The organism is Phenylobacterium glaciei, from assembly GCF_016772415.1.
GTDB lineage: Bacteria > Pseudomonadota > Alphaproteobacteria > Caulobacterales > Caulobacteraceae > Phenylobacterium > Phenylobacterium glaciei.
In genome coordinates this window covers 942,186-1,057,528 of record NZ_JAGSGD010000001.1, presented here as the reverse complement: position 1 = coordinate 1,057,528, position 115,343 = coordinate 942,186, and the positions used below count along the sequence as shown (strand labels likewise).

The 115,343-nt window shown below is 67.4% G+C and carries 97 protein-coding genes (1 of these 97 only partly in view); 44 read left to right on the top strand and 53 right to left on the bottom strand.

Annotated features, from left to right (window positions below; translation table 11 throughout):
* Nucleotides 1–183: 183 nt before the first annotated feature.
* The 5 genes from JKL49_RS05090 to JKL49_RS05070 are packed head-to-tail and all read right to left on the bottom strand — an operon-like array spanning nt 184 to nt 4,639.
* A complete protein-coding gene (locus JKL49_RS05090) occupies nt 184–903 on the bottom strand; it encodes a proteasome-type protease (RefSeq protein WP_215338677.1) in 720 nt (239 codons plus the stop codon).
* The gene (locus tag JKL49_RS05085; protein WP_215338676.1) at nt 900–2,270 is read right to left on the bottom strand and encodes an APC family permease; all 1,371 of its coding nucleotides are present in this window, start codon (nt 2,268–2,270) and stop codon (nt 900–902) included. The genes JKL49_RS05090 and JKL49_RS05085 overlap by 4 nt, the downstream gene beginning before the upstream one ends.
* Nucleotides 2,271–2,309: 39 nt before the next feature.
* Nucleotides 2,310–3,602 carry a hypothetical protein gene (locus JKL49_RS05080; RefSeq protein WP_249778028.1) on the bottom strand — a complete coding sequence of 431 codons (1,293 nt, stop codon included), beginning with the start codon at nt 3,600–3,602 and terminating at the stop codon, nt 2,310–2,312.
* On the bottom strand, nt 3,559–4,026 hold the full coding sequence (locus JKL49_RS05075) for a hypothetical protein (protein WP_215338674.1): 468 nt from the start codon (nt 4,024–4,026) through the stop codon (nt 3,559–3,561). Before JKL49_RS05075 ends, JKL49_RS05080 begins: the two co-directional genes overlap by 44 nt.
* Nucleotides 4,027–4,081: 55 nt before the next feature.
* Nucleotides 4,082–4,639, bottom strand: a complete 558-nt coding sequence (locus tag JKL49_RS05070; RefSeq protein WP_347340354.1) for a DUF305 domain-containing protein — start codon at nt 4,637–4,639, stop codon at nt 4,082–4,084.
* Between the two features lie 352 nt (nt 4,640–4,991).
* Here JKL49_RS05070 and JKL49_RS21370 point away from each other — a divergent pair, with 352 nt between their 5' ends.
* Nucleotides 4,992–5,393: a DDE-type integrase/transposase/recombinase gene (locus JKL49_RS21370; protein ID WP_430700665.1), complete on the top strand. Its 402-nt coding sequence runs from the start codon at nt 4,992–4,994 to the stop codon at nt 5,391–5,393.
* Between the two features lie 78 nt (nt 5,394–5,471).
* Here JKL49_RS21370 and JKL49_RS05065 read toward each other — a convergent pair whose 3' ends face one another.
* Nucleotides 5,472–6,044: a Spy/CpxP family protein refolding chaperone gene (locus tag JKL49_RS05065; RefSeq protein ID WP_215338672.1), complete on the bottom strand. Its 573-nt coding sequence runs from the start codon at nt 6,042–6,044 to the stop codon at nt 5,472–5,474.
* 326 nt (nt 6,045–6,370) lie between these two features.
* A complete protein-coding gene (locus JKL49_RS05060) occupies nt 6,371–9,001 on the bottom strand; it encodes a heavy metal translocating P-type ATPase (RefSeq protein WP_215338670.1) in 2,631 nt (876 codons plus the stop codon).
* A 339-nt stretch (nt 9,002–9,340) separates the two neighbouring features.
* Between JKL49_RS05060 and JKL49_RS05055 the strand changes: the two genes are divergently transcribed.
* Both JKL49_RS05055 and JKL49_RS05050 read left to right on the top strand, forming a co-directional pair.
* A complete protein-coding gene (locus JKL49_RS05055; RefSeq protein WP_215338668.1) occupies nt 9,341–10,087 on the top strand; it encodes an HAD family hydrolase in 747 nt (248 codons plus the stop codon).
* A gap of 14 nt (nt 10,088–10,101) precedes the next feature.
* Nucleotides 10,102–12,393, top strand: a complete 2,292-nt coding sequence (locus JKL49_RS05050) for a glycoside hydrolase family 65 protein (RefSeq protein ID WP_215338666.1) — start codon at nt 10,102–10,104, stop codon at nt 12,391–12,393.
* 30 nt (nt 12,394–12,423) lie between these two features.
* Here JKL49_RS05050 and JKL49_RS05045 read toward each other — a convergent pair whose 3' ends face one another.
* A complete protein-coding gene (locus JKL49_RS05045; protein ID WP_215338664.1) occupies nt 12,424–12,657 on the bottom strand; it encodes a DUF2933 domain-containing protein in 234 nt (77 codons plus the stop codon).
* Nucleotides 12,658–12,743: 86 nt separating this feature from the next.
* Complete coding sequence (locus tag JKL49_RS05040) at nt 12,744–13,454, bottom strand: methyltransferase family protein (protein WP_215338662.1); 711 nt, start codon at nt 13,452–13,454, stop codon at nt 12,744–12,746.
* 257 nt (nt 13,455–13,711) lie between these two features.
* Between JKL49_RS05040 and JKL49_RS05035 the strand changes: the two genes are divergently transcribed.
* Nucleotides 13,712–14,716 (top strand): hydroxyacid dehydrogenase, encoded by a 1,005-nt coding sequence (locus JKL49_RS05035; RefSeq protein ID WP_215338660.1) that lies wholly within the window; start codon nt 13,712–13,714, stop codon nt 14,714–14,716.
* On the opposite strand, the gene JKL49_RS05030 is transcribed toward JKL49_RS05035, so the two are convergent.
* From JKL49_RS05030 to JKL49_RS05020, 3 genes are all read right to left on the bottom strand, one after another.
* Entirely contained in the window at nt 14,693–15,940 is a 1,248-nt protein-coding gene (locus JKL49_RS05030) for a phosphoglycerate kinase (protein WP_215338658.1), read from the bottom strand. The two genes, JKL49_RS05035 and JKL49_RS05030, sit on opposite strands and share 24 nt — an antisense overlap.
* Entirely contained in the window at nt 15,937–17,025 is a 1,089-nt protein-coding gene (locus tag JKL49_RS05025; RefSeq protein WP_215338656.1) for a type II glyceraldehyde-3-phosphate dehydrogenase, read from the bottom strand. Before JKL49_RS05025 ends, JKL49_RS05030 begins: the two co-directional genes overlap by 4 nt.
* A gap of 79 nt (nt 17,026–17,104) precedes the next feature.
* A complete protein-coding gene (locus JKL49_RS05020) occupies nt 17,105–17,737 on the bottom strand; it encodes an RNA polymerase sigma factor (RefSeq protein ID WP_215338654.1) in 633 nt (210 codons plus the stop codon).
* A 423-nt stretch (nt 17,738–18,160) separates the two neighbouring features.
* Here JKL49_RS05020 and JKL49_RS05015 point away from each other — a divergent pair, with 423 nt between their 5' ends.
* Complete coding sequence (locus tag JKL49_RS05015; protein ID WP_215338652.1) at nt 18,161–20,104, top strand: cytochrome c/FTR1 family iron permease; 1,944 nt, start codon at nt 18,161–18,163, stop codon at nt 20,102–20,104.
* A 57-nt stretch (nt 20,105–20,161) separates the two neighbouring features.
* Here the strand turns inward: JKL49_RS05015 and JKL49_RS05010 are convergent, their stop codons facing one another.
* The 6 genes from JKL49_RS05010 to JKL49_RS04985 form a co-directional block, all read right to left on the bottom strand.
* Nucleotides 20,162–21,277: an acyltransferase family protein gene (locus JKL49_RS05010; protein WP_215338650.1), complete on the bottom strand. Its 1,116-nt coding sequence runs from the start codon at nt 21,275–21,277 to the stop codon at nt 20,162–20,164.
* Nucleotides 21,278–21,460: 183 nt separating this feature from the next.
* Nucleotides 21,461–21,871 (bottom strand): copper-binding protein, encoded by a 411-nt coding sequence (locus tag JKL49_RS05005; protein ID WP_215338648.1) that lies wholly within the window; start codon nt 21,869–21,871, stop codon nt 21,461–21,463.
* Nucleotides 21,868–25,026 carry an efflux RND transporter permease subunit gene (locus JKL49_RS05000; protein WP_215338646.1) on the bottom strand — a complete coding sequence of 1,053 codons (3,159 nt, stop codon included), beginning with the start codon at nt 25,024–25,026 and terminating at the stop codon, nt 21,868–21,870. The genes JKL49_RS05005 and JKL49_RS05000 overlap by 4 nt, the downstream gene beginning before the upstream one ends.
* The gene (locus tag JKL49_RS04995; protein ID WP_430700664.1) at nt 25,023–26,468 is read right to left on the bottom strand and encodes an efflux RND transporter periplasmic adaptor subunit; all 1,446 of its coding nucleotides are present in this window, start codon (nt 26,466–26,468) and stop codon (nt 25,023–25,025) included. Before JKL49_RS04995 ends, JKL49_RS05000 begins: the two co-directional genes overlap by 4 nt.
* A gap of 32 nt (nt 26,469–26,500) precedes the next feature.
* Nucleotides 26,501–27,748: a TolC family protein gene (locus tag JKL49_RS04990; protein ID WP_215338642.1), complete on the bottom strand. Its 1,248-nt coding sequence runs from the start codon at nt 27,746–27,748 to the stop codon at nt 26,501–26,503.
* An 815-nt stretch (nt 27,749–28,563) separates the two neighbouring features.
* Entirely contained in the window at nt 28,564–29,178 is a 615-nt protein-coding gene (locus tag JKL49_RS04985) for a hemerythrin domain-containing protein (RefSeq protein WP_215338640.1), read from the bottom strand.
* Nucleotides 29,179–29,628: 450 nt separating this feature from the next.
* On the opposite strand from JKL49_RS04985, the gene JKL49_RS04980 reads away from it, so the two are divergent.
* Together JKL49_RS04980 and JKL49_RS04975 are read left to right on the top strand one after the other, a co-directional pair.
* Nucleotides 29,629–29,952: a DUF6968 family protein gene (locus JKL49_RS04980; protein ID WP_215338639.1), complete on the top strand. Its 324-nt coding sequence runs from the start codon at nt 29,629–29,631 to the stop codon at nt 29,950–29,952.
* Between the two features lie 248 nt (nt 29,953–30,200).
* On the top strand, nt 30,201–32,717 hold the full coding sequence (locus JKL49_RS04975; protein WP_215338637.1) for a TonB-dependent receptor: 2,517 nt from the start codon (nt 30,201–30,203) through the stop codon (nt 32,715–32,717).
* Between the two features lie 211 nt (nt 32,718–32,928).
* Here the strand turns inward: JKL49_RS04975 and JKL49_RS04970 are convergent, their stop codons facing one another.
* Complete coding sequence (locus JKL49_RS04970) at nt 32,929–34,059, bottom strand: alpha-D-ribose 1-methylphosphonate 5-triphosphate diphosphatase (protein ID WP_215338635.1); 1,131 nt, start codon at nt 34,057–34,059, stop codon at nt 32,929–32,931.
* 23 nt (nt 34,060–34,082) lie between these two features.
* A complete protein-coding gene (phnF, locus tag JKL49_RS04965; RefSeq protein WP_215338633.1) occupies nt 34,083–34,790 on the bottom strand; it encodes a phosphonate metabolism transcriptional regulator PhnF in 708 nt (235 codons plus the stop codon).
* 166 nt (nt 34,791–34,956) lie between these two features.
* Between phnF and phnG the strand changes: the two genes are divergently transcribed.
* The 8 genes from phnG to JKL49_RS04925 are packed head-to-tail and all read left to right on the top strand — an operon-like array spanning nt 34,957 to nt 41,416.
* Nucleotides 34,957–35,427: a phosphonate C-P lyase system protein PhnG gene (gene phnG / locus JKL49_RS04960; RefSeq protein WP_215338631.1), complete on the top strand. Its 471-nt coding sequence runs from the start codon at nt 34,957–34,959 to the stop codon at nt 35,425–35,427.
* A complete protein-coding gene (gene phnH / locus JKL49_RS04955) occupies nt 35,427–36,041 on the top strand; it encodes a phosphonate C-P lyase system protein PhnH (protein ID WP_215338629.1) in 615 nt (204 codons plus the stop codon). The genes phnG and phnH overlap by 1 nt, the downstream gene beginning before the upstream one ends.
* 1 nt (nt 36,042) lies before the next feature.
* Complete coding sequence (locus JKL49_RS04950; RefSeq protein ID WP_215338627.1) at nt 36,043–37,149, top strand: carbon-phosphorus lyase complex subunit; 1,107 nt, start codon at nt 36,043–36,045, stop codon at nt 37,147–37,149.
* Nucleotides 37,146–38,054, top strand: a complete 909-nt coding sequence (locus tag JKL49_RS04945) for an alpha-D-ribose 1-methylphosphonate 5-phosphate C-P-lyase PhnJ (RefSeq protein WP_215338625.1) — start codon at nt 37,146–37,148, stop codon at nt 38,052–38,054. The genes JKL49_RS04950 and JKL49_RS04945 overlap by 4 nt, the downstream gene beginning before the upstream one ends.
* Nucleotides 38,054–38,875: a phosphonate C-P lyase system protein PhnK gene (gene phnK / locus JKL49_RS04940; protein ID WP_249778027.1), complete on the top strand. Its 822-nt coding sequence runs from the start codon at nt 38,054–38,056 to the stop codon at nt 38,873–38,875. The genes JKL49_RS04945 and phnK overlap by 1 nt, the downstream gene beginning before the upstream one ends.
* Nucleotides 38,876–38,883: 8 nt before the next feature.
* A complete protein-coding gene (gene phnL / locus JKL49_RS04935) occupies nt 38,884–39,588 on the top strand; it encodes a phosphonate C-P lyase system protein PhnL (protein WP_215338623.1) in 705 nt (234 codons plus the stop codon).
* Between the two features lie 2 nt (nt 39,589–39,590).
* Nucleotides 39,591–40,730, top strand: a complete 1,140-nt coding sequence (locus tag JKL49_RS04930; RefSeq protein ID WP_215338621.1) for an alpha-D-ribose 1-methylphosphonate 5-triphosphate diphosphatase — start codon at nt 39,591–39,593, stop codon at nt 40,728–40,730.
* Nucleotides 40,727–41,416 carry a DUF1045 domain-containing protein gene (locus JKL49_RS04925; protein WP_215338619.1) on the top strand — a complete coding sequence of 230 codons (690 nt, stop codon included), beginning with the start codon at nt 40,727–40,729 and terminating at the stop codon, nt 41,414–41,416. Before JKL49_RS04930 ends, JKL49_RS04925 begins: the two co-directional genes overlap by 4 nt.
* Here JKL49_RS04925 and phnN read toward each other — a convergent pair.
* Genes phnN through phnC form a run of 3 tightly spaced genes read right to left on the bottom strand, consistent with a single transcriptional unit; the run spans nt 41,400 to nt 43,409 of the window.
* The gene (phnN, locus tag JKL49_RS04920; protein WP_215338617.1) at nt 41,400–41,939 is read right to left on the bottom strand and encodes a phosphonate metabolism protein/1,5-bisphosphokinase (PRPP-forming) PhnN; all 540 of its coding nucleotides are present in this window, start codon (nt 41,937–41,939) and stop codon (nt 41,400–41,402) included. The two genes, JKL49_RS04925 and phnN, sit on opposite strands and share 17 nt — an antisense overlap.
* 7 nt (nt 41,940–41,946) lie before the next feature.
* Complete coding sequence (locus JKL49_RS04915; protein ID WP_215338615.1) at nt 41,947–42,636, bottom strand: DapH/DapD/GlmU-related protein; 690 nt, start codon at nt 42,634–42,636, stop codon at nt 41,947–41,949.
* Nucleotides 42,636–43,409, bottom strand: a complete 774-nt coding sequence (gene phnC, locus JKL49_RS04910; RefSeq protein WP_215338613.1) for a phosphonate ABC transporter ATP-binding protein — start codon at nt 43,407–43,409, stop codon at nt 42,636–42,638. Before phnC ends, JKL49_RS04915 begins: the two co-directional genes overlap by 1 nt.
* A 153-nt stretch (nt 43,410–43,562) precedes the next feature.
* Between phnC and JKL49_RS04905 the strand changes: the two genes are divergently transcribed.
* A complete protein-coding gene (locus tag JKL49_RS04905; RefSeq protein WP_215338611.1) occupies nt 43,563–44,426 on the top strand; it encodes a carbohydrate kinase family protein in 864 nt (287 codons plus the stop codon).
* On the opposite strand, the gene phnE (JKL49_RS04900) is transcribed toward JKL49_RS04905, so the two are convergent.
* The 7 genes from phnE (JKL49_RS04900) to JKL49_RS04870 all read right to left on the bottom strand — a co-directional run bounded on the left by phnE (JKL49_RS04900) (nt 44,407) and on the right by JKL49_RS04870 (nt 49,164).
* Nucleotides 44,407–45,228: a phosphonate ABC transporter, permease protein PhnE gene (gene phnE, locus JKL49_RS04900; RefSeq protein ID WP_215338609.1), complete on the bottom strand. Its 822-nt coding sequence runs from the start codon at nt 45,226–45,228 to the stop codon at nt 44,407–44,409. The two genes, JKL49_RS04905 and phnE (JKL49_RS04900), sit on opposite strands and share 20 nt — an antisense overlap.
* The gene (gene phnE, locus JKL49_RS04895; RefSeq protein ID WP_215338607.1) at nt 45,225–46,103 is read right to left on the bottom strand and encodes a phosphonate ABC transporter, permease protein PhnE; all 879 of its coding nucleotides are present in this window, start codon (nt 46,101–46,103) and stop codon (nt 45,225–45,227) included. Before phnE (JKL49_RS04895) ends, phnE (JKL49_RS04900) begins: the two co-directional genes overlap by 4 nt.
* Nucleotides 46,100–46,945 carry a PhnD/SsuA/transferrin family substrate-binding protein gene (locus tag JKL49_RS04890; protein ID WP_215338605.1) on the bottom strand — a complete coding sequence of 282 codons (846 nt, stop codon included), beginning with the start codon at nt 46,943–46,945 and terminating at the stop codon, nt 46,100–46,102. The genes phnE (JKL49_RS04895) and JKL49_RS04890 overlap by 4 nt, the downstream gene beginning before the upstream one ends.
* A complete protein-coding gene (locus JKL49_RS04885; RefSeq protein ID WP_215338603.1) occupies nt 46,942–47,901 on the bottom strand; it encodes a phosphate/phosphite/phosphonate ABC transporter substrate-binding protein in 960 nt (319 codons plus the stop codon). The genes JKL49_RS04890 and JKL49_RS04885 overlap by 4 nt, the downstream gene beginning before the upstream one ends.
* Before the next feature lie 394 nt (nt 47,902–48,295).
* Complete coding sequence (locus JKL49_RS04880) at nt 48,296–48,607, bottom strand: hypothetical protein (protein ID WP_215338601.1); 312 nt, start codon at nt 48,605–48,607, stop codon at nt 48,296–48,298.
* Between the two features lie 32 nt (nt 48,608–48,639).
* On the bottom strand, nt 48,640–48,912 hold the full coding sequence (locus tag JKL49_RS21435) for a restriction endonuclease fold toxin 5 domain-containing protein (protein ID WP_215338599.1): 273 nt from the start codon (nt 48,910–48,912) through the stop codon (nt 48,640–48,642).
* A gap of 27 nt (nt 48,913–48,939) precedes the next feature.
* Nucleotides 48,940–49,164: a hypothetical protein gene (locus JKL49_RS04870; RefSeq protein WP_215338597.1), complete on the bottom strand. Its 225-nt coding sequence runs from the start codon at nt 49,162–49,164 to the stop codon at nt 48,940–48,942.
* Between the two features lie 903 nt (nt 49,165–50,067).
* Between JKL49_RS04870 and JKL49_RS04865 the strand changes: the two genes are divergently transcribed.
* The 4 genes from JKL49_RS04865 to bcsD are packed head-to-tail and all read left to right on the top strand — an operon-like array spanning nt 50,068 to nt 58,932.
* Nucleotides 50,068–50,322, top strand: coding sequence for a hypothetical protein (locus JKL49_RS04865; RefSeq protein WP_215338595.1), 255 nt, complete (start codon nt 50,068–50,070; stop codon nt 50,320–50,322).
* Nucleotides 50,319–54,737, top strand: a complete 4,419-nt coding sequence (gene bcsA, locus JKL49_RS04860; protein WP_215338593.1) for a UDP-forming cellulose synthase catalytic subunit — start codon at nt 50,319–50,321, stop codon at nt 54,735–54,737. The genes JKL49_RS04865 and bcsA overlap by 4 nt, the downstream gene beginning before the upstream one ends.
* On the top strand, nt 54,737–58,462 hold the full coding sequence (locus JKL49_RS04855; RefSeq protein ID WP_215338592.1) for a cellulose biosynthesis protein BcsC: 3,726 nt from the start codon (nt 54,737–54,739) through the stop codon (nt 58,460–58,462). The genes bcsA and JKL49_RS04855 overlap by 1 nt, the downstream gene beginning before the upstream one ends.
* The gene (gene bcsD / locus JKL49_RS04850) at nt 58,459–58,932 is read left to right on the top strand and encodes a cellulose biosynthesis protein BcsD (protein ID WP_215338591.1); all 474 of its coding nucleotides are present in this window, start codon (nt 58,459–58,461) and stop codon (nt 58,930–58,932) included. The genes JKL49_RS04855 and bcsD overlap by 4 nt, the downstream gene beginning before the upstream one ends.
* A 342-nt stretch (nt 58,933–59,274) precedes the next feature.
* Here bcsD and JKL49_RS04845 read toward each other — a convergent pair whose 3' ends face one another.
* From JKL49_RS04845 to JKL49_RS04820, 6 genes are all read right to left on the bottom strand, one after another.
* The gene (locus tag JKL49_RS04845) at nt 59,275–59,442 is read right to left on the bottom strand and encodes a hypothetical protein (protein ID WP_215338590.1); all 168 of its coding nucleotides are present in this window, start codon (nt 59,440–59,442) and stop codon (nt 59,275–59,277) included.
* Nucleotides 59,443–59,515: 73 nt separating this feature from the next.
* Nucleotides 59,516–60,172, bottom strand: coding sequence for a tetratricopeptide repeat protein (locus JKL49_RS04840; protein ID WP_215338589.1), 657 nt, complete (start codon nt 60,170–60,172; stop codon nt 59,516–59,518).
* Between the two features lie 14 nt (nt 60,173–60,186).
* Nucleotides 60,187–60,942, bottom strand: a complete 756-nt coding sequence (locus JKL49_RS04835; protein ID WP_215338588.1) for an SDR family NAD(P)-dependent oxidoreductase — start codon at nt 60,940–60,942, stop codon at nt 60,187–60,189.
* Nucleotides 60,932–61,603, bottom strand: coding sequence for an iron-containing redox enzyme family protein (locus JKL49_RS04830; protein ID WP_215338587.1), 672 nt, complete (start codon nt 61,601–61,603; stop codon nt 60,932–60,934). The genes JKL49_RS04835 and JKL49_RS04830 overlap by 11 nt, the downstream gene beginning before the upstream one ends.
* An 11-nt stretch (nt 61,604–61,614) precedes the next feature.
* The gene (locus JKL49_RS04825) at nt 61,615–63,060 is read right to left on the bottom strand and encodes an AMP-binding protein (RefSeq protein ID WP_215338586.1); all 1,446 of its coding nucleotides are present in this window, start codon (nt 63,058–63,060) and stop codon (nt 61,615–61,617) included.
* Entirely contained in the window at nt 63,060–63,776 is a 717-nt protein-coding gene (locus tag JKL49_RS04820; protein WP_215338585.1) for a thermostable hemolysin, read from the bottom strand. The genes JKL49_RS04825 and JKL49_RS04820 overlap by 1 nt, the downstream gene beginning before the upstream one ends.
* A 180-nt stretch (nt 63,777–63,956) precedes the next feature.
* Here JKL49_RS04820 and JKL49_RS04815 point away from each other — a divergent pair, with 180 nt between their 5' ends.
* From JKL49_RS04815 to JKL49_RS04790, 6 genes are all read left to right on the top strand, one after another.
* Nucleotides 63,957–64,472 carry an RNA polymerase sigma factor gene (locus tag JKL49_RS04815; RefSeq protein ID WP_215338583.1) on the top strand — a complete coding sequence of 172 codons (516 nt, stop codon included), beginning with the start codon at nt 63,957–63,959 and terminating at the stop codon, nt 64,470–64,472.
* An 88-nt stretch (nt 64,473–64,560) separates the two neighbouring features.
* The gene (locus JKL49_RS04810; RefSeq protein ID WP_215338581.1) at nt 64,561–65,544 is read left to right on the top strand and encodes a FecR family protein; all 984 of its coding nucleotides are present in this window, start codon (nt 64,561–64,563) and stop codon (nt 65,542–65,544) included.
* 30 nt (nt 65,545–65,574) lie between these two features.
* Complete coding sequence (locus tag JKL49_RS04805) at nt 65,575–67,983, top strand: TonB-dependent receptor (protein WP_215338579.1); 2,409 nt, start codon at nt 65,575–65,577, stop codon at nt 67,981–67,983.
* Between the two features lie 458 nt (nt 67,984–68,441).
* Nucleotides 68,442–69,386 (top strand): NAD(P)/FAD-dependent oxidoreductase, encoded by a 945-nt coding sequence (locus tag JKL49_RS04800; protein WP_215338577.1) that lies wholly within the window; start codon nt 68,442–68,444, stop codon nt 69,384–69,386.
* A 223-nt stretch (nt 69,387–69,609) separates the two neighbouring features.
* Nucleotides 69,610–69,966 (top strand): thiol-disulfide oxidoreductase DCC family protein, encoded by a 357-nt coding sequence (locus JKL49_RS04795; protein WP_215338575.1) that lies wholly within the window; start codon nt 69,610–69,612, stop codon nt 69,964–69,966.
* Nucleotides 69,963–70,457, top strand: coding sequence for a DUF427 domain-containing protein (locus tag JKL49_RS04790; protein WP_215338573.1), 495 nt, complete (start codon nt 69,963–69,965; stop codon nt 70,455–70,457). The genes JKL49_RS04795 and JKL49_RS04790 overlap by 4 nt, the downstream gene beginning before the upstream one ends.
* A gap of 61 nt (nt 70,458–70,518) precedes the next feature.
* On the opposite strand, the gene JKL49_RS04785 is transcribed toward JKL49_RS04790, so the two are convergent.
* The 7 genes from JKL49_RS04785 to cyoA all read right to left on the bottom strand — a co-directional run bounded on the left by JKL49_RS04785 (nt 70,519) and on the right by cyoA (nt 77,362).
* The gene (locus tag JKL49_RS04785; protein ID WP_215338571.1) at nt 70,519–71,058 is read right to left on the bottom strand and encodes a response regulator transcription factor; all 540 of its coding nucleotides are present in this window, start codon (nt 71,056–71,058) and stop codon (nt 70,519–70,521) included.
* Nucleotides 71,048–72,388: an ATP-binding protein gene (locus JKL49_RS04780; RefSeq protein WP_249778026.1), complete on the bottom strand. Its 1,341-nt coding sequence runs from the start codon at nt 72,386–72,388 to the stop codon at nt 71,048–71,050. The genes JKL49_RS04785 and JKL49_RS04780 overlap by 11 nt, the downstream gene beginning before the upstream one ends.
* Complete coding sequence (locus JKL49_RS04775; RefSeq protein WP_430700663.1) at nt 72,385–73,077, bottom strand: SURF1 family protein; 693 nt, start codon at nt 73,075–73,077, stop codon at nt 72,385–72,387. Before JKL49_RS04775 ends, JKL49_RS04780 begins: the two co-directional genes overlap by 4 nt.
* 71 nt (nt 73,078–73,148) lie before the next feature.
* Nucleotides 73,149–73,517, bottom strand: a complete 369-nt coding sequence (gene cyoD, locus JKL49_RS04770; RefSeq protein WP_215338569.1) for a cytochrome o ubiquinol oxidase subunit IV — start codon at nt 73,515–73,517, stop codon at nt 73,149–73,151.
* The gene (cyoC, locus tag JKL49_RS04765; RefSeq protein ID WP_215338567.1) at nt 73,514–74,149 is read right to left on the bottom strand and encodes a cytochrome o ubiquinol oxidase subunit III; all 636 of its coding nucleotides are present in this window, start codon (nt 74,147–74,149) and stop codon (nt 73,514–73,516) included. The genes cyoD and cyoC overlap by 4 nt, the downstream gene beginning before the upstream one ends.
* Complete coding sequence (gene cyoB / locus JKL49_RS04760; RefSeq protein ID WP_215338565.1) at nt 74,146–76,158, bottom strand: cytochrome o ubiquinol oxidase subunit I; 2,013 nt, start codon at nt 76,156–76,158, stop codon at nt 74,146–74,148. The genes cyoC and cyoB overlap by 4 nt, the downstream gene beginning before the upstream one ends.
* A 10-nt stretch (nt 76,159–76,168) precedes the next feature.
* A complete protein-coding gene (cyoA, locus tag JKL49_RS04755; protein ID WP_347340353.1) occupies nt 76,169–77,362 on the bottom strand; it encodes a ubiquinol oxidase subunit II in 1,194 nt (397 codons plus the stop codon).
* A gap of 192 nt (nt 77,363–77,554) precedes the next feature.
* Here cyoA and JKL49_RS04750 point away from each other — a divergent pair, with 192 nt between their 5' ends.
* A complete protein-coding gene (locus tag JKL49_RS04750; protein WP_215338562.1) occupies nt 77,555–78,889 on the top strand; it encodes an MFS transporter in 1,335 nt (444 codons plus the stop codon).
* A 27-nt stretch (nt 78,890–78,916) separates the two neighbouring features.
* Nucleotides 78,917–79,186 carry a DDE-type integrase/transposase/recombinase gene (locus tag JKL49_RS04745; RefSeq protein WP_215338561.1) on the top strand — a complete coding sequence of 90 codons (270 nt, stop codon included), beginning with the start codon at nt 78,917–78,919 and terminating at the stop codon, nt 79,184–79,186.
* A 119-nt stretch (nt 79,187–79,305) separates the two neighbouring features.
* Here the strand turns inward: JKL49_RS04745 and JKL49_RS04740 are convergent, their stop codons facing one another.
* The gene (locus JKL49_RS04740; RefSeq protein ID WP_215338560.1) at nt 79,306–81,363 is read right to left on the bottom strand and encodes a CocE/NonD family hydrolase; all 2,058 of its coding nucleotides are present in this window, start codon (nt 81,361–81,363) and stop codon (nt 79,306–79,308) included.
* Nucleotides 81,364–81,748: 385 nt separating this feature from the next.
* Here JKL49_RS04740 and copC point away from each other — a divergent pair, with 385 nt between their 5' ends.
* Nucleotides 81,749–82,117 carry a copper homeostasis periplasmic binding protein CopC gene (copC, locus tag JKL49_RS04735; RefSeq protein ID WP_215338559.1) on the top strand — a complete coding sequence of 123 codons (369 nt, stop codon included), beginning with the start codon at nt 81,749–81,751 and terminating at the stop codon, nt 82,115–82,117.
* A 3-nt stretch (nt 82,118–82,120) separates the two neighbouring features.
* The gene (gene copD / locus JKL49_RS04730) at nt 82,121–83,047 is read left to right on the top strand and encodes a copper homeostasis membrane protein CopD (protein ID WP_215338558.1); all 927 of its coding nucleotides are present in this window, start codon (nt 82,121–82,123) and stop codon (nt 83,045–83,047) included.
* Between the two features lie 26 nt (nt 83,048–83,073).
* Here the strand turns inward: copD and JKL49_RS04725 are convergent, their stop codons facing one another.
* From JKL49_RS04725 to JKL49_RS04715, 3 genes are all read right to left on the bottom strand, one after another.
* Nucleotides 83,074–84,099, bottom strand: coding sequence for a copper resistance protein B (locus tag JKL49_RS04725; protein ID WP_215338557.1), 1,026 nt, complete (start codon nt 84,097–84,099; stop codon nt 83,074–83,076).
* Nucleotides 84,096–85,943 (bottom strand): copper resistance system multicopper oxidase, encoded by a 1,848-nt coding sequence (locus JKL49_RS04720; protein WP_215338556.1) that lies wholly within the window; start codon nt 85,941–85,943, stop codon nt 84,096–84,098. Before JKL49_RS04720 ends, JKL49_RS04725 begins: the two co-directional genes overlap by 4 nt.
* Nucleotides 85,944–86,074: 131 nt before the next feature.
* Nucleotides 86,075–88,417 carry a heavy metal translocating P-type ATPase gene (locus JKL49_RS04715; RefSeq protein WP_215338555.1) on the bottom strand — a complete coding sequence of 781 codons (2,343 nt, stop codon included), beginning with the start codon at nt 88,415–88,417 and terminating at the stop codon, nt 86,075–86,077.
* 115 nt (nt 88,418–88,532) lie between these two features.
* Here JKL49_RS04715 and JKL49_RS04710 point away from each other — a divergent pair, with 115 nt between their 5' ends.
* From JKL49_RS04710 to JKL49_RS04660, 11 genes are all read left to right on the top strand, one after another.
* Entirely contained in the window at nt 88,533–88,805 is a 273-nt protein-coding gene (locus JKL49_RS04710; protein ID WP_249778023.1) for a metal-sensitive transcriptional regulator, read from the top strand.
* Between the two features lie 112 nt (nt 88,806–88,917).
* The gene (locus JKL49_RS04705) at nt 88,918–89,208 is read left to right on the top strand and encodes a hypothetical protein (protein WP_215338553.1); all 291 of its coding nucleotides are present in this window, start codon (nt 88,918–88,920) and stop codon (nt 89,206–89,208) included.
* On the top strand, nt 89,208–89,648 hold the full coding sequence (locus tag JKL49_RS04700) for a Spy/CpxP family protein refolding chaperone (protein ID WP_215338552.1): 441 nt from the start codon (nt 89,208–89,210) through the stop codon (nt 89,646–89,648). The genes JKL49_RS04705 and JKL49_RS04700 overlap by 1 nt, the downstream gene beginning before the upstream one ends.
* Nucleotides 89,645–90,253: an RNA polymerase sigma factor gene (locus JKL49_RS04695; RefSeq protein ID WP_215338551.1), complete on the top strand. Its 609-nt coding sequence runs from the start codon at nt 89,645–89,647 to the stop codon at nt 90,251–90,253. The genes JKL49_RS04700 and JKL49_RS04695 overlap by 4 nt, the downstream gene beginning before the upstream one ends.
* Before the next feature lie 189 nt (nt 90,254–90,442).
* Nucleotides 90,443–90,985 carry a nuclear transport factor 2 family protein gene (locus tag JKL49_RS04690; RefSeq protein WP_215338550.1) on the top strand — a complete coding sequence of 181 codons (543 nt, stop codon included), beginning with the start codon at nt 90,443–90,445 and terminating at the stop codon, nt 90,983–90,985.
* A 117-nt stretch (nt 90,986–91,102) separates the two neighbouring features.
* Nucleotides 91,103–91,954 carry a transglutaminase-like domain-containing protein gene (locus tag JKL49_RS04685; RefSeq protein ID WP_215338549.1) on the top strand — a complete coding sequence of 284 codons (852 nt, stop codon included), beginning with the start codon at nt 91,103–91,105 and terminating at the stop codon, nt 91,952–91,954.
* A gap of 131 nt (nt 91,955–92,085) precedes the next feature.
* The gene (locus JKL49_RS04680) at nt 92,086–95,385 is read left to right on the top strand and encodes a transglutaminase family protein (protein ID WP_347340413.1); all 3,300 of its coding nucleotides are present in this window, start codon (nt 92,086–92,088) and stop codon (nt 95,383–95,385) included.
* A complete protein-coding gene (locus JKL49_RS04675) occupies nt 95,375–97,909 on the top strand; it encodes a circularly permuted type 2 ATP-grasp protein (RefSeq protein WP_215338548.1) in 2,535 nt (844 codons plus the stop codon). Before JKL49_RS04680 ends, JKL49_RS04675 begins: the two co-directional genes overlap by 11 nt.
* Nucleotides 97,906–98,808, top strand: a complete 903-nt coding sequence (locus JKL49_RS04670) for a transglutaminase family protein (protein WP_215338547.1) — start codon at nt 97,906–97,908, stop codon at nt 98,806–98,808. Before JKL49_RS04675 ends, JKL49_RS04670 begins: the two co-directional genes overlap by 4 nt.
* An 88-nt stretch (nt 98,809–98,896) precedes the next feature.
* Entirely contained in the window at nt 98,897–99,820 is a 924-nt protein-coding gene (locus JKL49_RS04665) for a hypothetical protein (RefSeq protein WP_215338546.1), read from the top strand.
* Between the two features lie 56 nt (nt 99,821–99,876).
* Nucleotides 99,877–100,332, top strand: coding sequence for a GNAT family N-acetyltransferase (locus JKL49_RS04660; RefSeq protein ID WP_215338545.1), 456 nt, complete (start codon nt 99,877–99,879; stop codon nt 100,330–100,332).
* Here JKL49_RS04660 and JKL49_RS04655 read toward each other — a convergent pair.
* Nucleotides 100,329–101,900 (bottom strand): AMP-binding protein, encoded by a 1,572-nt coding sequence (locus tag JKL49_RS04655; RefSeq protein ID WP_215338544.1) that lies wholly within the window; start codon nt 101,898–101,900, stop codon nt 100,329–100,331. The two genes, JKL49_RS04660 and JKL49_RS04655, sit on opposite strands and share 4 nt — an antisense overlap.
* Nucleotides 101,901–102,264: 364 nt before the next feature.
* Between JKL49_RS04655 and JKL49_RS04650 the strand changes: the two genes are divergently transcribed.
* On the top strand, nt 102,265–108,015 hold the full coding sequence (locus JKL49_RS04650; protein WP_215338543.1) for a beta strand repeat-containing protein: 5,751 nt from the start codon (nt 102,265–102,267) through the stop codon (nt 108,013–108,015).
* Nucleotides 108,016–108,335: 320 nt separating this feature from the next.
* Here the strand turns inward: JKL49_RS04650 and JKL49_RS04645 are convergent, their stop codons facing one another.
* The 5 genes from JKL49_RS04645 to JKL49_RS04625 all read right to left on the bottom strand — a co-directional run bounded on the left by JKL49_RS04645 (nt 108,336) and on the right by JKL49_RS04625 (nt 114,482).
* Nucleotides 108,336–109,775: a c-type cytochrome gene (locus JKL49_RS04645; RefSeq protein ID WP_215338542.1), complete on the bottom strand. Its 1,440-nt coding sequence runs from the start codon at nt 109,773–109,775 to the stop codon at nt 108,336–108,338.
* Between the two features lie 11 nt (nt 109,776–109,786).
* Nucleotides 109,787–111,838 (bottom strand): outer membrane protein assembly factor BamB family protein, encoded by a 2,052-nt coding sequence (locus JKL49_RS04640; RefSeq protein WP_215338541.1) that lies wholly within the window; start codon nt 111,836–111,838, stop codon nt 109,787–109,789.
* A complete protein-coding gene (locus JKL49_RS04635; RefSeq protein ID WP_215338540.1) occupies nt 111,838–112,815 on the bottom strand; it encodes a dihydrodipicolinate synthase family protein in 978 nt (325 codons plus the stop codon). The genes JKL49_RS04640 and JKL49_RS04635 overlap by 1 nt, the downstream gene beginning before the upstream one ends.
* Nucleotides 112,816–112,953: 138 nt before the next feature.
* Nucleotides 112,954–113,157: a YgaP family membrane protein gene (locus JKL49_RS04630; protein ID WP_215338539.1), complete on the bottom strand. Its 204-nt coding sequence runs from the start codon at nt 113,155–113,157 to the stop codon at nt 112,954–112,956.
* A gap of 44 nt (nt 113,158–113,201) precedes the next feature.
* Nucleotides 113,202–114,482 carry an NAD(P)/FAD-dependent oxidoreductase gene (locus tag JKL49_RS04625; protein WP_215338538.1) on the bottom strand — a complete coding sequence of 427 codons (1,281 nt, stop codon included), beginning with the start codon at nt 114,480–114,482 and terminating at the stop codon, nt 113,202–113,204.
* A gap of 188 nt (nt 114,483–114,670) precedes the next feature.
* Here JKL49_RS04625 and JKL49_RS04620 point away from each other — a divergent pair, with 188 nt between their 5' ends.
* Together JKL49_RS04620 and JKL49_RS04615 are read left to right on the top strand one after the other, a co-directional pair.
* Entirely contained in the window at nt 114,671–115,033 is a 363-nt protein-coding gene (locus tag JKL49_RS04620) for a rhodanese-like domain-containing protein (RefSeq protein WP_215338537.1), read from the top strand.
* A gap of 24 nt (nt 115,034–115,057) precedes the next feature.
* A protein-coding gene (locus tag JKL49_RS04615) for an efflux RND transporter periplasmic adaptor subunit (RefSeq protein ID WP_215338536.1) crosses the window boundary here: on the top strand, nt 115,058–115,343 show its 5' portion. 746 nt of this gene lie beyond the right edge of the window; only the first 286 of its 1,032 coding nucleotides appear in the window; its start codon is at nt 115,058–115,060; its stop codon lies off the right edge, out of view.

The following is a 115,343-nucleotide window of genomic DNA, read 5'->3' as shown; positions in this document are numbered from 1 at the left end:
TGACAGGTTAAAGCCACAATTCGCCTCATACGCGAAAATTCGAGCGTTTCGGCCTAAGGACGCGAGTCCACAGGCGTTGATTTCACTTGTTTTCACGGCTGCGAGAAGTAGCCCTTTCCGCCAGAAAAAGACCTTCCCGACTTAACTTGTCCGTACCGATGTTTTGCCGAGCGGGCCGCGCGGCTAAGGCGTCGGGAGGCTGTCGATCAGCGCCGCCAGGCCTTTGCCGTAGGCGTCGCGCAGGGCCATCCAGTAGGGATCATGGACTTCGATGGTCTTGATACCCCCGGTGCTGAAGCTGTCGGCGACATAGGTCAGCAGATCGATCGGCATGCCCACCGAGACGTTGCTGCGCAGGGTTGCGTCGAAGGAGAGCAGCGCCAGTTTGGCCGCCTCCTCCAAACTGGTCTCGATGGTGAGCGCTCGCACAAGGATTGGCTTGCCGTACTTGGTCTCCCCAATCTGCAAGAAGGGCGACCTATCGGTGGCCTCCACGAAATTGCTTGCGGCATAGATTTGAAACAGCCGAGGTTCCTCGCCGGCCATCTGACCGCCGATCAGGAAACTGGCGGCCGCGTCGCCGTAGGCTGCCACATAGCTCCCATCGCGCTCGGCAATCGCCCGTAGGGCGGCGCCAACAATCGAAGCGACCTCGAAGAGCGTTTTCGCCGCTGCGATATCGAGGCCCGCGAGGCCTGACCCGGACTTTTCTTGCAGGGTGCTGACGACGGCCTGGGTTGTCGCCAGATTGCCGGCGGACATAATCGCCACCGAGCAACCGCTGGCGACCGGCAGGAAGGCGAGCTTGCGGACGTGGATGACTTGATCGACGCCAGCGTTCGACCGCGAGTCCGAAGCGAGGACCAAGCCACTACGAAGAAGAATTCCTAGGCAATAGGTCATGGCTTAGCACTCGACAGTGACGTCTCCCGTGTGCGGCTGAGGTAGATCTTCTCCAGGCCGAAAATCGCTGAGATCCCGACCACGGCTATGAGGATGATCGCCGGATCGGTCTGGGATTTCACAAGCAGGAAAGCGCCCAGAACCAGGGCGTCCAGGATCATGGCGGCAATAAGTATGCCCGCATGGGCGCCGATCTCCCGTCTCAGATGCCGGAACACTCCCCAGTGGATGGCGATGTCCATGACCAGGTAGAAGATCGCGCCCAAAGAGGCGATCCGTGACAGGTCGAAGAACACCGCCAGCAGGCTGGCTATCGCCGCCGTATAGACCAGCAGGTGCTTTTGGATGTTTTCGCCCGGCAGGCCGAAATGCCGATGGGGAATGAGGCGCATCTCGGTCAGCATGGCCAGCATGCGCGAAACCGCGAAAATGCTCGCCAGCAGACCTGAGCCGGTGGCGATAACCGCGATCAGGACCGTGAACTGCACCCCGAGATTCCCGAAGGCGGGACGGGCGGCCTCGGCCAGGGAGTAGTTTTTGGCCGCGATGATCTGGTCGATCGACAGAGACGCGCCGACCGCCAGGGCCACCAACATGTAGACCACAAAGCAGATGGCGAGGGAGATCAGGATCGCCCGGCCGACGTTCTTGTGGGGGTTCACGACCTCGCTGCCGCTGTTGGTGATCGTGGTGAAGCCCTTGTAGGCGAGGATCGCCAGGGCGACCCCGGCCAGGAAGCCGCTCGCCGTGACGCCGTTGGCCGCTGCTGCGGGCGCGGAAGCGGCCTCGTGCGAGTTCAAGCCGCTCGCCCAAAGCGCGGCGATGGCGAAGATCGCAATTCCGCCGATCTTCAGGACCGCCGCAATCTTCGAGACACTGCCGATGACGCGATTGCCCGCGATGTTGATCAGGAAGGCCGCGACGATCAGGCCGACCGCCAGGGCCGGGACCAGCAGCCGGTTGGCGCCGACATTGAACAGCTGCAGCGTGTAGGTCCCGAACGTGCGGGCCACCAGGCTTTCGCTGATGATCATTGAAAACGCCATCAGCAGGGAACAGCCGCCGGTGATGGTCGATCGCCCATAGGCCTTGCTCAACACCATGGCGATCCCCCCGGCTGAGGGATAGGCGTTCGACATCTTAATGTAGGTGTAGGCGGCGAAACCGCTGATCACCGCCGCCACCACGAAGGCCAGCGGGAATAGCGCCCCCGCGAGTTCAGCGACCTGACCCGTCAGGGCGAAAATCCCCGCGCCAATCATCACACCGGCGCCCATGGCCACCGCGCCCGCCAGGGTCAGGCTGTTCTTCCGATATTGCTGATGCTCGTCGATAACGGTCGCTCCCTGTCGGCGGCGCTTAAGCAAAGTGCCCGTTGTCTTCGTCCGCGTGCGTGGCGCTGGGCCTCACACCACGAAGACCGGTGCGAATCCGCCGCCCGGCGTTCGGAAATTGGTTGTCTGACCCTGGTAGATCCGCGCGGCGGCCAGAAGTGCTGTTCCCGCGTAGGTGTAGAGGCGCACGTCGAGCTTCATCGACTGGATCTCACCATCGACGGCGATACTGCGCGTGCTTGGCTGGGCCAGGTCCTGGGCGATATAGCCGCCCTTGCGGATCAGCTCCCAAACCCCGCGCGTAGTCTTGTCGCCGCGATAGACCGCCTTGCCGCCATGGCCGCCGTCCGGTTTGAAAAAGTAGCGCTTACGATCCGCCCATAGCTGGTCCGCGGTTTCGGGGGTTACCGGGACCGTGCGGGGAATGGAGCTCAGGCTTTGCCGCTGCGCCGGCGTCAATCCCCAGTCCCCTACCGCACCCGGATCGGAGAGGAGCACGAGGTTTCGCTTGTCGGCATAGAGGGCGTGATTGTGCGGGTTGGGGGTGAGCACGACCGCCCCGGCTTGATAGGCAGCCTGGAGGGGTTCATGGCCCGCCGCGGCCAGCGAGAAATCGACCAGGCGGTTATAGACGAGGTCCACGACCTCGCCGCCGCGCCACAGCTCTCCATCCGTGAAGCTCAATTCGCCCGGGTCGGCGATCCACGCTTGGACGCCGTGTCGCTCGAAGAGGCCTTGGGCGAGCAAAAATTCCGGCAGGAGGTACTGTTCCTGCGGGCGGTCATCCACGATGGCGATCGTGCGCGGCTGACCGGCGCGGCCTTGGCGTCGCCACTCAGCCAGAAACATTCCCCAAACCGCGTCCTCGAATTCACCATCGACAGGAGGGCTCACCGCCTCTTGCGCTTCGCGGCAACAGGCCCTTTGAGCCTGGGCCAGCACGGCGTTCAGGAAGGCGCCGCCCGCATTGGTGTTCACTTCGATGAGCCTGGGCCCGTCGTCGCCAAGATGAAAATCATAGCCCATGAAGACACCCAGAGGGCCGAAGTCGCCGCTTGCGATGGGCGGCGCCCAGGCCAGGACCGCACGCTGGTATTGCGGACTGGCGGCGGCGGCCTCGATCGCCAGCACCACATCCAGCATCGCGTCCATATCGGCCTTGGCCAGGAACACCGGCGAGCTTGCGAACAGGCTCGTCCGCTCAATCAGCAACCTGGATAGATCCGGCATTGCCGAAGTCCGGATCGCGGCGTCCAGCTTCTCCTGATCAAGGGTGATGCAGAAACATCGGCTATTGAGGACGGCGTCTCGGCCCTTCAGATCATTGGTCATCGGGATGAGGACCAGGTGCAGGGCAATTGTCATCCCGCTCGCTCACGGCAGGTCCGCCGTCGATGTGGCGATCACCAAGCGCGCCGCCCGCCGGCAGGTCTGTCCTTGATCGGAAGGCCCCTGCCCGTTCGACAAGGTCGCTCATGTGGGATGCGGCCCGGAGGGTGAGCGGATGATGGGTGAAGCCAGGCCGCGGCGAAATGTAGGCCGTGACCTCTCGCGCAAGTTCAAGTTGGCGCTCGGATGCGTCGGCCAACAAGGCGATCAGTAGGTTCTCCATCGCGATCAGGCGGACACGCAGCAGGACGATTTCGGAGTTTGTCACCTCAGGCGCCGGCTCGGGGGCCGCCCCGCCCTCGGTCGAACCCTCTTGTGGACCTTGGAGGCTCGCACCCCCTTCATTGTCCCAGCGCGAGAGCGCTTTCTGCCGTAGCTGCGCAGGGTCGGAGAGATCCATTTCGGGCTCTAGCATGCCTGCGCCTTTTCAGTTCTGAGGATCCTGATCGTGCAGATCACTCGATCGGTTTCAGGGTGTTGATCCCTGTGCTTTCGTCGGTCTGCGGCGGGGGTGGCGGCACATGGCGGTCGCGATATGAAGGCAAGTTCGGCGCGTTGGCGGGCGTGGGCTTGGCTTCGAGGCGGGCGATCATGCGATCCATCTCGGCGATTTCTCGAATCTGCGCGTCGATGATCCCGTCGGCCAATTTACGGACTTCGGGGTCCTTAATGTGCGCCCGCTCGCTGGTCATGATCGCGATGGAATGGTGAGGGATCATCGCCTTCATGTAGGCCACGTCACCGACCGTCTCCTGGCTCCTGACGAGCCAAAGGGAGATCGCGAAGACCACGACACTGCCGGCCAGGATAGCCATGTTGGCGCGCTTGTTTTCGTACATCTTCAGCATGAAGAGCATCATGACGATGGCCATCACGGCGCCCATGAGCAGGGCCATGTAGAGGCGCGTCTCGCTGAAGCGTACGTGCTGCAGCATGAACGTGTTGAGGTACATCAGCCCAAACATGATGATCGTCGATGTGGCGATCATCGCGGCGAAGCGACCGTATTTCACGATATCCTCCGATTGGCTGGGTTGGATGACCACACCCCAAGCTCAACGCCTCAGTTCGGATTGTGATGCGACGCCTCACCATCCCCAGTCTTCTGGCGGCTTGCCCCGAGGGCGTCGTCCTGACGGGTGAGGACTCGTCGGCGTGCATCTTCGATAGGGATGAGGGCCAGGCGTGATGAAATCGCATGCGCCAACACGGCTTTGTCAGCCCAAACTTCAGAGAGCGCTAACCGGCGCAAGTTGGCGGGGGGTATAGCCAAATCGACCAACCCCTTCTGCCACTTTGACAGCTCGCCGGAGGTTAGCCGGTTGGTGGTCATGAGGTACGTCCGCTACCCGCTGTCGCTGCGCAGTGTCGAGGACCTCCTGTTCGAGCGCGTCATCGACATCTGCCACGAGGCGGTGCGGCTTTGGTGGAACCGGTTCGGCCCGATGTTCGCCGGTGAGATCCGCCGCAAGCGGGTTCAGCGAATGCGAGCCGCTACACGCTGGCGATGGCGCCTCGACGAGGGCCTCCGTGAAGATCAACGGCGAGATGCGCTACCTCTGGCGGGCCGTCGATCACGAAGGCGAGGTGCTGGTCCTTTGTCACCACCACGCGCGACAAGGCTGCTGCGCTGAAATTCATCAAGAAGGCGATGAAGCGCCGCGGCCGGCCGGGTTGTCGGCGAGGGGCGCTTGGCGGGCTCGCCCGCTGGCTCCATCCGCTGGTGCATGGTCAAATCCTCACGAGATCGCCGGCTTTGGTCGATAGGTTGTTCAAGGGCTCCTACCATCCGGAACGACCGCGGGCGTGGCCGCGCCAAATCTCGGCCACGCCGCATCCCTCGACCTAATGCTTTTGCGGATGAGCCGGCATCGCGTCGAGCTTGGTCCGCTGCGCTGGGCCGAGCGCGGCGTACAGCGGCGACAAAGCCGCCTTTACCTTACGAAGCGCGTCCAGCCGCTCCGTCATCATCGCCTCGTGGCGATCCAGCCGTTCAGGGAGCGTCACTGGCGCCGTCATCATCGCTGTTCCGGGTTTCGGCTTGGCCATGCCTTGCGGCATCGACGTTCCAGGCGCCATCGGCTTGCCCTCGGGCATCTCCATCCCGGCATGCATCGGCATGCTCACGTTCATCGCCTGGGACGCATCGGCAAAGGCCTCCCACAGCGGAAGCTGCGCAGGTGTCAGGGCGAGTTCATCCTTCAAGGCGGCCAGCCGGTGCGCACTCATCCCAAGGCCATGCATGTCGGCCATGTTCATCATCCCGCCGGCCATCATGGACCCGCCAGCCTTTGCCGCCGGCTTCGACGTCGCGGCGGGTGAGGGGTGGTGAGCGGCGTGCGGATCCGGTTCGGCGGCCCATGCCGTCGTCGCGGCGAACGCAGCAAGCACGCAAAGGCATCTGGTTGTCGTCTTCATCGTCGGTTCCAATTCCAGTTGAGTCCGGACATCTCGGTTGCAGCGGCAGGAGAACTCGCCGTGACCGCCGCGCACCCTGTAAGACGCCTCTGCAGGCGCGCTCTTACAGCTTCCAGGTGCGACGCCCCGGAAGTCGTCGGACCGAAAGCGGTTCCGAGTGAATTTGACGGGCAATCCGCCTGCCTGTTGGCCGCTCCCAAGGGCCAATATCCGTCTGAGCTAGGGCGCGGTCAGCACAACGCCGTAGCCGATCGAGACCGTGAACACCGAGAGCATCAGCACCGCCATGGTGGCGGCCGGATCGCCTTTGGGACGGGTGCGGGCGGTCACGCGGCGGCGAGCGCGGGCCTAGCCGCGGGACTCAAAGGCGAAGCGGCGGCAGGTGGGGGCGCCGCGCCCTGGCGGCGGATACCGTCCAGCTTTGTGCGCTTCAGCATCAGCGCGTTGATGGCCACGATCGCAGTGCTGCCGGACATAGCGATGGCGGCGATGCTGGGCCCCAACAGGAACGGGTACAGCACGCCGGCGGCCAGCGGGAAGGCGATGACATTGTAGCCGACCGCCCACCATAGGTTCTGATGCATCTTGCGGAGTGTCGCGCGAGACAGTTCGATGGCGCCGACGACGTCGAAAGGATCGCTCTTCATCAGCACGATGTCGGCGCTCTCCATCGCCACATCCGTGCCGGCGCCGATCGCGAACCCGACGTCAGCCTGAGTGAGGGCCGGGGCGTCGTTCACGCCGTCCCCCACCATGCCGACCTTCTTGCCCTGGGCCTGCAGTTCCTTGACCTTGCTGGCCTTGTCGCCGGGCAGCACGTCGGCGAACACCATGTCGATGCCAAGGCTCTTGGCGATGCGGTCCGCCGTGCCCTGGTTGTCGCCCGTGAGCATGGCGACTTCGACGCCTCGGGCGCGAAGCACCTTGATCGCTTCTACCGCGGTCGGTCGGATGGCGTCGGCGATGGCGATCAGTCCGACCAGCTTGCCGCCCACCGCGAGGTGAACGACGGTCCGGCCGGCGCCCTGCAGCGCCTCGGATTTCGCGGCGAGGTCGCCGAGGTCGATCTTGTGCTCGCTCATCAGGCGCATGTTCCCAAGCAAGGCCGTCTTGGCCCCGATGTGAGCCTGCGCGCCCTTGCCCTCGATGTTCTTGAATCCGGTGACCTTGGGGGTTTTCACCTTAGCGGCCCGTCGCAGGATCGCCTGCGCCAGCGGATGGTCCGAGCCTGCGTCCACCGCCGCGGCGGCGGAGAGCAACTGGTTCTCGGTGGCCCCCGGCGCGGTCACGAGGTCGACCACCTCGGGCTGCCCCATCGTCAGGGTTCCGGTCTTGTCGAAGATGATGACGTTCAGCTTGGTGGCGTCTTCGAGCGCCGAGGCGTTCTTGAACAGGATACCATTCGTAGCGCCGAGCCCGGTGCCGACCATGATCGCCATCGGGGTCGCCAGGCCTAAGGCGTCCGGACAGGCGATGACAAAAACGGTGATCATCAGGCTGATCGCGAAGAGCAGGGGCTGGCCGATCATCCAGAACCAGACGCCAAAGGTCAGCAGGCCGACGCCGATGGCCGCCCAGACCAGCCACTGCGCCGCGCGGTCGGCCAGCAGTTGCGAGGGCGCCTTGGAGTTCTGAGCCTCCTGAACAAGCTTGACGATCTGGGCGAGCGCGGTGTCCGCCCCGACCTTGGTCGCGCGGTACTGGAACGTGCCGCTCTTGTTGATGGTCGCGCCGATCACCGTGTCGCCAACCGTCTTGTCGACCGGCATGGATTCGCCGGTAAGCATCGACTGATCGACGAGGGACGACCCCTCCAGCACGGTTCCATCGACGGGAATCTTGTTGCCCGGCCGGATCACGACGGTGTCCCCGGCCACCACTTCGGAGGTCGGCACCTCGATTTCCTTGCCGTCCCGCAGCACCGAGGCCTTGGGCGGCGCCAGGTCCATCAGGGCGCGGATGGCCTGGGACGCCCCGGCCCTGGCGCGCATCTCCAGCCAATGGCCGAGCAGAATGAAGTCCAGCAGGATTACCGCGGCTTCGTAGAACTGCTCACCACCATAGAAGAAGGTCGATCCGACGCTGAACAGGTAGCCCGTGCCGACGCTGAGCACGACCAGCACGGCCATGTTTGCGACGCCGGCGCGGATCGAACGGTATGCCGCGACGAGGAAGGGCCAGACCGGATAGAGGATCGCGCCGCTGGCCAGGACAAACAGCACAAGATCGAGCCGCAGGCCAAAGGGGGGCGGCACCTTCATGAAGTCGAGGCCCATCGGCTCGAAGAGGAAGACCGGCAGGCTGAAGGCAAGCGCAATCCAGAAGCGGTTGCGCATGTCGCGGACCATAGCCTGCAAGTCGTGGCCGGCGCCGTGACCCATTTCCTGCGCCATCGCGTCGGTCTTGGCCCCCTCGTGCGCCTTGTGACCCGCGTGTTCATCCTTGCCGCCAGGCGGCTTGGGTTCGGCGGCCGCCTTGGCATCGCCGGGAGTCTTGGCGCTGACCGGCGTGTTTACCTTATGACGGGCATGCTCATCATCGAGGGCAGTCTTCGCGGGCGCTTCCTCCTCGACAGCGGCGATGCGAGCGTGAGCCTTGGCGCCGGCGTGGGCGGCCGCGTGAGAATCAACGAGGCGCGCTCGTCCATGCGCCAGAGGCGCGCTGGAGCGGTGGGCCTTGTGTCGGCCGCGCGCCCGAAGAGTCGCGCTGGTCGTGGCCTGGTCGTAACAGGCATGCCTGGGAAGGGCTTCGCCCGCACAGTGAAATCCGCAGGCTTCGATCGCGGCCTGGATTGCGGATAGTCTGATCCGCGCCGTGTCGTAGGCAACTGTCGTCAGGCCGGAGACCGGATTGACCGTGACCCGTCCGACGCCGGCGATCCCCTGGAGTTGCTTCTCGATGCCACGGGCGCCAAGGATGGAGAACAGGCCGCCGACATCAAGCGTGCTGGTTTTCATGGACGCTATTCCCGATCTTTAAGCAGGCTGCGGTTGGCGATCGCGGTTCTTCCAACGCCGGTCTCCCGACGAGGCTGCTGCGACGCGCTCCGCCACCTCGCACGTCTCACGGCGCTGCCTACCCAAGGGACGCGCTGCGGGGCGAGGCATTACACTTCCGACTGCGCGCGCTGCTCATGGCAAGTATCGCAGGTGTCTTGCGGTTGGCGTCGGAACCTCTCCCACCAGTCCGGCGCTTACAAGCTAAGGTCGCCTGACTTGGGCGCCACGACGTGGCCACGTGCTGGCCTGTGCCGAAGCGGCGGAACTGTCCGTCGGCATCGGCGGCAAGGTCCCAAAATGTTGGCCGTCCGCGAACGTGCTGAATGCTCTCGTGCTCATCCCTCCGCTCTCGTGGCCGGGATATTCGATGTCGATGGGGTTTTGCTGGCCTCTCCCCATGAACGGGCTTGGCGCGAGGCCCTCGATGGTCTGGCGGACCCAATTCGGTTCACGAGTCCGGTCTACCAGGCTCTCGTCGCCGGCAAGCCACGGCTCGCAGGCGCCCTGTCGGCGCTGGAGGCTTTGGGCGTGCCGGACGCTGAACGGCAGGCGACAGCCTACGCAGAACGAAAACAGGCCCGCCTGGAGGTTCTGGTTCGGGCCGGCGCGGTTCACGCCTTCCCCGATGCGCTGCGTTTCGTCCAGTCGCTGGCCGCGCTGGGTCTGCCCATGGCCTGCGCCTCGTCTTCGAAGAACGCCGACGCGATGATGCGGGAGATCTGGCTGGACGGGGGCGGGAACCTGCTCGACATCTTCAAGGCCAACGTCAACGGGCGCGATCTGCGGCAGGGAAAGCCGAACCCGGAGATATTCCTGCTGGCCGCGACGGAACTGCACGTGGAGCCGGCGCGCTGCTTCGTCGTCGAGGACGCATCGGCTGGGATCGAGGCCGCCCGCGCCGGCGGCATGGCGGCGCTCGGCGTCGCTCGCCTTGGGGACGCAGATGTCCTGAAGGCTGCAGGTGCCGATTTGGTGGTTACGAGCCTCGACGATGTCGCAATCGATGACCTGGCGGCCGGGCGACTCCGCTGTCGGCGGACGTGATCGGACGGAAGACCATGGATAAGATCCTGCAGGCCACTGCCGATGCCGCCTGGATCCTTGGCGAGGAGGGCCATGATCCACTCCGCGAGAGCAGTCACGAGTCGCGTTTCGCGATCAGCAACGGCTTTTTGGGCGTCAGGGGCGCGAGGGCGGCCACGGGAGGCTGCCGTTGGGCCATTCCGGCGCGCACCTATGTCGCGGGGCTCTTTGACACCTCAACCGCAGACGGCGCGATACCGGAACTTGTCCCCGGGGCCGACTGGCTACGCGTCCGCATCCTGCTGGACGGCAAGCCGTTGGTTGATGACCCAGGAGACCTCTCGTCGCATCGCATGACGCTGGACATGCGGCGCGGCGTTCTGCTCACCGAATGCCTTCAGATGAACACCCCGGCCGTTGGCGTTCGCCTGCGTACGCTGCGGCTGGTGTCGCTCAGCGAGCGCTCCCTAGGACTTCAGCTGATCCAGCTGGACGTCGAGCACGGCGAGGTCGCGGTCAGCCTTGAAGCCTCGTTCGAGGGCATGAACCTCGGCCTCGTCGCGGAGCGGGTCGGACAGGATCTCGGCGTGTGGCGCACGCCGCATTCCCGCAAGGGTTTGGCCATGGCCGCCGCGCCGTCCTTGCAGGTCGACGGCGACGAGGTTCCTGCGACCGCGCTTGGCGAACTCAGGTGGTCATGGACCTGGAGGTCTCGCCCGGGCCAGGTTGCCTGTTTCGCCCGCTCGGTGGCCGTGACGCGAAGCGACGCCCCAGACCTGGATCCTGCGGCCGACGCCAGGGACAAGCTCGGCGCGGCGCAGCGCCTGGGCTGGCGCGGCGTTGTGGCGGACCACGAGGCGGCCTGGGCGAGCCGCTGGCGGTGCAGCGATGTCGAGGTCGAGGGCGACCCGGTTGCGCAGCAGGCCCTACGATTTGCCGCCTATCACCTGAACAGCGCCGCCAACCCCGCCGACGAGCGGGTCTCGATCGGCGCCCGAGCCCTGACCGGCGACGACTATCGGGGACACGTGTTCTGGGACACCGAGATCTTCCTGCTGCCGTTCTACGCCCTGACCTGGCCCGAGGCCGCCCGGGCTTTGCTTGTCTACCGGTTCCATACGCTGGACGCGGCGCGCGCGAAGGCGGCTCGGATGGGCTGGCGCGGCGCCCTCTACGCCTGGGAGTCCGCCGACACCGGTGACGAAGCGACCCCCGAGCAGGTCATCGGACCGGACCGCCGGGTGGTCGATGTGCTCTCTGGAAGACTGGAGCAGCACATCAGCGCCGACGTCGCTTACGCCGTCTGGCAATACTGGCAAGCGACCGGAGACGAGACGTTCCTACTGGACTTTGGAGCCGAGATTCTGCTGGAGACGGCCCGGTTCTGGGCCAGCCGCGCGCGGGTGGAGGCGGATGGCCGCCATCACATCCGAGGTGTGATCGGACCGGACGAATATCACGAGGACATCGACGACAACGCCTTCACCAACCTCATGGCCCGTTGGAACATCGCGCGCGGGCTTGAGGTGGTTACCTTGATGGGTGAGCGCTGGGCTGGCCGCTGGACGCAGCTCTCGTCGCGCCTTGGTCTCGAAGATGTCGAACTGAAACAATGGCGGGCCGTCGCCGATACGATTTCGACCGGTATCGACTCGAGCACTGGCCTAATCGAGCAATTCGCCGGCTATTTCGCGCTCGAGGAGATCGATCTGGCCGACTATGCCGGGCGGTCTGTCCCGATGGACGTGGTGCTTGGACGAGCGCGCACGCGGCAGTCCCAGGTGATCAAGCAGGCCGACGTGGTGGCGCTCCTGGCGCTGTTGCCGGATGAGTTCATCGGAGACACGGCTGCGGAGAACTTCCACTACTACGAGCCACGTTGCGGCCACGGCAGTTCCCTGAGCCGCGCCATGCATGGGCTAGTCGCCGCGCGCCTTGGCGAGCCCGCACTGGCTCTGCGCTACTTCCATGAGACCGCAGCGATCGATTTGGCGGAAACCCATGCGGCGATCGCCGGCGGCGTTCACATCGCCGCCCTCGGAGGTCTCTGGCAGATGGCGGTCTTGGGATTCGCTGGGCTCTCGATAGGAGCCGACGGAGTGGCGATCGACCCAAAGCTGCCAGCCAGTTGGCGCAGTCTGGCCTTCAGCGTCCAATGGCATGGCCGACAGCTCAGACTCCGGATCGCGCAAGCAGAGCAAAGCCTAGAGGCGACGCTCGAGGCCGGCGAGCCCATGACGCTGGTGGTGTGCGGAACGTCATACGCGCTCGACCGCGACGGAGCGCTCCACATCTCCCTACGCGAGCCGCAGAACGCCGCCGCCTGACGACGGCAGGCATGGGCTTCCGCTGAAGCCTCACCGGGTCGGGGGCGCTCGGTCCCGTGGCGCTGAGCCATGGTCGTGGCCTTGCTCGCCGTGGCCGTGATGCATGACCAAATGCATCAACGGGCAGGCCAGGAACAGCAGATAGGGCAGGTAGCCGACATAGCCGGCGGCGTGGCGCCAGTGGTCGCGGAGCAACCAGAACAGTGCGGCCGCGGCGACTGCGGCGACAGTCATCGCCAGGAAACTGTAGCGTCTGGCTACCATGTCATCGACCTCTCGGATGTGGCGTGGGGCGGCTGACCGCGGCGGCCGGCGCAGCCTTGGTATACGCATGCCGGCCCTGAACGTGATCAACGGTGGATATGGACGTTCTCTTTCGTTGTGCGGTTTGTGATGGGTTCGCCGCCGCGAGGTCCGACGCCGGCACGGCCGAACAGCCGCGGGATGAAGCCCGGCGTGGTCTGCATGTAGGCGATGTAGCTGTCGCCGAACGCAGCCAGGGAATCGCGCTCTTCGGTCTTTCCGAGGCGCCAGTACATGAACACCAGGATCGGGAACATCGCGAGCGTCAGCAGGGTGGGCCACTGCAGCAGGAAGCCGAACATCACTACGACGAAGGCGACGTACTGGGGATGGCGGATCCTGGCATATGGCCCGGAGGTCGCCAGGCCGTTTTCCTTCTGCGCCCGATAGAGCGGCGGCCATGATGCGGAGAGCAGCCAGAATCCACCGCCAATGAAGACGTCGCTCAGGATGTGGAACGGTCCGAAGTGCGGATTGCCCCTCCAGCCGACCATTTCCTCAAGCAGGTGACCCGCATCGTGGGTCAGCCAGTTCACGCCCGGGAAGCGGCCCTGCAGCCAGGGCAGCAGCAGGTAGATGGTCAGGGGGAAGCCGTACATCTCGGTGAACAGCGCCACCAGAAAGGCGCTGAAAGCGCCGAACGAGCGCCAGTCGCGGGCGCTCTTGGGTTTGAAGAAGGTGAACGCAAAGAAGATGATCAGCAGTGAGTTCAGGATCACGACCGGCCAGAGACTATAGGCTTGTGAGGTGTCGTGCATGGTTCTTCCTGCGGTCCTCTCAGCGCGAGGCGTTTCGGTGTGAATTGGTTGCGCCAATGCCGCGCCGTTTCCTTGATCGAGGTCAATTTCATTTTGAACGCATCAAACCTGCCCAGCATCAGCATTCAGGTCGCGGAATCGAGCGTAAGAATTTGGATGTCGGTCCGTCTGTTGGAGTGCGGTCGCAGTCGTGACGGGACCAAGGAGGCATTTGGACCTGCGTCCAGGCCCACTTTCCGGCTTCAATGGTGAAATCGATGAAGATCGTCGTGTTCGAGGCCACGGAATGGGAGCGGCAGGCGTGCAGCAGCCTCGCGCCTCACCACGTCGTCGAATGCCTTGCTGGTCCGCTCGCCGGTGACAGCGCGGATCGCTATACCAACGCCGAGGCGATCACGACCTTCATCCGCTCCGACCTCAGTGCGGCGGTCCTGCGAAGGATGCCAAAGTTAAGGCTGATCGCCACGCGATCCACCGGGTTCGACCACATCGATCTGGCCTATTGCCGGCAGGCCGCGATCACGGTCTGCAATGTGCCGGACTACGGCGACCACACTGTCGCCGAGCATGTCTTCGCCCTGCTGCTGGCGCTCAGCCGACATGTCGTCGAGGCGGTCGGACGCACGCGGCGCGGGGACTTTTCGCAAGGTGGGCTCCGCGGCTTTGACCTGGCGGGCAAGACTCTCGGCGTGGTCGGCGCCGGTCGGATCGGCCAACGGGTGATCGCCATCGGCAAGGGCTTTGGCATGGAGGCGATCGCCTTCGACGCGCACCCGGATCCCATCGCGGCCAAACAGCTTGGCTTCCGCTTCGCCAGCTTGGACGAGCTGCTCGCCGCGGCGGATGTGATCACGCTCCACCTGCCAGGCGGCGAGGCCACGCGGCAGCTGATCGGCGAGGCCGAATTTGCACGGATGAAGCCCGGCGCCGTGCTCATCAATACCTCCCGCGGCGGGGTCATGGACAGCGAGGCGCTGGTCCGCGCTCTGTCCTCTGGTCGCCTGGCAGGGGCGGGTCTGGACGTGGTCGCCGAAGAGGGCGCTTTAGGCGAAGAGGCCGAGATCTTTCGCACCGAAACCGCCGTCCCGGTCGAGCGAATGCGCGCGCTGCTGGCCGATCACGCCCTGCTCAGCCAGCCCAATGTGATCGTCACGCCACACATCGCGTACGACACCGAAGAGGCGGTCGCCCGGATCATTGAGACCACCCTGGGCAACATCGCAGCGTTCGAAACCGGGTCACCCCAAAACGTGGTCAACTGACGCGGGAGTAGCCGGGTTCAATTCGCGATCTGGCAGCTCAAGCGCCGCCACGCCAGGCAGTGTCTTGCCGGCCATCCACTCCAGGAACGCCCCGCCCGCCGCAGAGACGAAGGTAAATTCACCCGTCAGGCCGGCCGCGTTGAGCGCGGCCAAGGTATCTCCACCGCCCGCAACGGCAACTAGCTTGCCTTGGCGTCTTAGATCGGCCGCAGCCTTGGCCACCTCGACGGTGCCGTGGTCGAAGGGGGGCGTTTCGAAGACCCCGAGGGGTCCGTTCCAGATCAGGGTCTCGGACCTCTCCAAGGCGCGGCACAGCGCCACTAGCGTCTCCGGCCCGGCGTCCAGGATACGCTCGTCGTCGTGGACCTCGCCGCGGCGGCGAACGAAAGTCGGTGCGCCGGGCTCAAGGCTTGTAGCCACGACCACATCGGTCGGGAGCAGGAGTTCGCAGTCGTTTTGGCCGGCAAGGTGCTCAATTTCCCGCGCGGTTTGGACCAGGGTCTTCTCACAGTAGCTCGCGCCGACGTTCCATCCCCGGGCGAAGAGGAAGGTGTTGGCCAAGCCGCCGCTCACCGCCAGGCGGTCGAGCTTGGTCACCAGATGCTTCAACAGATCGAGCTTGGTCGAGACCTTGGCGCCGCCGACGATACCCATGACCGGACGGCGGGGCTTGCCCAGCACGCGCTCCAGCTGCTCCAGTTCGCGCTGCATCGCCAGGCCGGCATAGGCCGGGAGCAGGTGCGCGAGCCCCTCGGTTGAGGCATGGGCGCGGTGGGCGGCTGAAAAGGCGTCGTTGACGTAGATGTCGCCGTTCGTAGCCAGCTCGCGCGCGAACTTCGGATCGTTCGCCTCCTCACCGGCGTGGAAGCGCACGTTCTCCAGCAAGGCGATCCCGCCAGGCGCCAGACCGTCGACCACGGCCGTTGCTTGGGGCCCCACGCAGTCATCTGCGAAGGCGACGGGTCGCCCAAGAAGGGCCGATAAAGTCTCGACCGTCGGGCGAAGGCTCATGGGCGGGACCTGCTTGCCCTCCGGCCGACCGAAGTGAGCCAGCAGCACGACCTTCGCGCTGCGTTCGAAGAGGAAGCGGATGGTCGGGAGCGCATCCTGCAGCCGGGTGTCGTCGGTGATGCGCCCGTCCTGCATCGGCACATTGAAGTCCACACGGACGAGCGCGCGCTTCGAGGTCAACTCGCCAGCCTGATCGAGGGTGCGGAAGGTCATGGGCGCTGATTGGCTTCAATGGAGCCCTCGGCCGGCCGCGGGCTTGGAGCAGCGAACAGGCCGCCTCCGATACCCAGGGCAGTGTCGGTCTTCTCGATAGAGCGGGGTCCAGACGTCTCGCGCCCACTGAGGGCCCGGATGGCGTCGATCGTCTCGGGAATGACGATGGCCTGATTATCGACCATGTAGGCGTAAAAGAGCTCGTCACCCTGCACTGTGAGCATGTCGGCCCAAAGCGCGACCTCGTAGAGGTCATTTCGCGAGCGACCGAGGTCGGCCATCAGTTCCTTGACGGTGTTGAGCGCGACCAGTCCGTGGTCATCTTTCATCAACAGGATTCGCGACGAGCCACGGAAGGCCTCGAGCACCGCCTCCTTCTCAGTGGGCCGGGTCATCTGGACAGCCCAGTAGTGCAGGTGGGCGACAGTTTCGGGGACCTTCACAGCCATGGTGACGACGTCCAGATCGGGATCGACCGTCTGGGCGTCCGGCCCCTGGTGACTTGGAATTTCCGGCTCCGGGACCAGCGTGTTCATGATACCGCCCAGGTGGCTCTCCCACGGGTCGGTGGCGCGGCGGAGGAGGGTTCCGCGGGCGCGCTTGAGCAGGCCCGCGCGTTTGAGGGCGATCAGTGTGCGCACCGTCGCGGTGGTATTGCAGGAGACAACCCGCGTCGCATCTCGCCCCACCGCCGTCTCGAAGTTGGCCTCGGCGACGAACGAGTGACCGGTGACCTCGTGCTTCTCTCCGCCCTGAAGAATAAACTTAAGACCGCGCTCGCGGTAGATCGGGACATTTTCCGCAGCGACATGCTTGGGCGTGCAGTCGACGATGACATCGGCCTCGCGCAGTAGGTCGCTCAAGCCACCGGCCGATTGCTGACCCGCTGCTTGTAAAGCATCGCCCGCCTCCGGCGTGCCGGCGAAGAACGCCACGCCCTTGGCCTGCAGAACGCGGGTGCGCCAGTCCGTCGAGATGTCGGCCACGCCGACGAGGGTCATGTCATCTTGAGCCCTGACGGCGTCGGCGACCCGCTTGCCGATGACACCGTAGCCGTTCACGGCGACCCGCACGATCCTGTCCATCACGAACTCTCCAGTGACCCTTGATCCAAAGGACGACGGGAGACGCTCAAACTTACACTGCGGAGGCGATCGCCACGGCTTAGGCGGGGGCTGGAGCGGTAACGCGGCGGCGCACCCAGCAGTCGTCGAGCTGGCAGGTCCCGCAACGACGTTGCAGCGTCTGCCGAAGCGCGCCGCGGGCGCGGTGCAGCCGAACCCCTGCATTGTTGGTGGTGAGCTGCCCCTGTTTCGCCGCTGCTTTCAAGCTGACCCCCTCAAGGTAAACCTGCTCCAGCAGCGCAGTGTATTCCGGCCTCAGGGTGGGCAATGTCGCCCTCAGACAGTCCGAGGCCGTCCGCATCTCCAGATCGTCGGCGTCAGGACTCTCCTGAGGCTCCGAGAGCAGGGCCTCGGAGAGACGCCTTTGGGCCGCTGTCCGCCGGTAGCGGTCGATCACGGTATGGCGAAGTGAAACCCCGACCCACGAACTTGGCTTCTCTATCGATGTAAGGGCAGCGGCATGCCGGACAAGTTTGAGTGTCGCGTCCTGGAGCGCATCCTCCGCGTCCTCCAGAGAGGGCAGCCGACTGCGCAGATATCTCAGATGTTGGGGACGCTCGGCTTGCAGGTGCAAGGCAAGCGCATCGGCAACGGTGTAGGAGTCCGGATTTCTCGGTTCCGAACGGACCGCGAAGGTGTCCGACGCCGGACGCGATGGTACGGGGTCCGTCACCAGCGGGGCGCCAGTCTTGTAGACATCCCGGTGTTGCGGATCGCCGCGCGCATCTCGGCCTCTTCGGGTCCCCCCGGCGCCAAACTCAGGGCGCTTGCGCAACAGCCTTGTCGATGGGCAGCCACGGCGGGCGTTTCAAGGGACCGGAGGCTCGCGCAGCGAAAGCCGTACCCCGGGGACGTATTGGTCGGCGGGGCGTGCTGCACCGAACGACCATCCCTCCAACCCCGGCCTGGCATATTCGTTCCCAGCTAATCGGTCTCTTAGTCCCCTCGTTCGGAGGAACGATGCGCGACGCCTCTACCCTACGAAGGCGCTGAGGCTCGGGCGCGAGCATCTCCGGTCGCCAGGCCAAGCACCGCGTCCTACCGGCTCATGATCTAGCTCTTGCCATAGGCGTGCTTCCGCGCTCATGAACTGCAAATGATTACCGCTCTCAAAGACCGCTGGGCCTCGATGTTCTGCTGCCTGTTTGCCGTATTGGTTTTGGCGGTCGCCCCGATCGCGCATGCGCAGGAAGCGACCTCCTCTCAGACGGCCTGGCGGCTCTTGGACTACCTTTCGGTGGACTACGCCGGGGCGGTGATGGACGGCAAAGTCATTAGCTCGTCTGAGTACGCCGAGATGAGTGAGTTCGCAGGCCAGGTTCACGAGCGCATCGCGAGCCTTCCGGCGACCAAGGCCCAGCCAGCTCTCGTCTCCAAAGCGGCGAGCTTACAAGCGGCGATCGCGGCGAAGCAGGAACCGTCTGCTGTCTCCGCCCAAGCCCACGCGTTGGCCACCGATCTGCTAGCGGCCTATCCCACCCCTTTGGCGCCCAATCGCGCGCCAGACCTCGCGCGCGGCGCGGCGCTGTACGCTGAGAACTGTGCTGCCTGTCATGGTGCTACCGGCAATGCTGACGGTCCAAACGCTAAGAGCCTCGATCCGAGCCCGATCGCCTTCGCCGATGTTGATCGGGCCCGCCAGCGCAGTGTGTTTGGTCTCTACCAAGTGATCCAGCAGGGTCTCGATGGCACTGCCATGGCCAGCTACGCGCAGCTGTCGTCCGACGATCGGTGGGACCTGGCTTTCTATGTTGGGCGCTTCGCATTCACCGATGCGGAAGCTACCGCTGGCGAAAAGCTCTGGAACGAAGACGCCACGGTTCGAACCCGCTTCCCCGACCTAGAGACCCTGACCCAAACGACGCCTACCGCTCTAGCCGCGACGATCGGCGAGACCAAAGCGCGGGCCTTGACCGCCTACTTGCGTCGCCACCCTGAGGTCGTCACCCGGATCGGGGGCGGGTCGCTCGATGTCGCCCGGCAGAAGCTCGCCGCCAGCCTCACGGCCTACGAGGCCGGCGATCGCAAGGCCGCCGCCGATCTGGCGCTCGCTGCCTACCTTGATGGCTTTGAGCCGGTAGAGCCGTCCTTGAGCGCGCGCGATCCGGCCCTGATGCGGCGGATCGAAGGCGCGATGGGTGATGTGCGCGGCGCGATCGGCAAGGCTGCACCCGTTAGCGAGGTGCGCAGTCAGATTGAGCGGCTCGACGCCCTATTCGCCTCCGCCGGACGCGCCCTGGCCCCGGAAAAGGCCAGTGGCTTTTCGAGCTTCGCCGGAGCCTTCACCATCCTGCTGCGCGAGGGACTTGAAGCCCTGCTGATCGTCGTGGCGATGATCGCCTTCCTGCGGAAAGCCGAGCGGAGCGACGTTCTTCCCTACGTACATGGCGGCTGGATCGCCGCCCTGTTGGCGGGCGGTCTCACCTGGGCGGCGGCCACCTTTTTCATCTCGATCAGCGGGGCAAGCCGCGAGCTGACCGAAGGGTTCGGCTCCCTGATCGCCGCCGCTGTGCTGATCTCGGTGGGGCTTTGGATGCACGGCAAGGCGCAGGCCGACGCCTGGCAGATTTATATCCGGGAGAAGCTGTCGCACGCGCTGTCTAAGCAGTCGGCCTGGTTCTTGTTCCTGCTAGCCTTCATTGTCGTCTATCGCGAGGTGTTCGAGACCATCCTCTTCCTGACGGCGCTTTGGACCCAGGGTGGCGCAGGTGCGGTGCTCGCCGGCGTGGGCTCGGCCATCGTGGTCCTCGCTGCTATCGCCTGGGCCATGCTGCGGTTCTCCAAGCGCCTACCGATTGGCAGGTTCTTCGAGTACAGCGCCAACCTGATGGCGATCTTGGCCGTCGTACTCGCTGGCAAGGGCGTGGCCGCTTTGCAGGAGGCAGGCCTCTTGGACCTGCACCCGCTGCCATTGCCGCGTGTCGAACTGCTGGGCTTTTTCCCGACCATTGAAGGCGTGGTCGCCCAGGCGGTGACGGTGGCCATTCTCGTCGGGGGCTTCTGGTGGTCCAAGCAGGGAGCGGCCAGAACCTCAACTTAGGTATCAGTCGCAGCTCGTACGCCATCTACCAGGTTGCCCATCGCGAACGGGGCAAAATCAGCGCCGCGCGGCCGACACCTGCGCCATCCGCTCTGCAGGTGGCGCACGCCGGCGCGAGAACGGCACGCCATGGCGACGCATGATCTCCCGGGCAGGCCGCTCGACCAGATGATGGACAATCATGGCCGCAGGCAGAACCCCGCCGAACATAACCAGCCAGAGTGGCCAGGCCAGGGTTTCACCGGCCGTGGGCGCGATGCGTTGGACAGCCTTCGAAAACACCAGCTCCCACGGGATGCACACCATATAGACGGCGAAACTGACTTCACCGAGGTAGACCCAGACCGGCGACGTCAGGAGCTTGGACCCGCTCGTCGTCAGGCTCGCGAGGCTCAGGATCAAGGCGCCGAACAACCAAACCGTGAACCAGTCCGGCGCCCCAAGGACGGTCGCCCCAACGATAGCCGCGAGGCTGCCGGCCAAGCCGAGCACCGCGGCGCGCTTGGTCGGCATGACATCGGCGCGCCAGAGAAGCCAGATGGCGCAGCCGAGGGCGAAGCAGGGCACGATCCGGAGCGCGCCCCAGAGGATCGTGGCCCTCGTGAGGGGAAAGCCTGCCAGGCGCTCGAAGCCCACGTTCAGAACCAGCGCCAGCAGCGCCGCAAGCGCGGCGGCGAGACGCGGCCGGTCCCGCAGGCGCCAGAACACGGCCGCAAACGCCGGGAAGGCCAGATAGGCGAACCACTCGGCGGAAATGGACCAGGAGGGATGGTTCCAACCGCCCTGCGGGGCCAGACCCCAGGCCTGGGTCAAGGTCAGGTGGGCCGGGATCGACGCCCAGACCACGACCTGCTCGCCCGCATTCACACCCGCCAGGCCGGCGACGCCGATGAGGGCGGCGAGCCCGAGCAGCGTCGCTATATGGACCGGGTAGATCCGGGCTAGCCTCGCCCAGAGGAACTGTGCGTAGTTGAACCGCCCCTCGCCATGGGCCGCCATGTAGACGTGGCTCAGGATGAAGCCGGACAGAACGAAGAACAACTCGACGCCCAGATAACCTTTGGCGACCAGGGCGGGCATGCCCAGTCCCAGGCTCGGTGTGTAGTGGAAGGCGACGACCCAGAGCGCCGCGAAAAACCGCATGGCCGTGAGGGGCTTGATATTGGCTGGCATGCTGGGCTCCGATCGTGGCGCGATCGTGCCCCACCGATCCTAACATTCAGCAAATGCTGGCAAGCCGAGTCGCAGGACGCATAGGCGACGCCAGCACTTCCAGGACAATAGAAAGTAGACCCCTGTCGTCTTCACTCGGCCGACGGCTGACCTGCTTGCGGCAGGCCAACCGTCGGCGCGGGATTACTGTTTTTGAATTGCGGTGATCTCGCCAGCGCCACCCTCGAGCTTCAGGTCGAACGCCACCTTGTCGCCAGCCTTGACCTGAGCCACCAGGGCCGGTGACGCCTTGAACCCCATGGTCATCGCCGGCCAGCCTGCCTCGGCGATAGGGCCGTGATCCAGGGTGATGGTGTTGGCCGTGGTGTCGACGGCAGTGACCGTGCCTTGGCCCTTGGCCATCTTGGCGGCGGCGGGCATCGCCATCTTGCCCATATCGCCCGTCGGCGCGGCCGGGTCTGGGGTGGTTGAGGCCGCCATCGCGGACGCAGCCTCGGGGGCTGGTGCGGCCGCTTGCTTAGAGGCCGGCTTACCGCAGGCGGCCAAGCCTGCGGTCAGCGCCAGGGCGGTCGCCGTTGCGAAGATGAGCTTCATGGGAATTCTCCTTGGGTTGAAGCGGTCGGGGAAAGGTTCGTCAGACGCCGTCTGCGGAGCAGCAGGTAGCCGGCCGGGATCACCAGCATCGACAATAGGGGCGCGGTAAGCATGCCGCCGATCATCGGGGCGGCGATGCGGCTCATGACTTCGGATCCCGCGCCATGCCCCACAAGGATGGGGGCCAAGCCGGCCAGGATGACCGCCACGGTCATGGCCTTTGGTCTCACGCGCAGGAGAGCGCCTTGGCGCACCGCGGCTTCCACGTCCTCCTGGCTAGGGCTTGGCCCGCGTTCGGCGAGCGCGTGCTTGAGGTAGATCAACATCACCACACCGAACTCCGCCGACACGCCGGCCAGGGCGATGAAGCCCACGCCGGTCGCGACGGACTGGTGGAAGCCCAGCACGTAGAGAGTCCAGATCCCGCCGGTCAGGGCGAAGGGCAAGGTCGCCATGATCAAGGCGGCCTCATCGAACCGGCCGAACGTGACATAGAGCAGGACGAAGATGATCAGCAGAGTCGCCGGAACAACCAGCTTGAGCCGCTCGGCGGCGCGCTGGAGGTATTCGAACTGGCCTGAATAGGCGACCGACACGCCTGGGGGGAGCCTCACCTTCTGAGCGACCGCATGCTGCAGATCCTTGACCACCGCCGTGAGATCTCGCCCTCGCACGTCAACATAGACCCAGGTCGAAGGCCGAGCACTCTCCGTCTTGAGCATCGGCGGTCCATCGACGATCTGGACGTTGGCCACCGTGCCCAACGTGATCTGCTGGCCGCCCGGGGTCAGGATCGGGAGGGTGCGCAGTCCCTCAAGACTGTCGCGGAGTTCACGCGGATAACGGACGCTGATGGGGTAGCGGGCGACGCCCTCCACCGTCTCCCCGACCGTCTGGCCGCCCACGGCCCCAGAGATGATCGCCTGGACGTCGGCGATGTTGAGGCCGAAGCGTCCGGCCGCGGCGCGGTCGATGTCGACATCGACATAGCGACCGCCGGTCAGCCGCTCAGCCAGGGCCGAACTGACCCCTGGCGTGGTCTTGGCGACAGCTTCGATGGCGGCGGCCACGCGATCGAGATCCGCGAGGTTGGCGCCTGACACCTTCACGCCGATCGGACTCTTGATGCCGGTGGCCAGCATGTCGATGCGGTTCCGGATCGGGGGCACCCAGACATTGGCCAGGCCGGGGACCTTGACCGCCCGATCAAGTTCATCGACCAGCTTGTCGGGGGTCATTCCGGCGCGCCACTGCTCGCGCGGCTTGAACTGGATTGTGGTCTCGAACATCTCGAGCGGGGCCGGATCGGTGGCCGTCTCCGCGCGCCCCGCCTTTCCGAACACGGTCTTGACCTCCGGGACGGTCATGATCAGCCGGTCGGTCTGCTGCAGCAATTCCGAGGCCTTCGCAGCGGAAATCCCGGGCAAGGCGGACGGCATGTAGAGCAGGTCGCCTTCGTCCATGTGCGGGATGAACTCGCCTCCCAGCTGGCTGAGCGGCCAGGCTGTGGTGGCGAAGGCCAGGAGGGCGACCAGGAGGGTGGTCTTCGGGCGACGCATCACCCAGTCGAGCGCCGGCTTGTAGAGGGCCGTCAGCCAGCGGTTCACCGGATTGGCGTTCTCCGCCGGGATCCGGCCGCGGATAAGATAGCCCATCAAGACCGGGGCCAGGGTGACGGACAGGATGGCCGCGCCCGCCATGGCGTAGCTCTTGGTGAAGGCCAGCGGCGCGAACAGACGACCCTCCTGGGCCTGGAGGGCGAAGACCGGCACGAAGGACAGTGTGATGATCACCAGACTCAGGAACAGGGCGGGACCGACCTCCACAGCGGCTTCCGTGACGATCCTCCAGCGCTCTTGGTCGGTCATCTTCTGACCCGGGTTCTCATGCTCCCAGCGCTCGAGATGCTTGTGCGCGTTTTCGATCATCACCACGGCGGCGTCGACCATGGCGCCAATGGCGATCGCGATGCCGCCCAGGGACATGATGTTGGCGTTGACGCCCTGGATCCGCATGACAACGAAGGCGAAGAGCACGCCGAGTGGGAGGGTCAGGATGACCACGAGGGCGGAGCGCATATGCCAAAGGAAAAGAGCGCAGACGAGCGCCACCACGACAAATTCCTCGGCCAGTTTGCTGGTGAGGTTCTCGATCGCCCGGTCGATCAGTTGCGACCGGTCGTAGGTGGTGACGACTTCGACACCGGCCGGCAGGCTTCGCTTCAGCTCCTGGAGCTTGTCCTTGACGGCCGCGATGGTCTCGCGGGCGTTCTTGCCCGAGCGCAGGATCACCACGCCGCCAGCGACCTCGCCCTGACCGTTCAGCTCGGCGACGCCACGGCGCATCTCCGGACCGACCTGCAGGGTGGCCACGTCGCCAAGCGTGATCGCGATGCCGCCCGCGGCGGTCCGCAAGGGGATGGCGCGAAAGTCATCGAGGGTCCGCAGGTAACCGGAAGCCCGGACCATGTACTCGGCCTCGCCCATTTCCAGCACCGAGCCGCCGGCTTCCTGGTTGGCGCGCTGAATGGCGTCCACCGCCTGACTGTGGGTGACGCCGTAACCGGCGAGCTTCCCGGGGTCGAGGACCACCTGATACTGACGGACCATGCCGCCGATGCTTGCGACCTCGGCCACGCCCGGAAGGATCTTCAGTTCATAACGCAGGAACCAGTCCTGCAGACCCCGGAGCTGGGAAAGATCATGGCGGCCGGTCTTGTCGATCAGGGCGTACTCGTAGATCCAGCCGACGCCGGTGGCATCGGGTCCGAGCGCTGGCCTGGCTGAGGCCGGCAGGCGGCTCTGGACTTGGTTTAGGTATTCCAGCACCCGCGACCGGGCCCAATAGAGGTCCGTGCCGTCCTCAAACAGCACATAGACGAAGCTGTCGCCGAAGAAGGAATAGCCGCGCACCGTCTTGGCCCCCGGCACAGAGAGCATGGTGGTGGTCAGGGGATAGGTGACTTGGTTCTCGACGATCTGCGGGGCTTGGCCAGGGTAGGAGGTGCGGATGATCACCTGGACGTCGGAGAGGTCGGGCAACGCATCGACCGGCGTTGATCGCACCGCCCACACGCCGATGGCGACCAGGCCGAGGGTGGCGAGCAGGACAAAGAAGCGCGCTCGCACGGACGCGCGGATGAGGGCGGCGATCATTGGTCACCCGCCCGGCTGACGCGGCGCAGGGTCGGACCCGTGGGGGTCTGTTCGAAGCCAAAGCGGACCTGGTCTCCGACCTTGTAGCCTCGCACCAGGCTTGGGTTCTCCACCCGGAAGGTCATGGTCATAGCCGGCCACTGCAGGGCGGGAACCGGCTGGTGCGAGAGGGTCACCTTGTCGCTGGCCACCTGCTCAATCCGTCCAACCGTCTCGTAGGTCGCCGCGACTGGCGGCCTAGCTTGCGCCGGCTTTTCTACGCCCATCACGCGGGGTTGCAGGCCAGACAGGCTGGCCTCGGAGTCGATCAGGAACTGTCCGGAGGCGACCACCTTTTCGCCCTCGGAGAGACCGCCAAGCACCTCCGTCCTGCCGCCGGCCTCACGGCCGATACGGATCTCAGCGGGGAGGTAACGACCACCGGCCTGCGCGATCATGACCAGGGTGCGCCGACCGGTCCGGATGACTGCCTCGGACGACACAAGGAGCGCGGGTCGATCAGGGCCGCCAAGCTGCACAGTGGCGAACATGCCCGGGCGGAGCCGCCCGCCGGGATTGGGCAACTCCACCCGAACCGTAAGGGTGCGGCTCTCGGCGTTGGCCTGCGGCAGGATGGAAGAGACGCGGCCGGAGAAGGTCTCCCCAGCGAAGGCTGACAGAGTGGCTGTCACGCTCTGTCCCAGCCGAACCTGCGCGGCGAGCGCCTCGGGCATGGCGGCGTTAAGCCAGACGCGGGAGAGGCCGTTCACTTCGGCCAGGGTCTGGCCTGCGGACACGGTCATGCCGTTTCGGACGTTGAGGGTCTTGATCACTCCCCCCGTCGGTGTGGTCACCGTCACGACTGTCTGCGGCCGGCCAGAGCGTTCGATCTGCGCCACCGTCGCCGGCGACATGCCCAGCAACAGCAGTCTTTGCCGGGCCGCGGAGGTCAGCGCGGCGTCACCCGTACGCCGGACAGCCAGGAACTCATTCTGCGCGCCGCCCCATTCAGGGACCAGGATGTCGGCGAGAGGCGCGCCAGCGGCGAGGATGTCACCTGGAGCGCGACCATAGGTCCGCTGCACGAAGCCGGCGGCCTTGGCCTGAACGATGGCGACGTCACGCTCGTTGAACGCCAGGGACCCCGCGACGGTCGCGTCAGTGGAAAGGGTTCCCCGCTCGACGCTCACCAAGCGCACACCCAGGTTCTGGGTCCTCGCTGGATCGATCACGACGCCCGCGCCGTTCGCCTCCGCCCTTGCCCCGGCGTATTTCGGCACGAGCTGCATATCCATGAATGGCGACTTGCCCGGCTTGTCAAAGTGCTGGGCCGGAACCATCGGATCGTACCAGTAGAGAACGTGGCGATCTGCGGACTCGCTGACCGCGGGCCTATCTGGACCAAGCTTCGCAAGTCCAAATCCTCCGCCGGCTGCAAGGGCGGCGATCACGACGCCGCCCACGGCAAGGCGGGTCTTCAATGACGACCGAGCGGTCATTGATCGTCGCTCCCATACAAGAGGCCCAGGCGAGCCGCGTCCGTCGCGACAGCCGCCTCACGATCCAAAAGGGTGAGCTGGGCGTTCGCCAGCTGGGTGAAGGCCTGCACGACATCGGTCAGGCCGGCTCGACCGGCGCCGTAGCTGGCGGTTTCCAGGTCGGCGCGCTGCTTGGCCAAGGGGACGAGCACGTCGAAGGATCGTCGCCATTGATCGTGATGCATCAGGTGATCGGCAAGGCCCGCTTCGAGCTGCGCGACGATCTCGCGCCGCGAAGCCTCGCGCTCGGCGCGGGCTTGGCCTGCCGCGGCCACCTTGCTCGCAAGGATTGGATCCTGACGCCGAGAGGCGAAGATTGGCAGGCTGATCGTCACCCCCGCCGACACCATGTCACCGAACATCGGATCGCGCCGTTGATAGGCGAGTTCCCAGCTCCAGTCGGGTCGCTTGCCCGCTTGGGCGAGTTCGACATCAGTCTCGGCCTGGCGGGTCATCGCGTCCTGCGCACCAAGTCGAGGGTTGCGCTCAATCCCCGCTCTCAGCGCACCGGGGTCCACCTCGAAGCTTGGGGCGGGACCGGCGACGTCGGCGTCGGGGTCGCCCGTCCAGCGGATAAGCTCGGCGCGGGATCGGCCAACTATGGCGACCAGTTCGCTTCGGCGATCTTCCAGGTCCGCTCGCATCTGTTGCGCCTCAAGGGACTGAGCGGGTCGCGCCTCACCGGAGGCGATGGCGGACGGTGTCGCCCTCCAGAGGGGAGCTAGGCCGGCCATGAGATCATCGAGGGCTTTCAGACGGGCCTTGGCGTAGTTCATATCGATCCACGCCACCGCCGCGCCCACATGAACCTCGCGGAGGCTCAGACGCTCGGCGGCGACGGCAGCCGCTATCCCGCTTTGCGCCTTGGCGCGTTCGGCGGACCGCTTCGCGCCATTCGGCATGTCTTGAATGATGCCAATTCTCGCCATGGTCATGCTGTCGCCGTTGAAGCGACCGGCGGGCGGGCCTGAGATCGGAAAGTTGTCGAGACCCAACGCCAACTTGGGATCCGGCAGCGAACCCGCCGCACGCGCAGCGGCGCGGGCGCCGTCCATCTGCAGCGAACGCGCTTGCAGGTTTGGGGAGGACGTCTCGGCGGCCGCTAAAGCGGCGGCATAGGTAAGAGGCGCGGCGTGACTCACCGAGCTGGCGGCGAGTGCGCCGACCGCGGACAAGCTGGCGGCGGCGATCTTGGAAAGGACCATTGCTTCGTCCTGAATGGGAAGGGGATGACGACCCTGAGCCCGATGATCAGCGACCGCGTGCGCTCACGCGCACGGTCAGGCTGGTCAGGGGCGTCCCGCGCGAACGCGGGCCAATTCAGACAATGCTTCTAGGTGGTCGTTCCGCTCGAGGTGGCGCGAGCGCGTCCAGCGGCAATGTCGTCGCCGCAACCAGGCGCACGGAAGCCGGGTGGACGCTCCATTCGCTCGAGAGCGGGAGGGGCGCTACCAGGCCACACAAGGTGGCGCAGGCCTGGGCGCAGGCCTTGTTCGATTGAGGGGCCTTGTCGCCGTGATCGCAGCAGGGATCGGGGGCGGCTTTCGCGTCGTCCGCTCCCTGAGCCATGGGCATCTCCATGCCAGCCATCTCTGAGCCGGCGTGAGAGCAGCGCTCCTGGGCGGCCGCAGCCGCCATCGGGGTAAACAGCAGACCCACGACGGCCAGAAGGGCGAGAAGAGAGCGCATCTAAGTTCCATTTAGTTCGGTCTTGGCGAAATGTCGATCAGCAGCCACGAGGCTGACCGACCCGTCGATTGCAGCTCGCCACGCGGGCCCTTAGGATGTGCGTCGACTTTTCGACACAGGAACGCCACGACTCAGTTGGAGTTAAACTGCTGCGCTGATTGCCCCGGCGCGCGTTGTATCGGCCCCCCGTTCAAGCCCGTGCGGGGGGTCGTTTTTGATGGGCGTAGTCGCGGCCTGGAACCTTTCAAGCGAAGACAAGTCCGCCTTCCTTCCAGACAGTCAGGGCAAGTCGAGGCGGTTGGTCGATGCCGCGCGCAAGGGAGCGCCGATACTATGCGATCGGCTTCAGGGCGATTTTCTTCTCGATCACGGCGGCCGCCTTTTCGGCCGTCTTCCGGCGATTGAACACCTTGCGCATGTAGCGCTGATCCTGCTCGGACAGAGTCTTCTCCGCCTCGACAAACTGCTCGGTCTCTTCCTCGAGAATGTGCTCAAGGTAATCGTCTTTAAGCACAGCGAAGTGGGTCAGCCACCCTGGCGCGCTGATGTCCCGCGCGGCCGCATCGGCCATCAGCTTGTCCAGCTTATGATGGTCGCCTACGGCGTGACGCGCGAACTCAGTCGTGTCGGGGTTACGCATCACGGTCGACCATAGCGCTTGCTCCTCCGCCGCGGCATGGCCGTGTACGTCGCGCACGAATTCGTCGAACAGGGTTTTTCGCGCGTCATCGTGTGGGCTGGTCGCATCGATCATCGCCAGCAGAGCGCGATGCTTGTCGTGGTCTTCGACCAATCGCCCAAATATTGCGGGATTTCCACGAAACTTTGTGGCGGGCGTCGAGCCAATACGAGCCGGCACTTCCGGCGCGATAGATCGCGCTTGTCCAATCGCCGCTGCCTTTACCTCAGCCTCCATCTGCTTGGTCTGGCTCGCTCGTTTGGTCATGAATGCTCCCTCAAGTGTTGCTTTGGGACAGAGCAAATTCTGTGAAGCCCGCCCACTCGCTCGCCCAGGCCCCGAACGCGCAAGTCTGATGAAAGCTTCGTCGATACCTGCTTATTGCGGAGATCGGTCGACCTCCGAATGCGCCCGCCGCCAGACAGTCGGGGCGACTTGGCTCTGTGGGCGATCCCAATTCCCAACCCGCGGGAATGTCCCAGCTATTACTGACGATTCCGGAGGTCCGCGCGCCTGAACTGGCGCGTGGTGGCGCCTGATATCGGCCTTTTGGTGGGCCAGCAGAACATGAACGACTCGCGAATACGCAGCCGGGAACCTGGCGACGCCTTGAAGTCAGTCTGCTTCGAGAGCGCGTCTGCGCGGGAAGCCCATTGCATTGCTTCGGATGGCGAGGTCGGATGGCCGCCTCTTCAGACCCACGACAGACGGTAACAGATGACGGAAATCGCGGCGGTAGACCTGGATCTGTCCTACACCGCCGAGAAGGTGAGCGTTCGGCTGTTCGCCCCCGAGTGGGACGAAGAGCACGGGACATGGTCCTGCAGGTTTGAGATCAGCGAACCCCTGGATGTGGAGCGCAAGATATATGGCGTCTCCAGCCTGCAGGCGCTCACGCTCGGAGTGAAGACGCTGTCCGCCTACCTCTACGGATCAGACCTCTACAAGAATGGCGAGCTGGGAGTGTACGGGCAGTTCGGTGGCAGCCTCTCTATCCCGGCCCCCCAGGCAGTGCTCGACAGGGCTCCGTTTCCCTTCTGATCGTCGATACCCGTTCATTGTGGAGACGGGTCGACCTCCGACTGCCCCCACCGCCAGACAGTCAGAGCGCCACGCCAGCGCCCGCCTTTCGACAAGTTGCGGGACGATCACCAATGTTTCTCACCAGCGTGACCTAACCGAATCGCGAGCTCCCTAGACCTGCCTCCCTCACCGGAGGGGTCATCATGAAATCTCGGCACAGTCATCGCCAGACCGCGCTTTGTGGCGCGGCGCTATCAGTTCTCATCATGGCCTTGGGAGGCGCTTCGTCCGCCTGGGCGGCGGAAGCGGCCGACGCCGAGGGGGCGATCGGGCTGTCGGAGGTGGTGGTCACCGCCGAGCGGCGCGAGACCAACCTCCAGAAGACGCCGATCTCGGTCTCGGTCGTGTCCGCCAAGGCTATCGAAGACCGCCACATCTATTCGTTGACCGACCTCAATGATGGCGCGGCGCCGGGCTTGACCGTGACGCCCTTCGCCAGCCGCCCGTTCAACGTGATCCTGAACATCCGCGGCGTCGGCATCATGTCGGACACCAACCAGCCCGCCGGTGAATCGGGCATCGGGGTCTATCTCGACGGCGTTTATCTCGGCCGCCCGCAGGGCCTCGACGCAGGCCTCTACGACCTGCAGGCCATCGAGGTCCTGAAGGGGCCGCAGGGCACGCTTTTCGGTCGCAACACCGAAGGCGGGGCGCTGAACATCACCACCAAGAAGCCGACCGGCAAGTTCGGCATGGAGATGCTGGCCGGCCTCGGCAACTACGGCAGCTATGAAAGCCAGTTCCACCTGAACCTGCCGGAATACCGCGATATCTCCTTCAAGCTGGACGCCATGATCCAGTCCCATGACGGCTGGGTGAAGAACCCCATGGCGGGCCAGCGCGACTGGAACGAGGCGTCCCGCCGCGGCCTGCGCGCGCAGCTCCGCTGGGCGCCGACCGACACCTTCACGGCCGACTACGCCTACGACACCAGCCACACGGAAGACACGACGATCTTCGGCTACACCGTGAAGGCCGCGAACAACGTGACGATCTCGCCGCTCTCGGTGGTCCCAAACAGCCGGATCGACGTGGCGCCGATCGGATCGTATCTGCAGCCCAGCCTCGGCGACACCTACGGCCACAGCCTCAACATGCGGTGGGACGTCCTGCCCTGGCTGCAACTGAAGTCGATTTCCGCCTATCGCAACCTCTACCAGGATCAGTATTCGTTGCCTGGCACGACGGGTATCCCGATCACCGCCAACCTGGGCGCCGGCCAGAACTTCGAGCGACTGTCGATCGCGCAATTCAAGCAGGATCAGTACAGCCAGGAACTCCAGGCGATAGGTCAGGTCGAGCGCCTGAAATTCATCGTCGGCGGCCTGTATTTCCGTGAAACCACGGCCGACCAGGCCCAGGCCTTCAACACCCTGCACTGGGACACGAACGGCATTGCCTCCGGCATCACCCCGATCGTCTACACGCCCTTCGGCAACTCGGTCCTGGGACCGAACGCCTGCCTCACGACGCCGGCGGCCTGCGCCTCCAACTATAACAACTTCTATGGCCAGCCCGGCCAGACCACCCTGGTGCAAGGCCTCTACCCGAACATCGGCGTGGACCGCGCCAGCGAGAACACCACGGAAAGCTTTGGGGTCTACGGCCAGGCCACCTGGACGCCGCCGATCCTCGAGGATCGGGTGCGCCTGACCGCTGGCCTGCGCTGGAGCAAGGACACCAAGGACGGCCAGCTTCTGGTGGTCAACAACGCCCGGCCGTTCCTGCCCGACGCCAATGGGCAGCTGACGAATGTCCAGGGTGTGGTGAAGCGCAACCAGAGCTGGCAGCGGGTCAATCCGATGGTCAATATCGCCTTCGATGTCACGCCGGACATATCAGCCTACGCCAAGTGGAGCACCGGCTATCGAGCTGGCGGCTTCAATTCCCGCTCGATCACCTATTCTTCCTACGATCCGGAAGAAATCTCGATGTTCGAGGCCGGCGTGAAGAGCGAGTTCTTCGATCACCGCGCGCGTTTGAACATCGCGGCCTACACCGGTGACTACGACAACATCTATTACAACATCACCGCGAACTACAACACCTTCACCACCGATCCTAAGACCGGACAGTTGGTTGTCGTCAGCGGGTCAACGCGGACCATCGAAGACACCTACAACATGAGCGGCAAGGGCAAGGTCTCGGGCGTCGAGGTGGACTTCGACCTGGCGCCGATCGAGGGCCTGATCATTTCGGGCAGCTATACCTATGCTTCGACGGATATGCCGCTCTTCGCCGACCCGGTCCCGCGCCCGCAGATCAACAGCGCCGGCGTGGTGACCGGCTATGCGCTCAATACGCCAACGGTCTATCACCAGCTCTACACGCCGGAAAACCGAGTGACCGGCGCGATCGACTACCGCCGGGAAGTCTTCAACGACGCCACCCTCAGCCTCCACTTCGACGGGGCCTGGAATGATGGGCAATACAGCTCGACCGGCGATGTCAGCACGGGCACCAAGGATGCGAGCGGCAAGACGATCTATCTTCCGCAACTGAAGACTGAGGCCGGCGCCATCTACAACGCGCGCATCTCCATCAGCGATATCGGCCTGGCTGATAGCGGCGCGAGGCTGGCTGTGGCCATCTGGGCGCGCAACCTGTTCGACAGCAACCTTCTGATCGGCCGCAGCGGCAGCTACATCCAGCCGTCCAGCAGCGTGACGGGGTCCTTCAACGATCCGCGCACCTACGGCGCCACGGTCTCGGTCAAGTACTAAGACGCCGCGCACCTTCGGTCTGGAAGCCAAGCTCAAGATGTAGAGCCTCACCGACCCTATCCCCTCGGCCGGGCAGGCTTCGCCCAGCCGATCCCCGACGCCCCTGCGATCCCCCGCAGGGGCGTCTTCTTTTGCGCGCCCGAGTTGCGGCCACGAAAAACGTCGCCGGCGGGACCGGCGACGTTTCTGTGGAGGGCCAAAAGGTCGGGGCTTAGGCCGCGCGGGCGCCCTCGACCCAGACGCCGCGCATCATCGGCAAGCCGCCACGGGTGCTGACCCGGATCAGGTCGGCGCGACGGCCGGCCTCGATGACGCCGCGATCATGCAGTTGCGCGGCGCGGGCCGGGGCCTCGGTCACCAGGGCCGCGGCGCGGGCCAGGCTCCAGTTGAATGGCGCCTTGGTCAGGGCGAAGGCGCATTCGATCAGACTGCGTGGCACATAGTCGGAGGCGAAGGCGTCCAACAGGTCGGCGTCGGCGAGCTCTGCGGCCGGGACATTGCCGGAGTAGGAGCCGCCGCGGATCAGGTTGGGCCCGCCCATCACCACGATCATGCCGCGTTCCTTGGCGCGGCGCGCGGCCTCGATAGTCACCGGGAATTCCGAGACGGTGGCGCCCAGGTCGGCGGCCTCGTCGACATGCTCGACGTCCTCGTCATCATGGCTGGCGAGCGGAATGCCCCGCTCACGGGCCAGCTCGGCCACCATGCGACGATGGTTCGTCGCGTTGCGGCTCTGGCGGTCGTTGATGCCCGCCAGGCGTTCCTCGATGTCCTTGGGCGACATGCCGTTGGCCGCCCAGTTGGCCAGGTGCTTCTCGATATTGCGGTACTGCCGCTGGCCTGGGGTGTGGTCCATCAGGGAGAAGAGCGAGGTCATCGGGTGACCCGCCAGCTGCTCCAGCCGGGCCGGAAGATCGTCGGCCGGAGTTTCGCAGCGCCAGTGCAGGCGATGATCGCCCTGCAGCATACCGGCGTCCCGCGCCGAGAGCAGTCCGGCCGCCAGGCGGGGCAGGTTGTCGTGGTTGCGCGCGATGGAGGGGTTGAAGGTGCCGATGCTCAGGCTGTCGAATACCGTGGTCACCCCCACCGACAGGCAGCAGCCGTCATGGGTGACCGCGGCGGAGACCGGATCCCAATCGATATTGGGGCGCGGAAAGAAGTGCTTCTCCAGATTATCTGTATGCAGATCGATGACGCCAGGCATCAGGACATCGCCGTCCAGGTCCTCTCCCACGTCGCCGCCGCGGTCCACCGCGACGATCTTGCCGTCGCGGACCAGCACGGAGCCCAGGAAGGTGTCTTCGGCCGTGACGACCTGGGCGTTCTTGAAGGCGAGTTCCAAGGCGGTTCCTTTCAATCTGCGGGTCAGGCCCGCTCTGGATCTGGGAAATCGATCACCACCTCGGTCGCCGCGCGGGAGATGCCGTACTCCAGGGGCCGGCCGAGGCCGTCGATATTGAGATAGCGGTGCACCAGCAGCGGGACGTGCCGCGGGATGTGCAGTTGCTCGGCTTCATCGGCCGTGGGCAGCCGGGCCGATATGGCAGTCCGGCGGCGGGTGTAGTCGGGGATGCCGGAGTCGATGAGCGTCTGGGTGATCGAGCCCCGCGCCCGATACATCTCGATGAAGGTCGGAAACCGGTCGTGGCTGAAGTGGTGCTGGCTGATGCCGGTGGGCTCGTCGTCGATGAACCGGCGGCGCTCCAGATAGATGATGGGCTGCCCCAGACGCAGGCCGAGCTGGGCCGCGACCTTGGCGTCCGCCGCCCGCGCCGTGAGTTTCAGGGTCTCGGTGCGCGGGATCCGCCCCCGCTCGCGGACGTGTTCGGAAAACCTGGGGCGCCGCTGGAGCTGCATGGGGGCCGAGGGCCGCCGCACATAGCTGCCCCGGCCCTGGGTGGATTCGACGATCCCCTTTTCCTGCAGGTCGGAGAGCGCTCGGCGGACGGTGTGGCGATTGACCATGAACTCCCGAGAGAGTTCGAACTCCGTCGGGAGCTTGTCGCCGGGGGTCAGTTCCCGCGCCAGAATTCGGCGTTCAAGGGACTGCGAGATTGCGCGCCATAGAGCCATGGCCACATTCATAACGCGGACCGTTATCAGTCTTGCGACAAGGAACTAGACAAGTTTTATTGTTGTCAAAGAACCTTCATCATTGGTTTGTTGCGGCAAAACTGGCGCTAAACTAATAATCGACTTAAGCGAATACAACAACCCGCTCATTTGTCGGAGGTTAGCAATGACGGTCCAACCAGTTGTCGAGGGCGCGCCGGAACGGCGGCGCTGGCTCTCAATCCTGGCCAAGGCGCCGTCGACGGAGGTCCTCGCAGCCTGGGAGAGCCTCGCGGCCAGGCCGGAGTACCGCGCTCTGCGGGCGCCGGAGATCGGCATGGTGCTGGTGCGCGGCCGGATGGGCGGCACGGGCGACGCCTTCAATCTGGGCGAGATGACGGTGACCCGCGCCGCGGTGCGCCTCGAAAGCGGCGAGACCGGGATCGGCTACGTGGCCGGCCGCGACCGCCGGCATGCGGAGATCGCCGCGGCGGTGGACGCCATGATGCAATCGGCCGACCTGCGCCCCGCCGTCGAAGGCGCCGTGATCGCCAAGCTGGCCCGCACCCAGGACGAGCGCCGCGACACCGCCGCGCGCAAGGCCGCGGCCACCAAGGTCGACTTCTTCACCATGGTCCGCACCCGGAGCCCCGGCTGATGTCCGCCCTGCTTGATCTCGCCGGTATCGCGCCCGCCTTCCCCGACCCCACCCGGGGCAGCCAGGCCGTCTTCCGCAAGGTGATGGAAGCCATGGCCCGGCCTGGCGTCATCCATGACCTCGGCTTCGCCCCGGACGCTCCGCAGGGCCTTGACCGCGCCGCCGGCGCCATCGCGCTCACCCTCTTCGACTTCGAGACCAAGATCTGGCTCGATCCCGCCCTGCGGAGCGGGCTGGCCGAGGGCTGGATGCGGTTCCACTGCGGCGCGCCGCTCACCGAAGACCCCAAGGCCGCAGCCTTCGCCCTGATCACCGACCTGGCCTCGTCGCCGGCCTTGACCGCCTTCAACATGGGCGACGCCAAGTATCCCGACCGCTCCACCACCCTGGTCGTGCAGCTGCCGGCCCTGGAGGGCGGGCCGCAGGTCGAGCTCACCGGGCCCGGGATCAAGACCGAAATGACCCTGAGCCTCGCGGGCCTGCCCGACGGCTTCTGGGCCCAGGTCCAGGCCAACCACGAACAATTCCAGTTCGGCGTCGACTTCATCTTCGTCGCCGGCGACCGCGTGACGGCGCTGCCGCGCTCGACACGCGTCACCATCAAGGGAGACTGACATGGCCTATGTGGCAGTTAAGGGCGGCGAGCGCGCGATCACCAACGCACACCGCTGGCTTGCCGAGGATCGCCGGGGCGACGTCGCGATCCCGGAAATCGAAACCGATCAGATCCGCGAGCAGCTCTCGCTCTCCGTCGACCGGGTGATGAGCGAGGGGTCCTGCTACGACCGCGACCTTGCCGCCCTGGCGGTGAAGCAGGCGCGGGGCGACCTGCCGGAAGCCATCTTCCTGATGCGCGCCTACCGCACCACCCTGCCCCGCTTCGGTGCGTCCCTGCCCGTCGAGACCGGCCAGATGGCCGTCCGCCGCCGCATCTCCGCGGCGTTCAAAGACATCCCCGGCGGCCAGGTGCTTGGCCCGACGTTCGACTACACCCACCGCCTGCTGGACTTCACCCTGGCCGCCAATGGCGAGACCCCGGTGGAAGGCGCCCTGGAGGCCGAAGAGCCCCAGGCCTATCCGATGGCCACCATCGCCTCGGTCTTCGCCCACGAGGACCTGCTGGAGCCGGACGCCCGGACGCAGGACGCCCCCGCGCCCTTCGACCTTACCCGGGAGCCCATGGCCTTCCCGGCCGGCCGCGACCAGCGCCTGCAGGCGCTGGCCCGTGGCGACGAGGGTTTCCTGCTTAGCCTCGCCTACTCCTCGCAGCGCGGCTGGGGCTCGACCCACCCGCTCTGCGCCGAGATCCGGCTGGGTGAGGTGGCTGTCGAGTTCGTGCCCGACGAGCTGGGCTTCGCAATCGAGATTGGCGACTTGACCCTGACCGAGTGCCAGATGATCTCTACCTACGGCGGCGGGATCGAGACCGCCCCGCAGTTCACCCGCGGCTATGGCCTGACCTTCGGCCACTGCGAGCGCAAGGCGATGTCCATGGCCATCGTCGACCGCGCCCTGCGGGACGCCGCCGCCGGCGAGGCTTCGGCGCCCTGCCAGGACGAGGAGTTCGTCCTCTACCACTCCGACAATGTGGAGGCCTCGGGCTTCGTGCAGCACCTGAAACTGCCGCACTACGTCGACTTCCAGGCCGACCTGCAACTGATCCGCCGCCAGCGCCGCGACTATGCCGAGCGGGCCGCCGCGATGAAGGAGGCCGCCGAATGACTGCGCGTCCGAACGAGCCCGAGCGCTACTACAACTACGCCTACCTGGATGAGCAGACCAAGCGGATGATCCGCCGCGCGATCCTGAAGGCCCTGGCGATCCCCGGATACCAGGCGCCCTTCGGCTCGCGCGAGATGCCTGTGCCCTACGGCTGGGGCACCGGCGGCATCCAGCTGACCGCGGCGATCATCGGTCCCGAAGATGTCTACAAGTGCATCGACCAGGGTGCTGACGACACCACCAACGCCGTCTCCATCCGCCGGTTCTTCGCCCAGGTGGCCGATGTCGCCACCACCGAGGACACCGGCGAGGCGACGATCATCCAGACCCGTCATCGCATCCCGGAAAAGCCCCTGACCGAGGGCCAGGTGCTGATCTTCCAGGTGCCCCAGCCCGAGCCGCTGCGCGGCCTGGAGTCCCGAGAGACCGAGACCCGCGCCATGCACGCCTATGAGGAATACGGCCTGCAGTATGTCTCGCTCTACGAGAGCGTGGCCACCCACGGCTACATCGCCTCGACCGTGGGCTACCCCACCATGATCGAGGAGCGCTACCTGATGAGCCCCTCGCCCATCCCCAAGTTCGACAATCCGAAGATGGGCGACAATCCGGCCATCCTGCTGTTCGGCGCCGGGCGCGAGAAGCGCATCTACGCCGTGCCGCCCTACACCAATGTCCGCAGCCTGGACTTCGAGGATCACCCCTTCGAGACCCAGACCTGGGAAGAGGACTGCGCCCTTTGCGGCGCGCAGGAGAGCTATCTCGACGAGGTGGTTCTCGATGACTCCGGCGAGCGGATGTTCGTCTGCTCCGACAGCCACTTCTGCGCCGAGCGCCGCGCCGCGGGCCACGCCGGCCCGATGGCGGGTCACCAGCTCGCCGCCCTCGATAAGGAACCGGCCTGATGGACGCCGCCGTACTCACCAAGCCGCCGGTGGCCTCGAGCATGACCCAGGCCGCCCCGCTGCTGCGGGTGTCCAACCTCACCAAGTCCTATGGCCACGTCGTCGGCTGCCGGGACGTCTCCTTCGAACTGCGCCCCGGTGAAGTCCTGGGCATCGTCGGCGAGAGCGGATCGGGCAAGACCACCCTGCTGAACGCCATCTCCGGGAAGCTGCCGCCCTCAGCCGGGAAGGTGGAGTTCGACACCACCCGTTTCGGCCTGACCGACATCTACGGCCTGAATGAGCCGGACCGCCGCAAGATGCAGCGCGAGGAGTGGGGCTTTGTGCATCAGAATCCCCGCGATGGCCTGCGAATGCGGGTCTCGGGCGGGGCCAATGTCGCCGAGCCGCTGATGAACATGGGCGACCGCAACTTCGGCCGCATGCGCGCGGCCACCATCGCGTGGCTGGAGCGGGTTGAGCTGGACACCCGCCGTATCGACGACAAGCCGCGCAACTTCTCCGGCGGCATGCAGCAACGCATTCAGGTGGCCCGCAACCTGATCCATGGCCCGCGCCTGGTGTTCATGGACGAGCCCACCGGCGGCCTCGACGTCTCGGTCCAGGCCCGCCTGCTGGACCTGCTGCGCGAACTGGTGCGCGACCTCGGCCTGGCCGTGATCATCGTCACCCACGACATGGCCGTGGCCCGCCTGATGGCCGACCGTCTGCTCGTGATGAAGAGCGGCTTCGTGGTGGAGACCGGCCTCACCGACCAGGTGCTGGACGATCCCCAGCATCCCTACACCCAGCTCCTCGTCTCCTCCGTCCTGCAGATCTAGGTCACACCATGAGCACGCTTCCCCTCATCGTCGTCGAGGACCTGGCCAAGACCTTCGTCCTCCACAACGCCGACTCCGCCTCCATTCCGGTCTTCGAGCGCCTGAGCCTGGAGGTTTCCCCCAGCGAATGCGTGGTCCTGGCCGGCGAGTCCGGCGTCGGCAAGTCCACCCTGATGCGCTCGATCTACGGCAACTATCTGCCGACCCAGGGCTCGGTGCGCGTCCTCCACGACGGCGCCTATGTGGACATCACCCAGGCCCTACCGCACCAGGTTCTGGACGTGCGCCGCCGCACGCTCGGCTATGTCAGCCAGTTCCTCCGGGTGATCCCGCGCATCTCCACCCTGCAGCTGGTCATGGAGCCGCTGCTGGAAAACGGGGTCTCCACCGAGGAGGCCCAGGCGCGCGCCGAGACCCTGCTCTCGGCCCTGCGTCTGCCCCGCGCCCACTGGGACCTGCCGCCGGCCACGTTTTCCGGCGGCGAGCAGCAGCGGGTGAACATCGCCCGCAGCTTCATCCGCAACTATCCCGTCATGCTGCTGGACGAGCCCACCGCCTCCCTGGACGCCGAGAACCGCGCCATCGTCGTGACCTTGATTCAGCAGGCTCTCGATCGGGGCGCGGCGATGATCGGCATTTTCCACGACCACGATGTCCGCGACGCCGTCGCCACCCGACTGTTCGGGGTGTCCGAGTTCAAGGCGGCCGCATAGCCATGCAACAGCGGATCTTCTCGGAGACCATCGTCACGCCCCAGGGTGTGGTGCGTGGAGAGGTCGTGATGCAGGGCGAGCTGATCCTCGCTGTGGAGCCGCGCGACGGACCGTCGGCCGCGGCTCTGGACTGGGGCGCCGACTGGCTAATCCCGGGCCTGGTGGATATCCACACCGACAACCTGGAGAAGCACTATCAGCCGCGCCCGGGCGCCCTGTGGGACGCCTACGGCGCGGCCTTGGCCCACGACGGCCAATGCGCCTCGGCCGGAATCACGACCGTGCTGGACTCTCTCAGCCTGCACGGCCGCAAGGAGGGCCTCGACCGCAAGGAGGCGCTAGGGCCCATGATCGCCGGCATGGACGCGGCCCAGGCTGACGGCGCCCTGCGCGCCGAACACCTGCTGCATCTGCGCTGCGAGGTGACCAATCCTGAGCTGCTGGCGCTGCTGGAACCGCATGCGGACAATCCCCGTCTGATGCTGCTGTCGGTGATGGACCACACGCCCGGCCAGCGGCAGACCGCCAACGTCGAGGCGCTCGAAACCCGCATGGTGGCCGCCGGCCGCAGCGAGGCCGAGATCGGCGAGATGCTAGCCAAGCGCCACGCCGGCCGCGATCCGGGCGTCGCCCAGTCCAACCGCCGCAGCGTGGTGGCCTTCGCCCGCGAATACGGCGTGCCGATCTGCGCCCACGACGACGCCACCCTGGAGCATGTGGAGGAGGCGCACGACGACGGCTGCGTCATCGCCGAGTTCCCGGTGACTCTGGAGGCGGCGCTGAAGTCCAAGGCCTATGGGATGGCCATCTGCATGGGAGGGCCGAACTTCGTGCGCGGCGCCTCGCACTCTGGCAACCTGTCGGCGCGTGAGTGCGCCGAGCACGACGTGCTCGACATCCTGGCCTCGGACTATGTGCCCCTCTCCATGCTGCGCTCCGCCTTCATGCTGATCGACGACTTTGGCTGGACGCCACAGAAGGCGCTCAGCGTCGTGGCCGCCAATCCGGCCCGCAGCCTCGGCCTCGACGACCGCGGCGAGATCGCGCCGGGCCAGCGCGCCGACCTGGTGCGGATCGCCCGCCTGACGGACGGCTGGCCGGTCCCGACCGAGGTCTGGCTGAAGGGTGTCCGGACGGCATGACCGCCCGCTACGCGATCTACTACGCGCCGTCGGCGGACTCGGCCCTCTGGGCCAAGGCCTCGGCCTGGCTGGGCTATGACGCCTATACTGGGGAACAGCTTGAGCGCCCTGCCCTGCCCGGGCTGGAGGATCTGGACCTAGAGGCCCTGACCGCCGACCCGCGCGGATACGGCTTCCACGCCACCCTGAAGGCGCCCTTCCAACCGGCGCCGGATCACAGCGAGGCCGAGTTGCTGGCGGCCGCCGAAGGCGTGGCGGCGGGGCTGACACCCTTCGAAGTCCCCATCGCGCCGGATGCGCTGGGCCGGTTCCTGGCTTTCCGGCTGCAGCAGGTCTCGCCGGAGATGCAGGCCCTGCACGCGCTCAGCGTCCGCGACTTCGACGCCTTCCGCGCGCCCCTGTCCGACGCCGACCTGGCCCGCCGGCGCAAGGCGCGCCTCACCCCAGAGCAGGACGTTCGTCTGGTGGAATGGGGCTATCCCTACATCTTCGAGGACTTCCGCTTCCACATGACGCTCACCGGCGCCATCCGCGAGGACGCGGTGCGCGAGCGCCTGCTGACGGCTCTTCGGGATCACTTCGCCCGGGAGACGGGACCGCACCTGTTCGACGGGATCGCGGTCTTCAAGCAGGACGACCGTCAGGGGCCGTTCCGCATCCTTGAGCGCTTCAGCTTCGACGTCTGAGGGCCGCCAGGAACCGCGCGACGCCCTCGTCTCGCGCGCCGTCGTTGCGCACCTCCACCACATCCTCGCCGGCGACCGGGATGGCCGCGGCGCGCGCGAGGCGTTGGGCGATGTCTTCGGCGCTCTCGCGCCCGCGCAGCGCCAGCCGCTGGGCCAAGATTTCAGGATCGGCGGTCACCACCAGCACGCGTACTTGGCCAAAGCGCGCCCGTGCGTCGTCGAGGACCGCGCGGGAAACATTGATCACCACGGTGCGGTCCAGGGCCAAATCCTCCGCGATGGCGGCCGGAATCCCATAGGCCAGTCCGTGGGCGCGCCAGGTCAGAGCGTAGCCGCCGGCCGCCTCGCGGGCCGCGAACTGGGCGTCATCGACCGGGATATGATCCTCGCCGCCGGCCTCGGCCGGTCGGGTGATCTCCCGACGGGGGAAGACGAAGCTGGCGTCGCCGGCCAGCGCCGCCCGGGCGCCGTCCAACAGGGTGTCCTTACCGGCGCCCGACGGGCCGACCACAAGCACCAACATCCCAGACTCAGGCGTGCTTTTCGACGAAGGCTTCAGCGTCGAGGGCGCGGAAGTCGTCGACGGCGTCGGCAAGTCGCTCATGGCTCCAGTCCCACCAGGAAATCGCCAACAGACCATCCTGCACCGCCTTGGGGAAGCGCTCACGGATTGGCTTGGAGGGAACCCCGCCCACAATGGTGAAGGGCGGCACATCCTTGGACACCACCGCGCCAGCGCCCACAACCGAGCCCGTGCCGATGCTGACGCCCGGCAGGACGGTGGCGCCGTGGCCGATCCAGACATCGTGGCCCAGGGTCACGGTGTGCGACCGCCGCCATTCGAAGAAGTCGTGATCGTCCTCCTCGCCCAGCTCATAGGAGCGGGTGCGGTAGGTGAAGTGGTGCAGCGCAGCCTTCCAGGTCGGGTGGTTGCCGGGATTGAGCCGCGCGTCGCGGGCGATCGAGCAGAACTTGCCGATCTCCGTGTAGTTGGCCGAGGCGTCGTTGACGATATAGCTGTAGGCCCCCATCGAGACCTCGGAGAAGCTGGTCCGCGCCCCCACCCGGGTCCAGGGGCCCAGGATGGAGTCATGCACCGAGGCGTCCTTATGGATCACCGGCGCGGCGCCCTCTCGGGGCTCGGCAAGGTCTTCGTGAACATAGCGATCGAAGTACAGGTAGCCGTGGTCCAGTAGCCGATCGGCCAAACGCAGGCTCATTACGCGGCCTCGACCACGCTGAACGGTTCCGGGGCGCTGGCGCGCCCGCCATAGACGCGGTCCAGGACCTGCGGGGTCAGGGCGCTGGGCGGGCCGTCGAACACCACCGCGCCCTTGGCCATGGCGATCACCCGCGTGCAATAACGCCGCGCGATATCCAGGCTGTGCAGGTTGACGATCACCGGCACGTTGCGCTCGCGGCAGATCTTCTGCAGGGCCTCCATCACAACCTCAGCGTTGACCGGGTCGAGGGAGGCCACCGGCTCGTCGGCCAGGATCAGGTCGGGCTCCTGCAGCATGGCGCGCGCGATCGCCACCCGCTGCTGCTGCCCGCCCGAGAGGGTGACGGCCCGCTGCAGGGCGGCGCCGGCCATGTCCAGGGCGTCGAGTTCGAGGATGGCGCGGGCCCGGTCGGCGGCGGGGAAGAACTTGATCAGCGAGCTCATCAGGGGCCGCTCACCCACCACGCCCACCAGGACATTGGTGATAACGTCCAGCCGGGGGCTGAGGTTGAACTGCTGGAAGATCATGGCGCAGCGGCGGCGCCATTTGCGCAGGGCAGAGCCCTTGAGCCGGCTGACATCCTCGCCGTCCCAGGTGATGCGGCCCTCGCTCGGGTCGCTGAGACGGTTGAGCAGGCGCAGGAGGGTCGACTTGCCGGCGCCGGATCGGCCGATGATCCCCACCAGCTCGCCGCGCTGGCAGGAGAACGAGACGCTGTTCACCGCCAGGGTTTCGCCGAAGCGTTTGCTGACGCCATGCAGTTCAAGCATCGGACCTCCACAGGCTGACCTGAGGCCAAGGGTACGGGCGGCCGGTGACCCGCACGTGACGGCCCGGCGGCGACGCACCGCACCAGGCGGCGATTTGTCGGCGTCGCGCCCGCGTCACCGCCTTGGGCTAAGGTTCAGCGGACGGAGGATGTGATGGCGAAGTTCCTGGTGATCGGCGCCCTGGCCCTGGACCGGCCGGTGCGGCTGAGCGGACCGCTGGCGTCCGGAGGCCGGCTGCTGGGCCGGACCCTGGAGGGCGCCCTGGCCGGACGTCTCGGCGGGGGCGCGGCCAATGCCGGCGTGGCGCTGGCGCGGGCCGGACATGAGGCGGTGGTCATCGGTGTCCTGGCGCAGGATTCGGAGGGCGACGCCTGCCTGGCCCAGGCCCAGGCCGCCGGCCTGGACACACGTCGCGTGGTTCGGCGGGAGGGGGCCAGCCGCACGACCCTGATCCTCATCGAACCCGGCGGCGAGCGGCTCGTGCTGGGCCTGGACTTCGAGGCGGCGAAACTGCCCAGCCTGCCCGCGCCCGGCCCCGACGAGACCTTCGACGGTCTCTACGTCCGCGCGCCCTATCCCGGCGCGGAGGCCTCGGTCGCCGCCTGCCGCGGGCCGGTGGTCGCCCACTGGCCCGCGGGCGGATTTGCCGGGCCCTGCGACGTCCTGGTGGCTTCCATGGACGATTGCGACGCCGCGACCTTGGCCGATCCCTTCGGCGCAGGTCGGGCCCAGGTGGGCGAGCGGCTGGGCTGGATGGTGCTGACGCGAGGCGGGCACAGCGTCACGGCCTATGACGGGAAGCGCGTCCTGCGGGCCACCCCGCCGCCCGCCAAGGTGGTGGACGCCACCGGCGCTGGCGACTGTTTCGCCGCCGGCTTGCTGGAGGCGCTGACGGCGGGCGCCGACATGGCGTCGGCCCTGGCCCACGCCTGCGCCTGGGGCGCTATCGCCGTGACGCTCGACGCCTCGGCCCCGCTGGGGGGCCGTTTCCCGGTCTTCAGGCCAGGCGCTTCCTGAGCTGCTGGGAGACGGTGTCCAGCGCCGCGACGCAGAGCATGTAGAGGCCGATGATGAACACCACCTGGTCGAAGGCGAAGATGCGGATCCGCTCCTCCAGCTCGAATCCGATACCCCCGGCCCCGACGATCCCCAGCACCGCGGCGTGGCGGAAGTTGCTCTCCAGGAAGAACAGCACCTGGCTGGTCATGACCGGGATCACCTGCGGCGCGAGACCGTAGCGCAGCACCATCAAGGGCGAGGCGCCGGCGGACCGGACGCCGTCGAGCGGCTTGGGGTCGCTGTTCTCGATGGCCTCGGAGAACAGCTTGGCCAGGCTGGGCACATCGGCCAGGGCGAGCGCGATCACCCCGCCGAAAGGCCCAAGCCCAAAGGCCGAAACCAGGATCAGGGCCCAGACCAGGGCGGGAACCCCCCGGAACCAGTCCAGGACCCGGCGGAAGGCGAAGTGAAGCACGGGCTGGCCCACCACCGTCTTGGCGCCGAGGATACCCAGCGGCAGGGCGGCGATGGCGGCGATGACGGTGCCGGCGAAGGCCATGGCGAAGGTCTCAGCCAGGGCCTTGAGAATGCGCGGCAGGTCGCCGCCGTCATTGGGCGGGAAGGCGCTGGCGGCCAGGCGACCCAGCTTGTCGGCGCCGGCCAGCATGGCCTCGGGAGCGAGCTTCAGGTCGGCGCACATGGCCCCGAAGGCCAGGATGGCCAGTCCGGTCAGGACCCCGCCCCGCAGGCGCCGGGTCCAGCTGCCGCCCATCGCCTTGGGCGCGGCGAGATAGGCGCGGGCCTGGAGTTCGCGGGTCATCGGGCTTCCCCCAGTCCCATCAGCCGGTGGCGGATCGCCTCTGACGCCATGTCGATCAGGAAGATCATGCCGACGATCAGCAGCAGGATCGCCAGATAGGTGTCGAACTCGGTGTAGGTGATCGCCCGCTGCAGCTCGATGCCGATGCCGCCGGCGCCGACGATGCCCAGGGCCGCGGCGCCCGCCAGGTTCCCCTCCAGGCGGATGAGGGCGTAGGAGGCGTAGTTGGGCAATACCTGCGGAATGACGCCGTAGCGGATCTTGCGGATCAGGCCCGTGCCCGACGCCTCCATGGCCTCGAGCTGGCGGGGATCGACCTCTTCGTTGATCTCGGAGAACAGCTTGCCCAGGCCTCCCATGGTGGAGATGGCCAGGGTGATGACCCCGGCCAGCGGGCCCACCCCGAAGGCGGCCACCAGCACCAGGGCCAGGACCAGGTCCGGCAGGGTGCGGATGGCCTCCAGCGTGCGCCGCACCGTGAAGCGGACGGCGGCGATGGGCATCAGGTTCCGCGCGCAGAGGAAGGAGGCCAGCAGTCCCCCGACCGCGCCGACCACCGTGGCGATGATCGCCATCTCCACGGTCTGCCACCCCAGCTTCAGCCAGACCGGCAGATCATAGAACCACCAGTAGAGCGACCCGGTGGTGGTGCGGCTCTCAAGCAGCACGTCGCCCTTCAGGTCGGGGACCATCCGGGTCAGGAAGTCGCCGATCCGACCCAGCGGGTCGCCGCCGATATCCGACGAGAAGAACTGGCTGCGCTGGAAGGAGACCAGCAGCAGGACGGAGAAGATCAGCAATCCCGCCAGGGTCTCCAGCCGTTTGCGGCGAAGAATCCGCCGCCGCAGCGCCTCGAAGTCGGCGACGGCCGTCACCGGGTCGCCACCAGGGCTAGGGTCTCTGCGGGCGTGAACTCCGCGGCCTGCGGCGCCCAGGACGAGGCCCAGGCGAAGGCGGCCTTGTTCTCCAGGTGCAGCGGCATGTGGATGCCGATCAGGCGGTAGCGGGTCTCGTCGGCGATGTCCTTGCGCACCACGACGGCGAGCGCCGCCTGGGGCCTCGCCTTCAGCAGGACCTTGAGATCGGCGCAGGGCGATTTGACCTTGGGGTCCTCGGGCATGCAGAGCCGCTGCCAGGCTGCGGCGTGCAGGACGACGGCGTTGGCCTTCCCGGCGCGCAGCGCCTCCAGCGCGCCTTCCGCATTGGCGGCGTCCAGCGGCTTGCCGAAGGCGCCGCGACCAAAGCCACGGTCGGCCAGGACCTTGGTCGGCAAGGCCTCGGCGGCCGGAGTCGCCCCACCGAAGGCGAGGGTCTTGCCGCGCAGGTCCTCCAGCCGCTTGTCCGGGCCGGCGGCGGGAACCGCCACGATCACCGGGATGCGGTTCAGGCCGCCCTCGGGTCGGATCGTCAGGATGGCGCGGGCGACCCCAGCCACCGGGGCGAAGCTCGCCGGGTCCAGCACCGCGAGGTCCAGCTCACCCGCCGCCAGGGCCGCTGCGGCGGCGGCGCGATCGGCCACCGGGCATTTCAGCACCTTCACCCCAAGTCGTGTGGCGAGGTGTTCGTAGTAGGCCTTCTCGCCAGGCGCGGCGTCGGCCCCCAGCGGCGCGCAGGCGCCCGCCTTTGGTTCGATAGCCGCGAGGCGCAGCTTGTCGGCGGGCTTGGACGCGGCCGCGACGAGGAGCAGGGCGCAGGCGCCCAGCAGCAGCTGCCTCATGGCCGGCCTCCCTGTCCGCGACGCTGCGCAATATCGGCGGCGCGCAGGGCAATGATGTCCTTGTAGTGATCCCGTGTGACGGAGGTGTAGGCCGAGCCGTCCAACTGGCCGACCTGCAGCCACAGGTCCGGCTCGTCATAGGGCAGAGCCCCCATGGCGCCGCGCACGATGTCCACCATTGGCTGCGGCCGGTCGGTGCGCACCACGAAGGCCTCGCTGGGGATGGGACCCGCCGTCCAGATGATGCGGAAATCCTTCAGGTTGACCAGCTTGCGCCGCGCCATGGTCTGCAGCGCGCCGCGGCTGAAGCCATGGACCGGGTCGCCGCCGCTGGCCTGCAGGATGGCGGCGTCGAACTGGCCATTGGCCAGCGCCATCACCGCCTGGGTGTGGCCGCCGGCGAAGGAGATCTTGCTGAAATAGGTGTCGGGATCGATGCCCTGCTCGCGGAATTTGGCGCGCGGCACCAGGTAGCCGGAGGTCGAGTTGAAGTCGACATAACCGAGGGAGTGGCCCTTCATGTCCGCCAGGGAGCGGATCGGGCTGTCGGCGCGGACGACGAGGGCGGAATAGTAGCCGGTCTCCCCCTCGGCCTGCCGAAGGGTCAGGATTGGAGCGGCCAGCTTGCCGATCTGGGAGTCGACGTTGGCGTAGCCGCCACCGGCCATCTGCGCCAGGTCCACCTGGCCCGAGGACATCGCCTGGATCACGCCATTGTAGTCGGAACTCTCGTAGAGCTTGACCGGCAGACCGGTCGCCGCGCTCAGGCGCGCCTGGTAGGCGTTGCGCTGTTTGACCATCCTGGGATCATCATTGCTCCCGCTGACGGCCATGCGGATTTCCTTGATCCCGCTGCGCCAGTCGCCGGAGACCACCTCCGGCTTCTTGCCGCACCCCGAAAGGACGGCGAGGAGACCCAGGGCCGCCGCGGCGGAAAACCATGCTGATCGAACCATCTCGCACCATCGCACTCGGCTCCGGCGTCGCGGAGCAACAGCGATCAGCGTTGCCCCCAAGCAATGTCGTCGCCGTGACGCGCCCGTGACAGTCTTCCGTTGAGGTCGAAACTTGTCAGGTTCCGGACGGTGTGCGCCACGCGATTGAGTCGGCCTGGCCGCGACAGCGCTCCAGGGTGGAGACAACTCGACCTGCGCCTGCCCCCACCGCGGCCTGGAATGAGACGTGACGGATTGGTCGCCTCATGCGAGCGAGGGATTCGGGTTTTCGGGTGTCAGTCTAGCCGACGGCGAGCTCAGAGCGGCCTAACCCAGTCCACGAATGCGAGCGACGGGCACGGCAGGTTGGCCAGTTAACCGCGGGTACGTCCGCAACTGGACGGTTCAGACCAAGTCAGGCTCCGGCCTTCACGAAGTTGGCGGCGAAGTGCTCATTGTAGGCGCTCAACAGGTCGCCCGGCATCGCAACCAGAATGATCGCGTCCCCCTCCATCTGGTCAGGAAAGGTCAACTCCACCATGACCAGCCCTTCCTCTCCCTCGGTGAGCATTTTCTCCAGGTACGACATCGGCTTGCCCCCCCAGGTCAACTCATTGCGGCTAATGATCACCTCCATCGAAGGATCCTCCTCCGCGATCCAATGGCCCTGCATTTCCGGCGGGAATGGCGATCCCGCTTCCATCAACTGAAGCTGTCCGATGCTCATCTCAAGATCTCCTCTTAGGAACGACAGCCGCGCTATCTGGGCGCCACCTGAAGCACCTTGAGCGAGGGATAGGGCGCTGTGACCCCTTTGAAAAAAGGTACCGCGTCCGGCTCGGCGACGTACCATTCGACAGGCTTTCCGCGCGCGGCGTCGTCCTGCCTCCCGGCTTGGCTCCCCAACCCCTTAAGGAGCGAGCCAAGGAACCAAGACCAGCCGGCACGCTGAATTAGACCTTCGTAGCCCGGCCCCTTCGCCTCCAGCAGTTGATGCCTCGGGTCCCATACGGCGCATCCATCGAACTTCACGGGCTTCGCCCCCGGGTTCCGGACGACTTAGTCCAGCCCCGGCGCCCGGCCAATCTGGGTCTCATAGCGCCGGGTCCAAGGCGCACAGCGATCAAATCCGGCGTCACGCTCCCATCCGCCATTGGGATGGCAGGTCGCGTCCTTCTCGCGCTGTCCTTTTGCAATCTGGGAGGCTTGAGGAATGACGCCGTCCTTGAACCGATCCGCCGAACTCACATGCGCGGGAGGCTCGGGCTCATCTTCGCCACGCAAGCGCCGCTCCTGCTCCGCATAGATGCGTTAGACTTCGTCCACGCCCCTGACCAGTTTGCCATCACCCAGCTCGAACCAGTCGCCAACTCTCGGAGTCACCGCGTTCAGAGGGCTGGGAAGGTCGGAGATGTAGATCGGACCAAGCGCCGAGTTTGGAATGGGTCGGTGGGTGTCGAAGAATCCGCCACGGGGCCCAGCATCCGGAGCCCCCGCTGCGGCAAGTGGAACCCCAATCCGCACACCTCCGGGCACTGCGACCGGCTGCATCGGCAGAACCGCCGCCCGCGCCTCGGTTCAACCCAGCGACGATTCTGGCACAGCCGAGTCGGAAGTATCCGCCTCGTTGGATGGCTTTGGTCCGAGCTTCATCCTGGTGGGCGAAGAACGTCTTGTACCGATTCACCCGGCGGACTGCCCGATCGGCCTCGATCTGTTCAACTGGCCGACGGTACCAGCGATCCAGATCCTCACCGTCCAGCAGGCTGGGATCAATCTGCCTCTGCCGCATCAGCGCCTCCATATTGGGTCCCGATTTCGCCACCTAGAGGTGAGGATGCCAAGGACACAGCAAGAACATACATTCTGTGGGTTGTGCGCCTCACGCGGCGACGGCGCCGCTTCGGATGTCGCGCACCGCGAGTATGGAAAAGCTCAGGGAGAGACGAATTGACCTTGGACTGGCAGCACCCTCGTAGGAGACGATTCCGGCCGGACGCCGATATGTGGCGAGAATCTGTCGCGCACATGAACAGCCTTCACAGGATTAGGTCAGCGGCGTCCCGTTAACCCTGTCAGCGACTGGGAGAGGGACCTTCCAAATCATCGCCAGGGGGCGATAGGCCCACGAACTCAGTCAACCGCTTGGCTCGCAATTCTGCGGGCCGGCGAGGGGGACTGACCGAAATGACGGATATTGAATCCTTCAAACGGCGAACCGGCGTCAACGTCGAGTATCGCCAGTTCGACATCGACGCCTTGGCGCCTGCGCCCATCCTGCAGGCCCCGCCCGCCGAGGCGACGCCCGCGCCTGAGACAGTCTCGCCGGCTCCGCCCGCGCCACCGGGAGCCGGGTTCGGCCGCTATGTCGACAAGCCCGCTGAGTCCCCCATGGCCGGCGCCTCCCTCATCTCGATCTTCGAAAGACTGGAACGCCAATGAGCGTCGCCACAACCCTCGCCGCGCGCCTGCCGCGGTCGCTGCCCAACCTGCCGCCCACCCTGGCCACTCCGGCCATCCTGGCCGGCGCTCTGCTGCTCACTGTCACCGCCGTGGTCACCCTGGACCTGCGCGGCCAGATCATCTTCGGCTCAGCCGCCTTCCTGGCGGTCCTAGCCCTGTCGCGTAACCGCTCACCCCTGATGACCCTGACGCTCGCCTTCGTCTCGGTCGCCATGGGCACTCGTTACCTCTGGTGGCGGATCACCGAGACCCTCCACTTCTCCAGTCCGGTCTCTGCGGCGCTGGGGGCCGGCCTGTTCCTGGCCGAAGTCTACGCCTGGTTCGTGATGATCCTTGGCTTTCTCCAATGCGTGCGCCCGCTGGACCGGCCGGTGCGGCCGCTGGTGGGTGCGCCCGAGACCTGGCCAACCGTCGACATCTTCATTCCCACCTACAATGAAAGTCTGGAGATCGTTCAGGACACCGTGCTTGCGGCCCTGACGATCGACTATCCGCCCGAACGCCGCCGCATCTACCTGCTGGACGACGGTCGCCGGCCCGAGTTCAAGGCCTTCGCCGAGGCCACCGGAGTCGGCTACATCACCCGGCCCGACAATCACCACGCCAAGGCGGGAAATCTCAACAACGCCCTGAAGCAGACCGATGGCGAGCTGGTCTGCATCTTCGACGCCGACCACGTCGCTACCCGCGCCTTCCTGCAGATGACCCTGGGCTGGTTCCAGGCCGATCCGCGCCTGGCCCTGCTGCAGACCCCCCACTTCTTTTACTCGCCCGATCCGATCCAGCGGAACGTGTTCGCGGTGAAGGACATCCCCGGCGAGGGTGACCTCTTCTATGGGGTGGTCCAGCCCGGCAACGACTTCTGGAACGCCGCCTTCTTCTGCGGATCCTGCGCGGTTCTGCGCCGGACGGCCATCGCCAGCGTCGGCGGCTTCGCCGGCGAGACGGTGACGGAAGACGCCCACACCGCGCTGAAGATGCAGAAGCGCGGCTGGAACACCGCCTATCTCAATCTGCGCCTGTCGGCGGGCCTCGCTACCGAACGGCTCTCGATCCATGTGGGCCAACGGGCTCGCTGGGCGCGTGGCATGACCCAGATCTTCCGGGTGGACAATCCGCTGATCGGCGGCCGCCTGACCCTGGCGCAGAGGCTTTGCTACCTCGCGGCAATGACCCATTTCCAGTTCGCCTTGCCGCGTATCGTCTTCCTGACCTCGCCACTGGCCTACCTCCTGTTCAACCAGCAGATCGTCGCCGCCCCAGCGATCACCATCGCCGCCTACGCCGCACCTCACCTGCTCATCTCCCTAGTGGTCAACGAGCGCATGCACGGCCGCGACCGCCGCGCCTTCTGGGGCGAAATCTACGAGACCCTGCTGGCCTTCCACCTGGTCGGTCCCAGCCTGCTGCCCTTGATCGACCCCAAGCGCGGGAAATTCAACGTGACCGACAAGGGCGGTCTGCTGCGCGAGGGGTTCTTCGACGTTCGCATCCTGACGCCGCTGATCATCACTGCGACCCTGCTGACCGCCGGTATCGGCTTTGGTCTGTTCAAGATCTTCGTCGCCCACGCCACGGCGTCGGACGCCCAGACCGCCCTGATCAACATCGCCTGGTCGCTGTTCAACCTGCTCATTGTCTTCACCGCCATCTCCGTGGGGCGCGAGAGCCGCCAGGTGCGTAACGCCGTGCGGGTGGAGGCCGAGATGCCCGCCAAGCTGCTGTATGAGGACGGCTCCGTTGTCCTCGGCGTGAGCCACGACATCTCGATGGGTGGGGTCTCGATCGAGACCCGGGAGCCCGCAAGGGTCGGCGCCATCACCAGCGTCGAGCTGCCCAGCGGCGAGCGGCGCGTCCGCTTCCCGGTGAAGCTGGCCGGTCGGGCCGGCCAGCGCACCCGGCTGCAGTTCCTGCCCATGCAACTCGACCAGCGCCGCGAACTGGTCCGGGTGGTTCTGGGCCGTGCCGACGCCTGGCCACTGCCGGACTCCAAGCCACACTGGACAGCGGCCCAGTCCTTTGTGGACCTGATGCGGGCAAGCGCCTCCGTCGTCCTGTGGCGCAACGCGCGTCCCGCAGCGGCTCGCCAGCAGACGGTCAGCCGCCGGTCCCGCCGCGCACTTGCCGCAGGCCTGACGGGCCTGGCTGTGGTCTCCGGCGCGCTGGCGGCGACCGGAACGCCGGCCCACGCCCAGCCGTCCCTGCCGCCTGCCGCCACCCCAAGCGGGGTCTACAAGACCACCCTGTCGCTCAAGGACCTGGGGTCCGACTACCCCTTGCGCCTCCGCGGCGTGGAGGGCGAGGCCGGCGTGCCCTTCGAACTGCGCTCCGACGAGGTGGTGGTGGGGGCGGTCCTGCACCTGCGCCTCGCCTATTCGCCCCAGCTGCTCCAGGACCTGAGCCATGTGGTTGTCGCCCTCAACAACGAGGTGGTCGCCAACATCCAGCTCACGCCGGATCGGTCAGGCGGAGTCACCTTGGATCTGCCCATCGACCCGGGCCTGTTCCAGCCCTCCAACCGGTTGAACCTGCGCTTCGTGGGTCACTACACCCGTGACTGCGAAGACCCCCTGCACTCCAGCCTCTGGGCCGACGTCAGCAATGTGCGCTCCGCCCTGGAGTTGTCCTTGCAGCGTGTGCCCGGCCAGCCCGATCTCGCCCGTCTTCCCGCGCCGTTCCTGAACATGACCGACCCGCGGCCGCCGAAGATCAACTTCGTCTTCGCCAGCCGGCCCTCGAGCGCGCAACTGCAGGCCGGCGCCGCCATCGCCTCGTACTTTGGTGTCCAGGCCAATCTCAGACCTCTCAGGTTCGGCGTGCAGGTGGGCCTGGCGCCCACCGGCGACGCGGTCGTCATCGGCCGTCCCGGCGAGGTCATCAATGGCGTCACCCTACCGGCCGCTGACGGCCCGCGCATCACCCTGGCCCGCAACCCGGCCGACCCTTACGGGCTGATCCTGCTGGTCTCCGGCCGCAACGACTCCGACATCCTGACGGCCGCCCGCGGCCTGGCCCTCTCGTCGCGCGCGCTCAGCGGAGCCAGCTCCGCGGTCTCGCCGATCGCCGCGGCCAAGCGGGCCCCCTATGACGCCCCGCGCTGGGTCCCCGTGGGCCGGCCGGTCCGTCTTGGCGAGCTGGTGGATCCCCTGGCTCTCCAAGGGGCGGGTCTGCGGCCTGGCACGCTTTCGGCCGACCTGCGGCTGCCGCCGGACATCTTCTTGTGGCCCGGCACGTCGGCGCGGCTGGATGTCGACTACCGCTACCCGCGCGGCGAGTGGGTGGACTATCGGACTTCGCGGCTCGATGTCTCCCTCAACGACCGGTATCTGGGCTCGCTCCCACTGGGTCCCAAAGGGCTGGCCGACAAGGCCCAAGACCTGGTGACGCCAGGCCTGGCCCGACGGAAGTCCAAGGTCGAGCTGCCGGCCTATGATCTCTTCGCCCGCAACCGGCTGGGCTTCTACTACGACCTTCGAGTGGACAAGCGCGGCGCCTGCGCCGGCGAGATTCCCGGCGATGTGCACAGCAATATCGATCCCGACAGCAAGATCGACCTGACGGGCGCACACCACTTCGCGCGCTTCCCGGAGTTGGCCTCGTTCACCAGTGCTGGGTTCCCCTTCAGCCGCCGCGCGGACCTGTCGGAAACCTCGGTCCTGCTCAGCGCCGATCCGGATCCTGCCGAGTTGGAGGCCTTCCTGGCCATCATGGCCCGGACGGGCGCGTCGACTGGAGCGCCGGCCACCGCCCTGCGAGTGCTGCGGGCTGGGGAAGCGACAGCCCTGGCCGGCCGGGACGTCCTGATCGTCGGCCCCGCCGCGCTCAGCCAGAGCCTGCCGGATCTGTTCGCTGGCGCGCCCATCGCGGCCAAGGGCGGTGATATACAGCTTGTGATGACGGCAGGTCCGGTCGAACGGATCTTTACCCGCTTTGGTCCTGCCGGCCCCGTGCTCGGCTGGTTGGCGGGTAAGGACGACCGGGGCTCCGCAGCCCGTGACGCCGAGGCCAGCCTGGTCAGCGGCAACAGCTTCAACGGCCTTGCCAGCTGGATTTCGCCTGTCGACCGCCAGCGCGTCGTGGTGGCGGTCCTGGCCAGCCAGACGGTCGACCTGCCGCGCCTTGTCTACAACCTCGATGACCCCAAGCGCGGTGGTCGGACCCATGGCGACCTGGCGATCAGCGGCGCGGAAGGGGTGACCTCCTATCAGGTCGGCCCCACCACATGGATCGGCAAGTTGCCGCCCCATGTGGCCGTCTTCTGGTGGCTGCACAGCCACCCCACGGCGCTAGCCGCCGGCGCCCTCACCCTGGCTTTCCTCCTGTCGCTGCTGGTCTCACGGGCGCTCACCGCCCGGGCCCGCCGTCGCCTGAACCCCGAATTGGGAGACTTCTGATGTTCCCGCGCACAGTCCTGCCCGCCACCGCGGTCGCGGCCCTCGCCACAGCCCTGGCCGGCGCCGCCCACGCCGATCCCGTCGTCCGCCTGCCGGACGCGGGCTCGGCCCCCACCGCGGACCTGCCGATCCGCACCGCCCGCGACAAGGTCATGGCGCCCACCATTGTCAGCCCCGCCGAGGCCCTGATCCGTCAGGCCGGAGGATGGCGTCGCGCCGGCCGCAATGACCAGGCCGAGGGCGCTCTGCGCCGCGCCCTGGCGGCGTCGCCGAACAATCCCGATGTTCTCTACGCCCTGGCCGATCTAGCCCGATCCCGGGGAGACGCCATGTCGGCGGCCATGTGGGCGGGACGGCTCAGCGCCGCCCGGCCCCACGACCCTCGCCTGCCCGGTCTCGCGAACCTGCCGGCGCCTCGGGCGGCTTCTACGCTGACGCCGGCCGTGGCGCGGACCGCGCCGGTTCCGGTCCTGCCCAGCGTCGTCTCCGCCCCGCCGGCCGCGCCGCCGGTTCGCGCGGTCGAGGCCAGAGGGCCGGTTGAGGGCGACCGAGCCGGCGAGGTCCGCGCCGCGGCCTTTGCGGCCCTGGAGGCCGGCGATCTCGACGCCGCCGAGGCTCAGTTCGAGCGCGCCTTGAAGATTGTCCCACGTGATCGGGACGCGTCGGGCGGCCTGGGGGTGGTGCGGCTGCGCCAGCAGCGTTTTGAGGCGGCCCGGGTCCTGCTGTCCACCGCGGCCAAGGGTCAGGGCGCCAAGGACTGGCAGGAGGCCTATGAGGCTGCAGGCTTCTTCTCCGACCTGCAAAGGGCGGCGTCTTCCCGCAACGCGGGGAAGCTGACTGAGGCCGAGGTGACCGCGCGCCGTCTGGCCGCCAAGCCCCAGGCTTATCGCATTGAGGCGCAACTGCTGTTGGGCGACATTCTCGCGGCCCAACAGCGGCCCGCAGAGTCCGAGGTGGCCTATCGCGCAGCCATCGCCACCGCGCCCGAACGGCCTGAAGCCCGCATCGGCCTTGCCGTCGCCCTGGCCGACCAAGGCCGGGCCGACGAAGCCCGAACGCTGGCTCGCCAGCTGCCGGACGCCGACGCCGCCCGGGCGCTCACCGCGCGCATTGAACGCGACCGAGCCGCCAGACTCGCCCTGGCCGGTGACACCTTCGGCGCGGGGGCGGCGCTGGCCACCGCGCTCAACGCTGATCCCGAAGATCCCTGGACCCGATACGAGTACGCCAAGTTCCTATCGGCGCATGGCGGTCAGGGCGAGGCCGCTCAGGTCGCCGCTCCGCTGTCGGGCGCCAACGCGAGCCCGGAGGCCCTGTCGGCCGCGGCGCTCTACGCCGACTCCCAGGCCAATCCGGAGCAGGCCGCCTCGCTCATCCGGCGCATTCCGGAAACCAGACGCACCAAGGATATTTCTGACCTCGCCGCCCGCGTGGACACCGACCGGACAATCCGCGAAGCGCAACGGCTGACCGCCCAAGGGCTCTCGACCCGGGCGATCATCCTGCTGCGCGGGGAATTGGCGAATGGGGCCTTGGACTTCGGCGCCCGCTCCCGCCTTGCCCAGGCGCTCTATGACGCCGGTGATGCGTACCAGGCCGGTTCCATGGCGCTGACCGCCGCCCAGTCTCAGCTCCCCGTCGAGGTGCGGCCCGGCGACGCGGCGGGCTTCCTCAACGTGCTTGCGGCGGCGGGACAGGAACCTGCGGCCGAACAACTGCTGGCCAACCTCCAGACCACCGCCCGGAGCCCGGACAACCAGCAGGCCTTCGTGGGTCTGATGACCGGCTACGCGATCCGCAAGGCCGACCGCCAACGCACCGAGGGGGATTATGCCGGGGCTTTCGACACGCTGTCGGCCGCCTTCGCGAGCGCCCCCAACGATATCGGCCTGATGTCCGCCCTGGCCCGGCTCTGCCAGGCCGGCGGTCTGCAGGCCCAGGCCTCCCAGGTCTACGACGCCCTGACGGCCCGGCAACCGAATGACGCCGCGGTGATGTTGGAGGCCGCCCGCGCGGCGACCGACTCTCAGGACTACGCCAAAGCCCATGTCCGCCTGCAGCGGGCTCTCCAGCTCGCACCCGGCAAGGCGGAAAACTACTATGAGCTTGGCCGGCTGGAGAAAGCCCAGGGCCACGACCGCGCGGCGATGAAGGCCTTCGAGACGGCGCAGAGAATCGCCAATGGTCAGCCGCGCGGCGCGGCGGCCCAGGTCGGCGGCACGGGCATCTTCCAGCCCGGCGGCGCCCTGGGACCCAACCCGTTCTCGGGCGGAGCGGGTCGCACGCCAGCACAGGGACTTGGCCTCATTGCCGGATTTGGGCCGCAAATCTACGACCACGCCAATCCTCAGGCGCAGCAGCGGGCCTTGCCCCAGCCTATGCCGATGGCCGGCGACCGGAGTTTTGGCGCTCTGCCGACAGGGCTCTACTCCACCGGTCTCCCGCAATCTCCAACTTCGGTCCCGGCGCGAAACGTCAGCCTCTTCTCCACATCGCTGGCGTCCATCCTGCCCCTAGCGGGGCCAGGGGCGCCGGTCCTGGAGCTCGCAAGGGCCGACGCGCCGCTGTCGGAGAAGATCGGTCGGGAGGTGGCCGACCTTCGGGAGGACCGCGCCATCGCTGTGCAGGGGGACGTCATGATCCGCGCCCGCAGCGGAGACGCCGGGACCAGCCGCCTCACCGAGATCCAGACCGGAGTCACGGTCTCCGCCCCAGCATTCAGCGGCCGGCTCTTTGGCTCGGTCACCCCCACCGCGCTGCGGGCGGGTCAGGCCAGCGGCCTTGCGGCGGCTGGCATTGGGACCGCTCCCCTGCAGGTGGCCGATGGCAAGGTTCAGACGCCGCCGGTTCCGGTGGTGGCGCGATCGGTGGACTCCGCGGCGTCGGGCGTCGGCTTCACCGTCGGCTACAAGTCCGACAAGTTCGCCGGCGACATCGGGGTCACTCCGGTCGGCATGGACAAGACCAAGGTGGTGGGCGGACTTGCATGGACCCCTAGCGTCGGCCCCACCACGCTGAAGTTCGGCATCGACAGACGTGCGGTCACCGACAGCGTGCTCTCCTACTCCGCCATGAAGGACGCCTATACGGGCCAGACCTGGGGCGGAGTCACCCGCGACGCGGTCACGGTCGGCGCCTCCTACGATCGGGGTAAGGGGGTCGGCGCCTATGCCGAAGCCACCGCCAAGCGGTTCACCGGTCGCGGGGTGGCGTCCAACAGCGCCTACGAAGTCAATCTCGGCGGCTATGTCGACGCCTACCGCGGCGAGCACAGCAATCTGCGGCTGGGGGTCAACGTCAACACCCAGGCCTATGAGAAGAACTTGCGTTACTTCACGCTCGGCCAGGGCGGCTACTTCAGCCCGCAGCAGTATGTCAGCCTGACTTTCCCGGTGAGCTACAGCCTGTCCGGCGACAAGTGGAAGTGGCAGGCCAAGATCGCGCCGGGCTTCCAGTCCTACAGCGAAGACGCCACCGCCATGTTCCCCACCGACGCTGCGCGGCAGGGCAAGCTCGCCTTCGCCGCCGGACAGTCGAGCGAGGTCGCCGCCTTCCACCCCTCCAGCAGCCGGTCAGGCTTCGGCGTCTCAGGCGAGGCTCAGGCGGAGTACAGGATCAGTCCGTCGGCATCCATGGGCGGAAAGGTCAGCCTCGACACCTTCGGCCAGTACAACGAGTTCAAACTCGGCGTCTTTCTCAAGAAAACCTTCGGAGGCCCCCAATGACCAACTCGTCCGAAACCTTGCTCGCCTACTATGCCGAGCGTCAGGTTGCGCCCCAGTGGCGGGGCTTCCTGGCCGCAATCGCCGTCGAACTCTTTGAGAACGTCGGGCCTGAGCCGGCCCGCGGCTTCCTCCGCCAGACCGGCCTCCGTCTGGCCAGCCAATCGCCTCTGTCGCCCAGCACGACATTGGAGGACCTGCAAGCCGTCGCGAACCAGGCATTGGCCCAGATGGACTGGGGCATGGTCAGCCTGCGAGACATTGGGACGGCGGTGGAAATCCGCCACGAGGCCGGACCCTGGCGTATCCGCGAGGACCGCGCCGGCGCCTGGCCGGCCGCCTTCGCCGCCTTGCTGGAAGGGCTCTATACGGGCTGGATGCGCGGCCAGGGGGCAGGTGAAACCCTCGTCGCCCGGCTCGACCTCGACGCGTCCGAAAACGAGGTGGTGCTTCGCTTCGCGCGTGCGGCCTGACGCCAGAGACGAGCCGAGCTCCGACTGACCCCACCGCCAGACAGTCAGAGAAACTTGGCTCTTCTGCGTGACAGAGACGCCAAAGCCCCGGCGCACCGGGCTTCCAGCGTGACCAATCCGTTATCTGACCTGGTCTCCGAAGGCCCTGTTCGGCGCGCAAACCCTCCATTTCAGGGCCTGTCTCCGCGCAAGCCTGCGGTTGAGGCGTTCCTTATCGGTATCCTGAACCGGACCAGCACCCGAGACGCTTGGCCGGCGATCAGGGTGTCATCGGCATGGTCGACACCCTTAACCCTCGGCGCGCGAGCAAGGCCGCGCCATAGCGCGACCTTTCCGCAAGCGTCAGGCATTGGTGTCGAGGATGGTTCCCTGGCCCTTGGGCGGGATTGACTTCGGCGCGGGCCGGGGCGCGTCGTCGGCGTCGTGGTCATTCTTGATGTCCGGCCCTTTGGTTTCGGTGGACTCGATCGCCACGGGCGGGGTCGAGGACCCGATGCTGGAAATGCTCACTTGTGATGATCCTTGAGGTTCTGAGATTGAAACGAGGGGTAGGCCGCCCCTCTGCGGACCGAGCGCCGGGGCGCTAGGACTTGAGTTTCTGACGGGCCTTGGCCAGCAGGGCCGTGGCCTCGGCCCGACGGCCGCGGTCAGCCACCTCGCGGCCCGGTCGCGGCGGGGCGGCGAGCGCGCGATCCAGGACCTTCACCGCGCCGGCGGCGTCCCCCTGCCGCAGCAGGAAGTCGCCCTGGAAATAGTTCGGATCGATGCCGCCCGGATTGGCCGCAAGGGCCTTGGACAGATAGGTCCGCGCCTTGGCGGGATCGCCGAACCCGATGGGGAAGCCAGGCACCTGGGCGTAGAGGGAGCCGAGGGTCGTGTAGACCGAGCCGTCGCCTAGGGCGGCGGGATTGATCTTCTCGGCCTTCTGCAGCAGGCCCCGCGCGCTCTTGGCGAGCGCCAGGCCGCCCAGCCCCCCCTTGGCGCCGGCCTCGGTCGCCTGGGCGATGGCCTCCCAGACCAGGGGTTCGGCGCGGTTGGGATATTGCCGGGCGAGCGCCTCGGCCTGGCCGGCCAGGCGTTCGGCCTCCGTGGCCCGGGCCGCGGTGTCTCGCACCTCGTAGTTCACGTGGGCCCAACTGTCGGCGAGGCCGTCGAGGCGGCTCTCGAAGCCGGGGGGCTCGGCCGCCGCCGCCGCGCTGGCGGTGAGGGACAGGGCGAGGAGATAGGGGGCGAGTTTCATGGGATCTCCTGGGATCAGCGGGCGAACAGGGTGGCGGCCTTGCGGTCGTTCGCCGACAGGGCGCGGTCGATGAGGCCTGGGAAGATGGCGTTAAGGCGGACGAACAGGCTCTCTGGGAAGCCGAAATAGACGTCCCGGCGCCGCGCACCGATGGCGTCGACGATGCGGGCGGCGATCTGCTTGGGCTCGTCCATGTTCATGTGGGTGAGCTTGGCGAAGGCCATCACCTCGGCGGAGTTCAGCGCGGTGCGCACCGCGCGCGGCGCCACATAGGTGACCGCCAGTCCGGTCCCCGCCAGTTCTCGCCGCAAGGCCTGGCTGAAGCCGCGAAGCCCGGCTTTGGCGCTGGAATAGGTGACGAAGTGGGCGAAGTTGATGGAGCCGAACACGGAGCCGACATTGACGATCTGGCCCCTGCCGCGGGCCTTCATGGCCGGCAGCGCCGCCTGGGTCAGGCGCACGGGGGCCACCAGATTGACCATGTAGCTGGCCAGCAGGTGGCTGGGGGACTGCCGCTCCAGGGGTCCGAAGTGCTGGATGCCCGCCAGGTTGACCACGATGTCCCAGACTTTGCCCGACACCGCCGCAGCGGCGTCTTCAAGCCCCGCCGGCGTCGACAGGTCGGCCTTCAGGAAGCCGACAGCCTGGGTCGGCGCGACCCGGTCCATCACCGTGACCCGCGCGCCCTCGGCGGTGAGTTGGGCGCTGATCAGGGCGCCGAGCCCGCCGGCCCCGCCGGTGAGCAGGATTTCCTGGTCCTCAAACCGCATGGGCCAGCTCCCGGTCGTGAGGGATGGCGCGGAACACCTCGGCGAAGCGGTCAAAGATCCCCTTGGCCACCTCGATGATCGCGGACTGGTCGGCGGGGTCGTCCACCTGGTCCATCAGCTTCTGGAAGAAGACCAGGTGCTCCTGGTCCAGCGAGCCGTGCGAGGTCAGGTAGCTGAAGCATTCCGGCCCCAGGTGCAGGCTCTTGGCCACCGCCGAGGCGCCCTGGGTGGCCAGCTGCACGCTGGTCCCTTCCAGGACCAGCACCATGCCGAAGAAGCCCATCGGATTGATGCGGGCGATGTAGTCGTAGGCGTAGTCGACCATGGCCTGGGTGGCGGGGCGCGGCGGGCCGCGGCGCACCGCCTCGGCGTCACCCCCGCAATGGCGGATGTCGTTGAGGATCCAGGCTTCGTGGCCTGTCTCCTCGGCGATGTACTCGTCCAGGGCCTCGCGGAAGTGGGCGTGGGCGTCGTCGAGCCCTGCCTTGGCCGCCTGCATCAGGGGCACGGTGTGACAGACGTGGTGATAGGCCTCGGTGAGATAGGCGATGTAGGTTTCGCGAGAGATCCTGCCGGCCAGGCCGTCCTGGATTTGCGGCACGGCGGCCAGGGTGGCCTGGCCCTCCAGGGTCTCGGTGATAAGTCGTTCGAAGAAGGTCACGTGGGCGTTTCCTAGGCTTGGGCTTCGACAAAGGGGTGGGTCAGCAGCACCGCGCGGCGGGGCCGGCCGTTGCCGGTCAGCTCCCCAGCGGCGGGATCGAAGGGCGCGCGGACTTGCCAGCGGCCGATCTGGGCGTAGGCGGGCAGGTTACGGTTGGCGCGCGCGACAGCGGCCTCAAGATCGGCGGCCGCCATGTCCGGCGCGAGCGGCACCAGCAGGGCGCCCAGCTGTGCCTGGCCCTCGCCAAACACGATGGCCTGGCGGATCTCGGCCTGGGCCAGCAGCTCGCTCTCCACCCATTCCGGCGCGATGTTGCGGCCATAGGCGTTGATGATGGTGTTGGCGCGCCGCCCGTCGATGTGCAGGAAGCCGTCGGCGTCAAACCGGCCCAGATCGCCAGTGCGGACCGGGCCCAGAGCAGGCTGGCCGCCCGCATAGCCGAGGAAGGGCCGCGGGCTGACGATAATCTCGCCGCCGGAGTCGATCTCCACGGTAAGGTGCGGCAAGGGCCGGCCCGCAGCGCCTGTCTGGTGGGCGGAGGGTGTGTTGAGGGTCACCACCGAGGCGCACTCGCTTAGCCCGTAGCCCTCATAGACCGGCAGGCCGAGGGCCTGGGCCTGGGCCAGCAGTTGCGGGGCGACCTTGGCGCCGCCGACGGCGACTAGGTTGAGGTTCGGGAACCGCGCGCCGGTGAAGCTCATCACCATCAGCACGGCGCGCAGCAGCTCGGGAACCAGGATCAGGCTGGTGGCCCCCTCCCCGGCGATCGCCGCGGTGAGGCGAGCCAGGTCGGGGCGGAAGGGGTTATCCAGGCCCAGCTCCGTAGGCGGTAGGACGTGATAGCGGCCGCCGCCTATCAGGGTGGCGTAAAGGCCCGCCACATTCTCCAGCAGGATGGAGAGCGGCAGCAGGGGCAGGTGCCGCCCCGCATAGTCGGCGCCGATCATCTGCACCAGGGAGGCGGCCACCGCCTCCATCTGGTCCTGAGACAGGCAGACCCCCTTGGGCTGGCCTGTAGAGCCGGAGGTGTAGGTGATCTTGGCGGTGCCGGCCGGAAGGCGCGGCGCAGCAGTCGCCAGCGGCGTCGCCGTGAGCTCGATCCCAGCGATCCGCAGCTGGGCGCCGGCGTCCTCGGCCGAGATCAGCAGGCCCGCGCCTGAGTCGGCGACGGCGTGGTCGCGCTGGGCCGGGGTGAAGAATCCAGGGATCGGCAGGCTGGGCCAGCCCAGCTTGACGAGGGCCAGGTCGAGGATGACCCAGGCCGGACCGTTCTCCAGCATGACGGCCACCGGCGCGTCGGGCGACTTCAGGTGCGCCAGACCCGCCAGCTGCGCCGCGGCGTCCTCGATGGCCTGAGCCAGCTGGGCGTATGTGAAGCTCTGGTCGCCGCCGCTCAGGGCCACGGCCTGGGGCTTGGAGAGGGCGTGGGCCGCAATGGCCTGCAGGACCCGGCTCATCACACCTCTCCCCGGCAGGCGGGATGCAGGCGGGGGATGACGTCGGCCTCGGCGATGGGATCGGCGGTCAGCATCTGGGCCAGGGCCGGCAGGGCCGGGGCGATGGCGCCGGCCAGGACCTCCGGGTCACGGCTGTAATAGGCGCCCCAGTCGGCCGCGCCGCCGCCGAGCCGGGCGGGTTCGGCGCGGGTCAGGGGCTGGGTGGCGAAGCCGACCCGGGCGAAGCTGCGGCGCAGTTGCCGGGTGGCGGTGGCGACGGCGTGGGTGCAACCGCGCTGGTCGAGATGGCGGGCCAGGGCCAGGAACAGGAACAGCGAGGCGCCGCCACTTTCCGAGGCCAGGTTGCCGATCTCGGCCACGGCGGCGCGGTCGGTCGGAACCGCCAGTTTGGCGGTCAGGGCGGCCTCCACCGGCTCGTCCAGATACTGCTCGAGGAACAACGGCCCGAGGCCGGCGAACCGGAACCCCACCGCAGCGAGGATGGTCCCCTGGCGGTCCTGCACGCTCATCAGGGTCGGATAGTGGTTGCGGATTCTGCCCTGGAAGGCGCGGTCATAGGCCGCCTCCAGGAAGGCCTCGACCCGCAGCCGCTCGGGGGCAAGCAGGTGGTGGATCGAGATCACCCGCGGCTCCACCGAGGTGAAGCGCCGCACCCGTTCGGCGTCGAATTGCAGACGCCCCTGAAGGGCCCCGTCATCGACCATCATCACTTCCATCGCGGCTCGTCTCCGGTCCGTGTGAGCGCCCCAAGGCGCTTCAACCGGTAACGACGACGCGTCCTCCGGACCGCCTCAAAGGTTTTGGATTGCGTCGCGCGGCGGCATGGGGAACATCGCGCCCGAACGCCGGATTTCCCGGCGCGCGCCGGCCCTCGGGCCGAAGGAACTCAGCCCGCCTTGGACGCTTCTGATCCCCTGCTGGCCGTCTATCTGGAGCGTCGCCCCGAGCTGGTGCGCTATTTCCGCGTCCGGCTGCGGTCGGAGGAGGCCGCCGAGGATCTGGTGCAGGACATCTATCTGAAGATCTCCGGCCGTCCGCCGGAAGACATCGGCAATCCCGCCGCCTATCTCTATCGGCTGGGCACGAACCTGATGCTCGACAAGATCAAGCAGGCGAGGCGCGCCGGCCATCGCGACGCCGCCTGGCGCGACGTCCACACCAGCGCCTCCGGCGGAGAGGACATCTCCGAGACCCCGCCCGCCGACGAGGCGCTGGACGCCCGCCAACGCCTCGACCAGATCATTGAGACCGTCAACGACCTGCCGCCCCAGGTGCGCGAGGCCTTCCGCCTGCACAAGCTGGAGGGGCTCAGCCACGCCGAGACCGCCGCGGCCATGAAGATCTCCCGTTCCAGCGTGGAGAAACACATCATGGCCAGCCTCAAGCGCATCCTGGCCAGGGTGGGACGATGACCGCGAAGATTTCTTGGAGGCGCCTGGGAGTTTGTGGCGTCTTTGGGGCGAGCACCCAGATGACCCGCACCACAAACCCGATGCCGAGATGAGCCCGCGCACCGACCCCGGCGCGACCGAGGCCCTGCGCGACGAGGCGCTGGCCTGGCTCGTGCGCGTGCAGTCCGACGCCGCCACCGGCGACGACTGGTCGGCCCTGACCGACTGGCTGGAGGCCTCCGAACAGCATCAGGCCGCCTTCGAGGCGGTCGAGGCCCTGGCCGCCGAGGTCGCCGACCAGGCCGCGCAGATCGCACCGCGCCTGGCGCCGTCCACCGGCGAGGTTCAGGCCTTCCGGCCCCGGCCGGCCGCAACCCGACGTGGGGGGTTCATCGCCGCCCTGGCCGCTGCCGCCGCCGTCCTGGTGGTGTCGCCGCTGGCCTGGCGCGCCTATGAGGGTCCGGCGACCACCTACGAGACCGGCGTCGGCCAGACCCGCGAGATCGCCCTGGCCGACGGCAGCCACATCCGTCTGAACGGCGGCTCCAAACTGACCGTACGCCTGGGCTGGCGCGCCCGGCGTGTGGAGATGGCCCAGGCCGAGGCCACCTTCGACGTGGCCAAGGACCCGTCCCGCCCCTTCCTGATCTCGGTGGGCGACCAGCAGGTGCGGGTGGTCGGCACCGAGTTCAACATCCGCCATGACGACAGGACCGTGGTGGTGAGCGTCCGCCGCGGCGTCGTCGAGGTGCGTCAGCCTGCCCTGGGCCCCGCCCCGGTGGCGCGGCTCACCGTCGGCCAGGCCCTGCATCACGTGGAGGGCGCGCGCACCTCCCGGGTCAGCGCCGTGGCGCCTGACGCCGCCTTCGCCTGGACCCAGGGCCGCCTGATCTGCGAGGACCAGCCCCTGTCGGAAATCGTCGCGGCGTTGAACCGCCGCTACCCCACCCCGATCCGGGTGTCGGAGGCGGTCGGCCGCCGCCGCTTCTCCGGCGTGCTCGACCTTGGCGACCAAGCGGTGCTGGTGGACCGGCTGTCCCGCTACCTGTCGTTGACGGTTGTTCGCACCGGCGCGGAAATCACTCTACGCTGACGCCCCCGCTTGCCTTCGAGGGCGTTCGCCTTGCCGTCTGTCCTGTGGCGCCGATGGGTGTCGGCCCTGAGCCTGGTGATCGGTCTATCGGCCGCCTGCGCCGCAAGCGCGGCTCCGCGTCTGATCGGGTTTCACATCGCGCCCCAGCCCCTACCCGCCGCCCTGACGCAGCTTGCGATCCAGGCCGGGGTTTCCATCAGCACCGGGCCGGCCTTTGCCTGCGGCCCCGCTCGCGGACTTGAGGGGCGATACAACCTTGAGGTCGCTCTCACCCGGCTGCTGGCCGGAACCGGGTGCGGCTATCGCCTGATCGACGCCGGGGCGGTGGAGATCGTCCGGCTGCCGCCCGTCGCGCCAACCCGGCCGGCCGCCGCCACACCCTCTGCGCCTGTGGAGACCTCGGAACTGATTGTGGTGGCCACCCGCCGGCCCACCCAGGCCGACCGCCTGGCCTATGCCGTCAGCGCCCAGGACAGCCACCTCCTCACCGCTATGGGGGTCCGCGACGCCGGTGATCTGGCCCTCACGACGCCCTCTATGATGGTCACCAACCTTGGGCCGGGGCGGGACAAGATCCTGCTGCGCGGGCTATCGGACGGCGCCCTCACCGGCCGCACCCAGTCGATGGTGGGGATCTATCTCGACGACGTGCGCCTGACCTATAACGCCCCCGACCCTGACCTGCGCCTCACCGACATGGCCCAGGTGGAGGTGCTGCGCGGCCCCCAGGGCGCGCTTTATGGCGCTGGCTCCCTCGGTGGGGTCCTACACTTGGTGACCGCACCGCCTGATCCCGACCGGCGCGGGGCATGGGCCTCGGTCTCCGCCGCCGTCGCCCACGACGGCGGGCCCTCCTCGGTGCTGGAGGGGATGATCAACCAGCCCTTCGCCGGCGGCCGCGGCGCGGCGCGCCTGACCGCCTATCGCGACGCCCAGGGCGGCTATATCGACGACCCGGGCCTGGGCCTGGACGACGTGAACCGCTCCGTGCGGACGGGCCTGCGCCTGGCGCTCCGCTTCGACCTGGACGACCGCTGGCGTCTGACCGGTGGGGTTGTGAGCCAGACGATCAATTCCCACGACACCCAGTACGCGCTGGAAGACGCCGCGCCCTTGACCCGGCGCAACCAGGTCCGCGAGCCGCACGACAACGACTTCGCTGAGGCCCATCTAGGCCTGCAGGGCGCTCTGCCCTGGGGCGAGCTGCGCGCCTCGGCCGCCGTGGTGCGCCACCAGGTCGCCAGCCGCTATGACGCCACCACCGCCCCGCCCCTGGCGCTGCCCCCCGGTCCCGCGGCCTATGACGACGAGGACGACATCAGCAGCCTGGTGACCGAGGTCACTCTGAGCGCGCCCTTCACCGCAGAGCGGCCCTGGCTGGTGGGCCTGTTCCTGGCCCGGACCCGCCAGGATATCGGCCTGACGCTGGCGACCCTCGGCCCAGCCGGAGTCACCGGCTTTCAGGAGGTCCGCCGCGACCGCCTGAACGAGGCGGCGATCTTCGGCCAGGTCGAACTGCCCCTGGGCGAGCGGGTGCGGTTGACGGTGGGCGGACGACTGTTCGCCTCCGACACCGAGGTCGACAGCGCGATCACCGCGCCTCTGGCCGGAGCCGCCGCGCGGTTCACGGGCCAGATCAAGCATTCGGGCTTCACCCCCAAGGTGGTCCTGGCCTATGCGGTCAGCCCCAGCCTGCTGACCTATGTCCAGGCCGCCGAGGGCTATCGCGCGGGCGGCGCCAACACCACAGGGGCGCCGGGCCAGGTGTTCAACCCGCAGAGCGGCTCCGAACCCTACCGTCTCTACCAGCCCGATGAGCTCTGGAGCGTCGAGGCCGGCCTGCGGGCCAGCCTGCTGGACGACCGGCTGAAGCTGCGGGCGGCAGTGTTCGAGGCCTTCTGGCGCAACATCCAGAGCGACCAGCTGCTGCCCTCGGCCCTGCCTTTCACCGCCAATATCGGCGACGGCCGCAATCTTGGGGTGGAGCTGGAGGCCGCCTACACCGACGGCCCCCTGGTGCTACGGGGCGAGCTGCTGGTCAATTCGCCCGAACTCGACCAGGCCAATCCCGCATTCCCCGGCCGCGCCGATCTCGGCCTGGCCGGCGCCCCGGCGGTGACAGCGGGGGTCTCGGCCCACTATGCCTGGCCCCTGTCTGCCGACCGGCGTCTGGAGGCAGACGCCCGCTACAGCTATGTCGGCGTCTCGCGTCTGACCTTCGACGCCGTCACGGCGCCGAAGATGGGTGACTACGGCGTGGCCCGCGTCGCCGCCAGCCTGGTTTCCGAGCCCTGGCGTCTGACCCTGGCGATCGACAACCTCACGGACTCCCGCGGTGACACCTTCGCCTATGGCAACCCCTTCACCGTCCGCACCTCGCGACAGGCGACACCGCTGCGGCCGCGCACGGTCTCCCTGACCCTGACAATTTCCTACTAGAGCCTGATCCGTTGAGGTGGAATCGCTTCGCGATTCCGCCGATGCGGTGAATCAGGCTCCAGATAAGCGAGAGCATGATTCACGCTTCAGCCGGGACCGCGACGCGGTTCCGTCTAAAACGATCATGCTCTAGGTCGCGCACACGCCCCGTGGCCCCGTCTTCGAGACCCAGAGGTTCACGCCATCTGCGCGTCCCGATCGAAATGCTCAGCTGTCCAGATCAAAGCTGGACCCAAGCGGCGGGCGGCGCCGATTTGACAGTCGCCGTCCAACCTATTGGAAATTCAAGGGTTAGCTTTGGTGGGTTTGACAGTACAAAAATATTGAAAACCTTCATCAACAGCAGTCCCTCCCGGGCCGCCGTCGTTCTTGTCATCGCTCGCCGTGCTATTCCCGATGATTGAGCCTGGACGTGTCGGCGCACCCTGCCGAAGCCGTGGCGCAGAGCAAAGACAGACATGAGAGTTGGGATCGTGGGCGCGGGCATGTCGGGATTGGCATGCGCGGAGGTTTTGGCGCGCAGCGGACATAAGGTGACGCTGCTGGATAAGGGCAGAGGCGCTGGTGGGCGGATGTCGGTGCGTCGGATCACCACGCCCCAGGGGGAGGCGAGCTTCGACCACGGCGCCCAATACTTCACCCTGCGCGACTCCGGCTTTCGGGACAGGGCGGCGGAATGGATCGCGAAGGGATGCCTCGCCCCCTGGCCGGCGGCCGGCGCGGACGCCTATGTGGGGACGCCGGGCATGAATGCGCCGCTGCGGCAGATGGCGGAGGAACTGCCCGTCCAGTGGGGTGCGAGAGTGACCCAGTTGTCGCGGCAAGGACCGGGCTGGCGCCTGCACCTGGAGACCGGGACCACGGTCGAGGTGGACGCCGTGGCCCTGGCCTTGCCGGCTGAGCAGGCGGCGGAGCTCACGGTGTCGGTCGCGCCGGCCATGGCCGCCAGGGCTCGATCCACGAAAACCATGCCCTGCTGGACGGTGATGGCGGCGTTCGCCGACAGACTTCCAACCACGCTGGATTGCTGGCGGGGCGATGACGGCGAACCGCTCGGCTGGGCCGCCCGCAACGGATCCAAGCCGGCGCGGACGGGGCCGGAGGCCTGGGTGCTGCAGGCCAGCCCGGGCTGGTCGAGCGAAAACCTGGAGGCGCCGGAAGACGAGGTCGCCTCGACCCTGCTGAGGGCCTTGTGGGACAGGTTGGGGACGGCGGCGGCGACCCCGATCGCCCGTGCGGCCCATCGCTGGCGGTACGCGAGATCGGGCGCCGAGGGTTCGGGCGCCATCTGGGACGCCGAACACCGGTTGGGCCTGTGTGGGGACTGGCTGATCGGCCCCCGCGTGGAGGCCGCCTGGCTGTCCGGCACGGCGCTTGCGGCGCATATCAAGGCGTCGTCCTAGAGCCTGATCCGTTGAGGTGGAATCGCTTCGCGATTCCGCCGATGCGGTGAATCAGGCTCCAGATTTAAGCGAGAGCATGATTCACGCGTCAGCCGGGACCGCGACGCGGTTCCGTCTAAAACGATCATGCTCTAGCCCCGATTTCCGCCTGGGGCCGATCGGCGGCGCCACTCATTGCGGATTAGCCGGTGCGCAGACGACCTCGGCATCCTACCTTGGACCTATGAGCCATTTGACCGTCTGGTACGATGCGGGGTGCCCGCTTTGCCGCCGCGAAATCGCCTTCATGCGTCGGCTCGACAGGGCCGGAGCCATCCACTTTGTGGATGCCACGGGGGACGATGTTTCCTGCCCCATCGATCGCGCTGAATTGCTGGCGCGCTTTCATGCCAGCGAAGACGGTGTGCTGGTGTCGGGCGCGGACGCCTTTGCGGCGATGTGGCGGGCGATTCCGCTGCTGCGTCCCCTGGGGCTCGCGGCACGTCGGCCGTGGGTGCTGGCCCTCCTTGAGCGCCTCTATGTCGGGTTCCTGCGCGTTCGGCCGAGGCTACAGCGACTCTTTGAGCGCGGGCCGGCATGAGGCCTCGACCCGATCCCGTCGGCCCCGGCCAGGAAAGCGTCTGGTCCTATCCCAGGCCGCCCGTCGCGGCGCATAGTCAGGCCCACATCGTCATCGCGCACCGGGGCGTCATCGTCGCCGATACCCGCGACAGCATCCGTACGCTCGAGACCAGCCATCCGCCGAGCTACTACATTCCGCCGTCGGCCATCGCCCCCGGCATGCTGCGCCGCGCCGAGGGCTCCTCGTTCTGCGAATGGAAGGGCGCTGCGACCTATTGGGACCTGGTGATCGGTGATCTTGTCCTGCCGCGGGTCGGCTGGAGCTACGCCAACCCCAGCCCCGGCTTTGTGAGCCTGCGCGATCACATCGCCTTCTATGCCGGCCCATTCGACCAGTGCTGTGTCGATGGCGAAAGCGTGACGCCTCAGGCCGGCGACTTCTACGGCGGGTGGATTACAAGCGCCCTTGCGGGGCCCTTCAAGGGCGCCCCCGGCAGCCTTGGCTGGTAGCCAGGTGAGCGACGGGCCTGCCCCCAAGGCGGGCCGTCATCTGCCGCCAGCCCGCCCGTCTCTACTTCACCTGCTGCTTGGCAAGCTTTCGCGCCAAGGTGCGTCGATGCATGCCCAGGCGCCGAGCGGCCTCCGAGATGTTGAATCCGGTGTCGGCCAGGGTCTGGTGGATCCGCTCCCACTCCAGGGTCTTGATCGAGGTCGGCCGGGTGCCCAAAGGAATCTCAGCGTCCCCTGATCCGCGCCCGAACGCCTTCTCGATATCGTCCGTGCTGGCCGGTTTCGCCAGGTAGTGGCTGGCGCCCAGCTTGATCGCCTCGACCGCCGTCGCGATGCTGGCGAAGCCCGTGAGCACGACAATGATCGTCTCCGGGTTCAGCGCGTGAAGAGTCTGGACGCAGACCAGGCCCGACAGCCCATTCAGCTTGAGGTCAACCACGGCGTATCGCGGGGCCTCGGTGGCCAGCAGCACCCGGAGTTCATCGTGACTGGCGGCCCAGCTGACCGTATAGCCGCGTCGTTCGAATGATCGACACAAGGTGCCGGCGAACGCGGAGTCATCCTCAACAATGACCAGGGTGCGGGGATCTTCAGGCGTCACGATTGGCCTCGCCCAGTGCGAGCGCAGACAGCGGTAGGGAGAGATGCACCTCGGCCCCGCCGCCAATGCGGTTGGCGGCACGGACCGTGCCGCCCAGAGTCCTCAGGGTGTTGACCAGCAGGAACAGGCCAAGGCCGGCTCCCGCCTGGGCCTTGGTGGATTGGTAGGGTTGCCCCAGCCGCTCCAGGATTTCGGGGGCGAACCCCCGACCGTCGTCGGCCACGGTAATCCCAAGCACGCCGCGCGCAATGGCCGGGCGAAGTTGCACGTGGCGCGCGCCGGCCTCCACCGCGTTGTCGAACAGAGTCGCGAACACCTGCCTCAAGGCGGTGTCAGATATGATCGCGGGATCCTGTCCAGCCAGGTCCGTCAGGTCCACTGCGACCTGGTCATGGGTGGCGCGCCAGCTGTCCACGACCTCAGTCAGGAAGGTTCTGAGCGTGGTGCGGATCGTTGCTTCTCCTCTCGCCTCGCCTGCCGATATCAGGATGCCGGTGACGATCGCCTTGCAGCGCTCCACCTCGGCCTGCATCACGCCCATATCCGCGGCGAGATCCGCATCCAGCGCGAAGATCGGCACGCGCCGCCAGTCGCTGAGGATCACCGCGAGCGAGGCCAGCGGCGTGCCCAGTTCGTGCGCGGCGCCGGAGGCCAGTAGCCCCATGCGCACAATGTGAACCTGTTCAGCGGCCTGCTGGCGGAGATCGGCCAAGTATGAATCCCGCGCCTTCAGGTTCTGATTGATGCGCGTGACGAACAGCAACAACAGCACAGCCATCAGCACGAAGCAGACCAGGCTACCCTGCAGGTAGAGGGTGAAGAGCGCCTCGCGGCTCATCTGCACGAGGTACAGTGGATGGTAGACGAAGCTCAGGCCTGCCGTGCACAGGCTGGTGATGGCGATGAGCGCCCAGGCATAGGCGGGCGCCAGGAGAATGGCGCCGAGCACCACCTGAAGCAGGTATAGCGGCGCGAAGGGGTTGGTGACGCCGCCGCTGAGGCTGAGTTGCAGGGTCAGGGCCGCCACGTCGACGAACAGGGCCAGGAAGAGTTGCCGATCGGTGGGCGCCCGCCCGCGGTGCAGCATCGGCAGGCTGGACAGATTGATCAGCGTCAGCACGACGGGGGCGACCAGCAGCCAGGGCAAGGGCAGCCTCACGCCCAGGCCCCAGGCGACCACCGAGATCGTCACCAGCTGCCCGAAAACCGCGACCCAGCGCAGTTGCACGAGCAGCAGCATATTGCGCAGGTTGGCGGTCTGCGGCGAGACCACGACCTCCTCGCGCTCGTCCAGGCCGAGAAGGCGGGAAAGGTCGGCCCAGCGAATCAAGGGGCGTCTCCACGGCGCTGCGCACGCTGGGCGACACCTAGCGCGACGGCGACGCCCAGGGCGAGCGCAAACCAGGTTATCGCATACACCAGATGGCTGTTGGGGAACCGCACAACGGTCATGCCCCCCCTCGGCCAGCCGCCGGGATTGGGTGTCGCATCGGCGTCGACAAAATAGGGCGCCGCCTCCCTCAACCCACGGCGGGCAGCGATAGCGTGCACGTCGCGAGACCGCCAGGCGTCGCGTTCCGGATCGTTGGCCCTCAGGAAGCCGCCGCGAGGTTCCGTTATGCGCAGCAGTCCGGTGACCCGTTGTTCGCCGCGCACCAGGCCCAGCGGCCGGCTTTCCCCTGCGCGAAGCCTGGAGGGAACGAAACCCCGATTAACGAGGATCGTGAACCCAGCATCAGTCCTCAGCGGCGTCATCACCCAGAAACCTGGGCCGGCGGCGGTCACCGCCTGGGTCATAGTCTCACGATCATGCTGGAACACGCCCTGGACGACCACGTGGCGATACTGGTCCCGTTCCCGGGTGACCGAGGGCCATTGAGCCGGGCCGGGAGCCGGGGAGGCAGGCGCGTGAATGCGCGCCTCGATCTGGGCGATCAGGGCCGTCTTCCAGGCCAGACGTCTGACCTGCCAGACCCCCAGGGTGAAGAACCCTACGATCAGCACCGCACCCAAAACCACCAGCCCAAGCTTGGCGTAGCGGCGATGCGACCGGACAACCTTCCCGGCCGACCCTGGCTGCGCAAGGGGGGTCAGGGCGCTTCGCTCATATCGTGGGCGGGCCCCATGTTGGTGTTGAGGTGGGACATGACCCAAAGGGAACCGCTGAGCGTGATCACCACGATGATGATGGTGAAAATCATAGCCAGGATCGTCCAGCCGCCCTCCGCCTTCCCGTTCATGTGCAGGAAATAGATCATGTGCACGACGATCTGGACCGCGGCGAAGCCGACGACGATCAAACCGGTGACCTGCGGCGGCAGCGCGCCGGTCATCACCAGCCCGAAGGGGACGGCGGTGAGGGCGACCGAGAGGCCAAAGCCGGTCAGATAGCCTTTCAGAGATCCGTGGGCGGATACCGCGTGATCGGCATGGCCGTGATCGTGGGTCGGCGCGCTCATCTCAGCATTCCAAGCAGATAGACGAAGGTGAAGACCCCGATCCAGATCACGTCCAGGAAGTGCCAGAACATGGACAGGCACATGAGCCGGCGCTGGTTGGCGACCGTCAGCCCTCCCCGGGCCACTTGAATCATCAGGGTGACGAGCCAGATGACGCCGAAGGTCACGTGCAGACCGTGGGTCCCGACCAGGGTGAAGAAGGATGAAAGGAAGGCGCTGCGCTGAGGCGTGGCGCCTTCATGGACCAAGTGGCGGAACTCGTAGAACTCGACGCCCAGGAAACCCAGCCCGAACAGGCCGGTGACAGCCAGCCAGGCTTGGGTCTGGCTGACCTTCCCGCGGACCATCGCCAGCATGGCGAAGCCGTAGGTGATCGACGAGAACAGCAGCAACGCGGTGTTCAACGCCACCAGCTTCAGGTCAAACAGGTCCTTCGGCGCAGGACCGGCGGCATAGGCGCCGCCCAGCACCCCGAACGCCGCGAAAAGCATCGCGAAGATGAGGCAATCGCTCATCAGATAGATCCAGAAGCCCAGCATCGTGCTGGAGCCCTCGGGGTGATGCGGCTCGTCCTGCAGGTGGAAGACCGGCGACGTCCCGTCGCTCAGGACGGCTTGATGGGCGGCGGTCATGCGCGCACCTCCCCCAGGGACGCGAGGGTGCGGGTGCGGGCGTCCTCAAAGACCGCGACCTCGTCGGCCGGGACGTCATGGTCGCGGTCATAGTTGAAGGTGTGCGCGATGGCCGTGACCAGAACACCTGCGAAGCTCGCGGCCGCCAGCCACCAGACATACCAGATCAGGCCGATCGCCATGGCCACGCAGAGGCCGGAAATGATCACGCCGGTCCCGGTATTGCGGGGCATGTGGATGGACCTGAAGCCTGTAGTCCGCCGCTGATAGCCGCGGGCCTTCATGTCCCACCAGGCGTCATTGTCGTGGATCACCGGCGTGAAGGCGAAATTGTATTCCGGCGGCGGCGAGGAGGTGGCCCATTCCAGGGTGCGGCCGTTCCATGGGTCGCCGGTCACGTCGCGCAGCGCCTCGCGGTTGCGGATGCTGACGGCGATCTGCACCAGGAATGCGGCGATGCCGACGGCGATCAAGGCGGCGCCAAAGCCTGCGACGATGAACCAGATCTGCAGGGACGGATCGTCGAAGGTCCGCAGGCGGCGCGTGACCCCCATCAGGCCGAGCACATAGAGCGGCATGAAGGCGAAGAAGAAGCCGATCACCCAGAACCAGAAGCTGATCTTCCCCCACTTTTCGTCGAGCCTGAAGCCGAAGGCCTTGGGGAACCAGTAGTTGATGCCGGCGAACAGGCCGTACAGCACGCCGCCGATGATCACATTGTGGAAGTGAGCGATCAGGAAGAGGCTGTTGTGCAGCACGAAATCGGCGGGAGGAACGGCCAGCAGCACGCCGGTCATGCCGCCGATCGTGAAGGTCAGCATGAAGGCGATCGTCCACATCATCGGCAGTTCGAACCGGATGCGGCCGCGGTACATCGTGAACAGCCAGTTGAACAGTTTCGCCCCCGTGGGGATCGAAATGATCATCGTCGTGATCCCGAAGAACGAGTTCACGCTGGCGCCCGAGCCCATGGTGAAGAAGTGGTGCAACCACACGAGATAGGAAAGGATCGTGATGACGATCGTCGCATAGACCATCGAGGTGTAGCCGAAGATCTTCTTGCCGGAGAACGTCGCCGTGACCTCGGAAAACACCCCGAACAGCGGCAGGATCAGGATGTAGACCTCCGGGTGTCCCCAGATCCAGATCAGGTTCACGTACATCATCGGGTTGCCGCCGAAGTCGTTCGTGAAGAAGTTCATCCCCGCATAGCGATCCAGGGACAGCAGGGCGAGCACCGCCGTCAGCACCGGGAAAGACGCCACGATCAGGACGTTGGTGCAAAGTGAGGTCCAGGTGAAGACCGGCATCTGCATCAGGCCCATGCCCGGGGCGCGCATCTTCACGATGGTGGCGATGAGATTGATGCCCGAAAGCGTCGTCCCAACCCCGGCCACCTGAAGGGCCCAGATGTAGTAGTCAACGCCGACGCCCGGGCTGTAGCCGATGCCGGAGAGCGGCGGATACGCAAGCCAGCCGGTCTGGGCGAATTCACCCACGAACAGCGACATCATCACGATCACCGCGCCGGCCGCCGTCATCCAGAAGCTGAAATTGTTCAGGAATGGGAAGGAGACGTCGCGGGCGCCGATCTGCAGCGGAACCACATAGTTCATCAGGCCCGTGACCAGGGGCATGGCCACGAAGAAGATCATGATCACCCCGTGGGCGGTGAAAATCTGGTCGTAGTGGTGGGCGTTGAGATAGCCCTCAGACCCATTGAAGGCCATGGCCTGCTGGAGCCGCATCATGATCGCGTCGGCGAAGCCGCGCAGCAGCATGATAATCCCCAGGATCATGTACATGATCCCGATCTTTTTGTGGTCGACGCTGGTGAACCACTCGCGCCACAGATAGCCCCAGAGCTTGAACCAGGTGAGCGCGCCGACCACGGCTGCGCCGCCCAGAGCGACCACTGCGAAGGTGGCCACGACGATGGGCTCGTGCAGAGGCAGGGCCTCCAAAGTGAAGCGTCCGAGGAACGGCGAGACAGCGGGTGCGGGGAACATGGGCGGACAATCAGGACTCTGAGGGCGCAGGCGCGCCGGGGGCGACGGACAAGGCTGGGCGGAACCGGGCTGAAACCGGCGACAGACCCGCACCTATCAGGCGGTCTGAGGGCATCGTCTGGGCGGCGAAGTGCTCCGCCCGCAGCCGACCGGCAGAATCGGCGACGCCCGCCGTGTCGCGGCCGTCGTCGGTCGGGGAGCAGATGGACATGACATAGGCGTCGGAGCTGGCAAGGACCGAGGGATTGCGGCCGTGCTTGTCGTGTAGGAGGGGCAGCGTGTTGCGCGCCGCGCGGAGACCCAGACCGCCCGTACGGTCGATCGCCATCATCTCGCCCATGCACATCTTCCCGGGTTCGACGCACATGCCCAGGATCGCGGGCCACAGCTGCGCGTCGACCCGCGAAAACCGCATCACTGGCGTTTTCTCGCTGGGGCGCTCAAGGGCGAGATAGCGGCCGCGGTCGAGGGTTTCACCGCTCTGACGCGCCACGGCGACCCAGCGCTCGAAGCCCGGCTGGTCCAGGCCCTGGAATGTGAAGCGCATTCCCGAGAAGCCCGCGCCGGAATAGTTGGCGGAGAAACCCTGGTACCGGCCGGGGCGATTGATGACCGCGTGCAGGCGCGTCTCCATGCCTGGCATGGCGTAGATCTGGCCGGCCAGGGCGGGAATGTAGAAGGAGTTCATCACCGAGGACGAGGTGATGTGGAAGCGGATCGGACGGTCCACGGGCGCGGCGACCTCGTTGACGGTGGCGATGCCGTACTCGGGGTAGATGAACAGCCATTTCCAATCCAAGGCCACCACGTCGACCTGCAGGGGTTCGACGGCGGCTGACGTCCCCTGCCCCGCCTTGATGCGGTCAAGCGGACGATAGGGATCGAGCAGATGGGTCCCAGCCCAGGTCAGCGCGCCCAGGCAGATCACGATCATCAGGGGCGCGGACCAGATCGCCAGTTCCAGGTGGGTGGAATGATCCCAGTCCGGCTCATAGCGCGCGTCCGAGTTGGAGGCCCGGTACCTCCAGGCGAACAGCACCACCAGGACCAGGACCGGCACGATGATCAGCAGCATCAGCAGGGTAGAGGTGACCAAGAGGTCACGCTGCTGGCTGGCGACATCGCCAGCCGGGTCCAGCACGACGGCGCTGCAGGCGCTGAGCGACATCACGAACGGCGCAAGCAGGAACGGGCGGAGGCGCAAGGCAAATCCAATCGGGTGACGAACGCGGTGGGACGCATCCGGGCGTCCCTGCATCCCCACCTAGGCTCCGCGCCCGGGCTCCGACATTGGACAATCTGTCCAATCCCCCCTGACCGTCCAAGGGCTCAAAGACAAAGCCTCAGAGGACGGCGTGCGCGCTGTCCGATCCCCATGGCCATAGCGACCCCGTTCATGCCGACAGATAGCCTCTTGCCGTCATCCACCCCGTTGGAGCGCGACGCCGCCCGGGTCAACGCTGGCCACGGCAAGGTCGACCCGGGCGAAATCGCCATCGGCGTAATCATCGGGCGGACCTCTGAGTTCTTCGACTTCTTCGTCTACGCCATTGCCTCGGTTGTGGTGTTCCCCAAGCTGGTCTTCCCCTATGCCGACCCGCTCACCGGCACCCTGCTGTCCTTCACCATCTTCGCCCTGGCCTTCATCGCCAGGCCGTTCGGTACAGCCCTGTTCATCGCCATCGATCGGCGCTTTGGCCGTGGATCCAAGCTGACCTCCGCCCTGCTGCTGCTGGGCACCTCCACCGTGGCGGTGGCCTTCCTGCCGGGTCACGCGCAGATCGGCGCCTGGTCGGCGATCTTGCTGGCCGCCTTCCGCATCGGCCAGGGCGTAGCCCTTGGCGGAACCTGGGACGGCTTGGCGTCCCTGCTGGCCCTCAACGCACCGGCTGACAAGCGTGGCTGGTACGCCATGATCCCGCAGCTCGGCGCGCCCATCGGCCTGATCGTCGCCAGCGCCCTGTTCACCTATTTCCTCAAGGTCCTATCGGCCGCCGACTTCCTTGACTGGGGCTGGCGCTACCCATTCCTCGTGGCTTTCGCGATCAATGTGGTGGCCCTGTTCGCCCGCCTGCGGATCGTGGTCACGCCAGCCTTCCAGACCCTGTTTAAGAGCCGGGAGCTGCAGCCGACCCCGGTGGTCCAGGCGATCGCCGAGGAAGGTCCGAAGATAGCCGTCGGCGCGTTCGCCCCCCTGGCCAGCTTCGCGATGTTCCATATGGTGACCGTCTTCCCGCTGTCCTGGATCTTCCTGTTCACCCGCGAACCGCCGAGCCGCTTTCTTCTGATCGAGGTGGTGGGTGCGGTGTTCGGCATCGTCGCGATCCTGGTCTCGGGCCTCCTGGCCGACCGCTACGGCCGCCGCACGGTCCTGGCCGCCACCGCCGCCGGGATCGCAGCCTTCAGCGGGTTCGCCCCGCAGCTCCTCGACGGCGGCCCGGCCGGCGAACTGGTGTTCATGATCTCGGGGTTCATCATCCTGGGCCTGTCATTCGGCCAGGCCTCGGGGCCGGTGGCCTCGAGCTTCTCGCTCGCCAACCGATATACCAGTTCGGCCCTGACCTCGGACTTGGCCTGGCTGTTCGGGGCCGGCTTCGCGCCCCTCGCCGCCCTCGCGCTCTCCACCCATTTTGGCCTGATCGCCGCCGGCGGCTATCTGCTGTCCGGCGCCCTGGCCACCCTTCTGGCCCTGTGGCTGAACCGTGGGCTGGCGAGTCCCCGGTCAAACTGATCGGCTGCCGGGCGCCAAGATCAGTCCATGGCTTCTGGGCGGGAGACAGGGAACGGACCGGGGAGTCTTGTCAGCTATCTATGGCGGGCCGTCGATCACGAGGGCGAGGCGCCGGAATCCTTTGTCACCGCCACGCGCGACAAGGCTGCGGCTTTGAAATTCATCAGGAAGGCGATGAACCGTCACGGCCGGCCTCAGGCGCTCGTCACCGACGGTCTGCGCCCCTCCAGCGCGGCCATGAAGGAGATCCTCATCCGTCGAGACCTCTACCGGAGACGCCGCTCCGACATGGGCTAAGGCCAGGCCGGGGTTTGGCGAATTGCGCCCGACCGGAGACAAGTGGACCTTGGACTGACAGCACCAGCAGGCCGTCGTGCTCCGCCTCGTTGAGACCGGCGCCGCGAAGCAGGTGCTGGCTAGACGAGATTGCGCGCAATGCGGCTGTCCTTGCGACGCTGGAACACCACTGTCGCGCCCTGCCTGGCCGTCAGCTGTTCGGAGAGTACGAACTCGGTGGGCGTCGACGTCAGCTCGATCACCGCCGACAGGCTGCAGTCCCAGGCGTCGCGCTTCCACGAACTGGACGCCTCCTGGCGCCAGCGGCCCGAATTGGGCTGACCCTCGATCAACTCCACCGTCTCCCAGCGTCCCCGCGAGGTGGTGGTCCCGATGTCGGGCCAGGTGAAGGGAACCGGCAGGCTGTCGAGCTCGATCCGGTAGTGGCCGGGGGACACCGGCGCCGTGGTGACCACCGGCGGCGGCGGCGGGCTGGCGGGCGGCGGCGCATGCTTGATCGGAATCGGGAACGGCGCAGGTGAGGCCTCAGCGGGCCGCACCGGCAGGCTGACCCGGCTGTGGTCGAGCGCAAGGCTGAGGGTGACGATCTCCGGCGAGGGCCAGGCCAGGGGCCAGAGGTTCTCGCTGATCGCGACGCGAATGCGGTTGCCCCGCGTGAAGCGGTGGCCCACCAGGAACAGCGGGAAGCTCACGTCGTAGGACCGGCCTGGCTCCAGGGCCTGCGGTGTTTCGTCGGAGTCGCGGTGGGTGAGGTTCTTCAGTCCGTAGCTTACCAGCCAGGACTTTCCCTCCGGCGTCACCTCCGTCACCCGCACCGCGACCTTGGCGACGGGGCGGTCGGCGGCGATGCGGAGGTGGGCCATGGGATAGCCCAGGATCTCCAGATCCTCGGCCAGCGGCTCGCCATCGAACACCAGCGAGCGGGCGTCGTCGAGCGACTGTTCGATAGGCGGGCGGTCGATCCATTCGGGCTTGGTCAGACCCACCACCTTGTCGCCGACATAGGTGACCGTGCGGGCGGGGCCGGCCTCTCCGGCCAACCCCTCGGAGGTCAGGTGGAAGTCGCGCGGCGTGATGGCCGGCGCAGGCCAGACCTTTTCCGCCACCCAGCGTCCGGGGATTTCCGTCGGCCGCACCTCAGCCCAGGTGGCGTACGGCATGAAGGCCCGCAGCATGGGCTCGTCCATGATCCCGGTGTCGACGCCCTTCAGCCACTGCTCCCACCAGCGGACCTCCTCATAGGCCCAGTCCAGGCCCATGGGCTCGGCCGTCCACGGATAGGTATGACCCCAGGGACCGATCAGACCCTTGCGGGGGACCTGCAGCTTCTCCAGCATCCGACCGATGGGATTGGAGTAGGTGTCCTGCCAGCCGCCCACCACATAGGTGGGAACCTGGATCGCCCCCCAATCGAGACCCACCGAGCCGCGCCGCCAATAAGCGTCATTGGTCTGGTGCTCCAGCCAGGTGGCCATGATCGGCGGGGTGGCCTCCAGCCGCTGGCGCCACATGGCCTGCCAATCAGGGCCGACATTGGCGGGGTCGGGCGGCCCGGCCATCACCGCCTTGAAGCCGATGCCCCATTGCAGGTTGGTGTGGCCCAGCGCGCCGCCGACATAATGGGCGTCATTTCCATAGCGGGTGTCGGTGGTCCCCAGCGCCATGATGGCCTTCAGCGCCTTGGGCCGCATCGCGGCCACCTGCAGGGTGTTGATACCGCCCCAGGAGATGCCGCGCATCCCCACCGCGCCCGAGCACCAGGACTGGCGGGAAATCCAGTCGATGATGGCCACGCCGTCATTGAGCTCGGGGATGTCGTACTCGTCGACCATCACGCCCTCGGAGTCGCCCGAGCCGCGCACGTCGACCCGCACATAGCCGATCCCGTGGCCGGCCAGTTGGCGCCCCCAGGCGGTGTCGTGGCTGCGATAGCCGTCGCGCTTGCGGTAGGGGATGTATTCGAGCACCGCCGGCGCGGGCTCTCCTTCCGCGCCGGCGGGCACGAACAGCCGGGCCGACAGGCGTACGCCATCGGCCATCGGAATCCAGACGTGCTCCGTCTCGATCACTTTGCGCACGGGTGGCAGGCTCCAGGCCGAGGCGGCGAACGCCCCCAGGCCGTAGAGGGACGGCGCCGCGACGCCCGCGGCAAGCACACCTCGGCGCGAAAGACTCATCTGGACCTCCTCGGCCGTGACACGGGCCGTCCGAATGATGACCCACGGCGTCAGGGATGGGCGGCGAAAAAAGGCATCGGCCTATGCCGAAGCGCCGGGCGAGACGTATCGACCTCCCACCGCCTCCAACGCCAGACAGTCAGGGCAAATAGGTGTCCACGAGGGAACTGCCCAAAAGTCCTCGCGAACTCGCGCTGGTTGCGCGAGCATTGTGACTTCATCCAGCTCGCCTAACAGGCTGGCCCAGTTGGATCCTCCATTGGGAGACAACTCGACCCCCGACTGCCCCCACCCGCGCACCAGCACCTGCTGGGATCGATGAGGGATCGTCGGCGCTGTTGCGTATGTTTGGCAGGGACCGAACTCAGCCAACGGGAATTTGATGATGATGCGCCGACACCTCACCTTCGCAGGCCTCGCCGCCAGCGCGGCCCTGCTCATCGCGGGCCAGGCCGCCGCTCATGCCCACCTCGTGACATCGACCCCGGACGCCAACGCGACAATCGGGTCGCCGAAGACCATCAGCCTGACCTTCAACGAGAAGCTGACGCCCGCGTTCTCCAAATTCGAACTCAGCATGCCCGCGATGAACGGCATGAAGGTCAAGATGAAGACCACGGTCTCCAAAGACCACCTGACCATCGTCGGCAAGCCCCAGGGAAAGCTGATGCCGGGCGCCTATGTGATCACCTGGCACGCGGCGTCCGACGACGGCCACAAGATGGACGGCGTCGTTCCCTTCTCGGTGAAGTAGCGCGTGCTCGAGCCTGCGGTCATCGTCCTCAGGCTTTTGGAGTTCGCAGGCGCGATGATCCTGTTCGGATCATCGCTCTTCCTGCTCTACGCCCTGCCCCAGGACGGCGCGGGATCAGGCGCCGAGCTAGGCTGGCCGCAAAAGGCTCTGGTCTGGGCGGCCGGTGTCGTGCTGGCGGCCAGTGTGGTGGGCCTCTTGGCCCACACCTCGATCCTCGCCGGATCGATCCGTGAGGGTATGACTGCGTCGTCGCTGTCGGCGGTGATGACCACCATGTCGATGGGACCTTCGACGCTGATCCGGGCCGGCGCCGCGGCCCTGGCGCTGGTGGCCCTGGCGCGGCGGGTCAGCCGCACAACCTGGTGGCTCTGCGCCGGCCTGGGCGCCGTCATCAGCGCGAGCTTTGCCTGGATGGGTCATGGCGCCGCCACCGAGGGCGCGCTGGGCCTGCTGCACCTAAGCGCCGATATCCTTCACACCCTGGCCGCAGGCGCCTGGATCGGCGCGCTGGTGGCGTTCTTCCTTCTGCTTCGACCCCGGGCGCCATCGGTCATGCTGGACGGGGTGCTGCACAATGCCCTCCACGACTTCTCCGGCGTCGGCACGGGCCTGGTCGCCGTGATTGTCGCCACCGGCCTGGTCAACAGTTGGTTCCTGGTCGGACCCGCCCGCATTTCCGGCCTCTGGACCACACCCTATGGCCAACTGCTGTCGCTGAAGCTCGTGCTGTTCGTCAGCATGTTGGCGCTTGCCGCCGCCAACCGCTTCCGCCTGACGCCAGCGCTGGGCGCGGCTATCGACGGCGGCCAGGCAAGCGATCACGCGCTGGACGCTCTGCGCCGCAGCCTGCTCTTCGAGACCGCTCTCTCCATTCTGGTGCTGGGCCTGGTGGCCTGGCTCGGTACGCTGGCACCGGTCTCCGCCGGGTAGTCCCCACCTCGGTCGTTCAGGCGGCCCTAGAAGAAGCTCCGCACGCCGACCACGATGCTCTTGTCCTCGACACGCTCACCCAGGGTCCGGGCGTAGTCGGCGGTTCGGCCGACCTTTCGCTCCCAGGAGACGCCGATATAGGGCGCGAACTCGCGCCGGATCTCGTAGCGAAGGCGAAGACCGAGTTCGGCGTTCGACAGGCCTGCCCCCCTGCCCGCGGCGCGGTCGTCCTGGGCGGCGAAATTCAGCTCGGCGCGGGGCTGCAGGATCCAGCGGTTGGTCAGCCGGAGATCGTAGCTGCCCTCCAGCCGTCCGAGCAGATCGCCCTTGGTCGAGAGGAACGCCGCGCCCTCGACCTCGAACCAATAGGGCAGCAGGGTCTCGAAGCCGACGGTGGCATAGGTGCGTCCGCGCGGCTCGAAGTCCTGCCGCACGCCAACCTGGAGGTCGGTGTAGACGCCCACGGCGCGCGAATAGAGCGCCTGCAATTCCGCGCTCTCGACACCTTCACCTGAGGTCCCTTCGCCTTCGGTCTTCAGGACGAGGCGGTTGATGTCGCCGCCGAACCAGGCCTCGCCTTCCCAGCGATAGCCGTCAGCGCCCTTGCGCGCCTGGTGTTCGGCGAGGCTGGCCATCACCTTGGAGACGGGCATCGCGCCGTGCTCTTGCCGCAGTTGGGTCCGCGCCGCCAACATGGCTTCGGGAGAAAAGTAGCTGTCGGCCGCGTGGTCTGCGGGGGCCGCCGGCGGGGGCGTCTTTGGGACCTCGATCTCGCTCAGCAACCGTTGGCCGCCGGTGACGCCCGCCGTGGCCATTTCCGGCATGGCGGCATGATCCATGGGCGGCGTTCCGGGCGCCATTGTGTGCCCGGCGTGAGGGTCCGCCGCCGGCGTCTCAGGCGCGGCGGGCATCGTGTGGCCAGCGTGGGGGTCGGTCGCCGGCGTGGGAGCCGCCATGCTCATGCCGGGCATGTTCGAGTGATCCATCGGCTGCGCCAGGGCTGGCGCGGCCAGGACGAGCGGCGCGAGTCCGATCAGAGCGAGACGGTTCATGCCGCGCCTCCGGCGAGGGGGCGAACGCTGAACACCTGAAACATGCCGGCATGCATATGGTACAGCATGTGGCAGTGGAACGCCCAGTCTCCGGCGTCCGCGGTGAAGTCCCAGGACACCTTTCCCCCCGGCAACACCGTCACCGTATGCTTTCTCGGCCCATAGCCGGCCGGCGCATGGGTCAGCTCGAAGAAGTGGCCGTGCAGGTGTATGGGGTGGGCCATCATCGTGTCGTTGATCAAGGTCACCCGCACCCGCTCACCCGCCTCGAAGGCGTAGGGCTGGGTGGTCTCGCTGAACTTCAGACCGTCGAACCCCCACATGAACCGCTCCATGTTGCCGGTCAGGTGGATGTCCAGCGCGCGGGTCGGCGGGCGAAGGTCTGCGTTGGGGGTCAGGGCGAAGAGGTCCTTGTAGACCAGCACCCGGTGACCCACGCTTTCCAGGCCTTGACCAGGCTCGCCCGTGCGGTCGACCGGCAGGGGCGCAATCGACTGCACGCCAGGGCCCATCTTCACCTGCGGCGCAAACTGTGGGTCGCGCATGGACATCTCCATGCCGCCCATGTCGCCCATCACATCGGAGCCCCGCGGCTTTGGCGGCGCCATACCAGGCGTGGCGGCCATACCCGGCATCGCCGCCATCGCCGCCATGTCGTGGCCCATGGCGGCGTGGTCCATGCCGGCCATGGCGTCGCCGGATCCGGCTGTGGCCGGAGCCTGCATGGCGCTCATGTCCATGCCCATGTCCTTCATGGTCGAGCGTGGCCGCGACCTCAGCGGTGGGACCGGCGCCGTCATGCCGGGCCGGGGCGCGAGGGTCGCGCGGCCCATCCCGGAGCGGTCCACCGCCTCGGCCACCAGAGTGAAGGCCTTGTCCTCTGTAGGCTGCACGATCACATCGTAGGTCTCGGCGTTGGCGATCTGGAACTCGTCCACCTCGACCGGTCGAACGTTTTGACCGTCCGCGGCCACGACGGTCATCTTCAGGCCCGGAATGCGCACGTTGAAGATCATTTGCGCCGCGGTGTTGATGAAGCGCAGGCGCACCCGTTCTCCTGGCGTGAACAGACCCGTCCAATTGTCCGCCGGGCCGTGGCCGTTGATGAGGAAGTTCAGGACCGCGCCGGTCACGTCTGAAATGTCTGTCGGGTCCATGAGCATCTTGGCCCACTCGGCCCGCTCCTGGAGCGTCTGGTCCTTGCCGGCGAGGAGACTGGCGACAGTCTGCTTCTGATAGTTGAAGGCCCCACTCTGCTGCTTCATTCGTTTGAAGATCAGGTGGGGGTGCATGAAGCTGTAATCCGAGAGCACGACGACGTGCTCTCGGTCGTAGGCCACGGGGTCGGGCTCGGCCGGGTCGATGATGATCGGCCCATAGTGCCCCTCGGCCTCCTGCAGGCCGGAATGGCTGTGGTACCAGTAGGTGCCTGACTGCTTGAGCGGGAACTCGTAGACAAAGGTTTGGCCGGGCTTGATGCCGGGGAAGGTGACGCCTGGCACGCCATCCATCTGGAAAGGCACCAGAAGACCGTGCCAGTGGATGGAGGTGTCCTCGTGGAGGTTGTTGGTCACGGAAAGGCGAACCGTCTGCCCCTCCCTGAAGCGCAGCAGGGGCCCCGGGACAGTTCCGTTGATCGTCACGGCGTGTCCGGTCCGGCCGTCCACCTTCAGTTCTGAATGCCCGATGCGCAGATCTACATTGGGACCCATCAGGGTTGGCAGAGCTGGCGCGGCCCCGGGCGTCGCGCTCTGCGCCCACCCGGGCAGCAGAGAACTGAGCGCCAGGCCGCCGCCGATCACGCTGGCGCCGCGCAACAGCTGTCGGCGATCAAAATCCTTCATGACGGTCCGAGATCCCATGAGCACAGGTGTCGCCGGCCGGCGCACTGCGAGGAGTACGCACAAGGCAGGCAATTGCCCTCATGACACGCGCCGAAAAGCGAATGTCGCCGTCGAGATGGGCAGAACCACGCTCAAAGCCTGGCGGCCCGGAGCCGCAGGGCGTTTGTGATCACGCTCACCGACGACAACGCCATGGCCGCAGCGGCGATCTGGGGCGACAGCAGCCAACCGAACACCGGATAGAGCACGCCTGCCGCGATCGGGACTCCGGCCACGTTGTAGATGAAGGCGAACACCAGATTCTGGCGGATGTTGCGCATCACCATGCGCGACAGGCGCCTGGCGCGCACCAGGCCCTGCAGATCGCCCTTCAGCAGGGTCACCCCCGCGCTCTCGATCGCCACGTCCGACCCAGCGCCCATGGCGACGCCAATGTCGGCGGCGGCCAGCGCCGGCGCGTCATTGACCCCATCACCGGCCATTGCCACGACCCGGCCTTCGGCGCGCAGTTTCTGCACCACCTTGGCCTTGTCCTGCGGCAGCACCTCTGCCTCAACCTCCTCGATGCCCAGCTTCCTGGCGACGGCGATCGCCGTCGTGCGGTTGTCGCCGGTCATCATCACCAGCCGGACCCCATCAGCAAGCAGCGCCCGCACCGCGTCCGGCGTGGTCGGCTTGATCGGGTCGGCGATCCCGAGGACGCCGGCCAGTCGTCCGTCGATCGCGGCGAAGACGGCCGTCGTCCCATCCTGACGCAGCGCTTCAGCCTCAGCTAGCAACGGGCCCAGATCGACGCCCTGCTCGGCCATCAGCGGCGCGCCACCGAGCACGACCTTCTTGCCGTCCACAGTGCCGATCACCCCTCGGCCAACTGGAGAGTCGAAGTCAGCGGCCTCCGAAAGCGAGAGGCCACGGTCCTTGGCCGCCCGCAGCACCGCGTCGGCGAGCGGGTGCTCGCTGCCGCGTTCAAGGCTGGCCGCGAGCCTTAGAAGCTCGCCCTCCTCGATACCCGCGACCGTCTTGATGGCGGTGACCGCCGGTCGCCCCTCGGTGAGGGTGCCGGTCTTGTCGATCACCAGGGTATCGACCTTCTCAAAGCGCTCGAGGGCTTCGGCGTTCTTGATCAGCACCCCCTCGCGGGCGCCGCGGCCGACACCGACCATGATCGACATGGGCGTCGCCAGGCCGAGCGCGCAGGGGCAAGCGATGATCAGCACCGACACCGCCGCCACCAGAGCATAGGCGAAGCGAGGTTCGGGACCGACCAGCGCCCAGATCAGACCTGCCAGCAGCGCGACGGCGATGACCGCGGGCACGAACCAGCCCGCCACGGTGTCCGCCAGTCGCTGGATCGGGGCTCGGCTACGCTGCGCCTCGGCGACCATCTGGACGATGCGCGACAACAGCGTGTCGGCGCCCACCTTCTCGGCCCGCATGATGAATGAGCCCGTCTTGTTCAGGGACCCGGCGATGACCTTGCCTTCGGCCTCCTTGGTCACCGGCATGGACTCCCCGGTGACCAGGGACTCATCGATCGACGCCCGCCCTTCGACAAGGGCGCCGTCCACGGGGATTTTCTCGCCAGGTCGCACGCGAAGACGGTCCCCGACCTGGATCAGGTCAAGGGTGACCTCCTCGTCGGTTCCATCCTCGCGGATACGGCGCGCGGTCTTCGGCGCGAGGTTGAGCAGGGCCTTGATCGCGCCGGAGGTCTGCTCCCGGGCGCGAAGCTCGAGCACCTGGCCCAGCAACACCAGCACGGTGATGACCGCCGCCGCCTCGAAATAGACCGGCACGGCGCCCGACATGTCCCGGAAGGCGGGCGGGAACAGTCCGGGCGCCAGCACCGCGGCCACGCTGTAGATCCAGGCGACACCGACCCCCATGGCGATCAGCGTGAACATGTTCAGATGACGCGTGACGAGCGACGTCCAACCGCGCTGGAAGAAGGGCCAGCCGGCCCACAGCACCACCGGCGTGGCCAGCGCGAACTGAATCCAGTGTGATGTGTGCGAGCTGACCAATCCCATCAGGCCCGGGAGGTGCCCGCCCATCTCCAGAACAAAAACTGGCACGGCCAGCACCAAGCCGATCCAGAAGCGCCGGCTCATATCGGCCAGTTCCGGATTTGGACCGCTGTCGGCGGTGATCGTTTCCGGCTCCAGGGCCATGCCGCAGATCGGGCAGGACCCTGGGCCGGGCTGGCGGATCTGCGGATGCATCGGGCAGGTGTAGATCGCGCCGGGGTTCGCCGGCGGCTCCGAGGCGGCGGCCGTTGGCTCAAGGTAACGGACCGGATCAGCCTGGAACTTGGTGCGGCATCCGGCGGAGCAGAAGTGGAAGTCGTGCCCGCCATGCTCGGCGTGGTGCGGCGTCGTCAAAGGATCGACCGTCATCCCACACACCGGATCGATCACCTTCGAGGCCGGTTCAGCGGATTGGGGGTGCGCGTGGTGTTGATGATCGGAACTCATCGCAAGCCTCGTTTCTGGACGCCTGTCCCGGCGTTGAGGGACACCTATATACCTCTACGGGGTATTTCAACCCATGCCCACAGGGGGTATATGTGGAACGCACGGAGGACTGACATTGATCCAGGACAACAAACCCAAGCTGCTGAACCGACTGAACCGGATCGAGGGTCAGGTGCGCGGCATCTCACGCATGGTCGACGATGACCGCTACTGCATCGACGTCCTGACCCAGATCCAGGCCGTACGCGCGGCGCTGGCGAAGGTGGAAAGCGAGATGCTGAAAGCCCACCTCGACCACTGCATCGAGAGCGCCATTGTCAGCGGCGACACCGAGCAGCAGCGCCAGAAGGCGTCTGAGTTGATCGCCCTGCTGGAGCGGACCCGCTGAGCTTTGTCAGCGCGGGGCTAGCAGCCCGACTTTCTTCCGCGTCCCGATCCGGCTTGCGGGATCAGGGTCATGTCTTTCGTATAGTCAGTAGGCTGCGGCAAAGGACACTGCGATGCGGGACGACCTGGACCATCTGATATCGCGTTTGGCGGACGCCAGGCCGGACCGGTCACTGGACGGATTCGAGCATGTCGTTCTGCAAGGCGTTGCGAGGCGACGCGACGACATTCAGGCCGCGCGAGCCCTGGCCCCCATCCGGGTGGCTTCCATCGGCGTGGCGCTCGCGATCGGCGTGACGACAGGCGGCATGGCCGCGGCGAGCACACTCACCCAACCACCGCAGATCAGCCCATTCTCGACGGTGGCGCATCTCGCGCCCTCTACCCTGCTTGAGGGTGAGTGATGGGGGCTACGCGCGGCCTGCTGCTCACCATCGCCCTTTCTGTAGCCGCAGCGGCGGCGGGGGCTTGGGGCGGAGCGCGCTACGTGGTCGGCCAGATGCATCACCCCGCATCGCTTCACCAGACGATGCACGAGAGCCTCAACCTGACGACAGAGCAAGACCGGCGGATCGGGGGCCTGGAGCGCGACTATGCCGTCCGCCGCCATGCGCTCGAAGCCGAAATGCGGGCAGCGAACGCTGATCTTGCTCAGGCCATTCAGGCGGGCCACGCCTATACGCCAGCCGTGCAGCAGGCGATCGACCGATCTCACCACGCGATGAGCGAGCTGCAGAAGCAGAGCATCCTGCACGTGCTGGCGATGCGTCAGGTTCTCACCTCCGAACAGACCGCACGTTTCGACGACACAGTCGCAAAGGCGCTGACCGAAGACCCGTCGTGAGCGACGCGACGGATCGATCCGATGCGGAGCTGGCGACAGCGGCTGCGACGGGAGATGAGCGCGCCTATGCGATCTTGGTCGGCCGCCACAAGGAGCCCTTGTATCGGCTTCTCCGGCGCTATCTGGGAGACGCCGACGAAGCCTATGAAGCAGCGCACGAGGCGTTCATAGCGGCGTGGAGCGCTTTGGCGCGCTATGACCCGGGGCGTCCCTTTGGGGTCTGGCTGCGGACCATCGCCATCAACAAGGCCCGCGATCGTGGTCGTCGGATCGCCGTGCGGCGATTGATCTTTGGATCTCGGTCCTTTGAAGACAGCGAGGCGCAGGTCCGCCCGGACGCAGCCCTCTCAGCCGACGAGGCGATGATCGAGCAGGAACAGCTCGCCGAACTGGATCGCGCCATCGCCCGCCTGCCCTTGGCCCTTCGAGCGCCGCTGATCCTGACGGCGATCGAAGGCCGTCCTCAGCAGGAAGCCGGCGAAATCCTCGGGATCAGCGCCAAGAGCGTCGAGACCCGCGTCTACCGCGCGCGCAAGCTCCTCGCACAGACCCTCGACGGCGGCCTGCGATCAGCTGGGTTGGCGCCAAGGACGCTGGTCAGGTAACGAAGACCGGTGCGAAGCCACCGCCGGGCGTCCTGAAATTCGTGGTCTGGCCTTGATAGACCCGCGCCGCGGTCAGGAGCGGCGATACCTTGTAGGTATAGAGGCGCACGTCGAGCTTGAGCGCATTGACCTCCCCGTCGATCCTGATCCGACGTTCGCTCGGCGCCCCCCTGGAATGCGGAGCTACTCATGCCTCTGACTATAAGCCCCTGGAACCGCACCAAGTGCACGTCGGCAATCGGCCTCTGCGGGCTTTTCGCCGCTGTCGTGATGATCGCGGCCGGAACTGCGGCCGTGGCCCATCCGGCAGGCCAGGCCAAACCTGCAGCATTGTCGCAGCCCACCTTCGACCCATCCGCCGCCGAGGTCGTGGACGCCTTCCACGCCGCGCTTGAGCGGGGCGACACAACAGCAGCGGCCGGGTACCTCTCCGACGCCCTCGTCGTCTTCGAGGAGGGCGAGGCCGAGCGATCAAAAGCGGAGTACGCCGGTCACCACCTCCCCGCCGACGCCGTGTTCGCCAAGGCGGTGGGCTCGCATATGACCGGCCGAAGCGGCGGCGTCAGCGGTGATGTGGCGTGGGTCGCCAGCGAAGGGCGAACGCAGGGCCGCTACCAGGAACGCGACATTGACCAGATCACCACCGAGACGATGGTGCTACGGCGGGTGTCCGGCGCTTGGAAAATCGTCCACGTACATTGGTCATCACGGGCGGCTAAGCCGAAGCCATAAGTGGCCGGAACAGAGCCGGGACCTTTGACGTTGGTGCGGGACCGGCACGTCCGGATTCCCCAACGCCACCCTGCGCGCAGCCCTCCCCGCGCCTTGGTTCAGACCGCCAGAGACACCATGCTGATCCGCGCCGGCTACCGCATCGGGTTTGATTGCCTGAACCCCATGCCGATCCACCTGCTGCTGAGCGTCCATCCGGACCGGCGCGATGACCTCGTGACCGAGGACAAGCTGCATACCAACCCTCAAGCCGAGATCACCCGTGAACGCGATGCGCTCGGGAACCTCTCCACCCGGGTCCAGGCGCCCGGCGGCCCAATCACCTTCTCCGCCGAGTTCGTGGTGCGCGACAGCGGTTTGCCCGACCGCCAGGCGCCAGGCGCCTGTCAGCTCCCGGTGGCCGCCCTGCCGGTTGACGCCCTGCCCTATCTGCTGCCCAGCCGCTATTGCGAGACCGATCGGCTTGGCGACCTGGCCTGGCGCCTGTTTGGCGGGGTCACGCCGGGCTGGTCCCGGGTGCAGGCCATCTGCGACTATGTCCACGACCGCATCACCTTCGGCTACCACAACGCCCGCCCGACCCGCACCGCGGCTGAGGGCCACGAGGAACAGGTGGGGGTGTGCCGCGACTTCGCGCACCTGGCGGTCACCCTGTGCCGCGCGATGAACATCCCGGCCCGCTACTGCACGGGCTATCTCGGCGACATCGGCGTGCCGAAGGTCGCCGCCCCGATGGACTTCAGCGCCTGGTTCGAAGCCTTCCTGGACGGTGAATGGCACACCTTCGACGCCCGGCATAATTTCCCCCGGATCGGCCGCATCGTGGTCGCGCGCGGCCGCGACGCCGCCGACGTGGCGATCACCCACACCTTCGGCCAAGCCATCCTGACCCGGTTCGAGGTGATCACCGAAGAGGTGCAGGCGGCCACCGAGACCAGCACTTTGGACGCGCGGATGGCCACCGCCTGAAATCCCAACGCAACCCGGCTGCGGCTTTTTTGCGCCGCCGGCGCCGGGGCGGACCGGCGGAGGGCAGCCCCGCATCGCCTGGGCCTGGGCCGCGGTAAAGTTCCCGACAAGCCGCCCGTGGTGGGCTAAGTCTGGATGGCCGTCGCCAAGAGGAGACCAACCTGTCGGTCATCGCCGCGCTGAACCATGTCACCCGGTACCGCTACGACCAGCCGGTCGAGCTCGGCCCGCATGTCGTGCGCCTGCGCCCTGCGCCCCACACCCGCACGTCGATCACCAGCTATTCGATGAAGATCACGCCGGCGGCGCACTTCATCAACTGGCAGCAGGATCCGCACGGCAACTGGCTGGCGCGCATCGTCTTCCCCGAGCCCACCCGCGAGTGCAGCATCGAGGTGGATCTCACCGCCGAGATGACGGTGGTCAATCCCTTCGACTTCTTCACCGAACCCTATGCCGAGACTCTGCCCTTCGCCTATCCGCCGGACCTCGCCCAGGACCTGGCGCCCTATCTGGTGGCCGATGACGGCGGGCCGCTGCTGGACGCCGAGGTCGCCGATCTGCGCCCGGCGGGCCAGGGCACGGTCAACTTCATCGTCGGGCTGAACGCCAAGATCCAGCGTGCGGTGTCCTATGTGGTGCGCATGGAGCCCGGGGTGCAGAGCCCCGACGCCACCCTGTCCCTAGGCTCGGGCTCCTGCCGTGACAGCGCCTGGCTGCTGGTCCAGGTCCTGCGCCGCCTGGGCCTGGCCGCACGGTTCGTCTCCGGCTATCTGCTGCAACTGAAGGCCGACATTGATCCCGTGGCGGGGCCGATCGGAACCCAGACCGACTTCACCGACCTGCACGCCTGGGCCGAGGTCTATATTCCCGGCGCCGGCTGGATCGGGCTGGACGCCACCTCGGGCCTGCTGACCGGAGAGGGCCACATCCCGCTAGCGGCCTCGCCGCACTACAATTCCGCCGCGGCGATCACCGGCGGCGCCAGCCGCCCCGCCGACCATTTCGACTTCTCCATGACCGTCACCCGGCTGGTGGAGCCGATCCGCATCACCCGGCCCTTCGAAGAGGTGGACTGGGCCGCCCTCGACGCCCTGGGCGACCGGGTGGAGGCCGACCTGCAGGGCCAGGACGTGCGCCTGACCATGGGTGGGGAACCGACCTTCGTCTCCATCGACGACTTCGAGTCCGCCGAATGGAACATCGACGCCTCGGGCCCCACCAAGCCGATCATCGCCGAGCAGATGCTGCGGCGCCTGCGCAACCGGTTCGGCGTCGGCGGCCTGATCCATCATGGCCAGGGCAAGTGGTATCCGGGCGAGCCCCTGCCCCGCTGGGCGCTGGGTCTTTACTGGCGGCGCGACGGCCTGCCGGTGTGGCGCGGTGAGCCGGAGCTGCCGGGCGAACGGCCGCGCGCGGCCTCGGTGGCCGACGCCCGCAAGCTGATCCAGAGCCTGGCGTCGCGGCTGGGGATCGATCCGGGCCTGGTCTTGCCAGCCCGCGAGGACCCACTGCTGGGGATCAAGACCGAGGCGGACCTGCCGGCCAATATCGAGGTGGCCGACGCCGACCTCGACGGGACAGACGCCCGGGCCAGCCTGCGCCGGACGCTGGAGGGCGGGCTCTCCAAGACCGTGGGCTATGTGCTGCCGCTGCGCCGCGCCGTCACCGAGGCCGAGGGTGGGGGCTGGCTGAGCGAGCCCTGGGTGTTCCGGCGCGAGCGGCTCTACCTGATCGGCGGCGACTCGCCGATGGGCCTGCGGCTGCCCCTGGGCAGCCTGCCGGCGGTGACGCCGGAGGACTATCCGAACATTATTCCGGTGGACCCCTACGAGGCGCGGGGCCCGCTGCCCGACTACGCGTCCCTCGATCTGCCGGACGCGGTTCCGCCTGCGCCCGCGGGCGAGGGGAAGGCGCCGATCGTGCGCACCGCCATCACCATTGAGCCCCGGGGCGGCCACCTCTATGTGTTCATGCCCCCGGTGGCGCGGGCGGAGGACTATCTCGAACTCCTGGCCCAGCTGGACGCGGCGGCTGGCGATATCTCCGTGCGGATCGAGGGCTATTCGCCCCCCGCCGACCCGCGCATGGACGTGCTGAAGGTCACCCCCGATCCCGGGGTCATTGAGGTCAACGTCCAGCCAGCCACCACCTGGCGCGAAGCAGTGGACATCACCACTGGGGTCTATGAGGACGCCCGCGCCTGTCGCCTGGGCGCCGACAAGTTCATGACCGATGGGCGGCACGCCGGCACTGGCGGCGGCGCCCATGTCGTGGTGGGCGGAGCCTCCCCGGAAGACTCGCCCTTCCTGCGGCGACCCGACGTGCTGAAGAGCCTGCTGATCTACTGGCAGCGCCATCCGGCTCTGTCCTACCTGTTCTCGGGCCTGTTCGTGGGGCCCACCAGCCAGGCGCCGCGGATCGACGAGGCGCGACACGACGCCCTCTACGAACTGGACATCGCGCTGGCCGCCATCCCCGCGCCAGGCAAGAAGACGCCGGCGCCCTGGCTCGTGGACCGGCTGCTGCGCAACCTGCTCACCGACGTGGGCGGCAACACCCACCGCACCGAAATCTGCATCGACAAGCTCTATTCCCCCGACGGTCCCACCGGCCGGCTGGGGCTGCTGGAGTTCCGCGGCTTCGAGATGCCGCCGGACGCCCGGATGAGCCTGGCCCAGCACCTGCTGATCCGCGCCCTGATCGCCTGGTTCTGGCGCGAGCCCCAGGCCGGCCGCCTGGTGCGGTGGGGCACGGCCCTGCACGACCGGTTCATGTTGCCCCACTTCGTCTGGAGCGACTTCCAAGAGGTGTTGGCCGACCTCAACCGGGCCGGCTACGCCTTCGATCCGCGTTGGTACGAGGCCCAGCGGGCCTTCCGCTTCCCGGTGCACGGGCAGGTCCAGTATGGCGATGTCAGCCTGGAACTCCGCCACGCGCTGGAGCCCTGGCACGTGATGGGCGAGGAAGGCTCCGGGTCCGGCACGGTGCGGTTCGTCGACTCCTCGGTGGAGCGGTTGCAGGTCATGGCCGACGGGTTCGTCCCCGAGCGGCACATCATCACCTGCAACGGTCGCGCCCTGCCGATGACACCCACCGGCGTTTCGCTGCAGGCTGTGGCCGGGGTTCGCTACAAGGCCTGGAAGCTGCGCAGCGGGTTGCACCCCACCCTGCCGGTGAACGCGCCGCTGACCTTCGACATTCTCGACCGGGCCAACAACCGGTCTCTGGGGGGCTGCGTCTATCACGTGGCTCATCCGGGCGGGCGCAACTATGATAGCTTCCCGGTCAACGCCTATGAGGCCCAGGCCCGCCGCCGGGCGCGCTTCGAGACGCAGGGTCACAGCCCCGGCGTCAGACGCCTGCCGGCCGACGAACGGAGCGACGAGTTTCCCATGACCCTGGATCTGAGGAAGCCGGTTGGCCGCTGACACCACCACGGCCGGACGACGGCAGGCGCATCTGGAGCCCAACGCCGCACGGCGCCTGTCGGGCTGGCTGAAGGGTTACAAGCCCCTCGCCGGCATTCCGGATGAGCTATTCGACGCCCTGGGCCGGCCCCGCGACCACTGGCTGAGCCTGCTGGGGGATTTCGCGGAGTATCCCGAGGGCGAGTTCACCAGCCGATTCGGCCTGGCCACCCGGCACATCCGCGATACCGGGGTGTCGTACCGGATCTATGGGGAGGAGAGCGAACGCAGCTGGCCGCTCAATCCCCTGCCGCTGATCCTGGGTCAGAAGGAATGGGCGCAGATCGCCCGGGGGGTGGAGCAGCGGGCGACCCTGATGGAAGCGCTGCTGGGCGACCTCTATGGCGAGGCCAAGCTGGTAGCCGATGGATCGCTGCCGGCCGCCGCCCTGACCGGCAGCGTCGATTTCGTGCGCGCCATGCGGGGCGTCAGCCCCCCCGGTGGCCGTCACCTGCAGATCTATGCCGCCGACCTTGGCCGGGGTCCCGACGGCCGCTGGTGGGTGTTGGACGACCGCACCCAGGCCCCGTCGGGGGCCGGCTACGCCCTGGAGAACCGGCTGGTTTTGAGCCGCGCCTATCCCAGCCTCTACAACGCCATGAACGTCGAGCGCCTGGCGCCCTTCTTCGACGGGTTCCGGCGCGGGCTGGCGGCGGCGGCCGACCGCACCGATCCGCGCATCTGCCTGCTCAGCCCCGGCCCGTTCAGCGAAACCTATTTCGAGCAGGCGCACCTGGCCCGCTATCTGGGCTTCCTGCTGGTGGAGGGCGACGACCTCGTGGCCCGGGACGGGCGGGTCTATGTGCGCACCATCGCCGGGCTGAAGCGGGCCGACGTGATCCTGCGCCGGGTCGACGCCGACTTCCTCGATCCCCTGGAGCTCAACAGCGCCTCGCGCCTGGGCACACCGGGCATGCTGGAGGCGATCCGGACCGGCGGGGTGGTGGTGCTGAACATGCCGGGCTCCGGCGTGGCGGAGTCAAAGGCCCTGCTGGGCTTCATGCCGATGCTGAGCCGCAAGCTCCTGGGCGAGGAGCTTCGGCTGCCCAACGTGGCCACCTGGTGGTGCGGCCAGCGCAACGAGCGCGAGATGGTCGAGGCCAACCTCCACCGCCTGGCCATCGCCCCGGCCTTCAATTCGCGCCTCGACCCCGGAGGGCTGTCGCGGCCGCAACTGATCGCCGACATGGCGCCGGAGGCCCGGGCCACCCTCCTGGCCCAGCTTCGCGACCGCCCGGGCGACTTTGTCGGCCAGGAGGTGGTGCGGCTTTCCACCATGCCGGTGCTGCGCGACGGCAAGCTCGAGCCAGCCCCCTTCGTCCTGCGGGTCTACGCGGCCTGGACGCCCGAGGGCTGGAAGGTGATGCCCGGCGGCTTCTGCCGCACGTCGGAACGCCTGGACGTGCGCGCCATCTCCATGGGCGAGGACGCGCGCACCGCCGACGTCTGGGTGATCGACGACAAGCCGGTGGAGCGCATGACGCTCATGGCCAGCAAGGAAGAGGTCAAGGTCCGCCGGATCCTGGGACACCTGCCCAGCCGCGCCGCCGACAACCTTTTCTGGCTGGGCCGCTATCTTGAGCGCGCGGAGGCTACGCTGCGCCTGGCCCGCAGCCTCTGCACCAGCCTGATGGATTCCGAGACCGCCCTGCACACCACCGGCGAGACCCTGGCCTGCCTTCAAAAACTGCTCATCGAGTGGGGCGCCTTGGACGAGGAGGCCCTGGGGGTCCGCGCCCTCGACGCCGCCCGTAACGCCCTGCATGACCAGAAGGCCTATGGGTCGGTGATCTATCTGGTGCGCGCCGCCCAGCGCGCCGCCGCCAGCATGCGCGAGCGGCTGTCGGTGGACTTCTGGGCCTTGCTGCTGACCCTGGAAAAGGAGCTCGCCGAGGGCGCCCAGACCCCGCTGTCGGAGGCCGAGGCCCTGCAGCAGATCGAAAGCGCCCTGCAACTCGTGGCCGCGCTCTCCGGCCTGTCCCAGGAGAACATGAACCGGGTGGCCGGCTGGCGGTTCCTCGACATGGGCCGCCGCATCGAGCGGGGGATCAACACCTGCCGCCTAGCCCGGATGCTGGCCCCTGACGCCGCCACCACCGACGACCTGGACCTGCTGCTGGACCTGGCCGACAGCCAGATCACCTATCGGGCCCGCTATCTGGTGGGCCTGGCCCTGACCCCCGTGCGGGACATGCTGCTTCTGGACCCCTACAACACCCGGTCCCTGGCCTTCCAGGCGCAGACCCTCAAGGACCATCTCGCGGTCCTGCCCTCCTTGCTGGAGGACGGCATGCTGGAGGAGCCCAGCCGCATCCTGCTGCCGCTGGCCACCGAGATCGAGACCGCCGACGCCCGCGACCTCACCACCGCCAGGATGCTGGCCTTCGAACGGGCGCTGATGGACCTCTCCGGCGCGGTGGCCGACCGCTATTTCCTGCAGGGCGCCAACGCGGTCCCCACCCTGAAGCTATCGGCGCTGGCGTGATCTACGGCCTGCGCCACCGCACCACCTACACCTACGAGGCGCCGGTCACCTTCGCCCGCTGCGTGCTGCGCCTGACCCCGCAGTCCTCGTCGTCGCAGACCGTGCTGCGCAGCAACGTGTCGGTCACGCCTAGGCCCTCGGCCAGCCATGAAGGGATCGGTCCCTTCGGCGAGAAAACCCTGACCGTGGTCATCGACAAGCCGCATCACGAACTGATCATCGAGGGCCGGTCCAGGGTCGACGTCCACGCCCCGCCCCTGCCCGATCCGGGCGCCAGCCCCGCCTGGACCCAGATCCGGGACCAGGCCTACCAGAGCCGCGCCCTCACCCCCGACGGCCCCGCCACCTACCTCTACCCGACCCGGCGCACCCCCATCACGCCGCCGATTACCGACTATGCCCGCCAGAGCTTCGCCGCCGGCCGGCCCATCCTTGAGGCCGCCGCCGAGCTGATGACGCGGATCCACGGCGACTTCGTCTATGACCCGGAGGCCACGACGGTCTCCACCCCCGCCCCCGAGGCCTTCGCCGCCCGCCACGGGGTCTGCCAGGACTTCGCCCACATCATGATCGCCGGCTTGCGGGGCCTGGGCCTGCCGGCGGCCTATGTCAGCGGCTATCTCAGGACGACCCCGCCCCCCGGCCGTCCCCGGCTCGAGGGCGCCGACGCCACCCACGCCTGGGTGTCGCTCTGGTGCGGCGCGGACGGCTGGATCGGCCTGGACCCCACCAACGCGCTGCTGGTTCAGAACGACCACATCGTGCTGGCGGTCGGCCGCGACTATTCCGACGTCGCCCCGATCGACGGCATCATCCTCGCCCCAGGAGTCCAGACCCTGAAGGTCGAGGTCGACGTCGCGCCGGAAGCTGAGCCCGCCACGCCCGTCCCCGCCACCTGAGCCGACGGCGCCCACCCAGATTTCTCCAAGTTGACCCCCTCCTGGAGACGGCTCAGCGTCCTGTCGCGAGGTTTGCCGGGAGGGCGGGATGAGACGGGCGGTCCTGGGGGCGCTGGGCGCCCTGGCGATAGGCGGACAGGCCCTGGCCTTCGGCACCATCGGATCCCTGGGCCAGAGCACCGAACACGAGCAGATCACCCGCCGGGCCCTGGCCTGCGGCGCCATAACGCCCTGCATCGAGCCCCTGACCCTGGACGAGCTGGCCGGCAAGCCGGGGACCTTCGGCGCGGTCGGGTACCCGGACGGCAGCACCGTCTTCCTCACCCCCCGGGCCCATTGCGACAATGGCGATCATGCCACCTTCCCGGGCTATCCGAGGACGGTGGCCCAGGGCAATCAAGCCCTGCTGGACTGCCGCGCCTGGATGGCCAACCGGATGGACGAGGCCGTGACCGACGCCGGCCGGCTGCTGGACTCGGCGGGCCGCATCCGGGCCGGCCAGGTCACCCTGGACTGCACCTTCGCCGGCGACATGAAGGGCCGCGCCAAATGCGACGTGCTGCAGGACCTGGGCATCGTCTTCCACGCCGCCCAGGACTTCTACGCTCACTCCAACTGGGTCGACCGGCTGAGCCCGCCCTACTCCCCCACCAATCCGCCGGGGATGGGACAGAGCGGCCCCGCGCCGTTCATCCATCTGCGCAGCCTGCCGCCCGTGCCGCCGCAACTGATCAGCGGCTGCTACGACATCCCGGAGAGCAAGTGCGGCGACCGCATCCGCCATGAGGCCCTGAACAAGGACAAGGGCCCGATCGGGGTCGCCATCGGCGCCGGGACCACGACGCGGGGCGCCCAGAACGGGAACTTCCAGCGCGCGGTGGCGGCCGCCACCGCCGACACCCAGGACAAGTGGGGCCTGCTGCGCGAGCGGCTGGCCGCCCGCTATGGCCCCCAGCGCGCCGCCCTGATGGCCTGCGCCATCGCCAAGGACGATCCCGTCCGCGACTGCTGAGCCCTCAGCCCCTATATCGGAGCAGCGCGGCCCCCCGCGCCAGGGAGCAGAGTCGTTTGTCGAGCCGGTTTGGCCTGGAGATCCGCGCGGCCGACAATGTCGATGCGCCGGGCGTGGCCGAGCTGATGGCGGCCTCGGGCCTGCCTGCCAATCCCGTCGCCATCGCCGCGCGGCTGGAGCGCCTGAGGGCCGAGCGCGCCACCGTCCTGCTGGCCGTTGAATGGGGACCGCCCAGTGGCCTGATCATCTTCCATCCCCGCCAGACCCTGCTGGCCGACCTGCCCATCGCCTTCGTCAGCACGCTGTTGGTCGGCCCCGACGCGCGTCGTAAGGGCATCGGCCGCACCCTGCTGAAATCGGCCTCCCAGGCCGCCCGCAGCGCCGGCTGCGGCGAGCTGCATCTGTCGGCGCCCCCGGAGGCCGACAGTCTACGGGCCTTCTGCCAGGCCACGGGTTTCGCCGAGCAGGACAGCGGGTTTGTTCGCGCGTTGCGGAAACAGCGAACAGCCTAGATCGCCCGGGCGCGGCCCTCCCAGTAGGGCGCGCGGACCTTGTTGCGCTGGATCTTGCCGGCTTCCGAGCGCGGCAGGCTGGTGGCGAAGTCGATCTGGCGGGGGATCTTGAACTTGGCCAGATTGGCATGGGCGAAGGCCAGGATCTCCTGCTTCAGCGCCTCGGTCGGCTCATAGCCGGCCTTCAGCTGGATCACCGCCCGCACCTCCTCGCCGCGCTCGTCGTGCGGCACGCCGACGGTGCAGGTGTCCTCCACGGCGGGATGCTTGATCAGCTCGTTGTCGACTTCCTGCGGATAGATGTTCACGCCGCCGGCGATGATCGTCTCGGCGTTGCGGCCGGTGAGGAACAGGTAGTCGTCCTCATCGAAATAGCCGATGTCGCCCATGGTGAAGTAGCCGTCGCGGCGGTTGGCCTGTGTCTTGTCGTCGTCCTTGAAGTAGTCAAAACCCCCCTGGATATCGAGGCGCATATAGATGGCGCCGGCCACTCCGGTGGGGCACTCGTTCCCCGCCTCGTCGATGATGCGCGCGGCGTGCGGCGCGGGGCGCTTGCCCACCGTGCCGGGCTTCCGCAGCCACTCCTCCGAGCTGACCACGAAGCCGACGCCGCCCTCGGAGCCCGCATAGTATTCGTTCAGCACCGGGCCCCACCAGGCGATGATCGCCTGCTTCACCTCCGGCGGGCAGGGCGCGGCGCCGTGGGTGATCTTGCGCAGCGAGCTGAGATCGTAGCGCTGGCGAACCTCCTCCGGCAGGGCCAGCAGGCGCTGGAACATGATCGGCACGAAGTGGCCGCGCGTGATCTTGAAGTCCTCGATCGTCTTGAGGACCAGCTCTGAATCCCACTTGTCCATCAGCACCGTCGGCACCCCGTTGGTCAGCGCCCGGCGCACGTCCCCCGCAAGGGGGGCGGCGTGATAGGCGGGGCCGGTGCAGAGGTGGACGTCGGTCTCCCGGTCATAGGTCTTGTCATAGCCCGGCACGACGGCCTGGGGCTTGTGCACCCCTTTCGGCCGCCCCGTGGTGCCCGACGAATAGAGCATGGTGTAGCCGCGGATCGGGTCCTCGATGTCGGCGGCCGAGAACTGCGCCAGGGCCACCTCGTAGCCGACGAAGCCGGGCAGATCCCCGCCAATGGCCACCTTCAGCTTCAAGTTCGGGCACTGGTCGGCGGCGGCCTTCGCCGTGGCCACATCGGCGTCGGCGAACAGCGCCTTGGCCTCGCAATTGTCGATGATGTAGGCGATCTCGTCGGCGGTGAGGTGCCAGTTCACCGGGCTCATCCGAACCCCCACCCGCAGAGCTCCGAACAGCACGTCGGCGAACTCAACCCGGTTGGAGCACAGCAGCGCGACGGAGTCGCCCGGACCCAGCCCCTGTTCTCTCAACAGGCAGGCGATGCGGTTGGCGTTGGCGTTGAGGTCGCCGAAGGTGCGCGTGCGGCCGTTCAACTCGTGGACGGCGAGCTTGTCGGGCTGCAGTTGCGCCCAGACGGCCGGGGCCATGCCCGCATCGATCGCCGCGTTCAGACGCGCTTCCAGATCGCCAACCGAAGCCTGGCTCATGTCTCTCTCCCCGTCCGGCTTTGAGCAGCCGGTTCTGGGACATCTTCGGAAACCCGCCGCGCTGACGCAACGGCAATCCGCTCTGGGCCACGCGGAGGTGGTCCTGGCCGCAACCTGCCGTTGGGGAGAAACCGGCGCCGCCCGGCAAAACCTGCCTCGATGCGGATTGCTTTGATGAAGACCAACTATCTGATTACGAAGGCAATTTTCGAGCTCCGGAAGGCAGGCACAGCCCTTGCACATACGGTTAACGGGCGCGAGTTGGCGTCCGCGTGAAGGCCCGCATGGACCACCCGTTCGCCAGTGATGATCTGACCGCCCGCCTGGGTGCGTCTCATCCTGCCCCCCTGTCGGGGTCGGCGCGATGATCTCGCCCATCACCTCCTACAGCCCGGCCCAGATCGCCGGCCTGTCGCGGCAGGAGCTGGAGTCCCTGACGCGTGCCGACATGGCCGCCCTGAACTTCAGCCAGATCGGCGCGCTCACCACCACCGAAATCGAGGCCCTGGCCGGCACCCAGTTGCAGGCGCTGTCCACCAAGCAGGTCACCGCCCTGGCGGCCACCCAGATTCGGGCGCTCACCACCAGCCAGATCGTGTTCAGCGCCGCCCAGCTCGCGGCCTTCAACGCCACCCAGGTCCAGGGCTTCGAGCCCGAGGACATCGCCGCCCTCACCACGACCCAGATCAAGGGCCTCACCGCCTCCGAGCTGACGGCGATGACCGCCGACCAGATCGACGCCTTCTCCGCGACCCAGATCGCCGCGATGAGCGCCACCCAGATCAGGGGCTTCACCGCCACCGAGGTCGCGGGCCTGGACAACCAACAGTTCGGCGCGTTGAGCGCAGGCCAGATCGGCGCGTTCACCACCACCCAGATCAAGGCGCTGAGCCCCGACCAGGTCGCCGCCCTGACCACCACCCAGATCAAGGGCCTCACCGCCGCCGAGGTCGCGGTGATGAGCTCGACCCAGGTGGGCGCCCTGACGACGGAACAGCTCCCGGCCTTGTCGGTCGGAGGTTTCCAGGGTCTGACCGCCGCCAACATCGCCCGCCTTAGCGGCGAACAGCTGGCCGCGCTGACCCCGACCCAGATCGGCCGTCTGTCGATGCAACAGGTCCGCGGTTTGACCGCCGACCAGGTCGCGGGCCTGGCTGACACCCAACTGGCCGCCCTGACGGGCGCCGGCATGGGCTCGCTCACCACCACCCAGGTGGCCGCCTTCACCCAGGATCAGGTCGCCGCCCTCAGCACCACCCAGATCAAGGGCCTGACCCCGGCCGGCATCGGGGCCCTCTCCGTCGAGCAGATCGACGCGCTGTCGACCAGCCAGATCGAGGCCCTGTCGGCCACCCAGATCAAGGGCTTCGACGCCACCGACACCGCCTCCCTCGACGCGGCCCAGCTGGGCGCCATGAGCGCGGTCCAGATCGGCGCATTCACGGCCACCCAGATCCGCGCGCTCAGCGAGGCGCAGATCGCTTCCCTGGACGCCAGCCAGGTCAAGGGGCTCACCGCCGCCGAACTGACAGCGATGAGCCCCACCCAGATCGGGGCGCTGACCGTCATCCAGTTGCCGCAAATGACGGTGGCCGGCCTGTCGGGCCTGACCGCCGCCAACATGGCGGGCCTCAGCGCCGAGCAGCTGGGCGCCCTGAGCGCCAGCCAGATCGGCCGACTGTCGGCCATGCAGATCAGGGGCCTGACCGCCACCCAGATCCCGGGGCTTGCCGACACCCAGCTCGCGGCGCTCACCGTGAGCGGCATGGCGGGCCTGACCACGACACAGGTTGCGGCGTTCACGCCGACCCAAATCGCGGCCATGACCACCGCCCAGATCAAGGGCCTGCCCGCCGCCAGCATCAGCGCGCTGACCGACACCCAGATCGAGGCCATGTCGGTGAGCCAGGTGGCCGCCCTGACCGCCACCCAGGTCCGGAGCCTCACCGCCACCGAGGCCGCCGCCTTGACCGCCAGCCAGCTGGCGGCGCTCACCAACGTCCAGGTCGCGGCCCTCTCGACCTCGGCCATCGGCGGCCTGACCACCACCGACGTGGCGGCCCTGACCACCACCCAGGTCCGGGCCCTGACCACGGCCCAGATCGGCGCGCTGTCGACCACCCAGACCGCCAGCCTGCAGACGACGCAGCTCGCGGCGCTCAGCGCCCTGCAGATGAAAGGCATCGCGGCTTCGGACCTGGCCGTGCTGTCAGCCGATCAGGTCGCGGCGTTTTCCAGCACTCAGTTCGCGGCCCTGGCCGCGGGCCAGATCCAGGCCCTGACCAGCAGCCAGGTGGCGGGCCTCAGCACCACCCAGGTCGCCGGCATGGTGGCCAGCCAGGTCGCCGCCCTCACCGCGACCCAGGTTGACGCCCTGGCTGTGACCCAGCTCGCAAGCCTCACGGCAGGCGCCCTGACTGGCCTGACCTCCACCAACATCGGCAAGCTACGGACCGACCAGCTCACAGCGCTGACCACCACCCAGGTGGCCCGGCTGTCGGTCTCCCAGCTCCAGGGCCTGGGCGACACCCAGATCGCCGCCCTGGCCGACACCCAGCTCACGGCGCTCACCGCCCCCGAACTGGCCGCCCTGACTGGAACCCAGGTCACGGCCTTCACCCAGCACCAGATCTCGGCGCTCACCACCACCCAGATTCGAGGCCTGACCGCCACCAGCTTGGGGTCCCTGACGCCCGAGCAACTGGGCGCCCTGGCCACGACCCAGCTCGGCGCCTTGACGACGGCCCAGCTCAAGGGCCTGACCACCACGGCGGCGGCCGCCCTCACGACCGCGCAGTTCGCGGCCCTGTCGGAGACCCAGGTCGCGGCCCTGTCCACCGCGGTGATCGGCGGCCTGACCCTCGACGAGGTGGCCGGCCTGACCACCAGCCAGATTGCCGGTCTCAGCACCGCCCAGGTGGGCGCCCTGACGGACGACCAGGTCACGGTCCTCTCCACCACCCAGCTCAGCGCGCTCGGCGCGACCCAGATGCGGGGCCTGACCACCGCGGCCCTGGCGGCGCTCACCGCCAGCCAGTTCGCCACCTTCTCCTCGACCCAGATGTCGGCCCTGACCGCGAACCAGATCAAGGGCTTCACCGCCGACGAGATCAACGACATGACCACCGATCAGCTGGCCGGCCTCACGGCCGCGCAGATGACCGGCCTGTCGGCCGCGGCCATGGAGGCGCTCACCCCCACCGATGTCGCCGCGCTCACCGCCACCCAGATCAAGGGCCTGGCGGCCACGAGCCTCGCGGCCTTCTCCTCCGAACAACTGGGCGCCCTATCCACCACCCAGATTCAGGGGCTCAGCGTCGCCCAGATCCGGGCCCTGACCGAAGAACAGGCCGGGGCCCTGACGACGGAGCAGATCGCCGCCCTGCAGACCACCCAGGTGGCGGCGATCAGCCCCACCGCCATCGCCGGCCTGACGCCGGAGGACATCGCGGGCCTGGCGTCGACGCAGGTCGGCGCCCTGGTGGCGGCCCAGATCGAGGCGCTGTCGGGCGACCAGGTCGAGGCCCTGACCACCACCCAGATCGGCGGCCTCACCGCCCTGCAGCTCAAGGGCCTCACCGCCACCTCCGTCGGCGCGCTCAGCATCGCCCAGTTCGCCGCGCTGTCGGCGACTCAGATCGGATCCCTGACCTCGGCGGCCATCGGCGGGCTCGGCGCCGACCAGATCGGCGCCCTGACCACCACCCAGCTCGACGCCTTCAAGACCACCGAGATCGCCGGCTTCACCGACACCCAGATCGGCGCCATGAGCGGCGCCCAGGTGGCCAGCCTTGAGGCCAGCCAGATCGGGGCGCTCACCGCCACGGCGATGAAGGGCCTGAGCGCCGCCGAAATCGGCGCCCTGACCAACACCCAGATCGGCGCCCTGACGGCGACACAGCTCTCGGCCCTGTCGGCCGAACAGCTGAAGGGTTTCTCCGCCAGCCAGCTCAACAGCCTGACCACCAAACAGGTGGCCGGCCTCAACGTCACCAACTTGGCGCAACTCAGCAACGAACAGGTCGTCGCTCTGACGCCGTCGCAGATCGCGGCCCTGTCGGCCACAGCGGTGGGCGGCCTGACCCCCACCCAGATCGCGGCCCTGACCAACACCCAGATCGACGCCCTCAAGGCGACAGCGATCGCGGGCCTCACCTCCACCCAGATGGCGGCGATGACCGCCGGCCAGATCGCCGGCCTGGAGGCAACCCAGATCGCGGCCCTGTCGGCCAGCGCCGTCACCGGCCTGACCGCGGCCGACATCGGCGGCCTGACCGGGGCGCAGGTCGCCGCGCTCAGCGCCACCCAGATGAGCGCCCTTTCAGAGGACCAGGTGGACGGCTTCAACGCCACCCAGCTGCGCGGACTGACCGCCAGGCAGATCGCCGGCATTTCCAGCACCGCCATCGCGGGCCTGGCGCCGGAAAGCATCGCGGCCTTCACCACCACCCAGGTCGCGGGCCTGGCCTCCACCCAGGTGGCGGCGCTCACCGCCGACAAGGTCCAGGCGATGACAGCAGCCCAGATCGCCGCCCTGTCGGTATCGGGCGTCGCGGGCCTCGCCTCGACCCAGGTCGCCGCCCTGACCGCCACCCAGATGGCGGCCTTCACGGCCACGGAAGTCGCCGCCCTCACCCCCACGGCGGTCTCGGGCCTGACCGCGACCCAGATCGGCGGGCTCACCAAGGACCAGATGGCGGCCCTGACCTCCAGCCAGGTCGCCGCCATCTCGACGACCAGCATTGTCGGCCTGACCTCCACCGAGATCGCCGGCCTGACCCTGACCCAGTTCGGCAGCCTGACCCCCACCCAGGTCGGCGCCTTCACGCCCTCTCAGGTGGCCTCGCTGACCGCGACCCAGGTCTCGGCCCTGACCCCCACCGAGGTCAGCGGCCTGACCCCGACCCACATCGCGGCCCTGACGCCCACCCAGTTCGCCGCGCTCAGCGCCACCCAGATGGCCGCCATGTCGGCCACCGGCATCACCGGCCTGACCCCTACCGAGATCGCGGGCCTGACCAAGACCCAGCTGACCAGCTTCAACGCCACCCAGATCGGGGCCCTGACCTCGACCCAGTTCGCGACCCTGACCCCGACCCAGCTGGCCGACCTGACGGCCACCGGGGTGGGCGGCTTCACCGCGACCCACGTGGCCAGCCTGACGCCGACCCAGATCGCGGCGATGAGCACGACCCATATCGCCGCCCTGTCGACGAGCGGCATCGCGGGCCTGACCGCCGACCAGGTCCCGGCGCTCTCCACCACTCAGATCGCCGCCATCACCGCCAAGGAGATAGCGGCCCTGTCGGCCGGCGCCATTTCCGGCCTGTCCACCGACGACATCACCGGCCTGACCTCGACCCAGTTCGCGGCCTTCACGCCTGAACAGGTCCGCGCCCTGTCCACCACCCAGGTGGCGGGCCTGGGGACCACTCAGATCGGCTTGCTGGACGCCTCGGACCTCGCCAGCCTGACGCCAAGCCAGGTGGCGGCCCTGACCACCACGGGCTTCGCCTCGCTGACGCCCACTCAGATCAAGGCCCTCTCCGCCGCCGGGATCACCGGCCTGACCGAGAGCCAGATCACACAGATGACCTTGACCCAGCTGGGGGGCCTGACCACCGAACAGATCGGGGCGCTCACCACCACCGAGATCGGCTATCTCAGCGCCGCCGACATGGCCGCCATGACCGTGACCCAACTCAGCGGCCTGGTGCGGATGCAACTGCGGGCCTTGAGCGAGAGCCAGTTCGACGCGCTCACCGTCACCCAGGTCGCGTCGCTCAGCGGAACTCAGATCGCCAACCTGGAATCCACCGACTTGAACGGCTTTGAGCCCACACAGTTCGAGGCCCTGACCGAGACCCAGGTCGGCTCGCTGACGCCCACCCAGCTCAACAGCCTGACGGCGACGATGATGTCGTCCTTCACCGACCGCCAGCTGGTGGGCATGACCGTGACCCAGGTGGCCAGCCTGTCGATCACCAGCATCAGCGCGCTGACGCCCCGCGAACTGAGGGCCCTGAACGGCACCCAGATCGACGCCTTCACGCCCACCCAGATGGCCGGCATCACGCCCGAGCAGCTCGCGGCGATGCAGGCCGGCTCGTCTTAGCGACGCCTGCCCTTCTCCCCTTGCGGGAGAAGGTGGCCGGTCGGAGACCGGTCGGATGAGGGGTCGCGCTCCGCTCGCCCCTTGATCGTCATGGCCGGGCTTGTCCCGGCCACCCATGATCTCCGTGATGCAGCAAGAATCCATGACAGCGCCGTGCGATCTGCGGCGAGGCAGAGATCATGGGTCCCCGGGACAAGGCCGGGGATGACGATGATAATTTGGAGGGGCCCTTCGACCCCTCATCCGACCCTGCTCCGCAGGGCCACCTTCTCCCGCAAGGGGAGAAGGAAACCGTGCACCCACTCGGGTTGAGCGCAGCCCTAGTGCGCCCTGGTGTAGCGGACCACGGTCTTCTGTTGGACCTGGGCGCCGTAGATCACGCCGTGGCGGTCAGCCCAGACCCCCTCCGCCCCGCTCGTCGCGGCCTTGTCCGGATTGGGCTCGGTGTCGCGGATGAAGGCGGTCACCGCGCCGGTCTTGGCGCTGCCAATGCGGATGCCGCGGGCCCAGCCCGGATGGTGGCCGTAGCCCTCGGGGTTTCGTGACTCGGAGTCGGCGACATAGAGCACGTCGCTTCTGTCGATGAACATGCCGCTCGGCCGGCCGAACTGATCCCAAGTCGCCAGCAGCTTGCCCTCCTGGTCGAAGACCTGGATGCGGTTGTTCCAGCGGTCGCCGACGAACAGCCGGCCCTTGGAATCCATCGCCAGCGTATGGGGCACCTCCAGCTGCCCGGGACCGGCGCCGTGGCCGCCCCATTGCTTGAGAAACTTGCCGGACTTGTCGAACTTGACGATCCGCGCCGCGCCCTTGTTCGGGGTGTGGCCGTCGGCGACGAAGATGGTCCCGTCCTTGGTCACCAGCACGGCGTTGGGTTCGGTGAAGGTGTCGGGGCCCTCGGCGGAGACCCCGGCCTTGCCGAGCGTCCGCAGGAGCTTGCCAGTGGTGTCGAACTCGAAGACCTGGGCGCCCTTGGTCCCGTCCGAATGGCCGTCGGTCAGCCAGATGTGGTCCTTGGCGTCGACGAACAGGCCGTGCGGGAACAGCAGCATCCCGGCCCCAAAGGCCTTGATGAAACCGCCGTTGGCGTCGAACTCCAGGATGGGGTCCAGTTTGCTGCCGGCGCAGTTGTTGGCGCCGCACCGCTCGGCGATCCAGATGTGGCCGCGGCTGTCGGTCGCCACCGCGCTGGTGGAGCCCATGGTCCGGCCGGCCGGAAGTTTGAAGAACCCGGGGTCGGCGGCGTAGGCGTTCGGCGCGCCGTTGGGATCGGCCACGATCGCCGCCGCGTCGGCGCTGGCGCCCGTCACCGACAGGGCTGCACTGGGCTTGAAGGCGTCGATCGTCACCCCCGCCAGCATCTCGCTCCTGGCCGGCAGTTCGCTCTGCCCCGCCGGGAAGCCGTCGAACTTCAGCAGGTAGGCCAGGACGTCGGCGTACTGCTCCTTGGTCAGCGACCGCGGCTTGTTCAACGGCATGGTGGTCCGTGTCCGGTCGAAAAGGTCGGCCATGGTCAGGCCGTTCCAGTTGGACAGGAACTCCGGCCCGGTCAGGGGCTTGGCTTCCCCCAGGCCGGTCAGGCCCACCCCGTGGCACAGGCCGCAGGACTGAGCGTAGGCCGCCTGCCCCCGCTGCGCCTGAGCCTCGGTATAGACCCCGTCCCAGACCGAGCGGGTGGCGTCCTGGGCCATGGGCTTGCCGGCGATCATCGCCAACCCGCCCGCCGCCAGGACGCCAGCGAACACCAGACTCTTACGCATCTTCGCGGTCCCTAGTTGTCGGCCGACGGCAGGGTGTAGGCGATGTACTCGCCCGAATAGGCGCCGCCGCTCACCGCCACGATCAGGTACTGCTTGCCATTCAGGCTGTAGGTCATCGGCGAGCCCGACTGCGGGGCGGGCATCCAGACGGCGCCCACCTCCTTGCCGTTGGCCTTGTCATAGGCCCGCAGCATGGCGCCGCGCGGATGGTCAGCCGTGGTGGTCACCAGGCCGTCACCGGCGATCACCAGCGACTTGGTCACCAGGGTGCCGATCTGATAGCCGCTCTGGCCGGTGCGCGGGATATTCAGCCCCTTCAGCGCCGGGTTGTTGCGGATGAAGTCCGGCGTCTCGCCCGCCGGGATCTGCCAGATGATGTCGCCGCTATCGAGGTTGATGGCGCTGATGGTGGAATAGGGCGGCTTCAGCAGCGGCAGACCATCGACCGTCAAACGGCCGGTCCCCGCATTGGCCGAGGGCGGCGTTTTCGGCGGCGGCGGCGCGTCGGCCCCCACCCCGTCGCCGGGGCCCTTGATCATCACCACCGGCAGGCCGGCGACGCCCACCACCCAGGAAAGGTCGCTCATCCCCTCTGGCGCCGGCTGCAGGCCATAGGCCCCCAGGCAGGCGTTGCAGGCATAGATGTAGGCCGTGTGGGTCTCCGGATCGAAGGACCCGCCCGGCCAGTTGGTGCCGCCCTGCGCCGAATAGCTCAGCAGGCCGAGCGGCCCCGGCTGCTGGCTCACCACCGGCGGCGTATAGACCGGGCCCAGCTTGTAATTCTTGGCCAGCGCCAGGGCCTTGGCGTGCAGCGCCGGGGTGAAGTCGATCAGGTCGCTCTCGGCGACGCCGTTGCGGGCGTAGGCCACGGGCTTGGAGGGGATCGGCTGGGTCGGGGCGTACCATTCGCCGGGCACGTCGCCAGCCGGGACCTTGGTCTCCGGCATCGGCCAGACCGGCTTACCCGTCACCCGGTCGAAGACGTAGAGGAAGCCCTGCTTGCTGGGCAGGGCCACGGCCTTGATGGCCTTGCCCTTGACCTTGATGTCCATCAGCAGCGGGGCCGAGGAATTGTCGTAGTCCCAGATCTCGTGGTGGATGACCTGGAAGTGCCACTTGCGCTGACCCGTGGTCAGGTCGACGGCCACCAGGCTGTTCCCATACAGGCCGTTGCCGTGACGGTGTCCGCCGTAGAAGTCGCTGGTGGGCGACTCCACCGCCAGATAGGCGGTGTTCAGGCCCTCATCGACGGTGATCTGGGTCCAGACGGCGGTGTTGCCCGTGGTCTCCGCCGAGCCGTTCAGCCAGGTATCGTAGCCAAATTCGCCCTTCTTCGGGATGGTGTGGAAGGTCCACAGCCGTTTGCCCGTGCGCACGTCATAGGCCCGCACATAGCCCTTGGTGTTGGCCTTGCGCGCCGGGGTGAAGCCCTCGCGGAAGGCCGTGCCGATGATGATCGTGTCGCCCGCGATCACCGGGGCGGCGTGATAGCCCGCCTCACCGTTCACCAGGTCGGGCCAGATCTCCTGGTCGAAGTCCTGCTTCAGGTCCACCACCCCGGCGGTCCCGAAACCCTCGACCGGCTGGCCGGTCTTGGCGTCCAGCGAGATCAGCCGGTAGCCGGTGGTCACATAGAGCACCCGCTGCTGGTCGCCGTGGCTCCAGTAGGACAGCCCGCGCCCGGACAGCTGCCGGGGCGAGGCCCCGGCCCGCGCGCCCTCGTGCTCGGAATGCATCCACAACAGTTCGCCGGTGGCCGCGTCCAGGGCGACCACCCCGCGCCGGGAGCCGGCGGTGGCGTAGACCACGCCGCCCACCATCAGCGGCGTGCCCTCCAGCTTGAACTCCGGACGGTTGCCGATGGCGTCGGTCTTGAACCGCCAGGCCACCTCCAGGTCCTTGAAGTTCGACGCGTTGATCTGGTCCAGCGGTCGGTAGCGGCTGCCCGCCAGATCGGCGGTGTAGCTGGGCCACTCGACGTCCTTGGCGGGCGTCTGAGCCTGGGCGGCGGCGGTGAGCGCCAGGGCGGCGAGCGCCCCGCCGAGGATACGCAGGGGACCCATCAGGCCATGTCCTTGATCTTGTCGAGGGCCGACTTGATGGCGGCCTTCTGCTCGGGCGTGACGTCGAGGTGCGGCGGCCGCTGATAGGTCTGAGGCCCGCCCATCTGCAGGCTCAGCGCATACTTCATGGGGCCGTAGGAATTGATCCCCATGCCGCGCATGTCGCGCTGCACTGTGCGCAGTTTCTCCAGGGCCGGCTTGTAGTCCTGCTTGGCGCGCCAGGCGGTGAAGACGTCGGCGCAGAGCTTGGTGAAGACGTTGCCGTCCGCCAGGATCGCCCCCATGCCGTGGTCGAAGGCCTGCTCCAGGTTGTTGTTGGTGCCGGTCCGCATGTTGAGGTCGGGGAAGGCCTCCACGAAGGCCTTGTAACCGTCCACCTTGCCGCTGGAATCCTTGATGCCGGCGAGGTTTGGATAGCTGGACAGGCTCTTGATCAGCTCCAGGCTGATGGGCGCCTCGCTGGTGCCGGGGATGTGGTAGAGATTGATCGGAACCCGCACCTTGTCGAACAGCATCGAGTAGTAGCGGGTCAGACCCTCCGTGGCCGGATCGTTGTAGTAGAACGGCGGGATCACCAGCAGGCCGTCGGCCCCGTGATCCTCGGCGTGTTTGGCCAGCTCGATGGTCTCGGCGATGTTGCTCGTGCCCGGGCCGATGATGACGTTCAGGCCGTTCTTGTCCTTTAGGGCCGTCTCGGCGATCTGCCGGCGCTCGGCCACCGAGAAGGACGGGAACTCGCCGCTGGTGCCCAGCACCACCACCCCGTCGGCGCCGCAGTGCTTGAACCAGGCCAGGATGTCGCGGAAGGCGCCGGGATCGAACTTCAGGTTCTTGTCACAGGGGGTGACGCTGGCGGTCCAGAACAGGGTCTTGACCGGGCTCCCAAGATTCGGCGCCGCCAGGGCCCGTCCCGCTGTCCCTGCCATCGCAGCCACCGCCGCAGCGCCGACCAGCGCCTCTCTTCGAGTCGCGTCCATTGGATCCTCCCCAGGATCGTATGTTGTTGCATTGCGACCTCTGTCGATCCGGCATCGAGGCCGGGGCAGGATCGTGTCCGCCCTCAGTCTTGCTGAAAGCGCCAGCGTGGCAACGGAAATCGACGTGGGAGGACCGGCTTAGCGGAAGGCGACGCCTGGTTTGGCGCCCAGCTTCTTGAACAGCATCGCCGCGGGGCAGAAGCCCGTGAAGGCCGACTGGATCATGTTGAGGCCGGCGAAGATCGCCAGTCCGATCCACCAGGGATGAACATAGTGGGCCAGGGCGATGCTGAGGAGCACCACGCTCCCGGCGAAGACGAAGACCATTCGGTCGACACTCATGTTCTCACTCCGGATTGGGCCCGGAGGTCCGGGCCGTTATGGCCTCAGCCCTTGATCTTGCGCAGCCCCATTACGTCCAGGGCGAGCTTTTCGTAGAAAGGCTCGCTCTCGCCGCGCTTGATCTTGCGCAGGAAGTATTTCTCGAAGGCGACCTTGGCCAGGTGGACCCACTTGCCCTCTGCCGACCAGTTGACGTTGCGCGGCGGGATCTGCGGCTGGGCCACGAAGGCCACGCCGCCGTCGCCGAAGTCGGCCAGGCAGAAGGCGTTCCAGGTGGCCTCGTTGCTGGCGGCCCGACCGTCCATGATCTGACCGAGGTTCTTGGCGATGGCCGCCACCATACTCTCGATCATGAACCCGGTCTTGGGCACCCCCACTGGCACGGGCGTCTTGCCCGTGGGGGGAATGGCGACACAGACGCCCAAGGCGAAGATATTGGGGAACGTCGGGTTGCGCTGGTGTTTGTCCACCAGGATGAAGCCGCGCGGATTGGTCAGGCCCTCGATCCCGCGCACGGCGGCGACGCCCCGGAAGGCCGGCAGCATCATCGAGAAGGCGAAGGGCAGGTCGTGGCTGGCCTTGACGGCGCCGTCCTCGCCGATCTCCTCGACGTGCATCAGGCCGGCTTCGACGGATGTGACCTTGGCGTTGGTCACCCACTTGATGTGCCGGTTGCGCATCTCGCTCTCGAGCAGGCCCTTGGTGTCGCCGACCCCGTCCAGACCCAGGTGACCGATATAGGGTTCGGAGGTGACGAAGGTCATCGGCACGCGGTCGCGGATCTTGCGGCGCTTGAGCTCGGTGTCGAGGAGCATGGCGAATTCGTAGGCCGGGCCGAAGCAGGAGGCGCCCTGCACTGCGCCCACCACGATGGGCCCCGGAGCCTCGACGAAACGGTCGAAGGCGGCGGCGGCGGTCTCGGCGTGGTCGACATGGCATATCGACTGGGTAAAGCCGCCGTGCGGCCCCAGGCCCGGAATCTCGTCGAAGGCCAAGTCCGGCCCGGTGGCGATCACCAGGTAGTCGTAGTCGAGGACCGCGCCGTCATTGAGCTCGATCCGGTTGTCGGCCGGCGACACCTTCTTGGCGCCGACCCCGGTGAAGGCGACGCCGCGCTTCTTGAACACCGGCGGCAGCTTGACCTCGATGGCGCCGCGCTTGCGCCAGTGGACGGCGACCCAGGGGTTGGACGGCACGAAATGGAAGACGTCGCCCTGCGAGACGACGCTGACCTCGGCACGTTCGCCGACGGCGTCCTTGATCTCGAAAGCGGCGATGGCGCCGCCCAGTCCGGCGCCCAGGATCACGATTTTCGGCTTGGCCACGGTCAGTCTCCTCCAACGGCTCCGCTCGTGACGTAAGCGTCGCCCTCCTCGGGGCGGCTGGCTTTGATATCGATCACGTCGGGACGCGAGCGGCTCATCTAGGGTCTCGCCTTGATGCCTTGACTTTATATTCCATAGTCTGCATATGCGCAACTATGAATTTATTGGCCACTCTAAGGAGCCTCGTCATGTTCGCCGCATCCAGAACCAAGGACCTCACCCCGCAAGAGGTGAAGGCCGATCTCGACGCCCACGCCATCCTGCTGATCGATGTGCGCGAGCCCGCGGAATTCGCCGCCGAACGCATTCACGGCGCGCTCAACTTCCCGCTCTCGACCTTCGACCCCGGCGTCCTGCCGGCGGCGGGCGACAAGCTGATGGTGCTGCAGTGCGGCTCGGGCAAGCGCTCGGCCACAGCGATCGACCGTTGCCAGAAGGCCGGCCACGCCATCGACTCCCACCTGGCCGGCGGCATCATGGCCTGGAAGGCCGCGGGCCTGCCGACTGTCACCTTCGACAGCGACACCGGCTCGGTCCGCGACCGCGCCTGATCACAGACTCCGGGAGGGCGCACCATGGCGGCACGGCCGTATCTGATCGGAGCCTTGGGCGCGGCCCTGCTGCTGGGCGCCTGCGGCGAAACCAAGCCAACGCTCCCCGTCGCCAAGAGCGCGCCCATGGTCGGGCGGCTGGCGATCCGTAGCCAGCTGATCGCCGACCTCAAGCCCGTGCCGGGCGCCCTTACCACCCGCGACATGGCCGAGGCCCGGGCCCGGATCTCGGGCCTGCTGGTGAGCCTGGAGGTCAAGGAGGGCGACTTCGTCCGCCAGGGTCAGCTCATCGCCCGGGTCAAGGATGACC

Bases quoted from the DNA above. Each gene is read 5' to 3' on its own strand.
- phnN (WP_215338617.1), bottom strand. From the start codon at position 41,939: ATGTTGGTGCTTGTGGTCGGCCCGTCGGGCGCCGGTAAGGACACCCTG.
- JKL49_RS05075 (WP_215338674.1), bottom strand. From the start codon at position 4,026: ATGGATCTCTCCGACCCTGCGCAGCTACGGCAGAAAGCGCTCTCGCGC.
- JKL49_RS05030 (WP_215338658.1), bottom strand. From the start codon at position 15,940: ATGACCTTCCGCACCCTCGATCAGGCTGGCGAGTTGACCTCGAAGCGC.
- phnL (WP_215338623.1), top strand. From the start codon at position 38,884: ATGAGCACGCTTCCCCTCATCGTCGTCGAGGACCTGGCCAAGACCTTC.
- JKL49_RS04825 (WP_215338586.1), bottom strand. From the start codon at position 63,060: ATGAGCCGGGTCCTGCAGGCCATTGCGGCCCACGCCCTCTCCAAGCCC.
- cyoD (WP_215338569.1), bottom strand. From the start codon at position 73,517: ATGAGCGCGCCGACCCACGATCACGGCCATGCCGATCACGCGGTATCC.
- JKL49_RS04705 (WP_215338553.1), top strand. From the start codon at position 88,918: ATGCGGGACGACCTGGACCATCTGATATCGCGTTTGGCGGACGCCAGG.
- JKL49_RS04800 (WP_215338577.1), top strand. From the start codon at position 68,442: ATGAGAGTTGGGATCGTGGGCGCGGGCATGTCGGGATTGGCATGCGCG.
- JKL49_RS04795 (WP_215338575.1), top strand. From the start codon at position 69,610: ATGAGCCATTTGACCGTCTGGTACGATGCGGGGTGCCCGCTTTGCCGC.
- JKL49_RS04750 (WP_215338562.1), top strand. From the start codon at position 77,555: ATGCCGACAGATAGCCTCTTGCCGTCATCCACCCCGTTGGAGCGCGAC.
- JKL49_RS04890 (WP_215338605.1), bottom strand. From the start codon at position 46,945: ATGAGGCAGCTGCTGCTGGGCGCCTGCGCCCTGCTCCTCGTCGCGGCC.
- JKL49_RS04885 (WP_215338603.1), bottom strand. From the start codon at position 47,901: ATGGTTCGATCAGCATGGTTTTCCGCCGCGGCGGCCCTGGGTCTCCTC.
- JKL49_RS04690 (WP_215338550.1), top strand. From the start codon at position 90,443: ATGCCTCTGACTATAAGCCCCTGGAACCGCACCAAGTGCACGTCGGCA.
- JKL49_RS05080 (WP_249778028.1), bottom strand. From the start codon at position 3,602: ATGACAATTGCCCTGCACCTGGTCCTCATCCCGATGACCAATGATCTG.
- JKL49_RS05015 (WP_215338652.1), top strand. From the start codon at position 18,161: ATGATTACCGCTCTCAAAGACCGCTGGGCCTCGATGTTCTGCTGCCTG.
- JKL49_RS05045 (WP_215338664.1), bottom strand. From the start codon at position 12,657: ATGGTAGCCAGACGCTACAGTTTCCTGGCGATGACTGTCGCCGCAGTC.
- JKL49_RS04725 (WP_215338557.1), bottom strand. From the start codon at position 84,099: ATGAACCGTCTCGCTCTGATCGGACTCGCGCCGCTCGTCCTGGCCGCG.
- JKL49_RS04645 (WP_215338542.1), bottom strand. From the start codon at position 109,775: ATGCGTAAGAGTCTGGTGTTCGCTGGCGTCCTGGCGGCGGGCGGGTTG.
- JKL49_RS04975 (WP_215338637.1), top strand. From the start codon at position 30,201: ATGGCCTTGGGAGGCGCTTCGTCCGCCTGGGCGGCGGAAGCGGCCGAC.
- JKL49_RS04630 (WP_215338539.1), bottom strand. From the start codon at position 113,157: ATGAGTGTCGACCGAATGGTCTTCGTCTTCGCCGGGAGCGTGGTGCTC.
- JKL49_RS04740 (WP_215338560.1), bottom strand. From the start codon at position 81,363: ATGAGTCTTTCGCGCCGAGGTGTGCTTGCCGCGGGCGTCGCGGCGCCG.
- JKL49_RS04810 (WP_215338581.1), top strand. From the start codon at position 64,561: ATGAGCCCGCGCACCGACCCCGGCGCGACCGAGGCCCTGCGCGACGAG.
- JKL49_RS05005 (WP_215338648.1), bottom strand. From the start codon at position 21,871: ATGAAGCTCATCTTCGCAACGGCGACCGCCCTGGCGCTGACCGCAGGC.
- JKL49_RS04665 (WP_215338546.1), top strand. From the start codon at position 98,897: ATGAGACGGGCGGTCCTGGGGGCGCTGGGCGCCCTGGCGATAGGCGGA.
- JKL49_RS04865 (WP_215338595.1), top strand. From the start codon at position 50,068: ATGACGGATATTGAATCCTTCAAACGGCGAACCGGCGTCAACGTCGAG.
- JKL49_RS04700 (WP_215338552.1), top strand. From the start codon at position 89,208: ATGGGGGCTACGCGCGGCCTGCTGCTCACCATCGCCCTTTCTGTAGCC.
- JKL49_RS04925 (WP_215338619.1), top strand. From the start codon at position 40,727: ATGACCGCCCGCTACGCGATCTACTACGCGCCGTCGGCGGACTCGGCC.
- JKL49_RS04835 (WP_215338588.1), bottom strand. From the start codon at position 60,942: ATGCGGTTTGAGGACCAGGAAATCCTGCTCACCGGCGGGGCCGGCGGG.
- JKL49_RS04950 (WP_215338627.1), top strand. From the start codon at position 36,043: ATGGCCTATGTGGCAGTTAAGGGCGGCGAGCGCGCGATCACCAACGCA.
- phnC (WP_215338613.1), bottom strand. From the start codon at position 43,409: ATGCTTGAACTGCATGGCGTCAGCAAACGCTTCGGCGAAACCCTGGCG.
- JKL49_RS04640 (WP_215338541.1), bottom strand. From the start codon at position 111,838: ATGGGTCCCCTGCGTATCCTCGGCGGGGCGCTCGCCGCCCTGGCGCTC.
- JKL49_RS04635 (WP_215338540.1), bottom strand. From the start codon at position 112,815: ATGGACGCGACTCGAAGAGAGGCGCTGGTCGGCGCTGCGGCGGTGGCT.
- phnK (WP_249778027.1), top strand. From the start codon at position 38,054: ATGGACGCCGCCGTACTCACCAAGCCGCCGGTGGCCTCGAGCATGACC.
- JKL49_RS04685 (WP_215338549.1), top strand. From the start codon at position 91,103: ATGCTGATCCGCGCCGGCTACCGCATCGGGTTTGATTGCCTGAACCCC.
- JKL49_RS05035 (WP_215338660.1), top strand. From the start codon at position 13,712: ATGAAGATCGTCGTGTTCGAGGCCACGGAATGGGAGCGGCAGGCGTGC.
- JKL49_RS04620 (WP_215338537.1), top strand. From the start codon at position 114,671: ATGTTCGCCGCATCCAGAACCAAGGACCTCACCCCGCAAGAGGTGAAG.
- phnH (WP_215338629.1), top strand. From the start codon at position 35,427: ATGTCCGCCCTGCTTGATCTCGCCGGTATCGCGCCCGCCTTCCCCGAC.
- JKL49_RS04650 (WP_215338543.1), top strand. From the start codon at position 102,265: ATGATCTCGCCCATCACCTCCTACAGCCCGGCCCAGATCGCCGGCCTG.
- JKL49_RS04945 (WP_215338625.1), top strand. From the start codon at position 37,146: ATGACTGCGCGTCCGAACGAGCCCGAGCGCTACTACAACTACGCCTAC.
- JKL49_RS04905 (WP_215338611.1), top strand. From the start codon at position 43,563: ATGGCGAAGTTCCTGGTGATCGGCGCCCTGGCCCTGGACCGGCCGGTG.
- JKL49_RS04715 (WP_215338555.1), bottom strand. From the start codon at position 88,417: ATGAGTTCCGATCATCAACACCACGCGCACCCCCAATCCGCTGAACCG.
- JKL49_RS04985 (WP_215338640.1), bottom strand. From the start codon at position 29,178: ATGACCAAACGAGCGAGCCAGACCAAGCAGATGGAGGCTGAGGTAAAG.
- phnF (WP_215338633.1), bottom strand. From the start codon at position 34,790: ATGGCTCTATGGCGCGCAATCTCGCAGTCCCTTGAACGCCGAATTCTG.
- bcsD (WP_215338591.1), top strand. From the start codon at position 58,459: ATGACCAACTCGTCCGAAACCTTGCTCGCCTACTATGCCGAGCGTCAG.
- JKL49_RS04840 (WP_215338589.1), bottom strand. From the start codon at position 60,172: ATGAAACTCGCCCCCTATCTCCTCGCCCTGTCCCTCACCGCCAGCGCG.
- JKL49_RS04930 (WP_215338621.1), top strand. From the start codon at position 39,591: ATGCAACAGCGGATCTTCTCGGAGACCATCGTCACGCCCCAGGGTGTG.
- JKL49_RS05060 (WP_215338670.1), bottom strand. From the start codon at position 9,001: ATGAAAACCAGCACGCTTGATGTCGGCGGCCTGTTCTCCATCCTTGGC.
- JKL49_RS05025 (WP_215338656.1), bottom strand. From the start codon at position 17,025: ATGGACAGGATCGTGCGGGTCGCCGTGAACGGCTACGGTGTCATCGGC.
- JKL49_RS05055 (WP_215338668.1), top strand. From the start codon at position 9,341: ATGTTGGCCGTCCGCGAACGTGCTGAATGCTCTCGTGCTCATCCCTCC.
- JKL49_RS05040 (WP_215338662.1), bottom strand. From the start codon at position 13,454: ATGCACGACACCTCACAAGCCTATAGTCTCTGGCCGGTCGTGATCCTG.
- JKL49_RS05090 (WP_215338677.1), bottom strand. From the start codon at position 903: ATGACCTATTGCCTAGGAATTCTTCTTCGTAGTGGCTTGGTCCTCGCT.
- JKL49_RS04655 (WP_215338544.1), bottom strand. From the start codon at position 101,900: ATGAGCCAGGCTTCGGTTGGCGATCTGGAAGCGCGTCTGAACGCGGCG.
- JKL49_RS05000 (WP_215338646.1), bottom strand. From the start codon at position 25,026: ATGATCGCCGCCCTCATCCGCGCGTCCGTGCGAGCGCGCTTCTTTGTC.
- JKL49_RS04990 (WP_215338642.1), bottom strand. From the start codon at position 27,748: ATGGTCCTTTCCAAGATCGCCGCCGCCAGCTTGTCCGCGGTCGGCGCA.
- JKL49_RS04745 (WP_215338561.1), top strand. From the start codon at position 78,917: ATGGCTTCTGGGCGGGAGACAGGGAACGGACCGGGGAGTCTTGTCAGC.
- phnG (WP_215338631.1), top strand. From the start codon at position 34,957: ATGACGGTCCAACCAGTTGTCGAGGGCGCGCCGGAACGGCGGCGCTGG.
- JKL49_RS05050 (WP_215338666.1), top strand. From the start codon at position 10,102: ATGGATAAGATCCTGCAGGCCACTGCCGATGCCGCCTGGATCCTTGGC.
- JKL49_RS04855 (WP_215338592.1), top strand. From the start codon at position 54,737: ATGTTCCCGCGCACAGTCCTGCCCGCCACCGCGGTCGCGGCCCTCGCC.
- JKL49_RS05065 (WP_215338672.1), bottom strand. From the start codon at position 6,044: ATGAAGACGACAACCAGATGCCTTTGCGTGCTTGCTGCGTTCGCCGCG.
- JKL49_RS04790 (WP_215338573.1), top strand. From the start codon at position 69,963: ATGAGGCCTCGACCCGATCCCGTCGGCCCCGGCCAGGAAAGCGTCTGG.
- bcsA (WP_215338593.1), top strand. From the start codon at position 50,319: ATGAGCGTCGCCACAACCCTCGCCGCGCGCCTGCCGCGGTCGCTGCCC.
- JKL49_RS05010 (WP_215338650.1), bottom strand. From the start codon at position 21,277: ATGCCAGCCAATATCAAGCCCCTCACGGCCATGCGGTTTTTCGCGGCG.
- copC (WP_215338559.1), top strand. From the start codon at position 81,749: ATGATGCGCCGACACCTCACCTTCGCAGGCCTCGCCGCCAGCGCGGCC.
- JKL49_RS04820 (WP_215338585.1), bottom strand. From the start codon at position 63,776: ATGGAAGTGATGATGGTCGATGACGGGGCCCTTCAGGGGCGTCTGCAA.
- JKL49_RS04980 (WP_215338639.1), top strand. From the start codon at position 29,629: ATGACGGAAATCGCGGCGGTAGACCTGGATCTGTCCTACACCGCCGAG.
- cyoB (WP_215338565.1), bottom strand. From the start codon at position 76,158: ATGTTCCCCGCACCCGCTGTCTCGCCGTTCCTCGGACGCTTCACTTTG.
- JKL49_RS04720 (WP_215338556.1), bottom strand. From the start codon at position 85,943: ATGAAGGATTTTGATCGCCGACAGCTGTTGCGCGGCGCCAGCGTGATC.
- JKL49_RS04880 (WP_215338601.1), bottom strand. From the start codon at position 48,607: ATGAGCATCGGACAGCTTCAGTTGATGGAAGCGGGATCGCCATTCCCG.
- cyoC (WP_215338567.1), bottom strand. From the start codon at position 74,149: ATGACCGCCGCCCATCAAGCCGTCCTGAGCGACGGGACGTCGCCGGTC.
- phnE (WP_215338609.1), bottom strand. From the start codon at position 45,228: ATGACCCGCGAACTCCAGGCCCGCGCCTATCTCGCCGCGCCCAAGGCG.
- JKL49_RS04915 (WP_215338615.1), bottom strand. From the start codon at position 42,636: ATGAGCCTGCGTTTGGCCGATCGGCTACTGGACCACGGCTACCTGTAC.